Origin of the sequence: Bradyrhizobium sp. HKCCYLRH3097 (assembly GCF_051167875.1) — a bacterium.
Taxonomy (GTDB): Bacteria; Pseudomonadota; Alphaproteobacteria; order Rhizobiales; family Xanthobacteraceae; genus Bradyrhizobium.
The window spans coordinates 115,343-229,199 of the sequence record NZ_JBNPTX010000009.1 but is presented as its reverse complement, the minus strand read 5'-3'; the positions used below and the strand labels follow the sequence as shown (position 1 = coordinate 229,199).

Annotated in this window: 102 protein-coding genes, 1 tRNA gene and 1 pseudogene (2 of these 104 cut by a window edge); 51 read left to right on the top strand and 53 right to left on the bottom strand. The window is 65.7% G+C overall.

Going from position 1 to position 113,857, the window contains the following annotated elements; all coding sequences use genetic code 11:
* On the top strand, positions 1-934 hold the 3' portion of the coding sequence (locus ACQR0U_RS22225; RefSeq protein WP_315754802.1) for a cryptochrome/photolyase family protein. 512 nt of this gene lie to the left of the window's left edge; the window shows 934 of its 1,446 coding nt (coding positions 513-1,446); the start codon falls outside the window, past its left edge; its stop codon occupies positions 932-934.
* 72 nt (positions 935-1,006) lie between these two features.
* On the top strand, positions 1,007-1,300 hold the full coding sequence (locus ACQR0U_RS22220) for a histone (protein WP_315754804.1): 294 nt from the start codon (positions 1,007-1,009) through the stop codon (positions 1,298-1,300).
* A gap of 249 nt (positions 1,301-1,549) precedes the next feature.
* Here ACQR0U_RS22220 and ACQR0U_RS22215 read toward each other — a convergent pair whose 3' ends face one another.
* Positions 1,550-1,993 carry a hypothetical protein gene (locus ACQR0U_RS22215; RefSeq protein ID WP_316165043.1) on the bottom strand — a complete coding sequence of 148 codons (444 nt, stop codon included), beginning with the start codon at positions 1,991-1,993 and terminating at the stop codon, positions 1,550-1,552.
* Between the two features lie 221 nt (positions 1,994-2,214).
* Here ACQR0U_RS22215 and ACQR0U_RS22210 point away from each other — a divergent pair, with 221 nt between their 5' ends.
* Both ACQR0U_RS22210 and ACQR0U_RS22205 read left to right on the top strand, forming a co-directional pair.
* A complete protein-coding gene (locus tag ACQR0U_RS22210) occupies positions 2,215-2,475 on the top strand; it encodes a hypothetical protein (protein WP_315827860.1) in 261 nt (86 codons plus the stop codon).
* A gap of 115 nt (positions 2,476-2,590) precedes the next feature.
* Positions 2,591-2,667 (top strand) — tRNA-Arg (locus ACQR0U_RS22205).
* 119 nt (positions 2,668-2,786) lie between these two features.
* On the opposite strand, the gene ACQR0U_RS22200 is transcribed toward ACQR0U_RS22205, so the two are convergent.
* From ACQR0U_RS22200 to ACQR0U_RS22180, 5 genes are all read right to left on the bottom strand, one after another.
* Positions 2,787-13,328 (bottom strand): LysM peptidoglycan-binding domain-containing protein, encoded by a 10,542-nt coding sequence (locus ACQR0U_RS22200; protein ID WP_434843851.1) that lies wholly within the window; start codon positions 13,326-13,328, stop codon positions 2,787-2,789.
* 14 nt (positions 13,329-13,342) lie between these two features.
* A complete protein-coding gene (locus ACQR0U_RS22195) occupies positions 13,343-14,758 on the bottom strand; it encodes a hypothetical protein (protein WP_434843852.1) in 1,416 nt (471 codons plus the stop codon).
* Positions 14,755-18,378, bottom strand: coding sequence for a hypothetical protein (locus tag ACQR0U_RS22190; RefSeq protein WP_434843853.1), 3,624 nt, complete (start codon positions 18,376-18,378; stop codon positions 14,755-14,757). Before ACQR0U_RS22190 ends, ACQR0U_RS22195 begins: the two co-directional genes overlap by 4 nt.
* A gap of 7 nt (positions 18,379-18,385) precedes the next feature.
* Positions 18,386-19,138 carry a hypothetical protein gene (locus ACQR0U_RS22185; protein WP_434843854.1) on the bottom strand — a complete coding sequence of 251 codons (753 nt, stop codon included), beginning with the start codon at positions 19,136-19,138 and terminating at the stop codon, positions 18,386-18,388.
* Positions 19,139-19,360: 222 nt separating this feature from the next.
* A complete protein-coding gene (locus ACQR0U_RS22180) occupies positions 19,361-19,756 on the bottom strand; it encodes a hypothetical protein (RefSeq protein ID WP_315717679.1) in 396 nt (131 codons plus the stop codon).
* A 556-nt stretch (positions 19,757-20,312) separates the two neighbouring features.
* Here ACQR0U_RS22180 and ACQR0U_RS22175 point away from each other — a divergent pair.
* Positions 20,313-21,497: an acyltransferase family protein gene (locus tag ACQR0U_RS22175; RefSeq protein WP_434843855.1), complete on the top strand. Its 1,185-nt coding sequence runs from the start codon at positions 20,313-20,315 to the stop codon at positions 21,495-21,497.
* A gap of 130 nt (positions 21,498-21,627) precedes the next feature.
* A complete protein-coding gene (locus ACQR0U_RS22170) occupies positions 21,628-21,840 on the top strand; it encodes a hypothetical protein (protein WP_315717677.1) in 213 nt (70 codons plus the stop codon).
* A 75-nt stretch (positions 21,841-21,915) separates the two neighbouring features.
* Here ACQR0U_RS22170 and ACQR0U_RS22165 read toward each other — a convergent pair whose 3' ends face one another.
* Positions 21,916-22,155, bottom strand: a complete 240-nt coding sequence (locus tag ACQR0U_RS22165) for a hypothetical protein (protein WP_409999270.1) — start codon at positions 22,153-22,155, stop codon at positions 21,916-21,918.
* A gap of 457 nt (positions 22,156-22,612) precedes the next feature.
* Here ACQR0U_RS22165 and ACQR0U_RS22160 point away from each other — a divergent pair, with 457 nt between their 5' ends.
* Both ACQR0U_RS22160 and ACQR0U_RS22155 read left to right on the top strand, forming a co-directional pair.
* Positions 22,613-22,798, top strand: a complete 186-nt coding sequence (locus ACQR0U_RS22160) for a hypothetical protein (protein WP_315752594.1) — start codon at positions 22,613-22,615, stop codon at positions 22,796-22,798.
* Between the two features lie 158 nt (positions 22,799-22,956).
* Positions 22,957-23,151, top strand: a complete 195-nt coding sequence (locus tag ACQR0U_RS22155) for a hypothetical protein (protein ID WP_315827831.1) — start codon at positions 22,957-22,959, stop codon at positions 23,149-23,151.
* 66 nt (positions 23,152-23,217) lie between these two features.
* Here the strand turns inward: ACQR0U_RS22155 and ACQR0U_RS22150 are convergent, their stop codons facing one another.
* From ACQR0U_RS22150 to ACQR0U_RS22135, 4 genes are all read right to left on the bottom strand, one after another.
* Complete coding sequence (locus tag ACQR0U_RS22150) at positions 23,218-23,664, bottom strand: host attachment protein (protein ID WP_315827830.1); 447 nt, start codon at positions 23,662-23,664, stop codon at positions 23,218-23,220.
* Positions 23,665-23,733: 69 nt separating this feature from the next.
* Positions 23,734-24,147 (bottom strand): DUF3775 domain-containing protein, encoded by a 414-nt coding sequence (locus ACQR0U_RS22145; RefSeq protein WP_315752592.1) that lies wholly within the window; start codon positions 24,145-24,147, stop codon positions 23,734-23,736.
* Positions 24,148-24,349: 202 nt separating this feature from the next.
* Complete coding sequence (locus ACQR0U_RS22140; protein WP_315752591.1) at positions 24,350-24,814, bottom strand: hypothetical protein; 465 nt, start codon at positions 24,812-24,814, stop codon at positions 24,350-24,352.
* 114 nt (positions 24,815-24,928) lie between these two features.
* Entirely contained in the window at positions 24,929-25,639 is a 711-nt protein-coding gene (locus tag ACQR0U_RS22135) for a hypothetical protein (RefSeq protein WP_316175965.1), read from the bottom strand.
* A gap of 222 nt (positions 25,640-25,861) precedes the next feature.
* On the opposite strand from ACQR0U_RS22135, the gene ACQR0U_RS22130 reads away from it, so the two are divergent.
* Positions 25,862-26,245 (top strand): VOC family protein, encoded by a 384-nt coding sequence (locus tag ACQR0U_RS22130; RefSeq protein WP_316175966.1) that lies wholly within the window; start codon positions 25,862-25,864, stop codon positions 26,243-26,245.
* A 16-nt stretch (positions 26,246-26,261) separates the two neighbouring features.
* Here ACQR0U_RS22130 and ACQR0U_RS22125 read toward each other — a convergent pair whose 3' ends face one another.
* From ACQR0U_RS22125 to ACQR0U_RS22090, 8 genes are all read right to left on the bottom strand, one after another.
* Positions 26,262-26,723: a hypothetical protein gene (locus tag ACQR0U_RS22125; RefSeq protein WP_315752605.1), complete on the bottom strand. Its 462-nt coding sequence runs from the start codon at positions 26,721-26,723 to the stop codon at positions 26,262-26,264.
* 120 nt (positions 26,724-26,843) lie between these two features.
* Positions 26,844-29,525, bottom strand: coding sequence for a PAS domain S-box protein (locus tag ACQR0U_RS22120; RefSeq protein ID WP_315827826.1), 2,682 nt, complete (start codon positions 29,523-29,525; stop codon positions 26,844-26,846).
* Between the two features lie 113 nt (positions 29,526-29,638).
* Positions 29,639-30,442, bottom strand: a complete 804-nt coding sequence (locus ACQR0U_RS22115; protein WP_315717667.1) for an NUDIX hydrolase — start codon at positions 30,440-30,442, stop codon at positions 29,639-29,641.
* Positions 30,443-30,444: 2 nt separating this feature from the next.
* Positions 30,445-31,398, bottom strand: a complete 954-nt coding sequence (locus ACQR0U_RS22110) for a dihydrodipicolinate synthase family protein (RefSeq protein ID WP_315717666.1) — start codon at positions 31,396-31,398, stop codon at positions 30,445-30,447.
* A 75-nt stretch (positions 31,399-31,473) separates the two neighbouring features.
* Positions 31,474-32,352 carry an SDR family oxidoreductase gene (locus tag ACQR0U_RS22105; RefSeq protein WP_434843856.1) on the bottom strand — a complete coding sequence of 293 codons (879 nt, stop codon included), beginning with the start codon at positions 32,350-32,352 and terminating at the stop codon, positions 31,474-31,476.
* An 86-nt stretch (positions 32,353-32,438) separates the two neighbouring features.
* Positions 32,439-33,299: a MaoC/PaaZ C-terminal domain-containing protein gene (locus ACQR0U_RS22100; protein WP_434843857.1), complete on the bottom strand. Its 861-nt coding sequence runs from the start codon at positions 33,297-33,299 to the stop codon at positions 32,439-32,441.
* 249 nt (positions 33,300-33,548) lie between these two features.
* Positions 33,549-33,938 (bottom strand): Zn-ribbon domain-containing OB-fold protein, encoded by a 390-nt coding sequence (locus tag ACQR0U_RS22095; RefSeq protein WP_315752583.1) that lies wholly within the window; start codon positions 33,936-33,938, stop codon positions 33,549-33,551.
* Entirely contained in the window at positions 33,938-35,086 is a 1,149-nt protein-coding gene (locus tag ACQR0U_RS22090) for a thiolase domain-containing protein (protein WP_315717662.1), read from the bottom strand. Before ACQR0U_RS22090 ends, ACQR0U_RS22095 begins: the two co-directional genes overlap by 1 nt.
* Positions 35,087-36,150: 1,064 nt before the next feature.
* Between ACQR0U_RS22090 and ACQR0U_RS22085 the strand changes: the two genes are divergently transcribed.
* Positions 36,151-36,885: a metallophosphoesterase family protein gene (locus ACQR0U_RS22085; protein ID WP_315717661.1), complete on the top strand. Its 735-nt coding sequence runs from the start codon at positions 36,151-36,153 to the stop codon at positions 36,883-36,885.
* Between the two features lie 62 nt (positions 36,886-36,947).
* On the opposite strand, the gene ACQR0U_RS22080 is transcribed toward ACQR0U_RS22085, so the two are convergent.
* Together ACQR0U_RS22080 and ACQR0U_RS22075 are read right to left on the bottom strand one after the other, a co-directional pair.
* Positions 36,948-37,676, bottom strand: a complete 729-nt coding sequence (locus ACQR0U_RS22080) for a sulfite exporter TauE/SafE family protein (protein ID WP_315752581.1) — start codon at positions 37,674-37,676, stop codon at positions 36,948-36,950.
* Positions 37,677-37,714: 38 nt separating this feature from the next.
* Entirely contained in the window at positions 37,715-37,897 is a 183-nt protein-coding gene (locus ACQR0U_RS22075; RefSeq protein WP_315752580.1) for a hypothetical protein, read from the bottom strand.
* A gap of 119 nt (positions 37,898-38,016) precedes the next feature.
* Between ACQR0U_RS22075 and ACQR0U_RS22070 the strand changes: the two are divergent.
* The 5 genes and pseudogenes from ACQR0U_RS22070 to ACQR0U_RS22050 all read left to right on the top strand — a co-directional run.
* Positions 38,017-38,130 (top strand): annotated as a pseudogene (locus ACQR0U_RS22070) (LysR family transcriptional regulator); the annotation flags it as partial.
* Between the two features lie 134 nt (positions 38,131-38,264).
* The gene (locus tag ACQR0U_RS22065) at positions 38,265-38,588 is read left to right on the top strand and encodes an ArsR/SmtB family transcription factor (RefSeq protein ID WP_315717658.1); all 324 of its coding nucleotides are present in this window, start codon (positions 38,265-38,267) and stop codon (positions 38,586-38,588) included.
* Complete coding sequence (locus ACQR0U_RS22060) at positions 38,585-38,995, top strand: SRPBCC family protein (protein ID WP_315717657.1); 411 nt, start codon at positions 38,585-38,587, stop codon at positions 38,993-38,995. The genes ACQR0U_RS22065 and ACQR0U_RS22060 overlap by 4 nt, the downstream gene beginning before the upstream one ends.
* A 36-nt stretch (positions 38,996-39,031) precedes the next feature.
* On the top strand, positions 39,032-39,253 hold the full coding sequence (locus ACQR0U_RS22055; protein ID WP_315739639.1) for a hypothetical protein: 222 nt from the start codon (positions 39,032-39,034) through the stop codon (positions 39,251-39,253).
* 169 nt (positions 39,254-39,422) lie between these two features.
* Entirely contained in the window at positions 39,423-40,058 is a 636-nt protein-coding gene (locus tag ACQR0U_RS22050; RefSeq protein WP_315717655.1) for a LysE family translocator, read from the top strand.
* A 199-nt stretch (positions 40,059-40,257) separates the two neighbouring features.
* Here the strand turns inward: ACQR0U_RS22050 and ACQR0U_RS22045 are convergent, their stop codons facing one another.
* The 4 genes from ACQR0U_RS22045 to rpiA all read right to left on the bottom strand — a co-directional run bounded on the left by ACQR0U_RS22045 (position 40,258) and on the right by rpiA (position 43,843).
* Positions 40,258-41,016: a DUF4336 domain-containing protein gene (locus ACQR0U_RS22045; RefSeq protein ID WP_316175971.1), complete on the bottom strand. Its 759-nt coding sequence runs from the start codon at positions 41,014-41,016 to the stop codon at positions 40,258-40,260.
* A 145-nt stretch (positions 41,017-41,161) separates the two neighbouring features.
* Positions 41,162-42,547, bottom strand: coding sequence for a glutathione-disulfide reductase (gene gorA / locus ACQR0U_RS22040; protein ID WP_316184337.1), 1,386 nt, complete (start codon positions 42,545-42,547; stop codon positions 41,162-41,164).
* 33 nt (positions 42,548-42,580) lie between these two features.
* On the bottom strand, positions 42,581-43,102 hold the full coding sequence (locus tag ACQR0U_RS22035; RefSeq protein WP_315717652.1) for a DUF2059 domain-containing protein: 522 nt from the start codon (positions 43,100-43,102) through the stop codon (positions 42,581-42,583).
* Positions 43,103-43,150: 48 nt separating this feature from the next.
* On the bottom strand, positions 43,151-43,843 hold the full coding sequence (rpiA, locus tag ACQR0U_RS22030; protein WP_316184725.1) for a ribose-5-phosphate isomerase RpiA: 693 nt from the start codon (positions 43,841-43,843) through the stop codon (positions 43,151-43,153).
* Positions 43,844-44,016: 173 nt separating this feature from the next.
* Here rpiA and ACQR0U_RS22025 point away from each other — a divergent pair, with 173 nt between their 5' ends.
* The 13 genes from ACQR0U_RS22025 (at position 44,017) to ACQR0U_RS21965 (ending at position 56,504) form a co-directional block, all read left to right on the top strand.
* A complete protein-coding gene (locus ACQR0U_RS22025) occupies positions 44,017-44,703 on the top strand; it encodes an HAD family hydrolase (protein WP_315717650.1) in 687 nt (228 codons plus the stop codon).
* 266 nt (positions 44,704-44,969) lie between these two features.
* Positions 44,970-45,362: a hypothetical protein gene (locus ACQR0U_RS22020; RefSeq protein ID WP_315717649.1), complete on the top strand. Its 393-nt coding sequence runs from the start codon at positions 44,970-44,972 to the stop codon at positions 45,360-45,362.
* 185 nt (positions 45,363-45,547) lie between these two features.
* Entirely contained in the window at positions 45,548-46,579 is a 1,032-nt protein-coding gene (moaA, locus tag ACQR0U_RS22015) for a GTP 3',8-cyclase MoaA (protein WP_316184338.1), read from the top strand.
* A gap of 232 nt (positions 46,580-46,811) precedes the next feature.
* Entirely contained in the window at positions 46,812-47,444 is a 633-nt protein-coding gene (locus ACQR0U_RS22010; protein ID WP_316184340.1) for a DUF1326 domain-containing protein, read from the top strand.
* Between the two features lie 36 nt (positions 47,445-47,480).
* On the top strand, positions 47,481-48,302 hold the full coding sequence (locus tag ACQR0U_RS22005) for a DUF2182 domain-containing protein (RefSeq protein ID WP_316184341.1): 822 nt from the start codon (positions 47,481-47,483) through the stop codon (positions 48,300-48,302).
* A gap of 137 nt (positions 48,303-48,439) precedes the next feature.
* Positions 48,440-49,117, top strand: coding sequence for a spermidine synthase (locus tag ACQR0U_RS22000; RefSeq protein WP_316188463.1), 678 nt, complete (start codon positions 48,440-48,442; stop codon positions 49,115-49,117).
* A gap of 227 nt (positions 49,118-49,344) precedes the next feature.
* Positions 49,345-49,731 carry a nuclear transport factor 2 family protein gene (locus tag ACQR0U_RS21995; protein WP_315752573.1) on the top strand — a complete coding sequence of 129 codons (387 nt, stop codon included), beginning with the start codon at positions 49,345-49,347 and terminating at the stop codon, positions 49,729-49,731.
* Between the two features lie 219 nt (positions 49,732-49,950).
* Positions 49,951-52,212 carry a DUF2235 domain-containing protein gene (locus tag ACQR0U_RS21990; protein ID WP_316187170.1) on the top strand — a complete coding sequence of 754 codons (2,262 nt, stop codon included), beginning with the start codon at positions 49,951-49,953 and terminating at the stop codon, positions 52,210-52,212.
* 31 nt (positions 52,213-52,243) lie between these two features.
* Positions 52,244-52,387, top strand: a complete 144-nt coding sequence (locus ACQR0U_RS21985; RefSeq protein ID WP_316188462.1) for a hypothetical protein — start codon at positions 52,244-52,246, stop codon at positions 52,385-52,387.
* A gap of 117 nt (positions 52,388-52,504) precedes the next feature.
* Positions 52,505-52,777: a hypothetical protein gene (locus tag ACQR0U_RS21980; RefSeq protein ID WP_315717640.1), complete on the top strand. Its 273-nt coding sequence runs from the start codon at positions 52,505-52,507 to the stop codon at positions 52,775-52,777.
* Between the two features lie 237 nt (positions 52,778-53,014).
* On the top strand, positions 53,015-53,905 hold the full coding sequence (locus ACQR0U_RS21975; RefSeq protein WP_315752571.1) for a cation diffusion facilitator family transporter: 891 nt from the start codon (positions 53,015-53,017) through the stop codon (positions 53,903-53,905).
* Positions 53,906-54,222: 317 nt separating this feature from the next.
* On the top strand, positions 54,223-54,804 hold the full coding sequence (locus ACQR0U_RS21970) for a TRAP transporter small permease subunit (protein ID WP_315752570.1): 582 nt from the start codon (positions 54,223-54,225) through the stop codon (positions 54,802-54,804).
* Between the two features lie 23 nt (positions 54,805-54,827).
* Entirely contained in the window at positions 54,828-56,504 is a 1,677-nt protein-coding gene (locus ACQR0U_RS21965) for a TRAP transporter large permease (RefSeq protein ID WP_315752569.1), read from the top strand.
* Between the two features lie 98 nt (positions 56,505-56,602).
* Here the strand turns inward: ACQR0U_RS21965 and ACQR0U_RS21960 are convergent, their stop codons facing one another.
* From ACQR0U_RS21960 to ACQR0U_RS21945, 4 genes are all read right to left on the bottom strand, one after another.
* A complete protein-coding gene (locus tag ACQR0U_RS21960; RefSeq protein WP_315752568.1) occupies positions 56,603-57,691 on the bottom strand; it encodes a TRAP transporter substrate-binding protein in 1,089 nt (362 codons plus the stop codon).
* A 178-nt stretch (positions 57,692-57,869) separates the two neighbouring features.
* Entirely contained in the window at positions 57,870-58,964 is a 1,095-nt protein-coding gene (locus tag ACQR0U_RS21955) for a TRAP transporter substrate-binding protein (protein WP_316165001.1), read from the bottom strand.
* Between the two features lie 180 nt (positions 58,965-59,144).
* Positions 59,145-60,275, bottom strand: coding sequence for an Mrp/NBP35 family ATP-binding protein (locus ACQR0U_RS21950; protein WP_315752566.1), 1,131 nt, complete (start codon positions 60,273-60,275; stop codon positions 59,145-59,147).
* Positions 60,276-60,407: 132 nt separating this feature from the next.
* The gene (locus ACQR0U_RS21945) at positions 60,408-60,854 is read right to left on the bottom strand and encodes a VOC family protein (protein ID WP_315827817.1); all 447 of its coding nucleotides are present in this window, start codon (positions 60,852-60,854) and stop codon (positions 60,408-60,410) included.
* Positions 60,855-61,115: 261 nt separating this feature from the next.
* Here ACQR0U_RS21945 and ACQR0U_RS21940 point away from each other — a divergent pair, with 261 nt between their 5' ends.
* The 6 genes from ACQR0U_RS21940 (at position 61,116) to ACQR0U_RS21915 (ending at position 68,728) form a co-directional block, all read left to right on the top strand.
* Complete coding sequence (locus ACQR0U_RS21940; protein ID WP_315717630.1) at positions 61,116-61,985, top strand: NAD(P)-dependent oxidoreductase; 870 nt, start codon at positions 61,116-61,118, stop codon at positions 61,983-61,985.
* Between the two features lie 362 nt (positions 61,986-62,347).
* Complete coding sequence (locus tag ACQR0U_RS21935) at positions 62,348-64,747, top strand: TonB-dependent receptor domain-containing protein (protein WP_316202772.1); 2,400 nt, start codon at positions 62,348-62,350, stop codon at positions 64,745-64,747.
* A 7-nt stretch (positions 64,748-64,754) separates the two neighbouring features.
* On the top strand, positions 64,755-66,185 hold the full coding sequence (locus tag ACQR0U_RS21930) for a PepSY domain-containing protein (protein WP_434843862.1): 1,431 nt from the start codon (positions 64,755-64,757) through the stop codon (positions 66,183-66,185).
* Between the two features lie 137 nt (positions 66,186-66,322).
* The gene (locus tag ACQR0U_RS21925) at positions 66,323-67,918 is read left to right on the top strand and encodes a sensor histidine kinase (protein ID WP_315717627.1); all 1,596 of its coding nucleotides are present in this window, start codon (positions 66,323-66,325) and stop codon (positions 67,916-67,918) included.
* Between the two features lie 47 nt (positions 67,919-67,965).
* Positions 67,966-68,163, top strand: a complete 198-nt coding sequence (locus ACQR0U_RS21920) for a DUF1289 domain-containing protein (RefSeq protein ID WP_316184352.1) — start codon at positions 67,966-67,968, stop codon at positions 68,161-68,163.
* 28 nt (positions 68,164-68,191) lie between these two features.
* Entirely contained in the window at positions 68,192-68,728 is a 537-nt protein-coding gene (locus ACQR0U_RS21915; protein ID WP_315717625.1) for a TIGR02281 family clan AA aspartic protease, read from the top strand.
* Between the two features lie 78 nt (positions 68,729-68,806).
* Here the strand turns inward: ACQR0U_RS21915 and dusA are convergent, their stop codons facing one another.
* Complete coding sequence (gene dusA, locus ACQR0U_RS21910; protein ID WP_434843863.1) at positions 68,807-69,826, bottom strand: tRNA dihydrouridine(20/20a) synthase DusA; 1,020 nt, start codon at positions 69,824-69,826, stop codon at positions 68,807-68,809.
* 373 nt (positions 69,827-70,199) lie between these two features.
* Between dusA and ACQR0U_RS21905 the strand changes: the two genes are divergently transcribed.
* Positions 70,200-72,827: a spermidine synthase gene (locus ACQR0U_RS21905; protein ID WP_434843864.1), complete on the top strand. Its 2,628-nt coding sequence runs from the start codon at positions 70,200-70,202 to the stop codon at positions 72,825-72,827.
* 4 nt (positions 72,828-72,831) lie between these two features.
* Here ACQR0U_RS21905 and ACQR0U_RS21900 read toward each other — a convergent pair whose 3' ends face one another.
* From ACQR0U_RS21900 to ACQR0U_RS21890, 3 genes are all read right to left on the bottom strand, one after another.
* Complete coding sequence (locus tag ACQR0U_RS21900) at positions 72,832-73,455, bottom strand: 2OG-Fe(II) oxygenase family protein (protein WP_434843865.1); 624 nt, start codon at positions 73,453-73,455, stop codon at positions 72,832-72,834.
* A 93-nt stretch (positions 73,456-73,548) separates the two neighbouring features.
* A complete protein-coding gene (locus tag ACQR0U_RS21895; RefSeq protein WP_315717488.1) occupies positions 73,549-73,878 on the bottom strand; it encodes a hypothetical protein in 330 nt (109 codons plus the stop codon).
* Positions 73,879-73,998: 120 nt separating this feature from the next.
* The gene (locus tag ACQR0U_RS21890) at positions 73,999-76,023 is read right to left on the bottom strand and encodes a hypothetical protein (RefSeq protein WP_315827811.1); all 2,025 of its coding nucleotides are present in this window, start codon (positions 76,021-76,023) and stop codon (positions 73,999-74,001) included.
* 281 nt (positions 76,024-76,304) lie between these two features.
* Here ACQR0U_RS21890 and ACQR0U_RS21885 point away from each other — a divergent pair, with 281 nt between their 5' ends.
* From ACQR0U_RS21885 to ACQR0U_RS21865, 5 genes are read left to right on the top strand one after another with little or no spacing between them, the layout of a single operon-like run.
* Positions 76,305-77,189 (top strand): peptidylprolyl isomerase, encoded by an 885-nt coding sequence (locus tag ACQR0U_RS21885; protein WP_315827891.1) that lies wholly within the window; start codon positions 76,305-76,307, stop codon positions 77,187-77,189.
* Positions 77,186-78,166 (top strand): HupE/UreJ family protein, encoded by a 981-nt coding sequence (locus ACQR0U_RS21880; protein WP_315752558.1) that lies wholly within the window; start codon positions 77,186-77,188, stop codon positions 78,164-78,166. Before ACQR0U_RS21885 ends, ACQR0U_RS21880 begins: the two co-directional genes overlap by 4 nt.
* 17 nt (positions 78,167-78,183) lie before the next feature.
* On the top strand, positions 78,184-78,795 hold the full coding sequence (locus ACQR0U_RS21875; protein WP_315752557.1) for a HupE/UreJ family protein: 612 nt from the start codon (positions 78,184-78,186) through the stop codon (positions 78,793-78,795).
* On the top strand, positions 78,792-79,412 hold the full coding sequence (locus ACQR0U_RS21870) for a HupE/UreJ family protein (RefSeq protein WP_434843866.1): 621 nt from the start codon (positions 78,792-78,794) through the stop codon (positions 79,410-79,412). Before ACQR0U_RS21875 ends, ACQR0U_RS21870 begins: the two co-directional genes overlap by 4 nt.
* 46 nt (positions 79,413-79,458) lie before the next feature.
* The gene (locus tag ACQR0U_RS21865) at positions 79,459-79,950 is read left to right on the top strand and encodes a prepilin peptidase (RefSeq protein ID WP_315717476.1); all 492 of its coding nucleotides are present in this window, start codon (positions 79,459-79,461) and stop codon (positions 79,948-79,950) included.
* Positions 79,951-79,968: 18 nt separating this feature from the next.
* Here the strand turns inward: ACQR0U_RS21865 and ACQR0U_RS21860 are convergent, their stop codons facing one another.
* From ACQR0U_RS21860 to ACQR0U_RS21815, 10 genes are read right to left on the bottom strand one after another with little or no spacing between them, the layout of a single operon-like run.
* The gene (locus tag ACQR0U_RS21860; RefSeq protein WP_315717475.1) at positions 79,969-80,598 is read right to left on the bottom strand and encodes a hypothetical protein; all 630 of its coding nucleotides are present in this window, start codon (positions 80,596-80,598) and stop codon (positions 79,969-79,971) included.
* On the bottom strand, positions 80,598-81,161 hold the full coding sequence (gene gspM, locus ACQR0U_RS21855) for a type II secretion system protein GspM (RefSeq protein ID WP_315717474.1): 564 nt from the start codon (positions 81,159-81,161) through the stop codon (positions 80,598-80,600). The genes ACQR0U_RS21860 and gspM overlap by 1 nt, the downstream gene beginning before the upstream one ends.
* Complete coding sequence (locus ACQR0U_RS21850; protein WP_315752555.1) at positions 81,158-82,234, bottom strand: PilN domain-containing protein; 1,077 nt, start codon at positions 82,232-82,234, stop codon at positions 81,158-81,160. The genes gspM and ACQR0U_RS21850 overlap by 4 nt, the downstream gene beginning before the upstream one ends.
* Positions 82,231-83,175 carry a general secretion pathway protein GspK gene (locus ACQR0U_RS21845; protein ID WP_315752554.1) on the bottom strand — a complete coding sequence of 315 codons (945 nt, stop codon included), beginning with the start codon at positions 83,173-83,175 and terminating at the stop codon, positions 82,231-82,233. Before ACQR0U_RS21845 ends, ACQR0U_RS21850 begins: the two co-directional genes overlap by 4 nt.
* Entirely contained in the window at positions 83,175-83,894 is a 720-nt protein-coding gene (locus ACQR0U_RS21840; RefSeq protein WP_315717471.1) for a PulJ/GspJ family protein, read from the bottom strand. The genes ACQR0U_RS21845 and ACQR0U_RS21840 overlap by 1 nt, the downstream gene beginning before the upstream one ends.
* Positions 83,894-84,292, bottom strand: a complete 399-nt coding sequence (locus ACQR0U_RS21835; RefSeq protein ID WP_315717470.1) for a PulJ/GspJ family protein — start codon at positions 84,290-84,292, stop codon at positions 83,894-83,896. The genes ACQR0U_RS21840 and ACQR0U_RS21835 overlap by 1 nt, the downstream gene beginning before the upstream one ends.
* Positions 84,285-84,749 carry a prepilin-type N-terminal cleavage/methylation domain-containing protein gene (locus ACQR0U_RS21830; protein WP_315827806.1) on the bottom strand — a complete coding sequence of 155 codons (465 nt, stop codon included), beginning with the start codon at positions 84,747-84,749 and terminating at the stop codon, positions 84,285-84,287. The genes ACQR0U_RS21835 and ACQR0U_RS21830 overlap by 8 nt, the downstream gene beginning before the upstream one ends.
* On the bottom strand, positions 84,742-85,224 hold the full coding sequence (gspG, locus tag ACQR0U_RS21825) for a type II secretion system major pseudopilin GspG (RefSeq protein WP_315717468.1): 483 nt from the start codon (positions 85,222-85,224) through the stop codon (positions 84,742-84,744). Before gspG ends, ACQR0U_RS21830 begins: the two co-directional genes overlap by 8 nt.
* Before the next feature lie 20 nt (positions 85,225-85,244).
* Positions 85,245-86,456, bottom strand: coding sequence for a type II secretion system F family protein (locus ACQR0U_RS21820; RefSeq protein WP_315827804.1), 1,212 nt, complete (start codon positions 86,454-86,456; stop codon positions 85,245-85,247).
* Positions 86,457-86,464: 8 nt separating this feature from the next.
* Entirely contained in the window at positions 86,465-88,120 is a 1,656-nt protein-coding gene (locus ACQR0U_RS21815; RefSeq protein ID WP_315827803.1) for a GspE/PulE family protein, read from the bottom strand.
* Positions 88,121-88,376: 256 nt separating this feature from the next.
* Between ACQR0U_RS21815 and gspD the strand changes: the two genes are divergently transcribed.
* From gspD to ACQR0U_RS21795, 4 genes are all read left to right on the top strand, one after another.
* Positions 88,377-90,680: a type II secretion system secretin GspD gene (gene gspD / locus ACQR0U_RS21810; RefSeq protein ID WP_315827802.1), complete on the top strand. Its 2,304-nt coding sequence runs from the start codon at positions 88,377-88,379 to the stop codon at positions 90,678-90,680.
* Positions 90,652-91,200, top strand: coding sequence for a tetratricopeptide repeat protein (locus tag ACQR0U_RS21805; RefSeq protein ID WP_315827801.1), 549 nt, complete (start codon positions 90,652-90,654; stop codon positions 91,198-91,200). Before gspD ends, ACQR0U_RS21805 begins: the two co-directional genes overlap by 29 nt.
* 246 nt (positions 91,201-91,446) lie before the next feature.
* A complete protein-coding gene (locus tag ACQR0U_RS21800) occupies positions 91,447-93,324 on the top strand; it encodes an alkaline phosphatase family protein (protein WP_434843867.1) in 1,878 nt (625 codons plus the stop codon).
* Between the two features lie 230 nt (positions 93,325-93,554).
* Complete coding sequence (locus tag ACQR0U_RS21795; protein ID WP_315827799.1) at positions 93,555-94,673, top strand: hypothetical protein; 1,119 nt, start codon at positions 93,555-93,557, stop codon at positions 94,671-94,673.
* Positions 94,674-94,752: 79 nt separating this feature from the next.
* Here ACQR0U_RS21795 and ACQR0U_RS21790 read toward each other — a convergent pair whose 3' ends face one another.
* Positions 94,753-95,622, bottom strand: a complete 870-nt coding sequence (locus tag ACQR0U_RS21790; RefSeq protein ID WP_315717461.1) for a ferritin family protein — start codon at positions 95,620-95,622, stop codon at positions 94,753-94,755.
* A 209-nt stretch (positions 95,623-95,831) separates the two neighbouring features.
* Here ACQR0U_RS21790 and ACQR0U_RS21785 point away from each other — a divergent pair, with 209 nt between their 5' ends.
* From ACQR0U_RS21785 to ACQR0U_RS21755, 7 genes are read left to right on the top strand one after another with little or no spacing between them, the layout of a single operon-like run.
* Positions 95,832-98,132: a 4Fe-4S binding protein gene (locus tag ACQR0U_RS21785; RefSeq protein ID WP_434843868.1), complete on the top strand. Its 2,301-nt coding sequence runs from the start codon at positions 95,832-95,834 to the stop codon at positions 98,130-98,132.
* A gap of 10 nt (positions 98,133-98,142) precedes the next feature.
* Positions 98,143-100,068, top strand: coding sequence for a TAT-dependent nitrous-oxide reductase (gene nosZ, locus ACQR0U_RS21780; protein WP_315717460.1), 1,926 nt, complete (start codon positions 98,143-98,145; stop codon positions 100,066-100,068).
* Positions 100,069-100,071: 3 nt separating this feature from the next.
* Positions 100,072-101,460: a nitrous oxide reductase family maturation protein NosD gene (locus ACQR0U_RS21775; protein ID WP_315752544.1), complete on the top strand. Its 1,389-nt coding sequence runs from the start codon at positions 100,072-100,074 to the stop codon at positions 101,458-101,460.
* The gene (locus ACQR0U_RS21770; RefSeq protein ID WP_434843869.1) at positions 101,457-102,377 is read left to right on the top strand and encodes an ATP-binding cassette domain-containing protein; all 921 of its coding nucleotides are present in this window, start codon (positions 101,457-101,459) and stop codon (positions 102,375-102,377) included. The genes ACQR0U_RS21775 and ACQR0U_RS21770 overlap by 4 nt, the downstream gene beginning before the upstream one ends.
* Positions 102,374-103,204, top strand: a complete 831-nt coding sequence (locus tag ACQR0U_RS21765) for an ABC transporter permease (RefSeq protein ID WP_316170908.1) — start codon at positions 102,374-102,376, stop codon at positions 103,202-103,204. Before ACQR0U_RS21770 ends, ACQR0U_RS21765 begins: the two co-directional genes overlap by 4 nt.
* Positions 103,201-103,758 (top strand): nitrous oxide reductase accessory protein NosL, encoded by a 558-nt coding sequence (locus ACQR0U_RS21760; protein ID WP_315717454.1) that lies wholly within the window; start codon positions 103,201-103,203, stop codon positions 103,756-103,758. Before ACQR0U_RS21765 ends, ACQR0U_RS21760 begins: the two co-directional genes overlap by 4 nt.
* Complete coding sequence (locus tag ACQR0U_RS21755; protein WP_316170909.1) at positions 103,755-104,753, top strand: FAD:protein FMN transferase; 999 nt, start codon at positions 103,755-103,757, stop codon at positions 104,751-104,753. Before ACQR0U_RS21760 ends, ACQR0U_RS21755 begins: the two co-directional genes overlap by 4 nt.
* A 105-nt stretch (positions 104,754-104,858) precedes the next feature.
* Here ACQR0U_RS21755 and ACQR0U_RS21750 read toward each other — a convergent pair whose 3' ends face one another.
* The 9 genes in view from ACQR0U_RS21750 to ACQR0U_RS21710 are tightly spaced (at most 39 nt apart) and all read right to left on the bottom strand, a layout consistent with a single transcriptional unit that may run on beyond the window.
* On the bottom strand, positions 104,859-105,485 hold the full coding sequence (locus ACQR0U_RS21750; protein WP_316170910.1) for an FMN-dependent NADH-azoreductase: 627 nt from the start codon (positions 105,483-105,485) through the stop codon (positions 104,859-104,861).
* A gap of 3 nt (positions 105,486-105,488) precedes the next feature.
* Complete coding sequence (locus ACQR0U_RS21745; protein ID WP_434843870.1) at positions 105,489-107,084, bottom strand: isochorismatase family protein; 1,596 nt, start codon at positions 107,082-107,084, stop codon at positions 105,489-105,491.
* Positions 107,085-107,102: 18 nt separating this feature from the next.
* Positions 107,103-107,951, bottom strand: a complete 849-nt coding sequence (locus tag ACQR0U_RS21740; protein ID WP_315717450.1) for an MBL fold metallo-hydrolase — start codon at positions 107,949-107,951, stop codon at positions 107,103-107,105.
* 39 nt (positions 107,952-107,990) lie between these two features.
* On the bottom strand, positions 107,991-108,878 hold the full coding sequence (locus ACQR0U_RS21735) for an amidohydrolase family protein (RefSeq protein WP_434843871.1): 888 nt from the start codon (positions 108,876-108,878) through the stop codon (positions 107,991-107,993).
* Positions 108,875-109,993 (bottom strand): VWA domain-containing protein, encoded by a 1,119-nt coding sequence (locus ACQR0U_RS21730; RefSeq protein ID WP_315827793.1) that lies wholly within the window; start codon positions 109,991-109,993, stop codon positions 108,875-108,877. Before ACQR0U_RS21730 ends, ACQR0U_RS21735 begins: the two co-directional genes overlap by 4 nt.
* Positions 109,990-110,871, bottom strand: coding sequence for an AAA family ATPase (locus ACQR0U_RS21725; protein WP_315827792.1), 882 nt, complete (start codon positions 110,869-110,871; stop codon positions 109,990-109,992). Before ACQR0U_RS21725 ends, ACQR0U_RS21730 begins: the two co-directional genes overlap by 4 nt.
* 6 nt (positions 110,872-110,877) lie before the next feature.
* Entirely contained in the window at positions 110,878-111,900 is a 1,023-nt protein-coding gene (locus ACQR0U_RS21720) for a xanthine dehydrogenase family protein molybdopterin-binding subunit (RefSeq protein WP_315717446.1), read from the bottom strand.
* Position 111,901: 1 nt separating this feature from the next.
* Positions 111,902-113,476 (bottom strand): xanthine dehydrogenase family protein molybdopterin-binding subunit, encoded by a 1,575-nt coding sequence (locus ACQR0U_RS21715; RefSeq protein ID WP_315717445.1) that lies wholly within the window; start codon positions 113,474-113,476, stop codon positions 111,902-111,904.
* A 12-nt stretch (positions 113,477-113,488) separates the two neighbouring features.
* A protein-coding gene (locus ACQR0U_RS21710) for a (2Fe-2S)-binding protein (protein WP_315717444.1) crosses the window boundary here: on the bottom strand, positions 113,489-113,857 show its 3' portion. Its footprint extends 111 nt past the window's final position; only the last 369 of its 480 coding nucleotides appear in the window; the start codon falls outside the window, past its right edge; the stop codon is at positions 113,489-113,491.

Here is a 113,857-nt window from a genome sequence, read left to right as displayed (position 1 = left end):
CCGGCTGTCGCACGCCCCCGGCGGCGCAAGCTTGCCGATCGGTGAGCTCGCGCTCGAGCCGCGCAAGCCCGACTGGGCCGGCGGCCTGCGAGCGTCATGGCAAGTCGGCGAGCGCGCGGCACAGGCGCGCCTCGCCAGCTTTCTCGAAACGGCCGTGCAGACCTATGCCGCCGATCGCGACCGGCCCGACATCGAGGCGACCTCCCGGCTGTCGCCGCATCTGCGCTTCGGCGAGATCAGCCCGCGCCAAGTCTGGCATGCGGCGCGATTTGCCGCCGCCGAGCGTCCAGCTTCCGCCGCCGGCATCGACAAGTTCCTGAGTGAGCTCGGCTGGCGCGAGTTCAGCCGCCACCTGCTCTACAACAATCCCGACCTCGCGACCCGCAATCTGCAGCCGGCCTTCGATGCCTTTCCCTGGGCCCAGGATCATTCAGCGCTGCAGGCCTGGCAGCGCGGGCGAACCGGTTATCCGATCGTTGATGCCGGGATGCGCGAGCTCTGGCATACCGGGAGCATGCACAACCGCGTCCGTATGGTGGTCGCCTCGCTGCTCGTGAAGCACCTTCTGATCGACTGGCGGCTCGGCGAACAGTGGTTCTGGGACACGCTGGTCGACGCCGACCCGGGCAGCAATCCGGCAAGTTGGCAATGGGTTGCGGGATCGGGCGCCGACGCCGCGCCCTACTTCCGCGTCTTCAATCCCGTGCTGCAGGGCGAAAAATTCGATTCTCGCGGGACCTATGTCCGCCGCTGGGTGCCGGAGCTGGCGCGCCTGCCGGCCACGCTGATCCACCAGCCCTGGGCGGCGAAGCCGCTCGAGCTCGCCGAGGCCGGGGTTGAACTCGGCCGCACCTACCCGGCGCCGATCGTGGATCACAAGCCCGGGCGGGAGCGCGCGCTGGCAGCCTACGCGAGCTTGCGCACAAGTGATTAGTTGGGGTGCGCTTTGACAGCACAGAGAATCCAGCTATCGTCGCAGGGTTTCCAACAAATCGGGGGACCCGATATGGACGACACTCCACTCTCTGATCCGACCGTGACCGAGACCAGCATGCCCTCCGAGGCGCCGAAGGATCCGGTGATCACGACGGCGCCTAAGGCCCGACGAGCGGCCAAGAAGACCGCGAAGAAGACCTCCAAGAAGGCTGCACCCAAGCGGGCCGCCGCCAAGGCCAAGAAGGTCGCGACCAAGAAGTCCGCCAAGAAGACCGTGAAGAAGGCGGCCAAGAAAGCTGCGAAGAAGACGGCCAAGAAGGCCACCAAGAAAGCGGCCAAGAAGACGAAGAAGGCCAAGCGCTGATTCTGCCTGGCTCGGGACCGAAGGCGACTCGTCACCTTCGCTGATGGTCTTGGCGAAACAATCCAGTGCCCGGTAGTGGGGACGATCTGGCGCTGGATTGTTTCGTTTGTCGCCGTGCGGTTGGGAGCCGGGACCTGGCATCCGCGGCGCTACGCAGCGACCGGTGATGCCGCGCGGACGCCGGACTGGCTTGCGATCGGATTGCCGGCAGAGGTCTGCTGGGACAGAGATTCAGTGCGGGCGGTGCCGTCACCAGACGTCGGGACAGGGGTCGACGATCTTCCAGAGCTCGATGCCGTTCTTGATCCGCTTCATCTCGGTGGTGAGCCCGCCGTTGCGCCGGATCCAGTCCTTCACCGAATCGGGGTAATAGGACATCAGCTCGGACGTCCCCTCCACGCTGGTGACCTTGATGCCGAACGTGAACGCCTTGTCGTAATAGGCTTGGTGGAAGCCGAGGCTGGCCCTGGGCGTGACGCAGATCCTGTTGAGCGGCACGAAGCCGAAGACGAGCGTGCAGGCGGAATTGCAGATGCCGTCGATGATGACGCGCTGACGCGTTTCCCTGACGTGCCTGTACTTGGCCTTGTACTCTTCGATGTAGCCACCATGGTCACGCGTAATGTGCAAATCCGCACGCGCCGGGCTAGCGGCGACCAGCAGGAGCACGACGCTTGGGATCAGGCGATTCATGGATCGGACGGCAAACCCGGTCTTTTCTGGCGCTGTCGCGACAACGCCTCGGGCCCAATGCACGACGGCACTTGCCGGACCTTGTCATGATCTTCTTAAGCACGCGGAAAAGGCCAAAATTTTGACGGGTTATCGCCTTTTGCGCACCCTTTCCGCCACTTCCGCGTTAGGCTATCAGCCAGACGGCCGGCCTTGACGTCGTTCTCCGGAGAAGAAAAGTCGTGAGCAAGCTCGCATCCCTCGCCGCCGCCTTGATCGTGTCAATTGCCGCCCTGGTGCCGGCCACGTCCGAGGCGCGCAGCCATCATCGGCATCATCGCCACCACCACGGGCTGCCCTACGCCATCAGCTTTCTGCACAATTATGGCCCCGGCCCGCTGCCCGGCACCTTTGCGTTCTATGACGGTCCTTCCACCAACCACTGCTACCAGAGCTCGGCGGCCTATATCGGCCAGGACCGACGCCGGCATCCCTGCTTCTGACGCCATCCATGGACGCCCGGCAGCTTCGGCGAACGACCGTTCATGTCCGGCGGAGGCTGGCCTTGGCCATCCAAGTCTGGTATCCCGGTGACGCGGGAGATTTGGCCCGCATCGCGCGCTCGTAGCTCAGCTGGATAGAGCATCGGATTTCGATTCCGAGGGTCGGGAGTTCGAATCTCTCCGAGCGCGCCAGAGCCTTTGACCAGCCCAACTCCGGCGCCCTGAGCCGGTGCGATCCGACTCTGCGGGCTGGGCCTGTCCAGATGACCTCCCACGGCGGCCGCAGTTGCGATGCCGGGACCGACACGGCCTCAAGCGGTTGTGACCTCGTGAGTGAGCCGGCCGACCTGGATCAACGGCTGCGTCGCATCGCCGACGCCACCGAAGACCTTCAGCTCGATCTCGACGCGGGCACGGCCCGACGTCGTTGGCTTCGTCGTCGCCCGCCACGTATCGATCATCTGCGCGAACGGGGCCACGAAGGGCGGCTTCACGCCCGGATCGACCGCTGACGGGGTCGGCGTCAGCAGGTTGATCGGCAGCCGTACGCGCGGGATCGCCGGCTGGCCGGCCACGATCTCGTAGCTGTACATGCCCTGCATCGCGACCTCGTCGCTGGTGCCGCCATTGCCGCCGGCATAGAGCCCCGCGAAGAACGTCGTCAGGCGCGCGTCGAGGTCACCGGTCGCCCCCGACATCGCGTCGAGCGAGAACGCCGTGTAGTTCAGCTGCGGAACCACTGTGGACGCGAACCGCACCTCCGGCGTCTGGAACAGGAACGCCGGGTTGGTGCTGGTGGTCTTGAGATCTGCCAGCGGGAACAGCGCGAGATTGCGCTGCACGAACACCGACGCCCAGCCGCTCTGGTATAGCAGCACGTCGAGCGGAGCGATCGAAACGGTTCGGGCCGGCAACCCACGTGCCTCCTCTTCGCCGAGATAAACCGTCTTGCCGTCGACCTGACGCGCATAGACGTAGGCGATCTGCACGCCGACGGGCAGCTCTGCCGGAGGCACGGCCTGGGGCGTATAGAGCTCGGGTGCAATCGCGATCGCGGGCGCCGGAAGCGTGGTCGTGCCGTTCGAGATCGTGTTGGCCGCTGCATTCCAGCTCGCCGCCGTTCCATCGATGGTGATGTTGACGAGATTGGTGCGCGCGTGCCCGTCGCTGGTGCTGTCGAGCGTCGACAGAAACTTCACGATCACATGCGCCGGTACGACCGCCAGCCTTGCAGGCCCGACCGTCTCCCGCGCATAGGCATCCGCGATCTGCCTGGTCTCCAGCGCAAAGGCGGCGGTCGCCTTGCGCGCGGCAGCCAGCGTCGCCGGATCCGGCTCGGCGCCATCGATGCCGACCAGATACTGGTTGAGGTCGCGCAGGATCGCCGGATAGTTGGTGACGAATTGAGCGAGCGCGGTGAACAGGTCGGGCTCGCCGCTCAACCTGGCCGAGCCGCGCAGCGTCGGCTCGGTCGGCCGGTTGAACTCCATCGTGCAGGACACTGCGTCGGCTGCCGCCTGCTGATAGAGGTAGTCGAACGAATAACCCCAGGCATTCAGCTTCGATGGATCGGTCGTGCCCTCGCCGGTAAGCTGCCGCGCCTGCTGCGCGGAGACCGTCGGCGGCGTCGGCAGATCGCGGTTGACCACGGGAATGTTGGTGACCTGCGTCCCCAGCGGATAGCTGAATGGCCCGTTGACGAAGGCGAGCCATCGCGAATCGACATAGCCGTCGATTCCGGGGACGGTACGCCGCTCGAATTCGAGATGAGTGAGCGAGAGCGTGAGCTCGAGCGGCACATAGGCCTGGTCGACGACGTTCTTGGTGGCGAACACGAAGGCCAGCCGCGAATCGTACCAGGTCTTGCTGGCGGGATCGTAGACTTCGCCGAGCGGGACGCGCGTCGGCGTCAGCGTGAAATTCTGATTGTCCGCGGCGCCCTTGATGCTGCCGCCCGGCTGACCGTAGAGGTTCGGCGGACCGGCCGGGTTGCTATCGCCTCCGCCGGTCACCTCGGTCAATCCGAACACGACGGCCGCACCGGCCCGATAGGCTGCGCCAAGCTGATTGAGCAGCTGCTGGCGCAGCTTCTCGCTGGCGGCGAATCCGGTTGAAGGATCGCCCGCGCTGGTCGACAGCACCGGCAGCGTCTTCAGGCTGATCGTATCGGCCAGCGATTCCTTGGTCGACAGCACGCTTCCCAGCGAACCGTCCTTGAGCGGATCGGTCACCCCGTCGATCCGGTCGAGGATGAACGCGTGCGGCGCGTAGTCGGCCGACAGGAACTGATCGATGGCATCCAGCGCGCTCTGGAACCATTGGTTCAGATCGACACCGTCGAGATGCAGCGTGTCGGTGTCGCCGCTGTCATAGCGCGTGATCGTCGCATCGCCGCTGGCAAGCGCCTTGGCGATCGGCTTCGGCGCGAAATAGCTCGGTGACGTGCCCAGCTTGAAATGGATGCCCTGCCCGGCCGCCTTGCCGAAGCGGACGGCCCAGAGCTGCTGAGCGCCGTCGGCCGCATCCTCACCGTCGCGGGACAGGCCCTGCCCGACCTTGAGATACCAGTCGGCGGTGACGAAGACCGTTTCGACGATCTTGCTGAACTCCGTGTAGGATACATTGCCGTCGCCGTCGGCACGCGGCAGGATCGCCGCGGCCACGCCGGTGCCGCCCTGCAACGCCGCCACCGCCGGGTCGACCAGCAGCGGATTGCGGCTGAACGTGAGCGTGACATCGAGCTCGAGGATGTTGCCGGCGGCGATCGCATTGACGTCGACCGGAAGCGACAAGGTCACAGCCGGGGCTGCGGGCGCCTGGCCGCGCGTCACGAGCTTCAGATACAGCACGCACGCGCGCACATAGCCGCGAATGATGTCCGCCTGCGCATCGCCAAGATCCACATCGGGCTTTGCCATCAGCGAATTCGACAGCCGCATCGCCACCGCGTTACCGGAGACGCCCGGCACGGGAACGGCGACATCGGCGGAATAATCCTGATGCAGCTGATAGTAGATCCGGGTGTAGAGCGAGAGATCGTCGGCGGCCCGCGCCGCACCGTCCGGCCCGGCATAGGCGGCGGCGTTGAGGGACAATGCAAGCTTGAACGCGGCACCGCCCGCCGCGTCATAGCTGTAGCTGGCATTGGTATTGATCCAGGACCCCAGCCCGATCAGCTCATCGCGGTACAGCATCGACACCGCAGCCCCGTTGAGCGCGCCGCGGTACCCTTGCGGCGGCGCCTCGAACGGTGTCACCGTGGTGTTGCCGAAGATGTCGCGCCATTGCAGCGCGACCTGCGCCATGGTGCCGACGCCGAGATAGGGATTGGCCGCCTTCGGCGGCAGATCCGGATCAGACGGGTCCGGCGCGGCGTTGACCAGCGCGAACTGCGCACCAATGCCGATCGACTGGCGATAGTCGAGATCAGCGATCGCAACCTGCGCCAGGCGGTCGCCGCGCGTCCGCGCCGAGCGCGCATGGCTCTCGAACGCACTGGACTCATCGTCGTCATGGTCCTGGGGACCGAACGGCATGCCCAGCGGAGTAGCCTTGTAGAAGACGTTGCCCGCGAGCCCCGCGGCCAGCGAGGTGTAGAGCTGATACATCGTCTTCTTGGCAAAGTCCGGCGCCGCTGGATCGTCCGGCGGCAGGCCGAGATTGTCGCGCGTCAACGAGAACCCGATGTTCTGCGGTGGCAGCTGGTCGCGCAGGGAGAACAGCTGCGGATCGAGATCGAGCACGGCATTGACCGGGAACAGCCCGGGCGCTGCGCTGGCGCCACGGGCGATCAGGTCGACATCCAACCCGTAATAGGAGGCCATGCTGGCAAAGCTCATCCCGGGCGCGGCCGAGGAACTGACCTGATAGGCCAGCGGCGGGATGTAGAACACGGCGGCCAGCGCAACAGCGACTTGTGGATTGAATGCGGCGATGTCCTGGCCGGTGATCGGATGGACTGCACCGGCCGAGAACAGTCTGGCGAGCTTGTCGAGCGTGGCCTGCGCGTCGATGGCCCCCCCGGTGCCGCGAACCAGATCCGCGTCGGTCAGTTGGCGCACCGCGCCCACGATCGGCACCAGCGCGTCCGCGGCGAGCGGCTTGGTCGCGTTGACTTCGGCGATCCGCCCTGGCCCGGGGCCGTAGATCGCCGCGAGCGCATCGAGCGATGCTCCCGCCGCAACCGGTGCCGTCTGGGCGGTCGAGGCGAGCGACACCGTCTGTACCAGATCGCTCTGCGGATCGACAGCGTCGGTCGTCACGAAGGCGTTGACGAAGTCGGGAAGCGTGGTGCCGAAGGACTCGCTGCCCTGCGCCGCGAACGTCACGACCATTGTCACAATACCAGAGCCGGAGGAATCGAAGACGGCCGCCGGCAGGCCTTCCTCGCTTTCGACGTTCTCGTAGTAGAGATAGTAGCCGCCGCTGCGGACCGTGCTGAGCTCCCACATCAGGCGGATGAACTGCGCCGGCGAATTGGCAATGCCGCGCGGCGGAGCGTCCTCGGCGCTCAGCATCAGGCGCAGCGCCGCCGCAGGATTGGTCTCGGTCGACAGGTTGGTCTGGGTGATAAAGGCGAGGAAGTCGGCGTCCGCAGGCGTCACCAGCATCGGCGCGCCGGGTCCGGACTGGTTGTAGAGCAGGAAGACGGCGGAGGCGATGCCTTCGCCCAGCGCATCCATGGCGGTCAGGATGCGCTGCAGCCGCACCGCGTCCTCCGAGCTGGGTCCGACGAGCTCATAGACGAACGGCAGCGACGGCGCCGATGCCGGACCGCTCGGCAGATCGCCTGCGCCGGTGCCCTGAGCAGCCAGCGCCGCCGCGTCCGGCAGACGCTTGATCTCAATATCGAGCCGCGTGCACCAGGCCCAGCGCCCCAGGTCCGCATAGTCTGTGCGTCCGGTCGCGGGATTGCTGCGCCCGGTCTGCGGCTGGAACTTCGGCAGCAGCGCAAAGGTCGAGCGGAGATCCGGCATGACAGCGCGGATCGACTGCTCCCGCGTGGCGACCAGATTGGTCTGCGCCGGCGGCAGGCTCCATAGCGTCGGCTGCACCTGCGCGCCGGCATCGGCCGCCGCGGCCACGCCGCTGCGGTTCGTCAGAGCCAACAGGCTCGCGACGGATCCGCTCGACCAGCGCGCGTAGCCGCTGGCGGTAAACGGCCGCGGCTGACGCTCGGCGAGCGGCAGCGCCGCAAACGTCGGGCTCGGGACGAAATTGCCCGGCGCCCTGGCCCAGCTGACGACGACGTTCAGCCCGGCATAGGCCTGACTCAGATCGACGTCCATGCTGAGGTCGGTGGTGTCGTTCAGCAAGATGAAATCGAGCGGGACGCCGTGGCTCTGAGTCTCGCGTGCGAAGCCGACCTTGTAGCTCGTGGCAGAACTGGGCGTCGGGAATTGCTGGCCCGTGAGCTGATAGACGCCGTAGCCCGATTGCGTCCTCGGATAGAGGAACGCAGGCGACAGGGTCAGTCCGTCCCGGACCGGCAGCCGCAATCCATAGACCAGGAAGCGCGAGACCATGCCGGCGGTCTGCCCGACCTGGCCCGTGGCCGCGATGGCCGACCACAACGCGCCGACCGACAGGGCCTGAAGACTGCCGACCGTGAGCAGGCCGCGCTCCGCCTGCACCGAGAACAGGCCGGCGACGCCGCGATTGGCGTCCGCCACCGCAACCGCAGTGGTCTGGAACAGGTTCGCGACCGTCGACAAGGTATCGGATGACGGGCCGGAGGTCCCTGCGGTCCTGTAGGCGATCGGCCAGATCGCGAGCGGCAAGGTCGGCTGCAGCAGGCCGGCGACGCCGTAGAGCACGCTCTGTGCAGCGAGCGCGTCGATCGAGATCGCGCCGAGCTGCAGCGCGATGTCGTCGAAGCTGTCGCCCTGCCGCGTCACACAGATCTGCTCCTGGCCGTGGCTGTTGGTGAGCAGCAGGACGACGCCGCCCTGCAGCATGTGACGGGCCCGGTTGGCCACGATCAGGCGGTCCGGCGTCGTGATCCAGCGCGGCGGCAACGCCGCATCGGAATAGCGGCCGGCGATGCCTTGCAGGGTGTCCCCGCTCTGCACCACATATTCGAGGCCGTCGATATGCAGGGACAGCCCGGCCCCCAAGGCATGGTCGACATTGGGCTGTACGATATCCGCAATCGTCAAGGCGTTGCCGGCGATCCCGTTGAGCTCATCGAGAACAGCACCGATGCTGCTCGTCGGGGTCAGCGGATAGGCATAGCTCTGCAGCGCGTCGGCCGCGGCCTGGAGCAGTTGGCGCGCGATCAGCGTGAAGGTGTCGACGAACACCAGGGCCGCCATCGACTCCGCCGAGCTCGCATCGGTCTCCGCGGCAAGCCGGCGCGTTTCCTTGTTCTGGGCCTCGATGTTCGCGGCGACCTGCGCGAATATTTTGCTGACCGCGGTCGCGTAGCCGGGCGTGGCCGTGGTGTAGGTCTCGAACGCGATCGGCGAGGTCTGGCCACCGGACATGCCGGGGACCTGCAGCTTCAATCCGTCGAACACCGGAAACAGCACCGAACCGGCATCGAGCTTGGTCTTCAGCCCCGACGATTGCGCCGTCGCCGGATTGAAGATGTCGAGCGTGAAGCCGTCGGCCAGGAACTGCAGCAGGCCCTTGATCGACAGGAACGGATCGGCCGTGTCAGCGAGACGCGCGACATAGGCCTCGAGCTGGGTGAGCGTCACCGACATGGCCAGCGTCTCGGCGAGCTCGGCCGCATCCCCGCTCTCGTTTCCCAGTGCGTCGATGATCCAGGGGAAGTAGACCTCGGCCAGCACATCGAAGGACGTCTTGGTGGCGGACGGCGCGCTCGCCGCGGCATCCGGCGCGTCCATTGCGAGCAGGAGCACGAATGCCCCCTGGTTCGAGGCTGCGTCTGTGGCTGCCTCCGGAGCAAGCACGGTGTACTGCGCGCCCGCCATCAGCGACAGCTTCGGCTTGTTGCCATCTGCGGCGGCAAGGCCCATCCGGCGGGCGCTAGCGGGCCCGAGCCGCTTCGGTCGCGGCTTCAAGCTGCGCGCCAGCCGCATGGCCGCGTCCGGTCCGCGCGCGTGAGCCCGCTGCATCAGCAGCGCGTCGGCGCGTGCCCCCTGAACCTCCCATGGCGCCGTGCTGGTCTGTCCGATCACGAAGGTCGCAGAGACCTGGGCCGAGAACGACAGGCTGATGGAGATCGAGAACAGGCCGAGATTGATCTTGACCTTGAGGCTGATCGTCACGCTCGCGTTGGCGACCACCGGAATCTCGCGATAGCTCTCATAGGTGAGCTGGATCGACAGCACGATCTTGACATTGACCGAGGCTGAAATGATCGCGAAGTCGACGCTGCCATACAGCAGGCCGATGATGCCGACCGTTCCCGACAGCTTGAAATAATAGTCGCTCTGCAGCGCGCTGCTGCTGGCGCGCGATGCCAGCGTGCGCGCGGGGTCATAGGGATGCCACGGCGCCACGACGCCTTCGACGATGCCGAAGACGGTGAGCGCAAAGCCCGCCTTCAGAGGCCCCTTCTCGAAATTGTAGCCTAGACCGAGCTGCAGCCCGATGCCGAACTCGATGACGGGATCGAAAGTGCCGAGGTTGGTCTTCGGGATCTTGGTCGAGGTCGCGTTAGACAGTTTGCCGATGTAGAAGCCGCCCGCGCCCAGCACCGGCACGCCGTACACGATCACCGAGATCGAGAAGGAGCGGCGGAAATCGAGATTGTACGGGAAGCCGATGTCGATGAAGAAATCGCCGTTGGTGTAGACCTTGATCCCGAGCTGCGGCAGCGTGATCGACACCGCACCGAAATTGAGGTTGCGGATGATGTCCGGGAAGGTGAAGTCGATCTGGTAGACGCCGATGTCGTCGGTGATCTTCTTGTAGAGGATGTCGACGACGAGGTTGGCGAGCCCGCCCATCTTCTCGCCGGCGAGTGCCAGCCGCAGGCCGTAGAGATTCGGGTCGTTGAACACCAGCATGGCATCGATCGACCAGGCGCCGGCCACCTTCATCAGGCCGAGATGCCCGGCAATGAGCCAGTTGTTGGACTGGTCGTAATAGGGCAGTCCGGGCGTCCCGCCGTCGTCCGCATTGGGATCGACCGGATTCATCTTGCCCGTCGTGCTGGGGACAGACTGCAGTGCGCAGATCACCTCCTTGGTACTGTTGAAGCTGGAATGGCCGGTGATGCCGATGCGCTGCCCGAGCACCAGCAGGAACAGCTTGAACCATTCCTCGCCCCGGCCGGGCACCGACGGCAGGTTCTGCACGTCCTGCCCCTTGGCCGGATCGAGCAGATTCTTGAACGCCGGATCGTCGGCGACCAGTGGGCTCGAGCCCTCGATGGCGAGCGTCACCTTGCCGTCGGTGCCGCGACGGAAGGTCAGCGCGGTGATGCTGATGAAGCCGAGATTGATCGGGCTCGACAGCTCGTAGCTGGCCGACAGGCGCTGCGAGAAGCTCTCGCCGCTCTTGAGCGAGACGTTGACACGCAGCGCATCGAGCGAGATCTGGTTGAGCAGGTCCCATGGCGAATCCAGCGTGAAGTAAGGATTGCCGAGCGTACGCACCAGCGCCTGCACCAGCGAGCCGATGCTCCAGCCCTTGAGGCTGAACGTGACCAGCTCCTTGCCGCTCTCCCAATCCGCTCGAAAGCCCTCCCACTCGACGAACAGAATGTTGTTGGAGCCCGCCTCCGTCGTCTCGAACTCATAGCCCATCGTGAGTTTGAGGTTGATCGCCGAGTAGATCCAGGTGCCTTGCGCGAAGCCGGAGAACTGCTGCTGGGCCGGCTTCTGGCCGTCATAGCTGACGCCGAGCCGCGCCGGATCGATGCCGACGGTCTGATCGCCGAAGGCGAACGTCCAGCTGAAGCCGACGGTGATGTCGTAGCTCGTCTTCAGCTCGCCCTGCTCGGCCGGAATGGTCGCGGTGATCGCGAATTCGGAGATGATGAGGTCGCCGGGCAGGAAGCTCGGGAAACCGTAGGCGCTGCCGGGCGAAAAGAACTGGTTGATCAGGTCCGAGACCTCGAGCGGTTCCTCCAGCGAGGCGGCGAGGTCCCACCGCTTCGGCGTTTCGAACCCGTCATAGGTCACGCTGACCTTGGTGTGCAACGGGCCGACATCGAGGAAGCCTCCGACGCTCGACTTCCATTGCGTCTGCGAGGCGGTTTGCAGCGCGCCCCCTCGCGAGGTCCGCAGCATCGGCAGCGGCGCCGCCCGCAGCAGCGTCGTCGCATTGCCCCCGTCTGGCGTCTGCGTCGGAGTCTGCGCCGCGATCGAGACCGTCCCCTCTCGCACGGCAAGGATCGGCTGGTTGTTGATCTTGAGCAGATTGAGCGTGAGGCTGAAGCCGGCGTCGAACTGAAAGCTCTGCGCGCCGTAGTCGACCGCGACCGCGATGTCGCCAAGCTCGAAATCGCCGACATTCTCGACGTCGAGCACGACGGCACCGCCGGACAGTGCCGTCAGGAAGTCGCTCAGCTTCGCGGTCCCGGCGAAGGATGCGAAGAACTGCTTCGCGGAGGTGAACTGGACGGTGAACACGCCGTCGCCCTCGCCGTCGGGCCCCTTGAAGACGCTCGGCGCCAGTACGAACTCGGTCGTGAAGTCGTAGGTCTGTTGCCGCTTGGTGCCGTCGAACGGATAGGCCATCGACCATTGCAGCGCGAAGCTCGTGATCTTGAAGTCGAGCACCCCGGTCGGCGGCAGGATCTGCCAGCTCGTATCCTTCGAGCTGCCGATCTCGATCGAGACCGCCGTGATCGTCGGCGAGCGGCCGAGCGTGCCGGCGATCGAGAAGCCGTTGAGACCGACAAAGGCGAGGAACTGCTGCAGCACATCGGGAGTCGCGGCGAGATAGCCGCCATTGCCGCCCATCACCTCGATCACCGTGGCCGGCGTCAGCGGCGCGCCGCCTTCGACGACGGCAAGTGCCACCGAATAGTTGGCATCGGCGCCGGGTGTGATCTCGACGTCGAGCTGATAGGAGCCGGTGCTGCCGACGTCGAACTGCGAGGAGATCGCGAGCGTCGGCGCCTGATCTCCGGCATCCGGATCGGCGGGATCGGCCAGCACCAGCACGCCGTCGACCTCATCGGCGCCATCGGGCGCGGGAATGGTCAGAGCGAGGCTCGGATCCCTGACCGTGAACTGCGACGCGAGCTTGAACGTGCCGTCCTGGATCCCGGCCCGCAGCTGCCCCGGCGGGAACAGCACGGTCTCGCCGTTGAAGATGCCCATGTTGAGCGCGCCGCTCAGCAGCAGATCGCCGGTCGGCGCGGTGAGGCCTGGAAACAGCAGCAGGAACGGCTTGGCGACATCCGGCAGAGCGACCTTGGCAACGAAATTCTGCACCGCGCCGCCGCTCACGGCACGCCCTGCGGAGTCACCATACGGGTAGGTGCCGGTCGCCGTCGAGAACACGAAGCTGACGTTCTTCAGGGTGCCGAACTGATTGAACGGGAAGCCGCCCATGAAGGCGAAGCTGCTGGTCCAGGTCCAGTTCGATGGCGTCGCCTCGACCTGCACGATCAGTTGGTCGCCGTCCACGGTGAAGACAAGCGTGGCCTTCGCGGCCAGCGGAGCCGAGGCGCCGATGAACGGGATCGTCGCCGACTGCACCGTGAACGCCGTCCCTTCGACGGGCCCGACATCGGATTTTGCCACCGTCACCTTGAAGTCGGCCGCGGCCTTGAGGAAGAAGGCCTGGCTCAGCCAGGCGTCGTAGTCTGCGGGGACCTTCACGGCGGGATCAGCGAGGCCCGCCGTCAGGAAGGCGGCATCGAGCGCGAAGGCGGTGTCGCCGGCGGCGGCTTCGACAGCGGCACGGAGATTGTCGATAGCGCTCATCAGCCGGCGCTCCCTCAGATGTCGGCAGAGATGCCGAAGTGATCGCTGGTGTTGCGAACGCGCCCGTAATTGCTCCAGCCGGTCAGATTTCCGGCACCGCCGATTCCCGGATAGTTCGCCGCCGTCGGTGCGCCCGGCCACCCCATCGGCGGCGCGGTGAACTGGTTGGCCAAAGCGATCGCACCGGGGGGAGGATTGTCCGGCGGCGCCATGACCCCGTTCATCGGCGTGCCGGTCACCGTGTTCATGATCGTGGTCTGATAGTTGTGCATGCCGTTGTGCGGCCAGACCAGGACGTTGTCGATCGAGTAGAACGGCGCGGCGACGAAGTTCGAGCCGACATAGCCGTAGCCGGGATAAAAGCTCTGCCCCGGCCCGCCGCCGTTGGACCAGAGGAACTTGGACGCCGCCGTCTTGTCCTTGCCGCGGATATGGGTGGAGAAATAACCCTTGTACTGGTCGAGATTGACAGGAACGCCTACCGCCGTCGGACTGACGAGCAGCGTGTAGGCACCGGGACCGCCGGTGAGCGGATTATAGAGGCCCGAGGCGGTACCATTGACGGCGAACAGGTTGACGTTGAAATCGCCGCCGATCACCCGCGTCTCGTTCACGCCCAGAGCGCCGACGACGTCGTTGATCGTCGACAGCGTGGTGATGTAGTTCGCCGCCGCCGGATTGTTCGGCGGGGAATGGATGCCGAAGATGGTGAGGTCTCGCTGCACGACGCCGAGATTATCGGCCTCGGTGAACGTCGCCATGAACGGCTCGCGCAGTCCGGCAAAGGCAACAGGAGCGCCGAGCGTGGTCGTGAAGGCGATCCGCGCCGCGACGACGTCCTCGTTGAGGCCGCCATTGTGCTGGGCACCCGCAGGGATCTGGCGCACCCCGCCCAGGCCCGGAGGCACCAGCATTCCATTGACGTTGACGGCACCGAGGGGCACCACCATGCCATTGTACGGCGTGGCGACGCCGCCGCCCGGCGGCACCGACACGCCGCCATGCCCGCCGGTCCAGATGTTGGGCCCGGTGAAGTAGCGGTTGAGGGTGCCAGCGGTGTTGGTGCGGCGATAGAGAATGCCAACCGTCTCTGAGCGCCCACCGACCCCGGTGTAGAGCGGCGGCACGGCGTTCCATCCGCCCGCCACCATCGTGGCGGGGTTGTTGAGCCCGAACTGCACCATGGCGAGCGCATTGATGCCGCCGGTCTGGCTCGCCAGCGCGTTGGGCGCATTGTCGCCCGAGCTCACCTCGATGATGACGATGATGTCCGGCTGCACGGCCGCCAGCACGGCATTGATCACCGCGCGGCGCTGGATCGCGCTCTGCATGTCGTTGAGACCGCCATGCCCGCGTTGCCGCTTGATCGAGGCCGAAAAGATCTTGTTGACCGAGAAGTTTTCGATATTCCAGAACAGGATCCGCGTCATGATGACGGCTCCTGAAGCTCGGGCTTGCGTGCGGCGAATGCGAGCGACTGCTCGCAGCCCGGATTGTCGTCGGCGACATAGGCGGCGTACCAGCCGAGGCTGCCGGTGTTGTCGGGATCGCCGAACAGGAAGAACTGGATGTTGGCGGACGGCGGCAGCTTGGCGATGCCGAATATCTTGATGGCGATATCGTCGATCCGCAGGCAGTAGAACCACTTCGGACCATCCTCGGCCAGCATGCGCCCTTTTGCGGTCGGAACCGGCTGGCGCAGGATCGAGATCGCACCGACCGCAACCTTGATGACGCCCTGGATGCTGAACAGGCTGGCGCCGGGCGCCGCGCCCGGCAGGCTCATGCCGATGAAGACCGCGTGCTGCGCATCCGACCCGGTGGTGACCGGTGACCATGCCGCGAGCAGCTGCGACTGGAAGCCGACGCCAGAGGCGAGCACCCCCGGACCGCCCAGCGTGATGTCGTAGACCACCCCGAACCAGGGCCCCTCGAGTTCGGTGAGGTTGAGCTGCGACGTCACCGGCAGGAAGCCGAGATCGGACGGCTTCTGATCACCGGTCGCGTTGACGAAGCTCTTCAGTTGCAGCGCGAAGCCGCGGAACAGGCTGGTGTCGCGCATCGTCGAGCCGTTGAGATTCCAGGCCAGGTTGCCGGTCGCGACCCCAAACCTCTTGGCTCCGGGCGTCGCCTGCGGATAGGTCATGCCGATGACGAGGCCGGAGAAGGCGAGCCCGACACCGAGCGCCTCCTCGGGCGTATCCGGCGGACTGCCGAACGACAGCAGGTCGAGCGTCTCTCCGATGGTGCTCTGAAGCGCCGTGAAATCGAGCTGCCCCCAGACGAGGAAGTTGCTCGCCACCGTGGCGCCCTGGTCCTGGATGCCAATCGTGTTGAACTGCACCCGGTCGAAGGCCACGGCCGGCAGCACGTTCGACGGGCTGGTCAGCACGTTGGTCGTGTTCTGCTCGAAGACATAGGCGCCGCGGCCGCCCTGATCGACATAGCTGCCCTTGAGCACGATTCCCGTGAAGGGCTGCGGCTTGCCGCGCGAGTACAGCCGCGACACCGGCGCGCCGAACAGCGCCGCGACCGAGAGCTGGACGTGGCTGTCGAACCGCGTCAGCCTGGCGTTCTCGAACAACGACTGCAGCTGCAGCACGGTGAAATCGAACTCGCCGCTCATCTGCACCGCCACCGGCACGTCAGGCGCAACGCCGTTGGAGATGTTCATCGCATAGCGCGGATCTTCGTAGTCGATCAGCCCGAACAGGCTCGAATTGCCCTGGGGCATCGTGATCCGACCGCTCCGGCCGTCGACCGTGACGCGGCTGACGGTGAAGCCGAAATGATGGGCGTTGAAGCGGGTGAAGTCGATGCCGGCGGCAAGCCCCGCAATCTCCGGCGGCATGTCGCGCTGGCCGAGGTCGGCCGCGAGCACGATGACGCCGGTCCAGTTCGGGTCCTGGGCGATGCGCGCGAAATTCTCGTAGAATGGGCCGGACGCTCCCTTCGAGCGTGCGATGGCGTCCGCGATGTAGTCCTGTAGCCATTGCGACAGGCCGGTGTAGGACAGCGCAGCGGTCACCGGCGGTGTGCCGGGCAACAAAGAGAACTGCTCCGCGGACGTCCAGCGATTGGCATTCGTGACCCGCTCCAGCAACGAGCCAGAGCAGAACTTCATGATCATCACGTTGCGGTAGGCGGTGGCCGAGGCGCCGGCGCCGACCGCCGCGGTCATGGTCCAGCCCGCAATATTGACGGTGTTGGCGAACTGGGCGCCTGTGCCGAACGGCTCCGGATTGACGGCGACCAGAAAGAGCTGGTTGGTCTGCAAGGCGTCCTGCATCGCCTGGGAGGGAGCGGATAGCGCGAATGGCAGGGTGTTGCCGTCGCGGTCGATCGACTGCGCCATGCTGACCTTCAGATAGGCCCCCGTCGTCGGATCTCGCTCGATGATGAAGCCCTGCGGCGTCGTCCCATCGGTGCTCGGGCCGTCCGGCAGCGTGCCGCGCAACGCGTGAGCCCGCGCCGCCTGCACACGCGTCGACCACGTCTTGCTGCCATAGCTCGAGATCAGCGACTTGCGGGTCGCAGCCACGATCTGGCTTTCGAACTGGACGAGCGTCGCGCCATCGAGGCCGCTGCTCGCAGCAGCTCCATAAGGCGCCAACGGAAACGTCTTGTCGCTGCCCTGGGCGAGCGGCATGAATGGCGGTGCCGATTGCAGGATCTCCGCATTCGGAGCGCCGGCCGCGGCCGTACTATAGATCGCGCTGCCCTCGGGCTCGGCCAGATAGTCGACGGCCCCTCCCCCGGCGACGATGGTCACCCAGGAGGTCTGGTGGACGTCGGTCAGGCGCGGCGCAACGGCACCGCTCGCGGGACGGTTGAGATCCGCAGTCTCGAATGGGAACACCGGCGCGTAGCCGGGCTTCGAGGGAATGGCGTTGAGACGATCGTTCTGCGCTGCGGGCTGGCTGGCGTCGTACGCCTTGAAGCTGAGCGCCTCCGATCCGAATAGTCCACCCATCAGTTTCGCAAGCTGCCCCGCCGAACTGCCATCGGCGCCGAGCGCATAGTGGCCGGCCAGGCTGAGATAGGTCGTGCCAGTGTCGACCGCGGCCGTCTTCGCGGCGCTGGTCGCAAAGGCGAAGCCCCCTGCTCCGAGCGCCGGCGCCGTGTCCGTGCTGCTAGCCCCGACCGGCGTCAGTTGCACGACACGCCCGCCGGTCGTGCGGAATTCGCTCGTCAGCGCAGGCGCCCCCTTGATGGCGAACCCCGAACGCAGATACCCCTGCTCGAGCTGCTCTCGGCCGATCACGCGGTTGGCCGGATCGCCGAGGTCGAAGGCACCTGCGATCGAAAGCTGCGACGGCAACGCCGCCACCGTCATGGCTGCATATTGCGCAGCTTGCAGCGACGTCGTCGCGCTGTTGTTGATGACGTAGCGGATGCCCTGCTCCAAGCCCTGGCTGACGAACGCCTGCTTCGAATCGAGCAGCCCATCGAAGGTTACGCAACCGGTGTTGGCGCCGCCGAACGGCACATAGGCGTAGATGCGATTGTTGGAGGTCGGCGCAAGGCGAATGCCCAGCGGGTTGTCGCCCTTGCCCGAAAAGCCGATGAACGGAGGTGAGCTCAGCGCCGAGCCCGACAGGCGCAGCGCCCCACCCTCGATATCGATCCGGCTCTGATCGAGGATGTAGAATTTGGCGTTGCTGGCAAACCACAGGTTCAGGTTGCCCGAGACCTGGTAGACCGGCGGCAGATTGATGAAGGAGACGCCATAGCGCTCGAAGTCGCCGAACGCGACCGGGTTGGCAGACGCGAGCCAGACGACAGCACGATTGCGCGTCGCCTTGCTGATATAGGCCCGGACACGCTCGGCGAACCCGCCGGGATCCCGATCGAGATCGGCGGGCCGCTGTGTCGCAAACAGATAACTGCCACCGTACTTCTTCAGCGAGTCGTCGTAATTGATGAACGGTGGCAGAGACGAGCCCGTGCCGAGAAGGTAGCCGGCCCAGCCAACCGAGCCGGCAACCCTGGTCTCGTAAATCGCAGAGGAGTCGACCTGCTCGAACTGCGCTGACGCGGACGCGTCCATGCTCGTATCACCCGATCGGGAAGATGCCGAGCAAGGTGCCCGCCAGTGAATAGAGGGCACGATCGTCGATGATGTCGCCCTTGATGATGGTCACCGTATATTGCGCCGAGCCCAGCGCAGCATATTGCACCGTGATGCCCGCCTTCCACGTCGTCGCGCCGATCGTGATATCAGCGGCGAGGACCGCAGTGATCTGGGACTGCGAGACGATCGGCGTCCAGACCGGAATTCGTCCCTGGTACTGGAATGAGACGTAGGTCGTGTTGTTGGTGTCGCCGCTCGGCGTCGTCACCACGTTGCTGTTCGGGCTGGTCGGGGTGTTCACCGTCGGCAGCGCCGTGAAGGCCGCGCGCGGATATTCCTCGGTCCGCGCGGTCGCGGATGGCGTTGCCTTGACATCCAAACCGATCGGGAAGATGCCGAGCGTCACGCCCTGGAGCAAGTAGAGCCCACGATCGTCCACGATCTCGCCCGAGATGATGGTCACGGTGTACTGGGTCGATCCCAGCGCCGCATACTGGATCGTGATGCCCTTGCGCCAAGTCGTTGCGCCGATCGTGATGTCAGCCGCCAAAACGACTTGAGGTTGTGCCTGCGAGACCACCGGCGTCCAGACCGGAATGCGTCCCTGATACTCGAACACGAGCTGCGTCGTGTTGTTTTGATCGCCCGTCGGCGTCGCGACGACCTCGGTGTTGGGGCTTGTGGGAGTGGTAACGACGGCAGGAGCCGAAAAACGCACGCCTTCATGATGAGCCATGGCTATCTCCTTTTATAAAACACAGATCAAAACCCGCAGTACGCAACTGCCGGCGCGGCTGAAACGAATGGAAAATCGACTAAGCTACCAATGATTGAAATCTATCAGAGGTTGTGGCGTGTAACAGGGTTCGCGACGGTGGTCAATCGGGCCAGATCACAGTCTTCCCCCAACGCCCGGTCACATTCTGGTGTTTACATTTCGGGCGAAGCCGGGCGTCGCTCAGCGGCTGACTTGTTTCCGAAGCATCTGCATCGCTCGCTTCATCGCTGCGGACCGGATGAACGAGCCGAGCACGAATCCGGTAAAGCTGCTCTCCTTTCCGGAATCGACAATCTCCCCGCTCATCGTGACCGTGTAGTAGCGACCCATCGGGTGCATGGTCACCGTCAGCCCCTTGCGCAGGACAATGCCTGCAATTGCAATGTCCTCGGTCAGTTCGACCTCTACTTCGCCAATCGACACCAGCGCTCTCCAGCACGGGATCGTACCGTTGAAAAAGAAGGTCACCCAGGTGCTGTCATTCGTGTCGAACGTTGCAGCCACCTGCGCATTGCAATTCGTCGTCAGCTGGGTGTTGACGGTTTGATCGGTGAGCTGAGATGGCGCAGCGGGCAAGGCGGCTTCCGTCCTCGTTCAAGCGCTCAGCGTCATGCAAAATGACCAGCCGGAGGGTGACAAATAACTAGCCGCCGCCGGTTTGCGAGTCCATTTGCAATCCGGTCCCGGCCCCCGCCCGGACGGGGGCTCCGCACCCCACGCAGGTGCGACCATGGCCCTGGCCGTCACCTCCCGCGGATCGAGGAGTCCCGGCGGCTTTTCGCAACAGGCACGATCCGCTGCAGGAGCTGCTCTACCCGGATTTCTTCAAACTCTGTCGGCCTGTTGCCCGACCTTCCCGCCGATCGTCTGCCGCGCCGGGAAATCGCTCGACCGTTGGCCGCCGATGCCAAGGCTAATTTTTCTATATTTTTCAGTTCGTTGACAGCAACGTGCAACGCCGCCACGGCGGACGTCGGAGCGATCACGGTGCAGAGTCATCTCTGGCCTGAACGCCAGATCGTCGCTCGAGCGGGCGGCAATCCCCGTCTCCGGCCGGCGTCGGGTTGCCTCCAGGCCCTGCTGTTTCTACAACAGCCGGAGCGCCTCCCAAGCATCAGGACCATCCCTCAAAGTGAACGAGCAACGCTTCATCGGCTCGCTGACCGGCTTACGCTTCGTCGCGGCCGCAACGGTCGCCGTCGGCCATGGCGCCCCGTCGTTGGCGCAAGGCCTGCTGCCCGAGCTCATCGCACAAGTCAGCAGCATCGGAATGACAATGTTCTTCGTGCTGAGCGGATTCGTCCTGTGGCTCAACTATGCCGCACGCTTCCAGTCGCAACCGCTCGGAAGCGCTCTTCGCGAATTTGCCATCGCGCGCTTCGCCCGGCTCTACCCCATGTACGCCGTGATTACGCTCGCAGTCGTCGCATACGTCGTGATCGCGCGAGGTCTCTCGGCCCCGTCGCTCGGCTTCATCCTCACGATGACGCAAGCCTGGTTTCCCGTGCAGAACGGCACCATGCTGGTCGCAGTCGTGCCGTCGCTGCAGCACCTCTGGTCCATCAGCGTGGAGCTGTTCTTCTACCTGCTGTTTCCATTCGTCTGCCTGCTGTTTGCAGCCGTCGTCCGGCTGCCCACGATCATCTGGATCGCGCTGGCGAACATCGTGACGTTCGCGCTGACGATCGCGGCCGCCTTCACCTTCGGCGATGCGTTGCTACGGGCCGCCGCGCCGAGCCTTACGCAAAACGGGATGCAGTGGCTGACCTACTACTCTCCCTATCTTCACATCGCTCAGTTCCTGGCCGGCTGCCTTGCCGCCATGATCTACAGGAACCGCGCGGATGCCGGCGTCGGTGATCGGGAGCGACGCTGCGTGAGGCTCCTGTTCTGGCTTTCGCTGGCGAGCCTCATCTGTGCGCCTGTGCTGCTGTTTCTGCAGCCTCGTCTGCCCGGCTGGTCGTTCGCGATCGAACTTGCCGTACGTCTCATCGAGATCTCAGGATTTTCGATCGTCTTCGTCGCAGCCAGTCGGTACGGTCATGCCGCTTGGCTGTCGTCCAGAGCCCTGATCATTGGTGGCGAATGCAGCTATTCGATCTATCTGCTGCATCCCTTTCTCATTCGGCTTGCGATGATCGGAAAGTCAGATGCTCCTGGCGCTCTTGAGCTCGCACTGCGGCTCGGTCTGTTCGTTGCGATTGCGACGGCGATGGCCTGGGTCACCTACATGCTCATCGAGGCGCCCTCGCGAACATGGTTACGGAGAGCCTTCGGCACCAGCGCACCGCGCGACGTGATCCATAGCCCGGTCTGAGCGCGCCGGGTCATCGGTCGGCCCGTTGCTTCGCGGTACCCTTCTACCAGCGGTTTATTCGGACCATTTTGCACGAATTTAACATGATTGCCGCCAATCTCAGGCCTCCGGAACGGCAAGGGATGCAACGATGATTGTTGAGATCAAGGCGATGTGCGAAGCCAACGGGACCGTCCTTGCGACAACGAGCTACGACGATACCAACGAACGGGCGCGGGCGGTCGCGGTCATCGCCTTGCTCGAACAGGTGCTGGCGCATTCGGAGACCGCTGGGGATCAGCGCCTGTTCACTTTGGACGTCTCGCCCGTGTCGCCAACGGCAGCAGCTTCGTCTGCCTCCTGATACAAGGCCCGGCAAGGCTCGCGGCAGCCGGCAGTCCGATCCACGCTCCCGCGCCGATGATCAGCCATCGTATGTTCACCTGCTGACACAGGCCTTCGCCTGTTTGCTCCATTTGAACGCGGTTCCGCACGGCGGCCTTGGCCGAGCGCCCGCAGGGCATTCGTTCCACACCGGCGCTCCTACCTCCCAGCCATTCACGACGCAGCCGCCATTCGGCGCGACGTGGCACCCAGGGCCGCAGGACTCATTGGCGACCAACCGGCCCGCCCCTGCCGCAAGGCCGGTCAGCAGCACGACCCAAAACATCAGCCTCATCGCTTCGCTCCATTGGCTCTGAGGCGACGAGCCCCTGCGACCGCGCCCCAGCGGAAACCATGAAGGTGCCAAACCGTTCCTCCGTCTGTCCCCGCCTGCTCGGGCTGAGATTTCGTCGGAGATCGTCGCCGCCAGCCTGTGACGAAACACCGCGTCGCCACCACACTCCAGCCCTACTACGCGCACGACTGCGCCATATCCGTGCACGGGAATGGGAAACCATCGTAGCGAGAAGGTTTTCACCATGTTGGGCGATGATTGCGCAGCCTGGGCGAGCCGGAAGCGAAAAAGTCACCTCTCCACGCCAGTTGATCAAGGCGTTGGGGCGCGCGCGCTTAGAAACGTGACGAGCCAAACAACATCAGGAGCCGGCGGCACGAACTGCCGGCCAGCCTTGGATCGTCCGGATGCGTGCCGGACGGGCCGTGGCGAATGCAGGGAGCGATAGATCGACATCATGACACGAAAGCTTTCAGTCCGCGAAGTCATCGCCAGATCCTATCCCAGTTGGGACTATGCCATGGCGGACCGGTTGATCGCATGGCTCGATCATTGCGGTTACGAGATCGTGGAGAAGAAGCCGGAGCGCACCGCGGCTCTCGTGACCGATGACGCGCGGCCACACCTGATCGGCGCTCGATGAATGGAGCCCCTTCCGCCGGGGCGCTGTGAACGATCAGCGCTCCTCAAGTGGCAGCGCTCGGGCGGCGCAGGAACTGCGCATCCCGTTCTGGGGTTCAAGATGACAAGACCAACGCTCGACGTTTCATCGAGCAGCATGAGATCAGGGAAGGATTACCAATGTCTCGCAAGCTCACACCACGCCAGGTCATCGCACGCTCCTACCCGACCTGGGATTACGCCATGGCCGATCGCCTGATCGCCTGGCTGGATGATTGCGGTTACGAGATCGTCGAAAAAGGAGCTGCGCACCTGGGCGCAAGCTTGGTGCCTGCTGCGCCGGAATCGACACCGTCGCATGAAAGCACACATTGATCCCGTCGCGGTCACCGAGACCGCGAACAGGGTCTCCGGACAGTCATTGGCATGAGAAAGCCCGACTCAGGCGAGCAGTTGTTTTTCGATTTCGTAGACCGGAAGCTTGACCAGATCCTTGTGGACCTCGCCATGCAGCGCCTTTCGTACCGCGTCGGAATAGTCGGCGCGGATGATCCCGAGCGCGCGCGGCGACGCCACCATCGTGACGGCTTTGGTTTCGCCTGAAATGACAGCATGATGCAGGCGATCAGCAAGCTGCTTGAGAAAGGCGCGCTCAGCCTGATCATGCCAATCCGTCTGATCCACTGAACTCCGAGCATTGCCGAATGACTGCTGCACCGAGCCGGGAGCGTCGGTGCCCTGAGCGCTCGTGCGGTCGTTCTCCTGCTCACGGACCTCTTTGGTGTGCAGGTTCGGAAACATGCTGTCACCGACGTTCTCGAGGATCAGCGCCTTGCGCCCGTCGCATACGACGATCCAATCACCGGTTCCGACCTTCATCTTGTCCATGAGATTACTCCATCATCCGAATTGCAGCGAAGAATGTGCTGGCGAGCCCATCGGGAGAAACTGCTCCAGCTATATGCCTTCTTCGAAATCTTCCAAGGAAAGGCCGAACTCCGAGAGAGCCTCCTCCAGATAGTCGCCGAGCATCGGAGTTTCGATCAGGTACGTCGCGGTGCGATTGTTGTGTGCCTGAGCGGCCTGCGCACGAAGCTCATCCCAATTGTCCAGCGAGCCGTCGCCCCGGCCCAGCCACATCAGCGTGACCAGATCGATCTGTTCGTCGACATTGAGGCCCCTGATGAAGCTGACGAGCTCCGACCTGTCAGTGTTCAGGCCTCGCCCAGCGGTACCGGGCGCCGCGTCGTCATCTGCCAAATCTGCCAGCAATTCGGGTTCGGTCGCTTCCATTTCGTGCTTGTGGATCTTGGTCACGACGAAGGCGACCTTCTCCGGCGAGATTGAGAGGGTGGGCGTGGTAGTCGTCATTCAGCGTCTCCTGGGTCCCCGGGCAAACGCTCCCAGGTCCCATGCAGAGACGCTAGGCGTTCCGGAAGGAGCGCACTTTGCGCAAGATCAAGGCAGCGTGGCGGCGTGAAAAACGGCGCAACAGCCCGCGCGAGTTCAACCGCCCCGTGGCGCGATTGCAGCGGGACTGCTTGGATCGACCAGGGGCTGCGGGCGATCGATACTACCAGGTCCAATCGAAAGAGCCGACACGCGGCTGCTGCGCGACCAGGATCATCGGTCTGCCCGGATGAGCTCTTGCGGTCCTTCGCTTCTTCACCTCTGCAGCCGGCTTGCCTGTGTCGGCAATCCGCGTCGCGCGAGGCTTCTCGGCGGCCTTCACTGCCGCAACCTGCGGGTTGGCCTCGACGGCGCTCATCTGCGCGAAGGCGTCGCGGGGACTGCTCTTGGCGACTTCTGCTGCAGGCTGCTCCGCCTTCGCGAGCTTCACCGGAGCTGGCGTGGCGATCGAGGTGTCCATCACGATCCGCTCCGGCCACTTTCTCGTGGACTGAATGCGCACCGGGGGAAGATCCGACGCAGACGACAGGCTTGCAGGCAATGGCACGCTGGGAAGCACGGCATCCGCCAGGACGAGCAGCGCCAGCAGAGTTCCACCGACGAACATAAAGTAACGCAGAATGGGCATAATTTACCGCTCCGTCGGCACCTGCGCCGACATCCACCTAACGGAGGATCATGACAGTATGTTCCCGCGTCGAACGCTCGGGTTCAAAGACCGCGGGAGACTAGCGCGACATAATTAGATTTTCGTCGCTGCAACCAGCGCGCATTTGGCCGCGCTGACGTTAACGTTGACGAATCCGACATGGACCGCCACGAAGGTCTTCCGGCTGCGCGACCCGACTTGGCCGGGCACGATCCGTCGGCGGTCGGTGACGTGACCACCGTCCCGCCGGCTGAAGGCGCAGGTGATTTCGATGTCCTTGATTGCGAAACTGTTGGCATTCCGTAGCGTGAAGGTCACCAGCGCCTTCGATCCAAGACCGCCGCGCCGCCAGGACTGGGAACTGATCCGCAGGCCGGACAGAGCCGCCGGGTCGAGCGCAGGGGATGACGCAGGCGGCATCGTCGGCGACAGGCTGGCATTCGCGTCCATGACGTTCCGGCCGGAGCCGACCACGGGGGACGAATCGGGGTGCGGATTGGATGCATCCGCCAGACTGGGCACCACGGGCGAGAGCCGACGCGACGTCTCAGTCCCGTCTTCGTCTCCTTCGTAGCCGCTGCTCGGGGGGGCCGATCCGACCCGCGTGAGGCTGGGGTCGGCCACCTCCTCCTCTTCGACCGACATGATCAGCCACCCGACTGTGCTGAACATGACCAGCGCGAAGATCGCCAACCCCGACACGGCGGCCCCCAAAGGGATGGACGCTCCGTCGCTTCGGCGCATGGCCAGCGACGCCGCGGCATCGGGCTTGCGTCCCAATAAACGAGAGAGACCCGCGCTCATGTCTGCACCATCGGCTGCCCGGCGGGGGCATCTGGAAGCTTCAATCGGCAAGCATCGATAGGGTTGCATGCAAAGCCGACAATTGGAGGGCAGGCCCGGATACCGGTCGGTCGGCCGGGCTGGCGCGGCCGCTGACAGACCGGTAGACATCCGCACAGTTGCCGACACCTCAAGAAACGCCGCCCCGCCGCGGGCGGTTCACTCTTTCGAAAGATCTCGACGATGTTGAATGTCACGTGGGACCACATCCATCTCCGCAGCCCGGACCCGGAAGCCACCGCCAGCTGGCTTCGCGACATTCTCGGCGGCGAGATCATCCGCAATCCCGGCCGCATCGACGTCAGGCTCGGCGGTGCCAGCGTGTTCATCGCCAAGGTCGAGCCGGGCGACGGCGTCAACGCGCCGCCTGTGACGCCGCACCAGGGCCTCGATCATTTCGGCCTCACCGTGAAGGACATCGACGCCGCGGCCGCCGAGCTCAAGGCCAAAGGCGTCACCTTCACGACCGAGCCGACCACGATCCGCCCCGGTGTTCGCATCTGCTTCATCCGCGGGCCGCAGGGCATTTCCATCGAGCTCCTGGAGCGCGACAAGAAATACGTCTGACCGCCGCCCCGCACGGCTACGTCATGCTGCCCGGCATGAAGCAGCGAATCTGAAGGCCCTGATAGCCGCGCATCGGCCATACCATGGTGCGGCCGACACGGTTGGGCTCGGTGATGACTGCGTCGTCGGGAACATCGAGCCATTCCCCCTCGATACGGACGCGGTAGTGACCGCCCCTGCTCTCCCAGTCGACATCGCTGACGGCGCTGCCGTCGGCGTCAGAGCAGCATGGGCCCTTGCCGCTGCGCAGACCGTCGAACCATGCCTTGATCTCCGGCGACGAGTTCGCATACTGGCCGCGATCACGCGCCAGTGACGGTGGCGCGGCGAGTGCGATCAACAGCGCCGCACTGCTGACTTGGACAGGCGGCTTCCATCGCGCGACCGCCTGCCGCCTCGAACCCGTGTTGCTGATGTCGGCACGATCAGCGCGATGCGGCCCATGGCCGCGGGACACGATCCATTTGCTCATTTCCATCTGGTCCATCTGGCTCCTGCACCACCCCAGGGTGCGCGGGATGGAAATGCATCAACCGGGCCAGATTTCGATTCGATCTCGGCTTCGTGAGAGTCAATCCGGGGGGTTACGCAGATCTCCCTACTCGGCCGCCTGCTCGAGAGGTGCGACCCGCGGCAGAATGATCTGGATGCGCGTGCCCGCGCCAGGCTCGGAGTCCAGATCGAGCCGGCCGCCGAGCCGGCTGGTCACGATGCTGTAGACGATGTGAAGGCCCAGGCCGGTGCCGCCCTGGTCGCGGCGCGTCGTGAAGAAAGGATCGAAGGCGCGGCGGCGGACGTCGAGCGACATGCCGCAGCCATTGTCGGAAAAGACGATCTCGACATTGTCGCGGCCGGACTCCCGCGCCCTGATTTCGATCACACCGCTCCTGCCGTCCGGAAACGCGTGCGCGACCGCATTGAGGAACAGATTGGTCAGGACCTGCCCGTAAGGCCCGGGGTAGCTGTTCATCACCAGATCGGGCTGGCAATCCACGTTCACCGTCAGGTTCTGTCTGCGCACACCCGGGCGCAGGCTCATCACCACCTGCTCGGTGAGATCGGCGAGATCGAAGGTGCGCTGATCGGAGTAGTTGCGGTCCGCTGCAACCTGCTTGAACGACTGGATCAGTTCGGCCGCGCGATTGAGGTTGGCGACGAGCTGCCCCGCGGCGCTGCGGCTCATCTCGATGAACTCGTTGAGGCTCGACCGCCGCAGCTCACCCCGGGTGACCGCCTCGCCGAAGCGCTCGGTCTTGCGCTCGAGCGCGGAGGCGACCGTCAGGCTGATGCCGACGGGGTTGTTGACCTCGTGGGCAACGCCGGCGACCATACGCCCGAGCGCCGCGAGCTTCTCGGCTTCGATCAGCGAGGCCTGGGTGTCGCGCAGGTTCCGGAGCGCCGTCTCGGCGGCCTCCTTGGCCTTGCGCATCTCCAGTTCGCTCTTCTTGCGCTCGCCGATGTCGAGCGCCACCGTGACGATCTTGTCGACCTCGCCGTCGGCGTCGAGAAGCGGCAGCTTGTTGACCAGCCATTGCCGCATGACGTTGCATGAATCGAGGTATTCCTCCTCGTAGAACCCGAGGCCGGCCTTCGTCGCCAGCACGCGCTTGTCGTTCGAGTCCGTCTTGTTCGCGCCGTAGCGCGACATCAGCTCGCCCGTGGTGCGGCCGAGCGCATCCTCGGGCTCGACGTTGAAGATGCCGGCCATGTAGCGGTTCATCAGGACATAGCGCAGCTCGCGATCCTTGACGTTGATCACCGCCGGCACCGTGTCGATGACCTGCTGCAGCAATCGCCGGCCTTCAGCGATCGCGTCCTCGGCGCGCTTCTGATCCGTGATGTCGCGGACCACGCCTTCGTAGCGAACCACCTCGCCGTTCTCATCCCGCACCACCGTGCCGCTGTCGGAAAGCCAGCGGATCTCGCCGGTGCGCCGCCGCACCTGGTATTCGAACTCGCGCACCATGCCGTCGCGCCGCATCAGCCGCTGATAGCGTTCGCGCGCCAGGGGATGGACATAGATCGTATCCGCGATGTCGTTGACGCTCTGGATCAGCTCGCTCGCGGATTCGTAGCCCATGATGCGCGCGAGCGCCGGATTGGCATTGAGCACGAGACCACTCGGTGTGGTCACATAGATGCCGTCGATCGAAGCTTCGAACAGCTTGCGATAGCTCTCCTCGGCCAGCCGCTGCTCGGCCAGCGCGCGGACCGCCGCCTCACGCGCCGCGTCGGCATCCTGCAAAGTCTGCCGGAAGACTTCCGCCGCCCGCGCGATGTCGCCGATCTCGTTCTGAACGTCGGTCTGCGGGATCGACGCCGCCTTTTCGCCCGCCGCCAGCGCCCTGATCGAGCGCGCGATCGAGGCCAGCGGCCGCACGGTGCGCCGGACCACGAAGGACGCAGCGAAGATGCCGATCAGAACGCCCGCCGTGCCGAAGATGATGCTTTGCCATTTCGTCTCCGCCAAGGTGCGGGCGAAGTCGCGCGACAGCACCTTGCCCTGGCTTGCGCTCAGGGCGCGCAGCAACTCGGTGACCCGGCCGATCAGTCGCCCCTCGATGCCCAGCACCTCCTTGTCGAGGCGCGCGATCTCGTCCTCGGTGCCGGCAATGGCGATGATCGCCTCGGCATACCGGTCGGCGGCCGCACGAAGCGCGCTGTCCTCGATCGGCATTGCGCGCATGCTGCGGGCGGCCTGCTCGGCGCCAGCCGGGTCGCGCGCCAGCAGCGCCGCGCCGACCTGATTCTGCACCTGGAACAAGGCCCGCGCCGTGGCGCGATCAGTCAGGCCGGCGATGGCGTCCTCGAAGCTCTCGCGCGCCGCCGGCAAACCCGACAGCAGCTCGGCACGCCGCGCGATCAGCGCGCTGATGCGGTCGATGCCTTCGCGGTAATTGGCGAGCCGCTGGGCAACGCCGTCGATGGTCGCCTGCTGCTCCGGTGCGAGCTGCAGGCGCGTCTTCTTCAGGAGCGCGCTGAGCTCCGTCGCCGCCTCCATGGCACGGTCGGAGCGCGAGCCGGGATCGGTGACGAAATCGCGCGCCGCGAGCCGCAGCTCGTTCATGCGCTGGTCGATCTCCTCGGCGAGATCGCCGACGCCCTGCAGCCGCTGCAACTCGGCAAAGGTCGAATCGATATGCCGAATGGCGATCACGCTCGCCATGCTGGTCGCGGTGATAACGGCAAGCAGCAGCAAAAAGCTGCCAAAGATCATCCGCCCGATCGTCATCGATCGGAGGCTGCTGCAGGCCGTGTCGAGGTCCGGTAATCTACTCATGGGATCCGATGGTCGGAACCGCACTATATACGAGCCGCTGGGCGGCCAAATGAACATATAGAGAACAATTTTCGTCCGCGCATCATCCGCCGGACGAAAAATAGCCTGTGCGGTTAACCGGCCGCACCGAACTCGAACACCTCCCCATCATAGCCCGCCTCGCGCGGAATGCGCAGCTGGCGACCGCCCTCGGCGGTCTTGGTCATGACCGGCATCACGGTGACGATGTCCATGTCCCGCGCCGCCGCCAGGGCGTCGGCCACCGCGGGCTGCTTGCCGAGCCGGATCAGGTTGCGCGTGGTCGGGAACGGCAGCTTGAACCGGCCGTCCTCGCCGCCAGCCAGCGCCTCGCGCGGCGAGACCCAGACGGAGTCGGTCGATTCCCGGCCGTCATGGGCGCCGAGTTGGTCCGGCGGCGCCGCCGCCAGAAAGAACCAGGTGTCGAAGCGTTTCGGCATGCCCTCGGGCGTGATCCAATGGGCGTAGGGAACGAGCGCATCGAGCGCCAGCACCAGACCGTGAGCTTCCAGAACCTGGAGAAAGCTGATCTTGCCCTCGCACAGTGCCAGACGATGCGCCGCCTCGATGTCGCGAGCGGCAGCGGCATCGATCAGCGCGTCCGATCGGCGCAGCCGCGCCAGCAGGATGCCGCTCTCCTCGAAGGTCTCGCGCACCCCGGCGATGCGGAAGCCGAGCGCCTCGGCTTCAAGACCCTCGTCGCCGGCATAGAGCTCCGGCCTGCCGGCGATCTCCTGATCGCCTCTGTCGACGCTACCGCCGGGAAACACCAGGGCGCCCGAGTTGAACTCGATCTGATGGTGACGCACCATCATGAACACCTCGATCTCGCGCGCGACTGCGCTGTCGCGCAGCAGCAGCACGGTCGAGGCGGGACGGACGGCGGCAGCGTCAGCCATGGTCACTCCGCGGCGGTGGCACGAGGTTGCAGATTGGCACGCGCGTCGTAACGCGCCACGCGCGACAAGAGATAGTCGACCTCGGCCCTGGCCGCGGCCGTGATCGCGGAGGCCGGCTTGCGCTGCGCGCTGGAGGCGATCGCGCCGCGCTTCTGCAGCACGTATTTGCGCACGGCGAGCCCTGCCCCCGGCTGCTGCTCGTAGCGCACCAGCGGCAGATGCGCGTCGAACAGGTCATGCGCGGCGTCGCGCTTGCCCGCCTGCGACAGCTTGACCACGTCGACCAGCATTTCAGGGAAGGCATAGCCGGTCATGGCACCGTCGGCGCCGCGCTCCATCTCGAAGTCGAGGAACAGGCCGCCATTGCCGCACAGGATCGACAGCGGCCGCAGCGAGCCGTCCTTCTGGAACGCGCGCAGCGTCGAGATCTTCTCCAGGCCCGGCCAGTCCTCATGCTTGAGCATCACGCAGGAGGGGCTGTCCATGACGATCTTGCGGATGACGGCCGGCGTGAACTGGACGCTCAGCGTCAGCGGGTAGTCCTGCAGCACCCACGGAATGTCCTCGCCGATGGCCTCCTGGGCCTGCTTGAAATAGCCCGTGATCTGATCATCGGTGCGCAGGCTCGGCGGCGGCGCGATCATCACGCCGGCAGCGCCCGCATCCATCGAGGCGCGCGCCAGCGCGCGCATGGTGGCAAAACCCGGCGCGGAGACACCGACGATGATCTGCAGGTTCTTGGCCCGCTTGGCAAAGCGCACTGCAACCTGCTCGGATTCAGCGGCGTCCAGCTTCGGCGCCTCGCCCATGATGCCCAGCACGGTGATGCCGTCGCAGCCGGCCTCGGCATAGAAATCGACCAGCCGGTCGATCGAGGCCTCGTCGATGCGACCGTCATCATGGAACGGCGTCGGCGCGATCGCGAAGGTGCCTTTGGCGGCGGCGGTGAGCTTCATCTCGTCTGGTCTCCAATCTCTCTGGCGTCATTCCGGACGCGCCAGGCGCAGGCCCGGAATGACGACCTGAATACATCAAAACCGCCGTGCGGACTTGGCTATATCGGCCTCCGAAAAGAATATCTCCTCTGCATGGGCGGCGATGTCCTCCGCTTTCCACGCCGACGACGGCGGTTTCCAGCCGTCCATTTCCATCATACGCAACTCGCGCACGCCGCGCGGACCGGACACGCCGAGCACCTTGCCGGTCTGATCCCCCGAGAGTCTGCTGACCATGTAGAGCACGGCTGGCGCGATGCCCTCGGGCGTCAGCGCCGCGCCCGGGTTTTCCTTGTAGCGCGGCAGGTCCGCGGTCATGCGGGTCAGTGCGCCCGGCGCCAAGGTCCACACCCGGATGTTGTACTTGCGTCCCTCGATCGCCAGCACGTTCGACAGGCCCCAGATACCGCCCTTCGCGGCGCCGTAATTGGACTGGCCGAAATTGCCGATCAGGCCCGAGGTCGAGGAGGTGTTGACGATGACGCCGCCGCCATTGTCGCGCATCCAGCGGAACACGGGAAGCGTGCAGCAGAACGTGCCCTTGAGGTGCACCTGGACCACCTTGTCCCAGTCGGCCTCGCTCGACTTGGCGAAGGTCTGGTCGCGCAGGATGCCGGCATTGTTGACCAGGATGTCGGCCCGACCGAAATGGCGGATGGCATCGTCGAACACCGACTGGCCGCCGGCCATGGTCGAGACGTCGGCGCCGTTGGCGACGGCGCGGCCGCCTTCAGCGGTGATGGCCGCCACCACCTGCTCGGCCATCGACAGGTCCGAGCCGGAGCCGTCGCGCGGGCCACCGAGGTCGTTCACGACCACCGCCGCGCCTTCGCGTGCGAATAGTTTTGCATAGGCCTCACCGAGACCGCCACCTGCGCCGGTGATCAGCGCCACCTTGCCGTCGAGCAGTCCCATGGGTGTCTCCTCCTGCGCCGTGTCTTTTGTTGCCCGTCATGGCCGGGCTTGACGGCAACTAACAGACGTGCCTCACATGGCAATAATCAACCCAGCACGGTCTTGCCGTTCTTGATCACGGTGACGTTCCGCTCCTTCACCCGCGCCTCGAACGAGATCACGTCGCCGTCCTTCCACAGATCGACCGTCACGGTCTCGCCGGGAAACACCGGCGAGGAGAACCGCGCCGCGTGCTGCCGGAACGCTGACGCGTCGTAGTCGGCATAGGTCTGCAGCACGGCCCGGCAGGTCAGGCCATAGGTGCACATGCCGTGCAGGATCGGCCGCGGGAAGCCGGCGCGGCGCGCGAACTCGGGGTCGGAGTGCAGCGGGTTGCGGTCGCCGCACAGGCGGTAGATCAGCGCCTGGTCGGGCCGCGTCGAAATCTCGACGCTGCGGTCGGGTGCACGCGACGGCACCGGATGCGGCTCCGGGATGCCGCCCGAGGGACCGCCGAAACCGCCATCGCCGCGGGCGAAGCGCGAGGCCACCAGCGTCGCCAACGGAGCGCCGCTCTCGTCGCGCAGGATCGTCTGATGACGGATCACGGCGCCCTTGTCCTTGCCCTTGTCGGACACCGCGAGCACGGAGGAATCGGCGGTGATCTTCGCGGCGGTCGCCAGCGGCTTGTGAAAGGTGATGTCGCGCTCGCCGTCGACGACCAGCACGCGGTTCAGCTTCATGTCGCCGGGGCTTGCGCCCCAGGCGGCGACGGAGGCAAAGGTCGGCACCACCTTCAGTGGACGCGGCTCGGCCGTGGCCTCGTTGACGAAGGCAAGCTCCTTCTCGTCCATCGGATCGGCCCCCATGCCGATGCCGTAGGCGTAGAGCATCACCTCGCGATCGGTGTAGGCGTAGTTCTGCCCGATCGCCTTCATCGCCATCAGCTCATCGTAGTTGATCGGCATGTTGCCTCCCCAAACCTCGTTCTTTGTAGGGTGGGAAAAGCGAAGCGTGCCCACCGCCTTTCTTAGTAGAACGGTGGGCACGGCGCTCTGCACCTTTGCCCACCCTACGCACTCGTCGTGGAGCACACCGCTCGTTCCGCATCCGTCATTGCGAGCGGAGCGAAGCAATCCAGGGCTGCGCAAGGACTCTGGATTGCTTCGTCGCTTCGCTCCTCGCAATGACGCGTGGATGCATCTTTGCTCCCTCTCCTAAACCGGCGTGAAGAACGGCAGCGGGGCGCCGTCGGTCGGCTTGAACACCACCTTCACCTTCTGGCCGATCTTCAACGCGTCGAAATCGCAATCGACGAAATTGGTCTGCAGCGACGGGCCCTCCTTCAAGGTGACGTAGCCGATCGCGTAAGGGCCGGTCGGCGACTTCCGCATGATCGAGAACGTGTAGATTTCCCCCTCGCCCGCGCTCTGCTCCCACACCGTCTGGTCCGAGAAGCAGAACGGACAGATCGAGCGCGGAAAATAATGCGCCTCGCCACAGGCCGTGCAGCGCTTGATCATGAACTTGCCCTCGGCCGCGGCATCCCAGAACGCCTTGGTCTCGGGATTGGTGATGGGGGCCGGCAGTTTCTTCGCCTCGGACATCAGACGCGCTCCAGAATGCAGGTCGAGGCGGCGTGGCGCACGCCGAGCAGGCCGCCGGTGCCATGGGCGATGGCGAGATCGCAGTTTTGCACCTGCACCTTGGGATGGGCTTCGCCGCGCAGCTGGCGCACGGCCTCGATCACCTTGGTCATGCCGCCGCGGTTGACGGGATGGTTGCTGCAGAGGCCGCCGCCATCGGTGTTGAACGGCAGCTTGCCGACACCGGAGATGAGATTGCCGTCGGCGACGAACTTGCCGCCCTCACCCTTCTTGCAGAAGCCGAGATCCTCGAGCTGCATCAGCACGGTGATGGTGAAGCTGTCATAGATCGAGGCGTATTTGATGTCCTTGGGGGTCACGCCCGCTTCCGCGAAGGCGCGCGGGCCGGACCACACACCGGCGGAATAAGTGAGATCGAGGTCCTTGCCGCCGCGCGGCCCCTTCATCGCCTCGCCATGGCCGATGAGACGCACCAGCGGCTTCTTCAGACTCCTGGCGATCTCCGGCGTGGTCACGATCAGCGCGCCGCCGCCGTCGGTGACGACGCAGCAATCCATGCGGTGCAGCGGATCGGAGATCATCGGCGAGTTGATCACGTCCTCGACCGTGACGACCTCCTTCAGCATCGCATGCGGATTGTACTGCGCATGATGCGAGGCCGCGACCTTGATCCAGGCGAGCTGCTCCGACGTGGTGCCGTAATCGTGCATGTGGCGCATCGCGCACATGCCATAGGCGTTGTGGGTGGTGGCGCCATAGGCCATCTCGAAATCGGCCTCGGCGCCAGCGGCACGCGGCGGCATCGGCCCGGTGCGCGGCTTGCCGGCCAAGGTGATCAGCGCGATCGAGCATTTGCCGGCGGCGATGGCCTCGGCGGCATGGCCAACATGGATGAGATAGGAGCAGCCGCCGGTCTCGGTGGAGTCGATGTGCCGGACCTTCAGCCCGAGATAGTCGACCATCGGCCACGCGCCGCCCGGCGCATCGCCGGCGCAGAAATAGCCGTCGACATCCTTCGCGCTGAGACCCGCATCCTCGAGCGCGCCCTTGGCGACCTCGGCATGCAGCTGCGCGGTGGATTTGTCGGGTGCATGCCGGGTCGGATGCTCATAGATCCCGGCAATGTAGGCCTTGCCCTTGATGGTCAACTCCGTCTCCGCTTCCTGTCGTTTCGTCCCGGGTGGTTGGAGATTTTTTGGACCGTTGGATAGAGCTTGGCAAGCGTGGAAAATATTCCGCAGGGTGGAGATGGTCGCACCCCAGCGACATATTTCGATGTTGCACGCGACAGCGCCCACGCGGTCATCGTCCGGCTGACCGGACGTCCAGTCGTCCAGGGATCGCAACGATTGAATCGAGACGCCGCGGCGTACTCGATCGCCCGTTCAAGCCGGGCGATGACATCTGAGTGCGTGGTCGGCCTCTTGCAAAAGCCGCGCTTTCTCGTTCCCGCGACAGATCCTGCCCGAGTCATGCTCATCTCGTTTGCCCTCATCAAGTCGGAGGGCGCAGGGAAGGCCAGGCGTCGGCTGACGCCTGCGGCCCGCCTGCGAAAAAAATGCAGGCGGCAGGTACCACAGGTGCAGCCGAGAACGCCCGGCCTTCCCTGCGCGATGGTCTTAACGCTTATACGCAGTCTGCCTGGTGCGCCGGGCTTGTTGGCCACCATTGCCCGCGCGGCGCGCAAGCGCCGTCGCGAACGTAGCACCAGCGTCGGGGTGCCAGCACGCTGCGACTTCGCGTCCGCGGCCTCGCCGTTCGTCCGCGCATCCAGGGACACGCTGCGGCAAAACCACGGCCATCGCTCCCCGCCCCGCGTGTCGTGACGATCGCGCGCTACGCCCCTCCGTACCGAGGCGGGATACGCACAATAGAGCATGATTTCTGATATTCGTAAAGAGAAATCTTTGGGCTGGAATGGTGCTTGCAGAACCGCTCCAACGAAGCAGCCGAGATATTCCAAACCGCTCTGCGGTCGCTACCGCACGACAACAAGGGCGGCGCCGGAGAATAGCGTTTCAGAGATCAGCGGCAACACGGCTCGAGCTGCACGCCTGCTGCCTACAGGTTGTTCGCCCCCGACGGCCCATGCTATCAACACCGTCAAGCGCCGATTTGACCATCAGCTTGCGGGCGCGTCTCAAAATGCAGCTAAAGCGAACGGGTCCCGCATGGAAAATCCCTGCCGGCCGTTCTCTGAACGGAGGCTCCCATGCGGTTTGCGGCCATTGCCGACATTCACGGAAATTCCGACGCGCTGGCCGCGGTCCTGAAGGACATTGCGGCGCTCGGCATCGATGAGGTCGTCAATCTCGGTGATCATCTCAGCGGCCCGCTCGAACCGGTTCGAACGGCGGAGATGCTGATGGCGCGGGACTTTCCGTCGATCCGGGGCGATCAGGACCGGCACATGATCGATCTCTATCGTGCGGGAGACACGGGGCGCAGCGACGTCCGCGCCCTCGATCAGGTGCATGTCGGCTGGTTGGCGGCGCAGCCGGCGACGCTGATCTATCACGACGACGTCTTCCTGTGCCATGCCGCGCCGGACGACGACGCCGTGTTCTGGCTCGATGAGGTCACCGCCTATGGCACGCTGCGTCAGAGCCCCCTTGCGCGTATCGAAGCACGGGCCGCCGGCATCGATGCCTCGCTGATCCTGTGCGGACACAGCCACATTCCGCGCATTGTCCGGCTCAGCGATGGCCGGCTCGTCGTCAATCCCGGCAGCGTCGGGCTACCCGGCTATCGCGGCCGCCCTCCGCACGGCTACCACGTCGAGACCGGGACGCCCGATGCCTGCTATGCGATCGCGGAGCAACGGCTTGGACGGTGGTCGCTGACAATCCGCTATGTGCCGTACGATCCCGCGCCGATGGCGGCACTCGCACGACGCAAGGGCATGCACGACTGGGCGAATGCCATCGCGACCGGCTGGGTCGGGTGACGGCCGTCGCCGGCCCTCATCGCAGGGCGTGTCGGCGCCGGCGCGATTGAGCCGGCCGGGGGTCAGACAACAAGCAGCACACCGGACAGCAGCAGAATGCTCAGGATGAGCCTCCTGAACAAGGTGTCGTTGACCCTGCGGAAGGCGAAGATGCCGAGCGCCGTGCCGGCGAGCAGAGCCGGAATGCTCAGCGCGAGATCGACGATCACCCTCGACGACAGGTCCTGCCGGGCCAGCATCATCCCCAGCGAGGCGATCTGCATCACGGCAATGAAGGGCTGCACTAGGCCGCGCTGGTCGGTTTTCGGCAGGCCGTGCATCTCGCACCAGATGGTCGGCAGTGCTCCGGGCATCGCGGTCAGGCCACCGATCAGACCGCCGCCGAATCCGACGATCGCCGTGCGATGTCTGCTCATGCGTCGAACGCTGCCGAGGCCGGGCTTGAACAGCATGGTGGCGGCGTAGATCGCAATCGTCGCTCCGAACACCTGCTGAAACAGCCGGGCGTCCGCGTTGTGCAGCAGCCAGAGCGCCAAGGGCACGCCGAGCAGCCCGCCCAGGATCAGGACCAGGCTGTCCTTCCACCGGATGCTGTTGCGCAACGCCCACAGATTCGTCGCCTGCACGCCGACGCTGCACGCCATCATCAGCGGCACCGCCTCCAGCGGTTGCAGACCATGCAGCAGGATCGCGCCGGCCACGGCCGAGAAGGCAAATCCGGCCAATCCGGAAACGAAGGCGCCAGAGAACACGGCGGCGCTGAGCAACAAGAAAGAGGCAAGCCCGGGCATGAATATCTCCGGCTGATGAGGGTTGAAATGAGCGAGCTTCAATCGTGGGATGGGAGCGTCGAAACCGGCTTCGCCTGCGTGCCGTCCCGCATGGCAGCACCTCGCAGGATCGCACCGGCGACAACGTGCAGGAGCAGAAAGATGGCGAGGACGCTCGCCGCCAGCGCCGCCTGCGGCGTGATCGACAGCTTGCGCCGCGGCGGGGTCTCGTTGGCCTGCATCTCCGTCACCTCCAGCTACTGCTGTCAGGCTGGTAGCACCGCGACGTCCCCTGGCCGTCCCTTGTGCCGTGATCCCGGAGCTCGTCACGAAGGCGTGTTCGGCGGCGGAGTCTTGTTTGCTCGCCGTGCGGCTGCTGTCGCGCACGACGCGATCGGTCGCTCCCACCGAGGCCGGCGAGCGTCTGCTGCACCGGATCGGGCCGCGGTCCGAGAAGATCGAAAGCGAGCTCGTCGGGCAGACCACACCCGCCTTCGCGGTTCTGTGCGAGGCGCTACGCCATCGCGCCTGACCGGCGAAGGATTCCGCTTGACTAATCCATAACCAACCGGTTATGCGTCAATCCATAACCAATGAGTTATGGATCGAATGCCGCGCTCTCCCGACATGCTGTTCCGAACGCTTGCCGACCCGACGCGGCGCGCCATCTTCGAAGGCCTGTGCCGGCATGGCGAGCAGACCGTCGGGGCGCTGACGGCCAAGGCCGGCGTATCGCAGCCGGCGGTGTCGAAGCATCTCGGCCTGCTCAAGCAGGCGGGCCTGGTGCGGGAGCGTCACGAAGGCCGCCAGACGCATTACCGCGCGCAACCCAAGGCGCTGGCGCCGCTGCTCGACTGGACGAGCCGGATGGCTGCGTTCTGGGAGAGCCGGTTCGACCAGCTCGACACTCTGCTCAACAGGATGGATCAATGAGCTCACCCGCGCCAGAAACCCGCACCGTCGTCGTCGAGCGCGAATTCGCGCATCCGCCCGAAAAACTCTGGCGCGCGCTGACGCAGCCGCATCTGATCGCGGAGTGGCTGATGACCAACGACTTTGCGCCGTCGGTCGATCATCGCTTCAAGCTGAAGGCCGACTGGGGCGTCGTCGACTGCCAGGTCGTGACCATCGAGCCGCACAAGACGTTGTCCTACACCTGGGCGGCGGCCGGCCTCGACAGCGTCGTGACCTGGACGCTGACGCCGACCGCCTTGGGCACGCACCTGCGCATGGAGCAGACCGGCTTCGCAGCCGACCAGACCCGCGCCTATCAGGGCGCACGCTACGGCTGGCCGAAATTCTTCGATGCGCTCGAACAGAGCGTCGCGCGCCTCGGCTGAGGCGTGCGCATCACGACGTCATCAGGGGAGAAGCACTTGAACTGGAACAACACCGTCCGGCAGGTCCATCGCTGGGTATCAATCGCCTTCACGGTCGCCGTCATCGTCAACATCGCCGCGATGACGCAGACGCAAGCCCCGCTGTGGGTCGGCCTGCTGGCGCTGATTCCGCTCATCGTGCTGCTCGGCACGGGGCTGTATCTGTTCGCGCTGCCCTACGTCGCGACGAAGTTGACCGCCTCGCGGGTGGAGCGCTGAACGGGCAATCGCGCCCGGCGTTTTCCGGAGGGAGTCAAGCCTCTTGGCGATCCGGCAGGTCGAGCGTGCGTCAGCGAAGACGATCGCTGGCCGCCTCCAAGGAACGTCTTGCGTTCGCGGCCGAACCGCGCCCTATTGCCGCGTCTTCCGCCAACGAGGCTATTCTGACGTGAACGCTCTTACGCTCTTCAGCTTCGCCATCGTCGCCTTCATCGGGATCGCGACCCCCGGTCCGACGGTGCTGCTGGCCCTCACCAACGGCTCGCGTGTCGGTGTACGCCGCGCCTGGGCCGGCATCGCCGGCGCGGTGGCTTCGGACTTCATCCTCATCGGCGCCGTCGCGGTCGGCCTGGGCGCGCTGCTGGCCGCTTCCGAATTCTGGTTCTCGGTCGTGAAGTGGACCGGCGTGGCCTACCTCGCCTATCTCGGGCTGATGCTGCTGCGGTCCAGCGGGTCGATCGACCTTGCGGCGTCCGCAGACGGCAAGGACGGGTCACGACAGCCGCACGCGCTGTTTCTGAAAAGCTTCCTCGTCGCGATCACCAATCCAAAGGGCTATCTGTTCTTCTCGGCATTCCTGCCGCAGTTCGTGGTGCCGTCCGCGCCGCAGCTGCCGCAATATCTCACGCTGGCCCTCACCTTCGCGATGCTCGATGTCCTGATCATGCTCGCCTACGCGAGCGCGGGCTCGCAAGCGATGCGTTTCCTCAAGCGCTCCGGTGCCCTCTGGCTCGATCGCATCTGCGGCGGCGCGCTGCTGAGCCTTGCCGGCGCCCTTGCGCTTTACCGGCGAGCCGGCCCCTGACCCGGCCGCGCGTCGCGGTCGTCCACCTACTCCGCCGACCGCCGCATGTGGCGCTCGGTCACCGTGCGCATCGTCACCAGCTCCTCCGCGGCCGAGGGATGCCTGGCGCCAACCTCAATCGCACGAGCTTATACGTCCGTCGCGGGAAGAGAAAAGCACGGCATCACGAAGGCCGGTCTCGTGAAGCCCAGCCGGCGGTTCAAGGCCGCAGCAACCAGCAGAATGCCTCGCGCAGGATCTCGGTGCCGTTCGTCCGGTGCCAGGCGCCATGGGCGATCACGATCCGCTCGGGATGCCACGCCAGCATGGTCTCGACCGCGGCCCGCAACTCGGGTCGGTGCCGCCAGGTAAATGTCAGCCGGAGATCGCGCGGCAGGCCGCCATGCGGCGGACCGACGCCCCCGATCCAACTCAGGTAGCGCGCCAAGCCGGCACCGATCTTGGCCGGCTCGAAATTCTCCATCAGATCGGTCAGGATCAGCGTGCGCGAAGGGCGATGGAAGAACACGACCTCCGTCATATAGCTGCCGAGGACGGGCAAGGTCGCGATCTCATCATCCCAGGGATAGCCACCGCTGCGATCCAGTGGCCTGCCCTGGAATTCGATGCGGCCCTTCGCCTGCGCGCGAATGCCCGGCGCAAGATAGATCGCCGCGTCGGGAAAGGCCGCCTGCCAGTCGGGGATCCACCAATAGTGGATGCGATTCGGACCGATGATGTCGCGCACCCGGCCTTCCCGGTCGATCTCGGCCCGCAGCGCCGGCGTCAACGGCGTGGGCGAGTGGATGAACAGATCGCCGGAGGCGCATCGCACCACGGTCATGCGGGTGGGAAACGGAAATTTCAGCCCGGGAATGCCGAAGCGGATCACGGGCCCGTCGACGATCCAGATGTTCTCGGCAACGGGCTTCAGGGTGTTCAGCGGCGGATAGGTCGCAAGGCAATCATCCTGGGACATGCTGGTCGCTCTCCAACCGCTGAACGGTTCCAACGGCAGCAAGTCCGATCGGCCACGGTGTGGACCGTCGTCAGACCGTGAGCACTGGCCCACCGCAGTCGCTACGGACGCCGGCCGGGCACGAGCCCCAAAAGCGGTTGACGCCCTACTCCGCCGCCGGCCGCACGTGGCGCTCGGTCACCGTGCGCATCGTCACCAGCTCCTCGGCGGCGGAGGGATGCAGCGCGATGGTGGCGTCGAAATCGGCCTTGGTCGCCTTCATCTTGATGGCGATGGCCACCGCTTGCGTGATCTCGGCGGCCATGTCGCCGACGATGTGGCAGCCGAGCACGCGGTCGGTCGCGCCATCGACGACGAGCTTCATCAGAACGCGGGTGTCGCGGCCGGACATCGTCGCCTTGATCGGGCGGAAGTTCGTCTTGTAGATGTCGACGCGGTCGTACAGCTCGCGCGCCTGCGTCTCGGTGAGACCGACGGTGCCCACTTCAGGCTGGCAGAACACGGCCGTCGGAATGTCAGCGTGGTCGACGCGCACGGTCTTGCCGCCGAACACGGTGTCGGCAAAAGCGTGGCCCTCGCGGATCGCGACCGGCGTCAGGTTGAAGCGATGGGTGACGTCGCCGATCGCGTAGATGCTCGGCACCGAGCTCTGCGAGAACGCGTCCACCGCGATGCCGCCGTTCCTTGGATTGATGGCGACCCCGGCCTTCTCCAGGCCGAGATTGGCCACCGCCGGATGGCGGCCGATCGCGAACATCACCTTGTCGGAGGCGATGCTGGAGCCGTTCGACAGATGCGTGGTGTAGTCCTGGCCGTGCCTGTCGACGCTGGTGACCGTGCAGCCGGTCAGGATGGTGATGCCTTCCTTCTCCATCTCGGAGCGGACATGTTTGCGGACGTCCTCGTCGAAACCGCGCAGGATGTTGTCGCCGCGATAGACGACGGTCACGTCGGAGCCGAAATTGGCGAAGATGCAGGCGAATTCGAGCGCGATGTAGCCGCCACCCTGGATCACGATGCGGCGCGGCAGCTCGTCGAGATGAAACGCCTCGTTGGAGGAGATGACGTGCTCGATGCCGGGAATCGGCGTGCCGTGGTTGGGCGCGCCGCCGGTCGCGATGAGAATGTATTTGGCGCGGACGGTCTCGCCGGTCATCAGCCGCACGGTGTGGGCGTCCTCGAGCACCGCGCGGGTCTTGACGATCCTGGCGCCAGACTTCTCGACGTTGCTGGTGTAGGCCGCCTCGAGCCGGGCGATCTCCTTGTCCTTGTTCCTGATCAGCGTCGGCCAGTCGAAGGTCGCGGTCGGGATGGTCCAGCCGAAGCCGGCGGCATCGGCGATCTCCTGACGGACATGCGAGCCGATCACGAACAGCTTCTTAGGGACACAGCCGCGGATCACGCAGGTGCCGCCCATGCGATATTCCTCGGCGACCATCACGCGGGCGCCATAGCCGCTCGCGATGCGGGCGGCGCGCACGCCGCCCGAGCCGCCACCGATCACGAACAGGTCGACGTCGAATTCAGCCATCTCTCCCCCGACCTGGCCTTTCGGCCGCAAGCCTCAGATCGGCTTGTTGCGTTTGCGCATCTCGGCGCGGAACTGCGCGGTGACAGTGTCGGAAAATTCCGCCGCCCACAGGTTCATCGCCTGCATGCTCATCTGGATCGCCTTCGGCTCCGCCGCAAGCAGCTTCTGGCCGATGGCAGACTTGTAGAAGGCGACGAGGTTGGCGATCTCCTGGTCGGAGAACTCGTTGCAGTAGATCTGCGCCATCTTCTCGCCGATCTCCTTCTCCTTGCCGGCGTAGGTCTGCGCGACCACCACGGCGACCTCGTCGAGGTCCTTCTGGTAGTTGAGATTGGACTGCAGCAGCGCCTGCTTGGTCTGCTGCACGATGCCGGGGACGGCATTGGCGTACATCGCAGCCGCGTTCTTCATCCCCAGAATCTCGCGCGCGCCGGCCATGCAGGCGGGCGAGGCCGGCTTCAGCGCAGGTGCCTGGCCCTGCGCCGCAACCGGGCTTGCCGAGGCCAAGGCCAGCACGATTCCGGCGGCCGGCAAGATTCTGAACACGCTCTTCATTCCAAGTCTCCTGTGAGTTGCCGCCATGAGCGCAGCCTCGTGCCGCGCTCAGGGCCGCTGGATAACGCGAATTCCCTGTGCGCCTGCCAGGATCGCCGTGCTGCCGAGGCCGATGAACAGCCCATGCTCGACCACGCCCGGAATTGCGCTCAAAAGACCCGCCAGGCGCGGGGGATCCATGATCTCCCCAAGGCGGACGTCGATAATCCAGTGGCCGCTATCGGTGACGAAAACGTGGCCGTCTGCGGACTTGCGCAGGCTCATCGGCCCGGACACGCCGGCCGTGGCGAAGGCGTCACTCATCTCGCGCTGAGTCGCGGCGAGGCCGAACGGAACCACCTCGACCGGCAGCGGGTAGCGGCCGAGTTGCGCCACCCATTTACTGTCGTCGGCGATCACGATCATGCGATCCGAAGCGCTGGCGACGATCTTCTCGCGCAGCAGCGCGCCGCCGCCGCCCTTGATCAGGTCGAGCGCCGGATTGATCTCGTCTGCGCCGTCGATGGTGATGTCGAGCCGGTCGATCTCATCGAGCGTGGTCAGCGGCACGCCGCACGCTTGCGCCTGCGCCCTTGTCGCCTCCGAGGTCGGCACGCCCACGATCTTGAGGCCGGCGCGCACCTTTTCTCCGAGCAGATCGACGAAATGCTTGGCAGTCGATCCGGTGCCGAGACCGAGCTTCATGCCGCTCTCGACCTCCTCCAGCGCACGCGCCGCTGCCTGCCGCTTCAATGCATCCATGTCGACCAAGGAACCCGCCCTTCGCACCCAGGGCCCCCACGGGCGGGGGCCGAAAGCCGGCGCATATCTAGCGATGTTTTGACGCGGGGCCTAGCTCTCGCCGGCCACGAAATCGGACAAAATGCCATTGCGGGCCTCTTGCAAGGACATGAGCCGGCCGCTAGCGGATACCGATGCCCATCTCCAGCACCATCGTCTTCGATCTCGACGGCACCCTGGTCGACACGGCGCCGGATCTCATCAGCGCGCTCAATCACGTCCTGCAGCGCGAGGGTCTGCGGCCGGTGCCGCTGGCCTCGGCCCGCAAGATGATCGGCCACGGCGCCCGCAAGCTGATCGAGCGCGGTCTGGAGGCGGAGGGTCGCTTCGCCAGCACCGATGACATCGGCCGCCTCACCACCGATTTCATCGATTTCTACGCTGAGAACATCGCCATCGAATCGCGCCCCTTCGAGGGGCTGGAGGCGGCGCTCGACGAGCTTGCCGGCCGCGGCTGCCAGTTCGCGGTGTGCACCAACAAGCTGGAATGGCTGTCGAAGCGGCTGCTCGACCAGCTCGGCCTGTCCTCCCGCTTCGCCGCGATCTGCGGTGCCGACACGTTCGGGGTCGCCAAGCCGGATCCGGCGATCCTGCGCCAGACCATCGCGCAGGCCGGCGGCGAGGTCGGGGCCGCGATCATGGTCGGCGATGCCGGCACCGACGTCGGCGCCGCCCGCCGCGCCGGCGTGCCGGTGATCGGCTGCACCTTCGGCTATACCGACGTACCGATCGCGGAGCTCAATCCGGACCACCTGATCGACCACATGCGCGAGCTGCCAGCCGCCGTTGCCGCCCTCAGCCCATCGCTCAGGATCGCCTGAGCCAACTTGCGATTCCACTGCCGCATCGCACCCTAACCCACTGCCCTGTCGACCTGAATCCGCACCTTGCGGTGCGTTAACGTTCTGTTGAGAATAGGGTTGACCGCAGTTGCGCCGCTGTTCTGACGCTCCTATGGTCGCCCTGGGATTGCGGCCGATGGCCGCAGGGTTGTGGGGCGGACATCATGATGCGGCGTGTCATCGCAATTGCGGTTGCGGGAGCCGGCTTGGCCGGTTGCTCGTCCTTCTCCATGGACAGCTTCAAGATGGCAGCGCCCGAGGTTCCGGTGCAGCTCGACTCCGTGCCGCCGGGCGCCGACGCCAAGACCTCGCTCGGACCGGGCTGCAAGACGCCGTGCACCGTCTCGGTGCCGGCGCCCGATGCGGGCTTCAGCGTCACCTTCACGATGGACAAGTACCAGCCCGCGACCATCCCGGTGCAGGTGATCCGCAACTCCGGCGATTTCAACACCTCGCCGCCGGTGGTGATGGACCCGAGCCCGGTCGTCGCCGAGCTGCAGCCGATGCCCGGCGCGCCGCCGAAGGCCGTCAAGCGCATGCGGCCGAAGAAGCCGAAGCCGCAGAAGTCCGCCGCTGCGCCGGACGCACCGGCGGCCACCGGGTCCGCCTTCCCCGCCCCCGCGCCGGGACGCCAATAGCGGACCGTCGTCCCGCGCGTCCCCTTGCCAAGGCGAAGCTGCATTGCAGCATCGACGGATCCACGTCGATGATTGTGGGGCGCGGCGATCATGATTAGATTGTCGTGAGACCGACATCCGGCCGCGCTTGCGCGGCCGCCGCGTGGCATCGCCGCCACCTGGGCCGCCACCAGCCAAGGCTTTCCATGACCGCAGAGACGTTGAGTGACACCGCCCTGACGCGCCCGATGACCGACCCGTTCGGTCGCCGCATCAGCTATCTGCGCGTCTCGGTGACCGACCGCTGCGACTTGCGCTGCTTCTATTGCATGTCCGAGGACATGACCTTCCTGCCGAAGGCCGACCTGCTGACGCTCGAAGAGCTCGACCGGCTGTGCTCGGCGTTCATCCACAAGGGCGTCAAAAAGCTCAGGCTCACCGGCGGGGAGCCGCTGGTCCGGCGCAACGTGATCGGCCTGGTCCGCTCGCTGTCGCGACATCTGAAGAGCGGCGCGCTCAACGAGCTGACGATGACGACCAACGCGACGCAGCTCGCCAAATATGCCGCCGAGCTCGCCGATTGCGGCGTCCGTCGCATCAACGTCTCGCTCGACACGCTCGACCCGGACAAGTTCCGCGCCATCACCCGCTGGGGCGATCTCGAGCGCGTGCTGGCCGGCATCGAGGCGGCGCGCGCCGCAGGTCTCGCCGTGAAGATCAACGCCGTCGCGCTGAAGAACATGAACGAGGACGAGATCCCCTCGCTGATCGACTGGGCGCACGGCAAGGGCATGGCGTTGACCTTGATCGAGGTGATGCCGATGGGCGAGATCGGCGAGGGCCGCCTCGACCAGTATCTGCCGTTGTCGCTGCTGCGCGCGCGTCTGGCGCAGACCTACACCATGACCGACCTCGACGAGACCACCGGCGGCCCGGCCCGCTACGTCCGCGTCGCCGAGACCGGCGGCACGATCGGCTTCATCACGCCGATGACGCATAATTTCTGCGAGAGCTGCAATCGCGTCCGCGTCACCTGCACCGGCACCCTGCACACCTGCCTCGGCCACGAGGACGCCTCCGACCTGCGCAAGCCGCTGCGTGCCTCGGCCAGCGACGAGGAGCTCAGCGCCGCGATCGACCGCGCCATCGGCCTCAAGCCGAAGGGCCACGACTTCATCATCGACCGCCGCCACAACCGTCCGAGCGTCAGCCGGCACATGAGCGTGACGGGCGGGTAGTCGGAGTCCATAACCATCGGGCCCTGCGATCAATCGCAATCGGAGCCGGCCTGTTGGCCGGCCATTCAGCCGACGATCACGCATACCGTATGAGCGGAGCGGCCCGAGGCGCAGTCACGACGCGGAGACTGATCATTTGTCGGCTTGCGGCACGTCCCCACGCGGCGTAGCTTTCAGCTGCAGATCGCGCATTCGAAAGCAATTTGTCGGTTCGGCCTAGCGGGAGACAGCGATGGCAGACCCAGTCGCATGGCACCTGTCCGGTGACTATTTCGAGAATTGCAGCTGCAGCCTGCTGTGTCCGTGCCTCATGTCGGCCGCCCCTCCCCTGACCGCGCAACCGACCGAGGGGTTCTGCAACGTACCATTGCTGTTCCACATCGAAACCGGCCGCTATGGCGATGTCGCGCTCGATGGCCTCAACGCGGCGGTGATGCTGCATGCGCCCGGCGTGATGGCGGATGGAGACTGGTCGATCGCCGCCTATGTCGATCAGCGCGCCGACGATCCGCAGACGGAGGCGATGGCCGCGATCTTCACCGGAGCTGCCGGCGGCCCGATGGCTGCGTTCACGCCGCTGATCAGCACCAATCTCGGCGTGCGCAAAGTCGCCATCACCTTCCGGATCGACGGCAAGACGCGGTCCGCCGACATCGCCGACATTCTGCACATGTCCGTCGATCCGCTGCCGACCATGCACCCGAGCGGAGAGATGTGGGTGAACATCGGCCATCCCGTCAGCCCGGACAGGATGGCGCTCGCCGTCGGCGCGGCGGGCAACACCTACAACGATCACGGCATGCGTTGGGACAATTCCGGCAAGAACGGCCTGTACGCGTCGATCAGTTGGTCCAACCAGGCCTAATTCGACGTGGCGCAAGGCCGGCAACCCGCCTTGCAGATGACCGGCAGCGCCCTGGAAGCCGTGCTGCGGCGCGATCGCTGGATCGTCGGCGGCGCGATCACGATCATGGTCGCCCTGTCGTGGGCCTATGTTCTCTGGCTTGCCAACGACATGGACATGGGCGGCATGGACATGACCGGCTTCCGCATGATCCCGGCCGGCATCGGAATCATGTTGCCGGCCAGCGAGCCGTGGCGCGCGATCGAGTTCGCCTATGTGTTCCTGATGTGGGCGGCGATGATGGTCGGGATGATGGCGCCTTCGGCGGCGCCCATGATCCTGATGTACGCCCGTGTGGGTCGACACGGCCGCGCGCAGGGCCAGCCGTTCGCGGCGACCGGCTGGTTTGCGGCCGGCTATCTGCTCGCCTGGAGCGGCTTTTCGCTCGTGGCGACCGGCCTGCAATGGGTTGTGGAGCGGACTGCGCTGCTGGATTCGCGGATGGCGATCGACAACCATCTGCTCGGCGCCATCGTGCTGATCGCGGCAGGCATCTATCAGTGGACGCCGCTGAAGAGCGCCTGCCTTGCCCAATGCCAGTCGCCGCTTCTGTTCCTGATGCGTCACGACGGCTTTCGCGGCGACCTGCAGGGCTGCGTGCTGCTGGGGCTTCGACACGGCGGCTATTGCGTGGGCTGCTGCTGGGCTCTGATGGCGCTGCTGTTCGTCGGCGGGGTGATGAGCGTGATGTGGATTGCCATTCTGACCCTGCTCGTGCTGTTTGAGAAACTGACTCCGGTCGGACGATGGATCGCGCGCGCGGCCGGCATTGCTTGCAGTGCCGCGGGCGCCTGGATGCTGGTGTCCCCACCGCAATGACGCGCAACGACGCGATGCAGGTCGTCGCGAGAGTGGCGACTGCCCCTTGGCATGGGATGCGGGCAACATGGTAAGCAGGCTCCAGCGTGGCGACTCTGTCGCCTGGAATGCCGCAACCGAACTGACGCGAGACGCCCGTGATTCCCTGGAAGCTGATCGACACCGCAGACGTGCCCGGCGGCGGCGAGCCGCTGCGGCTGATGCAGCGCGGCAAGGAGTTCTCGATCAAGCTCGGTTCGAACGAGCTGATGAACAGCCGGCTGCACGGATCCGAGGAGGCCCTGGCAACCCTGAGCTGCGCCCGCATCAAGGCCGAGCCGGCTCCACGGCTGCTGATCGGCGGCCTCGGCATGGGCTTCACCTTGCGGGCGGCACTGAAGGTGCTTGGTCCGCAGGCCCGTATCACCGTCGCCGAGCTGGTGCCGGCGGTGATCGCCTGGGCGCGCGGGCCGATGGCCGAATTGTCCGGCGCAAGCCTTTCCGATCCGCGCGTCGACATCCACGAGGGCGACGTCGTGAAGCTGATCGCCGCAGGGCGCGGCACCTATGATGCGATCCTGCTCGACGTCGACAACGGCCCGCAGGGGCTGACGCGGCAATCCAACGACGCGCTGTATGACCCCTCGGGTTTGCGCACCGCCTTCACCGCCCTGCGCCCCGGCGGCGTGCTGGCGGTATGGTCGTCCCACCCCGACGATCGCTTTGCCCCGCGCCTGCGCAAGGCAGGCTTCGCCGCCGAGGAGATCAACATCCGCGCCACCGGCCGCGGCGGCGGCGCCCGTCACGTGATCTGGATCGCGACGCGGCCGGCGTGATTGCGCCTCGTCGCGCGCGGAGCTCTCTGTCCTGAGAACTTTCTCCACCGGCTGTACTACCAGCGCTGATATTCTCCACGCCCGTTTGGATCAGCGTAGTGACGCGTCGGACATCGTCCTATGATGCGTCGGCGGCGACGAGGGATGCTCCATTCTCCGGCTTGTAGACCGTAGTGGCCAGGGGCACGCTATGCAATGAGGACGCGCCCCTGAATGGGAGAATTGCCATGGATGACAGAGCGAAGCGCGCTGCCTTGCAGCACCATTGGGATGCATCGGACGTGAATGATTTCGAAGCCGAGCACGACATCTATCGCGACGATGCCGTGCTGGATTATCCGCAATCGGGCGAACGCATCCACGGCCGGCGCAACATTCAGGAGAGCCGCTTCGTGCAGCCCAGCAGGAAGCGCTTCGCAGTGCGCCGAATCATCGGGAGCGGCGATCTGTGGGTGACCGAACTGGTCCTGACCTATGATGGCGTGCCGTCTTACGTGGTGAGCGTCATGGAATTCCGGGACGGCGGAGTAGCGCACGAGACCCAATATTTCGGCGATCGCTTCGACCCGGCGCCCTCGCGCGCGCATCTCGTCGAGCGCATCAACTCGGCCTGAAGGGCGACGAACGGCCACGGCAACCGCATTTCGGTGACGGCGGCATTTCGGTAGCAGGGCAGTGCATTTCTCGTCCTCGGGTCGCCGCGTCGCTGCAGCGGCGCCCTCCGCATCATCCGGCCACGCCGCCGAAAGCCTCACACCATCTCAGGTTGATTTCTCTCTCCTTCAGTTTACCCTTCCGCTCCTCGGCTCTCAATGTCGAGCGGGGTCCTTTGCATGGCGAGTCCCAAGATCATCATCCTGTCCGACGGGACCGGCAACGCCGCCTCGAGCGTGTGGCGAACCAACGTCTGGCGCATGTTCCAGGCGCTCGACCTGCAGGGCAACGCCCAGGCGGCCAAGTATGACGACGGCGTCGGCACATCGTCGTTCGTTCCGCTCGCCCTGCTCGGCGGCGCGTTCGGCTTCGGCCTCAAGCGCAACATCCTGGATGCCTATAAGTTCGTCTGCCGCAACTACGACCACGCGAACGGCTCGAAGATCTATCTGTTCGGCTTCAGCCGCGGCGCGTTCACCGTGCGGGTGCTCGCCGCGCTGATGCTCGATCAGGGGCTGATCGTTGCCGACACCGAGGCTGAGCTGCACGACGGCGCCGTGAAGGCCTATCGCGCCTATCGCGCCAAGGGGTACCATTCGATCTGGCGGATCGAAGTGCCGCTCCGCTGGATTCGCGATCATGTGCTGGTGCCGGTGATCGACCGCATCATGGGCCGTAAATCTCTCGACCTCATCGAGCGAAAAAGCCTCCCGGCGATCGAGTTCATCGGGCTGTGGGACACCGTCGCAGCCTATGGGCTACCGATCGACGAGATGACGCGGGGCATCTCCAACTGGGTGTGGCCGCTCGAGCTTCCCAATCGCGTGCTCAGTCCGCGGGTGACATGCGCGCGCCACGCGCTCGCGCTCGACGACGAGAGGACGACCTTCCACCCGGTGCTCTGGACCGAGGCGGGCGAGACCAAGCCGCAGGATGCCAGGACGATCGATGACGAGAGGCTGGTGCAGGTCTGGTTCGTCGGCATGCACGCCAATGTCGGCGGCGGCTATCCGGACGATTCCGTCTCCTACGTCCCCCTGACCTGGCTCGTCGGCGAGGCCGTCAAACGGGGCTTGATCTTCAAGACCGCGCCCGAGGCCGATCCGGATGCGATCAAGTCGATCGTCACGTCGCAGGACAAGGACGGACGCCTCTACAACTCGCGCTCCGGGCTCGGGTCCTATTATCGATACGGCCCGCGCAAGGTGTCGGAGCTCTGCAACGACCCGGCGGCGGGCGTCCAGGTGTCGATGCCGAAGATTCACGAAAGCGTCTTCGACCGCATCGACAGCGGCTGCAATGCCTATGCGCCCATCGGGCTGCCCGACAACTACATGATCGTCCGCTACGACGGCACGCTGACGCCGCTCGGGCCGACCACGTTCGAAACGCCGGCCGGCGCGGCCGCCCGGTTCGCGGCTCAGGAGAAGCTGTGGAATCTGGTGTGGTTCAGGCGCCTCGCCTATTTCGCAACCCTGGCGGCCTCGCTGCACCTCGCGGCCTTCTGGCTGTTCCACGACCTCGATCGCACGCACGAATACGACTCGCGCATCAGGATGGTCTCCGAAGCAGTCAGGCTGATCGAATCGTTCCTGCCGACATCGCTGCACTGGTGGACGGACTGGTACGCCGCCAACCCCGAATGGTTCGCCGGCGGGATCATCATCCTTGTCATGCTGACCGCGCTCGGGACATTCCTCAGCGACCGCATCGGCGACCGGATGCGCGTGATCTGGCGCGAACGGGCATCGCCCCCGATGCCGTCCGGCCCGCTGCATCGGGCCATCTACGCGCTCCGGACCAATCGCGCCTATCAGTTTGCCATCAGGAACGGCAAGCGGCATGTCGGCCCGTTCTTGCTCGCTATCGGCACCGTCTGGCTCGCAGCCACGCTGATCAGCCATTTCCTGTTCAACGCCGCGGATTCGATGGGCGCCTTTTGCCATGGCACCCCTGCCCGCGAGCTCGTCGCGGTCGACAAGGGCATTCCGCAGGATGCCAGGGATTTCTCGACCGATGCGGTTTGCGCTCCCACCGGGTTGAGCGTCCGTCCCGGCTTCTCCTACGAGATCGTCGTCACCATGACCGACCCGTGGGAGGATGCCGGGCGTCCGGTCACCCCCGCCGGCTATCGCACCTCGACGGTCCGGGGCTACGCCCGCTGGACGTTCCGCGCAGGCATCCTGCTGCGCCGCGTTCTCTTCCGTCCCTGGTATCGGCTGATCGCCAGGGTCGGCGAGACCGGCGTCGACGAATATTTCCTCGACCCCGTTCCCGCCCCCAACACGACACCTCAAGCCTACAAAGCGCGCTTCAAGGCCGAGCGCGGCGGTGAGCTGTTCCTCTACGTCAATGACGCGGTGATCGGGCTGCCCTGGGTGTACGATGCATTCTATCCGAACAACACCGGCAAGGCGAAGGTGACCGTCAGGCTGCTCTGAACCGCCGACGCCACCAGGCGGAGACGAGGTCATGATCGACGGTTCGCCTGCCAACCGCGGCGCGACCGCTTGGGGCAGTGGCAAGCGCGCCACCGCGCGCGTGTCGCTGCGCCCTGACGAGATCTCGCGTCCATCGCCGCCGACACTGCACCGCGTCAATACAGGCTCCGCTTGAACCGCCGGAACTGCGACCAGCCGGCCGAGTTGCAAACACGGAGCATCGAACGACGAGGCAGAAAACTCCTCATCAATCCCGCTCCCCTTTTGGCTGTTCTTGAAAAGAGAGGCGACGATGAAAGCACCCCTTCTTCTTGCCGGCGCAGTGATCATCGGATCGGTCGCGCCAGTGCTCGCTGACGAATACTACATCGTGCAGGGACCGAGCCATCGCTGCACCATCACCACCACGCGCCCCGCCGACCGCGAGGTCGTCACGCAAATCGGACCGATGGCGTTCACCAGCCGCGTGGAAGCCGAGGACCGCATCCGCCAGACCAAGGTCTGTGAGGACGAAGGCACGGTCGGCAGCTCGACCAGCACCACCACGGTCATCAAAGAGAAGTAGTCGGCGGCGTCATTGCGATCGGCGTTTGCCGCGACACGGTCGCGCCCATGTCCGTGGGCGCGACTTTCTGTTGTCCACAGATCAGTTTTCGATCGGGGCCACGCCGCCGATAGACGCAGTCGCGGCGGCCACAGAAAACCGGGGTTATCAGTCCCTTCCCGACACCGAACCGCGTCCACCCTGGTTGCGTTCCGCCGCAGCGTTGGGTACCCCAGCGCGGGATCGGATCAGGACATCATGGCCTCGCAATCGCTCAAGCTCGCCATCGGCAGCCTCGTGGTCGGAACGATCGTGCTCGGCCTGAAGTATCTCGCCTATTGGATCACCGGCTCGGTCGCGCTCTACTCCGATGCCGTCGAGAGCATCGTCAACGTCGTCACCGCCGTGGTCGCGCTCGTCGCGGTGCGCATCGCCGCCAAGCCCGCGGATGCCAACCATCCGTTCGGCCACCACAAGGTCGAGTATTTCAGCGCGGTGATCGAGGGCGTCATGATCGTCGTGGCGGCGCTGCTCATCATCCACGAGGCCTACGGGAATTTCTTCGATCCGCGGGCGTTTTCCGCACCCGTCGAGGGGCTCGCGGTGAATGCGCTGGCGAGCGCGATCAATGCGGTCTGGTGCTGGCTGTTGATCACGCGGGGCAAGCGGTTGCGGTCGCCGGCGCTGGTGGCAGACGGCCGGCACCTGCTGACGGACGTCGTGTCCTCGGGCGGCGTCGTGGTCGGCCTCGGCCTCGCGGTGATGTTGCAGCTGCCGATCCTAGATCCGGCACTGGCCGTGCTGGTCGCCGTGAACATCCTGTGGTCGGGATGGCAGGTGCTGAAGGAATCCACCAGCGGGCTGATGGATGAAGCGGTCCCGGACGCCACGCTGGCGCGCATTCGCCTGATCATCAGTCAGCATGCCGGCGGCGCGCTGGAGGCGCATGATGTCCGGACCCGCCATGCCGGCAAGCTGACCTTCATCGAGTTCCACCTCGTGGTGCCTGGCGAGATGTCGGTCAACCAGGCGCACGAAATCTGCGACCGGATCGAGGCAGCCTTGCGCGAGGACGACGAGCACAGCTGGATCACCATCCACGTCGAACCCGAAAACAAGGCCAAGCATTCCGGCGTGGTGGTGCTGTAAGACCGCTGCGCGCCGGACGTGGTCCGTCGGCCGCACCCAAGAGTCCCCCGCCCTCACGCTCGGCCCGTTGACCTTCATTCGCCGGCCGGCGATCGCCAGGCCCCGGCGACCCGCGACAGCTGTGGCGCGGCGTCGCCACTCCTGCAACATGTTGCGGCAACGCTCATTTTTGCCCATTTTTCCGATTGACGGCAACACGAGGCGCTGAAATGGTGCCCCCGTTTTTGAGCCTGCCGGGCCGGATAGGCCGTTGCGCCATGTGCTGCGCAGCCAGAACGGGCCATGGGACGTCGCAAGACATTTGGGGGAGGATTGCGTTGCAAGCGTTGCTGAAATTGAGCCGTGGGATCGATGCGTTCACGACCTGGACCGGCAAGCGGCTGGCGTGGCTGATCCTGCTCGCTGTCATCATCTCGACGATCAACGCCATCGTCCGCAAGACGCTCGACACCTCGTCGAATTCCTGGCTTGAGCTGCAATGGGTGCTGTTCTCAGCCGTCTTCCTGCTGTGCTCCCCCTGGACCCTGCTCGACAACGAGCACATCCGCATCGACATCGTCAACGCCATGATGCCCAAATGGCTGCGTGACACCATCGACGTCGTCGGTCACGTGCTCTTCCTCATCCCGCTCTGCATCGTGATGATCATCACCAGCGTGCCCTTCTTTCTGCGCTCCATCGAGATCAACGAGCAATCGAGCAACGCTGGCGGCCTGCCGCAATGGCCGGCGAAGTCCCTCATCATGCTCGGCTTCGCCTTCCTGCTGGCGCAGGGCGTGTCCGAGCTGATCAAGCGCATCGCGGTCATGCGCGGGCTGATCCCGGATCCCCACGCTTCGAAGCCCCACGGCATCGAGGCCGAGGTCGAGCACCTCGTCGAAGCGATCGAGAAGAAGTAAGCGGCGGGCTGGGGGATCATCCAATGGAAGCGTTTCTGATCGCCAATATGGCGCCGATCATGTTCGGGTCGCTGGTCGTGATGCTGCTGCTCGGCTATCCGGCAGCGTTCTCGCTCGGCGCCGTCGGCCTGTTCTACGCCCTCGTCGGCATCGGGCTCGGCGAATTCCGGCCGGACTTCCTGCAGGCGCTACCGGAACGTGTCTACGGCGTGATGAACAACGACACGCTGCTGGCGATTCCGTTCTTCACCTTCATGGGCCTGGTGCTGGAACGATCCGGCATGGCCGAGGATCTGCTCGACACCATCGGACAGCTGTTCGGCACCATCCGCGGCGGCCTCGCTTATGCGGTCGTGTTCGTCGGCGCGCTGCTCGCGGCCACCACCGGCGTGGTCGCCGCCTCGGTGATCTCGATGGGCCTGATCTCTCTGCCGATCATGCTGCGCTACGGCTACGACCGCCGGCTTGCCTCGGGCATCATCGCCGCCTCCGGCACGCTTGCGCAGATCATCCCGCCGTCGCTGGTCCTGATCGTCATGGCCGACCAGCTCGGCAAGTCCGTCGGCGACATGTACGAAGGCGCCTTCATCCCTGGCCTCGTGCTGTCGGCGATCTATGCAGCCTATGCCTTCCTCACCAGCATGATCTTCCCGAAATCGGCCCCCGGCCTGCCGGCCGATGCGATCGGCTTTCGGGAGGACTCAGGCGACCGCGGCCTGAAATCGCTGGGCGTGCTGTTTCTGGCGAGCTGTGTGTTCGGCTGGTTCATGATGCGCGGCTCGGAATATCACGGCGCCGACTTCGTCGTGCTGAGCATGTTCTACGGCATCGTGTTCGCCTTCGCCGTCGCCGTCGTGAACTGGGTGCTGGAGCGCACCACCGGATACCGCTTCCTGTCCCGCATGGCGCAGCAGACCACCTTCGTGATGGTGCCGCCGCTGTTCCTGATCTTCCTGGTGCTCGGTACGATCTTCATCGGGCTCGCGACGCCGACGGAAGGCGGCGCGATGGGCGCCGCCGGCGCGATCATCCTTGGTGCGATCAAGCGGCGGCTCAGCTTCGACCTGGTCCGCCAGGCGGTGGAATCCACTGCCAAGCTGTCGGCCTTCGTGGTCTTCATCCTGGTCGGCGCGCGCGTGTTCTCGCTGACCTTCTACGGCGTCAACGGCCATGTCTGGGTCGAGCACCTGCTGACTTCGCTGCCCGGCGGTCAGGTCGGCTTCCTGATCTTCGTCAACGCCTTCGTGTTCGTGCTGGCGTTCTTCCTCGACTTCTTCGAGCTCGCCTTCATCATCATCCCGCTGCTCGGACCCGCGGCCGAAAAGCTCGGCATCGACCTGATCTGGTTCGGCGTCATCCTCGGCGTCAACATGCAGACCTCGTTCATGCATCCGCCGTTCGGCTTTGCCTTGTTCTATTTGCGATCAGTGGCACCGAAGGAGTCCTATCTCGACCGTGTCACCGGCAAGAGGATGGAGCCGGTGACCACGGGACAGATCTACTGGGGCGCGGTGCCGTTCGTGGTGATCCAGTTGATCATGGTGATGCTGGTGATCCTGTTCCCCTCGATGGTCATGCACTACAAGGGCTCGCTCTCCACCGTTGATCCGAACTCGATCAAGATCGAGATCCCGCAGATCGACGCGCCGCCGCTCGATTTCGGCCCGCCTCAGATCGATGTCGGACCGCCGAAGCAGTGATGGCCGCGACGCGCAATCGCTCCGCCCACGAAAAACCCCGGCGCAACGCGCCGGGGTTTTGTTTTGTCGCTGGCTCCTGACGCGATACGGCGCCGGTCTCAGCTCAGCGGATTGCGCGCCATGAAGGCGTCGTAGCCGATCTCGGCGACCTGGAACCAGGAGTAGCCATTGCCGGCGAAGGCCGACAGCGACTCATAGGTCTTCTTGAAGTCGGGGTTGGTGGCCGCGACCTCGTTGTGCAGCTCGCGGGCAGCCTTCAGGCAGGCCTGCATGATCTCCGGCGAGAACGCATGCAGCTTGGCACCGGCGGCGAGCAGCCGGCGCAGCGCCGCCGGATTGCTCTGGTCGTACTTCGCCATCATCCAGTTGTTGGCATAATGGCCGGCATGCTCGAGGATCTTCTGATAGTTCTTGGGCAGCGCATTCCAACGATCCTGGTTGACGAAGGAAAGCAGTATCGGTCCGCCCTCCCACCAACCCGGATAGTAGTAGTGGGGCGCGACCTTGACGAAGCCGAGCTTCTCGTCGTCGTACGGTCCGACCCACTCGGCCGCATCGATCGTGCCCTTCTCCAGCGCCGGATAGATGTCGCCGCCGGCGATCTGCTGCGGCACCGCGCCGAGCTTCTGCAGCACGCGGCCGGCAAAGCCACCGACGCGGAATTTCAGCCCCTTGAGATCGTTGACGCCGGTGAGCTCCTTGCGGAACCAGCCGCCCATCTGGCAACCGGTGTTGCCGGCAAGCAGCGAGACGACATTGTACTTCGCGTAGAACTCGTTGAGGATCTCACGTCCTCCGCCGAGCATGTACCAGGCCTGGTTGATGCGCATGTTCGGCCCGAACGGGACCGACGAGCCGAAGGTGAACGTCGGGTCCTTGCCGAAATAGTAGTACGACGCAGTGTGGCCGATTTCGACGGTGCCGTTCTGCACGGCGTCGAGGACCTGCAGGCCGGGCACGATTTCGCCGGCGGCGAAGGGCTGGATCTGGAATTTGTTGTCGGTGGCCTCACCGACCACCTTGGCCATGATCTCGGCGCCGCCATACAAGGTGTCGAGCGATTTCGGCCAGCTCGTCGGCATGCGCCATTTCAGCTCCGGCATCGATTGTGCGATGGCCGGCGCTGCGATCGCGGCCGCGCCAGCGGCGCCAAGCCCGGTCACCTTGATGAAGTCTCTCCGCTTCATAGTTCTTCCCTCCCTGGGGGTCATTGTGTTCGTTTCCTGAGCAGCCTTCTTTGTGAGGCTTCAGTTCCAGTGTGGATCAAAGTGCGTCGGAGTGCCATTGCGAAACGTTGTCGCAACGCAAAAGCCCGGCCTCTCGCGAGGCCGGGCTGACGTCGATCCGCCGATCTGAAGTTTGCGATCAGCCGCGGGTACGCGAGCGGATCATGAAGCTGTCGTAGGTATACTCGGCAACCTGCCACCACAGATATTCATCCGAGCGGTAGGCCTGCATCGCGTCGATGACCTTCTTGAAGTCGGCGTTCTTGGCCGAGATCTCGCCCCACAGCTCGTTGGTCGCCTTGAGGCAGGCCTCGAGCACCTCGTTGGTGAACGGCCGCAGCTGCGTGCCGCCGGCGACCAGGCGCTTCAGCGCCGCCGGGTTCACCTGGTCGTAGCGCGCGGCCATCCAGGTGTTGGCATTGACCGTCGCGTTGGCGAGGATCGACTGATAGTGCTTCGGCAGCTCGTTCCACTTGTCGAGATTGGCGAAGGCGTGGACGGTCGGACCGCCCTCCCAGAAGCCCGGGTAGTAGTAGTACTTCGCCACCTTCTGGAAGCCGAGCTTCTCGTCGTCATACGGACCGACCCACTCGGCGGCGTCGATGGTGCCCTTCTCGAGCGACGGGTAGATGTCGCCGCCCGCGAGCTGCTGCGGCACGACGCCGAGCTTCTGCAGCACCTGGCCGGCGATGCCACCGATGCGGAACTTCAAGCCCGAAAGGTCGGCGACGGTCTTGATCTCCTTGCGGAACCAGCCGCCCATCTGGGTGCCGGTGTTGCCGCAGGGGAAGCCAATGACGTTGGCGGCCTTCTTGAAGAACTCGTTGGCGAGCTCGTTGCCGCCGCCCTGATACAGCCAGGAGTTCTGCTGCCGGGCGTTCAGGCCGAACGGCACCGAGGCGAAGATCGCGAAGGTCGGGTCCTTGCCGACGTAATAATACGACACCGTATGGCACATCTCGACGGTGTTCTTGGAGGTCGCGTCGAGCGCCTGCAGGCCCGGCACCAGCTCACCAGCCTGGAAGACCTGGATCTGGAACTTGTTGTCCGTCATCTCGGCAACCTGCTTCGCCATATATTCGGCGCCGCCATAGATCGTGTCGAGCGACTTCGGGAAGCTGGAGGTCAACCGCCATTTGATCTCGGGCATCGACTGCGCGATCGCAGGCGAGGCCACCGCTGCCGACGCGGCGGCACCGGCGGCCGAGACCTTCAGAAAATCACGACGCTTCATATTAAGGCATCTCCTTGTTGGGGGCGTTTTCCCGTTGAAAAAGCATTTATCCGCCGATGCGATTGGCCGCACACGGTCGAAGGCGATCCGGGCCGGGCTTTAGCACGGAACCGGTTAAGCGAAAACGCGACGTTGGAATGACAAACGGTCCAATAGTCGCACACGCTTCGCTGCAGTGCATCAAGCAGCGGCGATCGCGTCCTTGAGCTGATCCCGCACCGACGCGGCGATGGCCCGGTAGATCGCGGCATGCGGACCCTTCGGCTCGCTCTCGACCACCGGGTTGCCGGCGTCCGACGTCGAGCGGATGTCCATGTGCAGCGGGATTTCACCAAGGAACGGCACGCCGAGCCGCTCGGCCTCGTGGCGCGCGCCGCCATGGCCGAAGATGTCGGAGCGGGTGCCGCATTGCGGGCACTGGAAGTAGCTCATGTTCTCGATGATGCCGAGCACGGGCACGTTGACCTTGCGGAACATCGCAAGCCCGCGGCGGGCGTCGATCAGCGACAGGTCCTGCGGCGTCGACACGATCACGGCGCCCTTCAGCGGCACGTTCTGCGCCAGGGTCAGCTGGGCGTCGCCGGTGCCCGGCGGCATGTCGACGACGAGCACGTCGAGCGTGCCCCACGCGACGTCGCGCAGCATCTGGTTGATCGCCGACATCACCATCGGGCCGCGCCAGATCATCGGGCTGTCCTCGTCGACGAGAAAGCCGATGGACATGATCGACAGGCCGAACCGCGACAGCGGAATCATCTTCTTGTCGTCGGTGAGCTTGGGCTTTTCCTGCAGCCCGGTCAGCCGCGGCACCGACGGGCCGTAGATGTCGGCGTCGAGCAGCCCGACCTTGAGGCCGAGATCGCGCAAGCCCAGCGCGAGATTGATCGCGGTGGTCGACTTGCCGACACCGCCCTTGCCCGAGGCCACCGCGATGACGGCCGCGATACCCGGGATCGCGGCCTGCCGGGACATCGGCGAGTCCGCCGGATGCTGGTGCTGATGCGGACGATGCGCCGCGACCGGCTGCACGCCGCCCTGTCGCGGCGGCGGGGCGGCAGCGCCCGCCTTGCGCTCCGCGGTCAGCGCGATCATCGCCATGGTCACGCCGGGTATGGCGCGCACGGCGGCTTCGGCTTTCGCGCGGGTGTCTTCCCAGGCGCGGGCCTCGCTGGCCTCGACATTGATCGAGAAGAACACCTTGCCGTCATTGGCCGTGATCGGCGACAGCACGCCGGCGTCCGGCAGCGCCACGCCACGTGGCGAGCGGACCCGCTTGAGTGCCTCGATAACCTGCTGCTGCGTCACGCTCACGGCGCGTCTCCTGAAGAAGTTCAGAACGCGCCACATCGTCGCGCCCTATCCCGTTGGCCGGACATGATCTTCCGTCGTCTGCGACGGTACCGCTCCGGCCCTGCGTTGCGCTGCTTCATAAGGCCGACCGGCTCAAAACGCCACCATGGTTCCGATGTCGGAGGCGGTCTCGACCGGCGCATCCTCGGCCCGCTCCTTCGCTGCCTCGTAATTGAGCTCGATCATCACGCCGTTGGGGTCGCGCACGAAGATCTGCCACAGCTCCCCGCCCGGCACCTGCCGCGCCTCGAACGGCATGCCCTTGGCGGCGAGCCGCGCCTTCATGCCGGCGAAGCCGCGGCTGACGAAGGCGACGTGGTGGACGACGCCGGAGTCCGGCTTCTGTGCCTCTGAGGTCGGCGAGATGTCGACGAGGTGCACCACCGGGCGGCCCTCGCTGTACATCCAGGCGCCAGGAAAGGCGAAGTTCGGCCGGGCGCCGTTCTCCAGCCCGAGCACGTCTTCATAGAAGCGGACCGTCTCGGCGAGGTTGCGGGTCCGGATGTTGAAATGATCGAGCACGCCGACGCTGACGCCCATGCGAGACACTCCCCTGGCTGGTTCGTTGGTTGACTGGATTTCGTTGCGCGATGACGGCTTTGCAAGCCGTCATGATGATGCCTCTTTAGCACGCGGCGCCGCTTTCGTATCCGTCACGAAGCCGTTGCCCCCGCCTCTCAAGCCGTTATGGTGCGGCGTCCAGCACCGCCGCGACCCGCGCCGGATGCTGATGTGTTCCTTTCAAGAACAGCCCGGCCCTCTCAAGGCTGTCGGCAGAACCCCAAGGTCAAGGTAGCTCATATGGCTAAAGTCGCTTTCATCGGTCTCGGCGTCATGGGTTTCCCCATGGCAGGACATCTCGTGAAGAAGGGCGGTCACGAGGTCACGGTCTACAACCGTACCGCGGCCAAGGCGAAGGAATGGGCCGACAAGTTCGGCGGCAAGGCAGCCCCCACGCCGAAGCAGGCCGCGGAAGGCCAGGACTTCGTGATGTGCTGCGTCGGCAACGACAACGACCTGCGCGCGGTCACGATCGGCCCGGACGGCGCATTTGCCGGCATGGCGAAGGGCGCGACCTTCGTCGACCACACCACCGCCTCGGCTGAAGTGGCACGTGAGCTCGACGCCGCAGCCACCAAGGCCGGCTTCAAATTCATCGACGCGCCAGTGTCCGGCGGCCAGGCCGGCGCCGAGAACGGCGTGCTGACGGTGATGTGCGGCGGCACCGCCGACGCCTATGCCGGCGCCGAGCCGGTGATCGCGGCCTATGCCCGGATGTGCAAGCTGCTGGGACCGGCCGGCAGCGGCCAGCTGACCAAGATGGTCAACCAGATCTGCATCGCCGGCCTCGTGCAGGGCCTGTCCGAGGGTATCCATTTCGCGAAGAAGTCCGGCCTCGACGTTCCCGCTGTCATCGAGACCATCTCCAAGGGCGCCGCCCAGTCCTGGCAGATGGAGAACCGCTACAAGACCATGAACGACGGCAAATACGACTTTGGTTTTGCGGTGGAATGGATGCGCAAGGACCTGTCGATCTGCCTCAGCGAAGCGCGCCGCAACGGCGCCCATCTGCCGGTGACCGCGCTGGTCGACCAGTTCTATTCCGAGGTCGAGAAGCTCGGCGGCAAGCGCTGGGACACGTCGAGCCTGCTGGCCCGCCTGGAGAAGTGATCCCGCCGCTCTCCGACTGATCGATCTGCCGCTGCGCGTGTGCTGCGGCGGCAGATTTCCGATCCGGGACCTTGGCAGGCCCCGGCTCATCTGCCTTCCCCCATGTATTGCCGCAGACACGCGGCGGGATACGTCCGCCGCGGACGGGCGCCATTGCGCCATCTGCGACTCGCTGATACCCCTTGCAATCGCTAATCGTTCGCATGTGTTGCCCGATCGAGACACCCACTCAGAGAAAGATGGATATGTAATGTTATAACATTACATATCCATTGGGCTGGGCTAACTCTCGTCGTGGTGATCATGAACGTTGGCTGGGGGCGCAGATGGCCGGGAAGCCGGCTGCTGCGATGGGGAGCGGAATGAGCGCGCGCGACGTCTGGGGTCCGATATCGCTTGCGGGGCTGCTGGTGGCAGGCTGGTCGGCGGTGCCGGCGGCTTATGCCCAACAGACCTCCCCTCCGGACGGGAGGCAGGCCGCCGCAGACACCCTGCTGCCGGACGTGACGGTCGATGCGCCGCGGCAGCGCCCGGCGGCCGGCCGCGCGCCCTCCTCGACCCAAGCCGCCCGTCGGACCACACCTCCGGCGTCCCGGCGCATGGCCGCGCCCACGCCCGCAGCAGCGCCGACGCGGCCTTCGTCCAACACGGCGGCCACCACGCCGCTCAACGGCAATGCGACGCCCGCGAGCGGGAGCCGGCTCGGCCTCACCGTACGCGAGCTGCCGGCCTCGATCGAGGTGGTCGGCGCCGAGACGCTGCGTGAGCAGGGCTACCACACGACCGTCGACGCGGTGAAAGGCGCCGCCGGCGTCAGCGCGGGTGATGCCCCGAACGATGTCGGCTTCGCGATGCGCGGCTTCCAGGGCAATCAGGTCAACGTGCTCTACAACGGCATCAACATCGGCCCGACCGGCTTCACCGCGCTGACGATGGAGACGTTCAACCTCGACCGCGTCGAGTTTCTCAAGGGCCCCTCCTCGCTGATCTCGGGCCAGGGCGCGGTCGGCGGCACCGTCAATTTCGTGACCAAGACCCCGCACACCGGCCCGATCGAGAGCGAAGCCTTCGTCGGCTTCGACCAGCGCGGCACGTTCCGCAGCGGCTTCGGCTCGGGCGGCAGCACGACCGTCAAGGGCCTGGACTATCGCTTCGACATCAGCCGGACCAGGGAGGTCGGCTTCATCGACGACACCGAGTTCAAGAATATCCATGTCTCAGGCCAGCTCGACTACCGGCTGTCCGACAGCTTCAAGACCTTCTTTGCCGCCGAGTTCAAGGACTACAAGGCCAAGCCCTATGAGGGCACGCCGCTGGTGCCGGTCACCTTCAGCGGCGCCAACGCGACCAGCGGCATCGTCTCAGGCACCAAGGTGTCGGCCTACAACGGCACCGATCTCGGCGCCGTCACGATCGACGGCCGCACGCTGTCGACCAACTACAACGTGGTCGACGGCCACAAGACGATCAAGGAATCGTGGGTCCGCAGCGGGTTCGAATGGGACCTGAGCAACGACGTCAGGCTGCGGAGCCAAGTCTACAACTACAACGCCAGCCGCGACTGGTACAACAACGAGGTCTCGGCGTTCAACGCGACCACCAACACCGTCGATCGCGAGCGGTTCTTCGTCCACCACAACCACAACATGGTCGGCAACACCACCGACCTCACCTGGAACGCCAACCTGTTCGGTCTGGCCAACCGGCTCGTGACAGCGGTGGAAAGCTCGCATACCGACTTCACGCGGCCTGGCGCGGCGATCTTCCCGGGTGACAGCGTTCCGCTGACCGGCTTCGACCGAGGCGTCTACGGCCCGCTCGGAACGCAGTTGCAGACCGCCACCATCGACAGCGTGGCACTCAATCTCGAAGACCGGCTGAAGCTCACCAACAATTTCGCGCTGGTCGGCGGCCTGCGCTACAACCCGTTCTCGCTCGACCGCAACTCGATCGACAAGAACGGCGTCGTGAAGAGCGGCTTCCCCTATTCCAAGAGCTGGCAGCCGGTCACCGGCCGCATCGGCTACACCTGGGAAGCGCTGCCGGGCACCACCTTCTACAGCCAATATGCGACCGCCACCGACATCTCCGCCGACAGCATCTTCCTGCTAAGTCCGACCCAGAACCTTACGCTCTCGGACTCCCGCAGCTATGAGACCGGCGTCAAGCAGCTCGCGTGGAACGGCCGTGCGGAGTGGACCTTCTCCGCCTTCGATATCGAACGCAACAACGTCTACAGCGCCCAGGCCGGCCAGCAGCTCAACCTGGCCGGCAAGATGAAATCTCAGGGCATCGAGGTCGCAGCCGCCGTGCGGCCGACACCCGAGAGCAGGCTCTGGGGCAACGTCGCCTATGTCCGCGCCCGCTATGCCGATTATGATCTCGCCGGCGGCGGCTCGTTCTCGGGCAACACGCCGCCCAACATTCCCGCCGTCATCGTCAATGGCGGCGGCTCCTACCGCTTCCTCAATCCCGGCTGGTGGCCGGTCGAGCTTGGTTTCTCCGTGCGCCACGTGGGCGATCGCTGGAGCACCGATGCCAACACGGTGAAACTGCTCGCCTACACCACCGCCGATCTGTTCGCGTTCGTCGACCTGCCGAGGGTGCCGCTGTTCGCCACCGCGACCAGCACGCGGCTCGCCTTCCGCGTCCGCAACGTTGCCGACAAACGTTATGCGGCTTGGAGCGATCCGTTCTATCCCGACCAGATCTTCCTCGGCGCGCCCCGCACCTACGAGGTCGAAGCCTCGTTCAAGTTCTGATGGCCGCATGATCCGGGCGCTGATCCTCACGCACCGCTGGCTGAGCATCCCGCTGGGTCCGCTGTTCGTGCTGTGGTTCGCGACCGGGATCGTGATGCACTACGTGCCGTTCCCGGCGCAGACCGAGAGCGAGCGCTTCGCCGCGCTGCCCGTGCTCGACACCGCCCTGTCGCTGCACGGTCCCGCGGAGGCCCTCGTCGCAGGTGGCATCGATCATCCCGACCGCATCCGGCTGATGCAGCGCGTGGATGGTCCGGTCTATGTCATCTCGGCCGCCGGCCGCAGCGCGGCCATTCGTGCAGACACGCTGGCCGCGGCCGATGTGAGCGCCCCCGACCTCGTGCTGTCGATCGCGCGCACGGCAGCCCGGCGGCGCGGGCTCGAGGCCGATGGCGCCACCATCGCCTCACTGGAGCACTACGACCAATGGACGGTGCCGAACCGTTTCGACGTGCATCGTCCGCTGCACCGGATCGCGCTCAACGATCCCAATGGCACCGAACTCTACGTGTCCTCGATCACCGGCGAGGTCGTGCTCGACACGACACGGTCCGAACGCGCCTGGAACTACGTCGGCAGCGTCGTCCATTGGATCTATCCGACCGTCCTGCGCAAGGACTGGGCGGCCTGGAACGCCGTCGTGTGGTGGCTGTCGCTCGCGGCGGTCATCGCCGCCGTGAGCGGCGCGCTGCTCGGCCCGATGCGGCTGAGATATCGGAAGGCGCGGCTGTGCTCGCGCTACCACGGCTGGCACCTCTGGCATCATTGGGCCGGCCTGATCTGCATGCAGTTCGTGCTGACCTGGATGGTCAGCGGCTGGCTGTCGATGGACCATGGCAGGTTATTTACGACCGGCCATCTGACGCCGTCCGAGCAAGCCATTCTCGTCGGCGCACCGGATTGGACCGGCCTGGCGACGGCGGCGCTCGCGGCGGTGCATGGCGAGGTCCGCGAGATCGAGTGGTTCGCCTTCGGCGGCCGCCTCTATCAGCGCATCCGGCGCGCGCCGAGCCAGCAGCAGATTTCGGTGCTGGACGGCGCATCAGCACGCATCGTCGGCCGTTTCCTGCAGCCGGCCGACGTCAATGCCGCGGTGTCGCGCCTGCGCGGCGATTGCGGGCGCTCGACCGAAGTCGAGCCGGGCGACGACTATCCGTTCGTCTCCGATGTGCCGGGCGCGCCGGTCCATCGCGTGATCTGCGGCGACACCTGGTATCATGTCGACGCCGCGTCCGGCGCGGTGCTCGAGAAGCTCGATCCGTCCCGACGCGCCTATCGGTGGCTCTATCAGGCGCTGCACACGCTCGACTTTCCGGCCCTGCTCGCCCATGCGGCGCTGCGCACGGTTCTCATCGTCGGCCTCTGCGCGATCGGCCTCGTCTTCAGCATCACGGGCGTGGTGATCGGCTGGCGCCGCCTGCGAATGCAGCTCCGCTGAGCCTCGCCACAATCGTTAATTTAACGCGCGGTTAACGCAAATTTTTCGTTGTCTATAATCCGTCTTAAGGATTTGGGCCCAGTTATAGACAATGCAGAAAGCAGCCCGTACCTCGCGGGCAGGATTTGTGTTGTTTGATGAGTAAACCCGCTGAAAAGCCTGAGGTCGTCGAGCTTCCGGCAGATCCGCCGGCGCTTGCACCAGCAAGCCAGCGCCGGGCCGCGCAGCAGCGGGTGCGCGAGGCGCGCGACCGGTTAACGTCGACGTCGGGAACACGTCCGGCCTTCGATCGCGAGCTGCTGCGCCAATACGCACAGACCCGCATCTCCGCCTCCTACATCGTCGTGCTGCTGGTGGTCGCAACCGGCCTGATGCTCAGCGTCTGGCTGCATACGATCGCGGCTGGCGCATGGACGCTCGGCGTGCTCTGCATTCATGCCGCGATCGTGCGCAACTGCTCGAACTTCCTCGCCGACCAGCCGTCGCTGGCGGCGACGCGGCGCTGGCGCACGCGCTTCGTGCTGCTCGACTTGCTCTACGGCGTTTGCTGGATGGCGATCCTGATCCATCCGGCGCTCGCGGCGGTGTCGGGCACGCTGATGATGTTCCTGATGCTGCTGGTGATCGCGGTCTCGAGCATGCTCGCCGCCAACCTGCCCGTCGCCGCCGTCGCCGTCACCGCACCGATGACGGTCGCCATCACCCTCAGCCTCGCGCTGTCGGGCACGTTCGACAACTACCTGCTCGCCGGGTTCGCCGTCGCCGCCGAAGGCTACTTCGTGCTGCTCGCCCATCAGCTGCATGCGACGACGCTGGCCACGCTCGAAGCGCGCGCCGAGAAGGACGCCTTGATCGGCGAACTCGAGCAGGCCAAGGCGATCTCCGACGAGGCACGCTACCGCGCGGAGGCCGCCAACGTCGCCAAGTCGCGCTTCCTTGCGCAGATGAGCCATGAGCTGCGGACGCCGCTGAACGCCATCCTCGGCTTTTCCGAGGTGATGAAGAGCGAGATCTTCGGCGTCCATGCGGTGCCGGTCTACAAGGAATATTCGGCCGACATCCACAATTCGGGCGTCCACCTGCTCAACCTCATCAACGAGATCCTCGATCTCTCGCGCATCGAGGCCGGCCGCTACGAGCTGAACGAGGAAGCCGTGGCGCTGGTGCACGTGATCGCCGACTGCCACCATTTGCTGAAGCTGCGCGCAACGAGCCGCGGCATCACCATTCACGAGGTGTTCGAGCAGAAGATGCCGCGGCTGTGGGCCGACGAGCGCGCGATCCGCCAGGTCGTGCTCAACCTGCTCTCCAACGCCATCAAGTTCACGCCGCAGGGTGGCGACATCTGGCTGAAGGCTGGCTGGACGGCCTCGGGCGGACAATATCTCAGCGTCAAGGACACCGGCTCGGGCATCCCCGAGAACGAGATTCCGATCGTGCTCGCGTCGTTCGGCCAGGGCTCCAACTCGATCAAGTCGGCCGAACAGGGCGCGGGACTAGGCTTGCCCATCGCCAAGAATCTGATCGAGATGCATGGTGGCACGTTCACGCTGAAATCGAAGGTCCGCATCGGCACCGAGGTGATCGTCACCTTCCCGCCGGAGCGGGTGATGTCGGCGCTCGCTCCGCTGTCGGACGAGGCACCGCCATTGCAGCCGGAGCATGCGATCGCCCCCGCTCAGGAGAAGCGCCGGGTGCGCAAGCCGATCATGAATGCCGGAACGGGACTGTGAGATGATTGCACTTGCACGACAGTGGCAGAACCTTTCAAACTCGCGCCATGAGCCAGGATACGCCCTGCATCGCCGTCTGCATGATCGACCCCAAGACGAAACTCTGCTTCGGCTGCGGACGCACGCTGCCGGAGATCGCCCGCTGGGGCCGCATGTCGACCGACGAGCGGCTGGCGCTGATGGACGGGCTGCCGTCCCGCATGCACGACGCCGGCCTGCCCGCGCTGGCGCGTCGGCGCGGCTGAGCGCCTCCGTGCCGACGGGAGGCGCGGCATGAACAAGGTCGTGCTCGTTTTCGTCACCATGGTGCTCACCGCGGGCGCCGTGATCGTCTACAAGGATCCCGAGCAGGCGGCGCTCGCGAGCGACACAGTGTCGGAGGTTCTGCGCAGCCGCGCGCTCAGGGCCAAGGCGAGTCCTCCGACCAACGCGGTCGAGATCGAGCGCACCAGAGGCGGCGAGTTCGCGTTGCGCGCCAAGATCAACGGCGTCACCGCGCCGATGGTGGTCGACACCGGCGCCACATCGGTGGTTCTGACCTACGAGACCGCCAAGGCCGCAGGCCTGCCGCTCGAACTGCTCGCCTACGACGTCGACGTCGAGACCGCTGGCGGCCACACCAAGGCGGCGCGATTGACCTTGGACCGGCTCGCGATCGGCAAACTGGTGGAACGCTCGGTTCCGGCGCTGGTGGTGCCGCACGGCCAGATGAAGACCAACTTGCTCGGCATGAGCTTCCTCGACCGGCTGGAGCGCTGGGAAGTGCGCTCCGACCGGCTGATGCTGCACGGCTTTCCCGATCGCAGCTGAGGGGCTGAGCCTCGTGGCAGCCTGCAATCCGGTCGCGCGACAGGCCGTGGTCGAACTGCCGCCGCTGGCCTGAGCCCCTCAGGCCAGCGCAGCAACCGCAGGGCGCTCCTCGACCATCGCGACCGCCTCGCGCAGCACCTCGATGCCGGCGCCCGGCTTGACGCCGCGCTCGGCGAGATGGCGGCGGAACGCGCGTGCGCCGGGCACCGCGTGATAGGCGCCGACGAGATGCCGCGTGATCGCGTGCAGCCGCGTGCCCTGCCCGAGCTGGCGCGCGATGTACGGCTCGAACGCCGCCAATGCGTCCTTCATGGTTCGATGCGGCGCGACGTCGCCGAACAGGACGGGATCGACATCGAGCAGCCGCCATGGCTCCTGATAGGCCGCTCGCCCGAGCATCACGCCATCGACATGCGCGAGATGACCTTGCGCAGCTTCGATGCTGCCGATGCCACCATTGATGATGACGGGCACGTGCGGCAGCCTCGCCTTCAGCCGGTACACCCTGTCGTAGTCGAGCGGCGGGACGTCACGGTTCTCCTTCGGCGACAAGCCGTCCAGCCACGCCTTGCGCGCGTGCACGATCAGCGCGTCTGCGCCGCTGTCGACGACCGCGTCCGCCAGCATATCGAGTGCGATTTCCGGATCCTGATCGTCGATGCCGATGCGGCACTTCACCGTGACGGGAATGCGAACGGCGTGCTTCATCGCGGCGACGCAGGCGCCGACGAGCGCAGGCTCGGCCATCAAACAGGCCCCGAAGCGGCCGTCCTTCACCCGGTCCGACGGGCAGCCGACATTGAGATTGATCTCATCGTAGCCGAACTCCTCGCCGATCTTGGCTGACGTCGCGAGATCGCCGGGATCGGAGCCGCCGAGCTGCAGCGCCACCGGATGCTCGCTTCGATCGAAGCCGAGCAGCCGCTGGCGGTCGCCATGTATCACGGCACCGGTCGTGACCATCTCGGTATAGAGCAGCGCCCGGCGCGACAGCAGCCGATGGAACACCCGGCAATGCCGGTCGGTCCAATCCATCATCGGGGCGACGGAGAAGCGCCAAGACGTTGATTCCACTGTTTTATTCGAGACATCAGCCATTAGAAGTGTACCAGAGCCACCCGATCACCGCGCATTTACACCGGTTTCCACCGATTTCGACCCGTTTTTCGTGCGCAGCACAACAATGTCGGATCGGAGAGGATCGATGGTTTACCGAATTCAACCACAACGTTCCGCAGATCGCGGCTGCGTCTGGTCATCGCTCCCTGACGGGTCTCATGCGATACAACCATCTGCGCCGAGCCGCGTGCTCCCACAGCTTCTGTCAAACCACCGTCACGAAACACGAACACAAGGAAACGATCTCGACCTTGGCGGCCCATGCAGCCGAGCTTGATCCCGCGCCCGGAGCAGTATCCCGCACGGCGCGCTGCATCCGAAGACCGATCACGGGAATTGCAGGTACCAGATCTTGACCGAGGCACGCCACGCAGACCCGCGCGATAATGATCTGGTCGCGGAGAAGCAAGGCGTCCGGTCTTCCGGCGTCGATCTCGTCGCCCGCCAGAGCATGGCTCGGCTGAGAACGCTGAAGCTGCTGATTGCAGCATCCGGCCTCGCCGGGCTGGGCTATGAGATCGTCTGGACGCGCCAGCTCGCCCTCGCCCTGGGCACGGAGATGATGGCCGTGCTCGGCGCCATCGCAGGATTTTTTGCCGGGCTGGCGGTGGGCGCCTTCATCCTCGATGGCCGGATCCGCCGCGCCGCCAATCCGTACCGGGTGTATGCCGTCCTCGAAACGGTCATCGGCCTGTGGGGGCTATGTGCGGTCTGGCTGCTTCCCGCGTGCGCGCGCGCCCTCGCGCCGCTTCTCGGCACGGCGCCTTCCCCCATCTTGTTGTGGAGCGCGAGCTTCCTGCTGCCGACGCTGGTGCTGTTGCCGGCGACGGTGGTGATGGGCGGGACGCTGACCGCGCTGGAACGCATGACGTCCGCGGCGCATGGCACGCGGCCCGTCAGCGCCGGCGTCTACGCCGCGAACACCGCCGGCGCCGTCGCCGGCACGCTGCTGTCCACCTTCGTGCTGATCCCCGCGCTCGGATTGTCGGCGACGCTGCTTTGCCTGGCAGCCGTCAACGCGGCCTGCGCGCTCGCAGCGCTTCGCCTCGGCCGAGCCCCGCAGGTCGACGCTCGCGCGCGCGACGATCGCGGGCGTGCTGTCGCCGGCCTCCGCCTGACAGGAACCCTGTTCGTCACCGGCCTGCTCGGCATCGCGTTCGAAGTCCTGGTCGTGCGCCTGGCCGCGCAGATGATGCAGGACACGGTCTATAGCTTCGCCTGTCTGCTGGCCGCCTACCTGCTGGGCACCGCGATGGGCAGCATGATCTGGCAGCGCGTGGGGCCCACGGTTGCGCGCGGCAGAACCGCGTTGATCAGCGGCACCGCGCTCGTCTGCCTTGGCACGGCGCTCATGACGCCCTTGCTGGGCGGCCTCGCCGACAGCGCTGCGAGCCTCGGCGTCGTCGGCGAGCTCGGCATTGCGCTGGCGCTGTTCCTGTTGCCTGCGATGGCGATGGGCGCCTTGTTCGGCCAGCTCATGCAGGATGTCCGCGACGTCAGAGGATCGGTCGGCTGGGCCGTCGGCATCAACAGCCTCGGCGCAGCCATTGCGCCGCTGGTCGCGGCACAGCTGCTGATTCCCGCTTTCGGCACTTGGAGAGCATTGGTCCTCGTTGCCGTCGGATATCTTCTGCTGCTGCAGCCCCGACGCGCTGCGCTGCGCTGGGCGGCGGCGCCCGCTCTGCTTGCACTCGCGCTGTTGTGGCTTCCCGCCCCGCTGCTCATCAGGGTCCCGCCGGGCGGCAAGCTTCTGGCCGTGCGCGAGGGACCGATGGCGACCGCGAGCGTCGTCGACGACGCCTCAGGAGCACGCTATCTCGAGGTCAACGGCCACTTTCGCATGGGCGGCACCAGTTCGGTCCGATCCGATTTCCGCCAGGCCATGCTGCCGTTGCTCTTGCATCCAGCGCCGCGCAAGGCCCTCTTCCTCGGTGTCGGCACCGGCGCGACCGTGCTCGGCGCCGCGCAGATGCCGGATCTCGACGTGCGCGCGGTCGAACTCTCTTCCGAAGTCGTCGCGCTGCTGCCCTGGTTCGACAACCCCGCGGCCGAGAAGGAAAGGCCGCCGATCTCCGTTGCCGATGCCCGGCGCTTCATCATCGCCGATGACGGACGCTACGACGTGATCGTGGCCGACCTGTTCCACCCGGCGCTCGATGGCAGCGGCGCGCTGTACACGGTCGAACATTTCGCGGCCGTCAAGCGGCGACTGGCGGCCGAGGGCGTGTTCTGCCAGTGGCTGCCGCTCTATCAGCTCGATGCGCCGTCGCTGCGCGCGATCATCAGGAGCTTTCTCGCAGTCTTTCCACAAGGGTCCGCCTGGCTGAACCATTACAGCGTGCGCACGCCGATGCTGGCTCTGATCGGATCAGGCGCCCCGAGCCCGATCGCCCCCGAACTCGTCGCCGCACGGTTCTCCGACCGGAAGCTTCACCCGATCATTCAACCTCTCGGCTTCGATCAGCCGATCGACCTTCTGGGCCAGTATGTCGCCGGCGCGAAAGCACTCGCGAGCTTCGCCGGTCCGGGACCGCGCAACACCGACGATTTCCCATTCGTCACGTTCGACGCGCGCAGCAACGTCCACGCTCTCTCGGCGGCCCCATGGCAATTGCTGCTGACGGTCCTGAGCCAGACAAAGACCGACGCGGCCGATTTGCTGGAAGACTCGAAACGCGGAATGTGGGAGCAACGACTCGGCGCCTATTGGCGGGCCCGCAACCAATTCATCCAGGTCGGCGCGGCGCTGACCGGCGAACCGCGCGGGCCGGCGCTCATCGCAGCCGCCGCACCCGGTCTCCTCGATTCCATTCGCGCCAGCGCCGAGTTCGAGCCGGCCTATGCGCCGCTGATGAGCATGGCAAAAGCGCTGCTTGCATCGGATCGCGCGGCTGCTGAACGCCTGCTTCGGGCAATCGACTCCGCCGCGCCGTCGCGACGCGAAGCGCGCGACCTGCTGTCGCGCGAGTTCGAACGATAGAGCGTCAGGACGCGAAGCTGACGCGGTAGCCCCAGCAATCCAGATGATCAGGAATCGCGTTGAAAGCGATCGTGATACGTTGGTCGCCCTGATTGCGCGGCACCTCGTGGTAGAGATAGCTTGGGAACAGCACGAGATCGCCGGGCTCCGCCTCCGGCAGCACGTATTTGCCGGCATTGAACGGGCCGACCGCGGCGCTGCGCGTGTGATGGCGGAACGAGAAGTCGCTGCCGCCGGGCGGCCGCACGAACACGGTGCGGCTGCCGGGGTGAGACGGCGTCAGATAGAAGACGCCGGAGATGAAGCTGTTGGCGTGGGCGTGCAGGGTCTGGTTGCCGCCGGTCTCCAGCATGTTCGTCCACATCTCCTTGACCGTCCAGCGCAGCTTCTCGCCGAACAGCAGCTCGCCGAAATCGATCAGCTTGGGCACGGCGAGCTCGGCGATGGTCTGAAACAGATTATTGGCGCGGGGATCGGCGACCTCGGTGTGGAACAGTTGTCCGGATCGCAGGTTGTTCTCGATCTTCGAATGGCGGATGGCTGCCACCGCCGCGTCCTTGAGCTCGGCGCTCAAGAGCCCGGGCGAACGCAACAACGGTATCGGAAAAAGAGCTTCGATCTGGTCCATGTCTCAAGGCCTTGCACGCGCCGCAACGGGACCGACAATTTGCCGACTTGCATGACAGCCGGATGACGAGAGTGGAGAAGCGGTGCGCGCCCGTCAGCGCGTCGGCATTTCGTCGGCACTGAGAATGTTGAGCCGCTCGCCGGGCCTCAGGCTGTGGGGCCGGTCGCGCACTTCCAGCACGGCCCTCTCGGCCTTCTCGACACAATCATCGAACTCGCCATTGCCGGCCTCGACCAGCGCCTGCTGAATGTCCCGCTCGGCGAAATAGCGCGACACGTCGTCCGCCGGCAGGGTCGCCGCCTGTGCGCGGGCCTCCGCCACTGCGGCGTCGCAGACCTCCTGCGTCGGCTCCTCGTCATGCGCCGATGCGACTGCGATCGTGAGGACTAGAACGGCGAGACTCACGGCGGACAAACGCGACATCACCTCGACGAACCCCAGGGAAAAGCAGGTTTCAAAGACGAAGCGCCGGTTCGCAAACTGGCGCTCGGAGTGAGCAGGATCCGACGGGACGATATGTCCCGCCGGATTGGTGCCGATCAATCAGTCGCGGTTGAACGCCCAGCGACCCCAGTGGCCCCAGTGACCCCAGTGGTCCCAATCGTGCCAGTGGTGATGCTCGTGAGCCAGCTTGCGGGCCAGCTCCTGATTCTTTTCGACCAGCAGCTTGGGCGTGCTGTAGGTTCGGACGAAGATCGGGTTCGCGTAGAACCAGACGTTCGACCAGGCCTGCACGTCGTTGGTCACCTTCTTGACGCCGCCGACCGTGCCGAGGTGCGAGGGACATGCCGGATCTGTGCAACTGACGGTGGCGTTGTTGGCATCGAGCAGCGGATTGCCGGCGCTGTCGGACACGTTCGGAGTCGCCGGCGGGATGTTGGTGCCGCGGGCGCGGATGTAGAACGGTGTCTGGCCGGCGATGAAGGTGGTCGTGAAGCTGAGGCGGGTCGAACCGTCGCGCAGCTTGTGGCTCCGCATCTTGGTCGCCGGGATCTGCTTCGCGATCTTGGCCGACGTGTTGTAGACGATGGCCGCACCATCGACACCCTTGGCATTGGCCACCGCATAGCCAGGGGCGCCCGGCGCGATCGGACCGGTGATGTCGCCGGTAATCAGATCGACGTGGTCGAGATAGGGCTTGTTCAACGGCTGCTTGATGCCGACCGGCAGCAGCAGCGGGTTGTTGAAGCCGTACGGGCTGTTGTTGGAGGCCGGAACGGTCATCTCCATCTCGAGCGTGACCTTCTCGCCCGGGCGCACGACGAGCGTCTCGCCCATCGTCTTCCAGTCGTCGTCCCACTCACCCTTCGCACGGAACTCCATGTCGGAGCCGATGATGTCGGCGTTGACCGAGTAGGAATTACCCGAGCGCATGCCGTCGATGATCGACTGCTGGGAGAAGCGCCGCTCGTTCGGCACGTACAGCCTGGTGTACTCGCCGGGGATGAAGTCCGCCGTCGTGCCGGGATCGCGCGCGCCATAGACGCCGCGGCTGTGCCAGTCCGAACTCTGGAACAGGAAGAAGTTGCGGCCTTCGCCGAGCAGACCGTCCCACAGCCCGCCAACCTTGGCGGTGTAGACGCCCTGCATGCCGTAGGTGCCGCCGCCGACTGCGCCCGAGCCATAGGAGCCCGAGCCGCCGTTCACGCCGCCCTCGGCCATGTGACCCGGGGCTTCGATGCCGAACGCGACCGTCGGGCCGGCGTTGTTGAAGTCACGGAAGTGCTCGATGTTGTAGCCGGCCGAGCCGTTCGGATTGAACGGTCCCTGCCGCTCGGTATGGGTCGGCACAGCATAGGATTGCAGCGGGTGGTTCGCCTGCAGCCAGGCGATGCCGGCGACGGCCTTCTGGTGACCGGCCGTGCCGGAATTGTTGACATTGTCCTTGCCGGCCCAGACCGGGTTGTTGCTGGCATCGACCGGACCGATGGCGTCGGTGTCGGCGCGGTCGAAGCGATATTCGAACTCGGCCATCTTGTCGGCATTGCCGTAACCGCGCGGGTTCTGGCCGGCGATCACGGCGACGTCGCCATGCTCGTGACCGGGCAGGATCCACTCCAGGCCCTCGACCAGCACCTTGTTGTAGGTCGCGGTGCGATTGACGATGGTTGGGTACTCGATCTCTTTGATCGACTGCCAGCGCCACATCTTGGCGCCGGTATCGGTGCCGTTCGGCGTGCCCTTCAGGCTGGTGATCGTAATGCCGTCGATGGTCTTCCCGAGCGTCTGGCTCCAATACGTCGTCGTATTGTCGCCCGGGATGTTGGCGCTCGCATCGCTGAAGCGGCAATCGCGGTTGCCCGAACCGCCGTGGTTGCCGAGCGTGAACCAGTCGAGATCGAAATTGTTGCCGCCAGCCGCCGCGGTGCCCTTGCCGACCGAGCGGTCGATCGCATAGCCGGCAGCAACCGAACCGTCGGTGCAGGTGTTGTGGTTGTGCATGTCGCCCGCGACATACGGATTGTTCTTGGTCGTTTCCCCCCAACGCTCCCCAGCGTCGGCGCTCTGTGACAGGGCCAGCGAGACCGAGGCCGCTGTCAGCAGGATTGTCTTGGTAGATGGAACCATTATCGTCGCCCCTAAAGAATTCGATCGATCTCCAAACCGAGATGACAACGCGACCGATGCGCCGTCGTCATTCGCGGCGCGACCAAACCAAAACTCGGAGACAGTTTGTTGAAGGATTTATTTTTGCTGGCGTCTTCCCCACGAACATCGCGGTCGGCCGTCGTTGCGAAATTTTTGTGACACTGACGTTTGCCCGGTGACAACGGCAAGTGTGCCGTTGCATATACGCGCCGCGCAACGAGCGCGGTCCGAGTTGTAAAGAACGTATGTCAGCCCCTGCCATGTCGAATGCGGCGCAGACCTTCGAGAGCGCCTCTGCACGCTCCAATCAGCAAGATGGCAACAGCTCTTCCCCTGCGCGATCATCATCCGTGACCGCCCTGCGCCGGCTCAGCAGGGAGCCACTCCTGCACTTCCTCGTTCTCGGTGGCCTGATCTTCGCGGCCGATGCCATCATCCACCCGCCGGCGAAGGACGAGAAGGTCATCACCGTGACCAAGGCCCTGCGCCAGTCCTTCATCGACACGTTCGACGAGGACAAGCAGCGGACCCCGAGCGAGGCCGAGCTGCAGAAGATGGTCGAGGCCTGGGTCGCCAGCGAAATCCTCTATCGGGAAGGCAAGACGCTCGGCGTCGACCGCGGCGACGAGATGATCCGCGACCGTGTCGCGTTCAAGCTGCAATATCTGATCTTCGATCAGGTGCGCGTGCCACAGCCGAGCGAGGAGCAGTTGCGCGCCTGGTTCGCCGACAATCATGCCCGGTTCGACGAGCCCGAGCGTGTCAGCTTCTTCATGACGCCACCCAGCGACGAGGCGACGGCGCGGCGCTATCTGGACGACATTCGCGAGCAGCGCGAATCCGAGGAGCTGCGCGATCAGACGCGCGCGATTCTCGACCGACCGGTGCCGAGCCTGGCCGCCGGCTTCGGCGACGGCTTCAGCGACGGCCTGCTCAAGGCGCCCCTCCAGGAATGGACCCTGCTGCAGTCGAAGGACGGGTGGCACGTGGTTCGTCTCGACGCCCGGAAGCCGGGCGCTCCGGCGAAGCTCGAGGACATCCGCGCCGAGGCGGCCAAGATCTGGCACACCGAAGAGACACGGAAACGGGCCTGGGAGGCGGTGAGCCGGCTCAAGGCCAACTACACGATCAGGTACGAGCCGTGACCGGCGCGCGCGCCCTGATCGCCATCGTGCTCGCGCTCGCAGCGCTGCTGCCCGGGCGGCCGGCGGCTGCGCATCAGGCGACGATCGCCGTGCTCGAGTTTCGCGAGATGCGCCCCGGCGCGTATATCGGGCGATGGACGACCTTGCCGAAGGATGGCGTCAACCGCATCGATCTCAAGATGCCTCCGCATTGCTACCTGCGCCTGCCGGAGCTCAATTGCGGCGACAAGGGCCTCGTCGGGCAGATGACGATCGCCAATCTCGGCGAGGACATGTCGGCCGCCATCATCCGCGTGACGTCGCTCGCTGGAGAGACGCGCAGCTACACGATCTCTGCGGCCAATCCGGTCGTGACCGTGCTGGGCACCGATGCGCCGACGCTCGACACCTGGCTCGAGCTCGCCAAGACATACGTCAATCTCGGCATTGACCACATCCTGCTCGGCGCCGATCATCTGCTGTTCGTGCTCGGGCTGATCTGGATCGTCCAGGGCGGCTGGCGCCTGCTCAAGACGATCACGGCTTTCACGATCGGCCATAGCGCCTCGCTGGCCGCAACGGCGTTCGGATGGATCGGCGTCGCCGAAGGGCCGCTCAACGCCTGCATCGCGCTCAGCATCGTGTTTGTCGGCGTCGAGATCGTCAAACAGCAGCGCGGCGAGACCGGGCTGACCGCCCGCTACCCATGGGCTGTCGCTTTCAGCTTCGGTCTGGTGCACGGCATCGGCTTCGCCAGTGCGCTCGCAGGCCTCGGGCTCGAACGACGGATCCTGCCTGCGGCATTGCTCTTCTTCAATGTCGGCGTCGAGATCGGACAGGTCCTGTTCGTGCTGCTGGTGCTGGCGCTGATCTGGGCACATCGCCGCCTCGGCGCGGCGCTGCCGCGCTGGGGCGCCGAGCTGCCGGCCTATGCAATCGGCTCGGTATCGATGTTCTGGTTCCTGGGCCGCCTGGTGCGGGTTCTGGCGGCCGCATGATGACGAATGGGACGAACATGATCGCGCGCAAACTCCTGCACGCCGTGTTGGGTGCGGCGCTGCTCTCGCTGCTGACAGCGAATCCGAGCCTTGCCCACGAGCAGACGGGCGTCGGCGGCGGGCTGGCCAGCGGCCTGCTGCATCCCTTGACGGGGCTGGATCATCTGGTCGCGATGGTTGCAGTCGGCATCTGGGGCGCGCAGCTCGGCGGCGCGGCGATCTGGATCCTGCCGGTCGTCTTCCCGCTGGTGATGGCGTTCGGGGCCATCCTGGGAATCCTCAAGGTCGGATTGCCCGTCCCGGAGCTCATCATCGCGCTGTCGGCGCTGGTGCTCGGGCTCGCGGTCGCGATCCGCATCCGTGTCCCGTTTGCAGTTGCGGCCATCATCGTTGCGATCTTCGCCATCTTTCACGGCCACGCGCACGGCGTCGAGCTTCCGACGGCGGCAAATCCCCTGGCCTATGGCTGCGGCTTCGTGGTCGCGACCGGTCTTCTCCACGCCTGCGGCATCACCATCGGCGCGCTCGCGCGCTGGCCCGGCGGCGAGCGCATCATCCAAGGCGTCGGAGCAGCCATCGCCGCGCTCGGCGGCTACTTCCTGGTCGCGAGCCTCGGAGTCGCGGCATGAGCACGTACCGCCGGACCGCCCTGCTCGCATCGGCGCTGCTGCTGACGCAAGCGCAGCTCGCTGATGCCCATATCGTGTCGGCCCGGCTCGGCGACTTCTACGCCGGCGCCCTGCACCCGCTGCTCGCGCTGCAGGACGTCGTGGTCTGGGTCGCCCTCGGGTTGCTGGCCGGCTCGCTCGGTACGGCGAGCGGACGCTGGCTCGTCGTGGTGTTCCCGCTCGGCTTGTGCACGGGGCTTGCACTCGCCGCCGGCTCTGGCGCAACGGCGGTGTCTCCACTCGGCGATGCCGCGACCATTCTGATTCTCGGGCTGCTGCTGGCGGTGGCCTTGCGCATTCCCGTGGTCCTGCTGAGCGTGATTGCATTCGTGCTCGGCGTGATGCGCGGCGCCGCCAATGCCGGCGAGCTCGTGCCGCAGACCGACCGCCTCCTCTACGCCGCCGGTCTCGCCAGTGCGGGCTACGTCACCATCACCCTCGTGATGGCGCTGGCGGTCACCTTCAGGCGTCCCGAGACCGAGCCGGCATCGAGCTGGCGCGGGATCGCGGTGCGCGCAGTCGGTGGCTGGGTCGCCGCAATCGGCCTGATGATGGCGGGACTATCGCTCGCAGCCTGAGCTGGCCTATGCTCGGGCGATCCGACCCCGCGAATTCCAGGGCTGCGTGACCGACGCCATCAACATCGTTACGATCGTCGTGCTGCTCCTGACCTGCGCCGGACTGATCTGGACAGATCTGCGCAGCGGGCTGCTGCCGGACTGGATGAATGCACTGGTCGCCGCCAGCGGCTTCGCAAGACTGGCGACGCTTGTCGATCTCCCCGAGGCACTGTGGAATTGCGCCGCAGCCCTCGCCCTCGGCTCGGCGCTGCTGCTGCTGCGGCTGCTCTACGCAATGGCCCGCGGCCGCCAAGGATTGGGCCTCGGCGACGTCAAGTTTCTGATGGCTGCGACGCTTTGGGCCGGCCTGCCAAATATGCCGATCCTGCTGCTCATCGCCGCGACGACGGCACTCGCCGCAGCGCTCGTCCTCTTCATCATGGGCCGCCGGCTGACAGGCCAAACGGCGCTGCCGTTCGGCCCGTTCCTCGTCCTCGGCCTGCTTGCCGTACTCGCTCTGCAGGCCACCGGGAGCGAATTGCTCGTGACCTTCTGAATGCGGTAAGCCGTGACCTCAACGCGCCCGCCGCGCCATCCGCTCGCGTCCGCCCGGCGGCGCAGGCGGGGTCATCGGTCCCGCCTGCACGTCGCCGCTGCCGGCTGTGCCGAGCTGCGGCATTTGCAGCGTGACGGTCTCCGGCGCCTTCAGCAGCGAGGCCTCACGCGGTCGCAGCGACTGCAGCACCCATCCCTCATGCGAGGCGCCGACCCGCAAGCGCAGCGACGCCTGCGACGAGGCATCGACGAAGATGCCGAAGCTCTCCTCGTCGCCGATCACCGTGCCGACGAGCTGCAGGTTTGGTCGTTCCGGCTCTTGCTGCGGCGGAGGCGGCGGCGCTCGCATGACCATGACGGGTGCGGCAACCGGTGGCGGCCGGCGCGAGGCCGAGAAGATCGGACGGTCGCGCGTCGCCGAGAGAGCACTGATCGGAACATCCCACAGCGGGTTGGCACTCCTGCGCCCCGGGACTTGCGCGCTGGGCGCCTCGGAAACGGCCGGTGGGTCGGAGGCGCCGGGCGCGGCCTGCGCGGGCGCAGCGGGCTCGAGACCATCCGCCGTCTCACCCCAGGCACGGCCGAGCGAAGCTGCAAGCACGCATACGGTCGCAACGGTGACGAGACCTGAACCGACGAACGATCGCATCACATTTTTCCCTGCCATTGGCCCGACACGGTGACCAGCACCGTCAGCCGCCCCACACCGCCGGCCGCGGCCGCCAGCGGTTGCTGCACGTGCAGCTGATCGACGAAGAGAAACGGCAATCCCGCTTCGAGATCATAGAGCAACTGCTGCAGCGCCGGCTGTTCGAGCTCGCAGCTGGCGACGACGCTGATCAGGTTCTCGTTGCCGCGCGCCGCCGGTAGCTCGACCTGGGTCGACAGCACGCTGCCGCCGGCCTTGCTGATCGCCTCCGTGAGGCGCTGCACCAGCGCCGCGCCCGCGATGGTGACCGTTCGTCCCTCGACGAACACCGATCCGCCCGGAGCCGTCGCGCTGTCCGAGGAGGAACTGCTGGCCGGCCGTTTGCGTCCCGAAAACTGCGCCAGTTGCGCGTTGGTGTCATTGAGCTGGTCGCGCTTGGCGACGAGATCGGCGACCGCTGCAGCACCAAGCCAGAGCAGCGCGACGATGGTCGTCGCATAGAGGATCGCAGAAGCGGCCGGCGAGTTCACGAAGATCCGGCGCAGCGATGTCGACCAGTTCATGCCCGGTCCCCGAAATAGGCGTTGATGCGCGCCTCGATATGGAAACGCTCGCCCGCTTCCCCGGCGGTGCGCGTCGTCGGCGCATAGAAGGTGGCGCGGCTGAACTGCGGCGACTGCTCGATCAGCCGGATCAGCGCGGGGGCGTCCTGGGTCAGGCCGGAGATCTGCAGCCGATCGTTCTCGACATGCATCTCGACGACATACGTCCCGTCGGGCAGAATCTTCGACAGCGTGTCGAGCACGATGACGCTGGCGGGACTGGTCTGCTTGCGCTTGGCGAGCAGCCCGTCGGCGGCGGTGGCGCCCATCGCGGGCCGCAGCGCCGCGCGCAGCCGCGTGACCTGCGCCTGCGCATCTTCGAGCTCGCCATCGAGATATCCGCCGATCAATGTCGTCGCGATCAGCAGCACGGCCGTGGTCGCAGCAACCGACAGCCAGCCGAGCTTGAGCACGCGCCCGAGATCGCGCCCGCCGGCAAGCGACGAGCGCAGCGACGTCTTGAAGATCTGGATCTGGCCGCCATCGGCTGAGCCGACATCGGCGGTGATGACGAGCCTGGCGGCGCCGACCTCATCGGCCAAGTCACGCAAGGGCTGGACCAGAGCACGCGGCGTCGCCGCGAGCGTCAGCGCGATCCGATCCCCGGCTGCGCGCGGGGCGCTGCAACCGTAGAGGACCTGATCGAGATTCCACGGCGTCAACCTGCCGATCTGAGTCCGGATCATGCCATCGAGAAACGGCTCGGCCTGCCTCGGAAAGTCGAGCGGGCGGACCAGGACGCTCTCGGCGGCCAGATGGATTTCCAGCGCGGCGCCGCGCAACGTTCGCAGCCACTCCGGCGAGAGCCCGGCCTGCGCAGCGCCGGCCGCCGGATTCACCCTTGCCGGCGCCGGCATCGGCTTCACCTTCGCCTTCGGTTGCGCCTGAATCGTCAAGACGACGCTTTCTGTTCGGTCATGGCGGACCAGGACCTGCGGACGTCTGAGCAGCCGATCGGCCACGGCTTCGATCGCCGTCGCGACGCTCGCCGTCCACACCGTCAGTCCGCGCTCGATCGCTTCGGTCAGCTTCATGGCATTCTCCGCGCCTGAAGCGCTCCCCTCGGTTGCGGCCCCTCGTCCTGGCGCGCCAGCAGCCGATAAGGCTCCTCGCCTTCGCCGGGAACGATCACCGCCGTCGCCGCATGACGAAGCCCGCCCGCCGGACTGACGACGATGCGCAGCCGATAGGCCTTGCTCTTGCCCTTGGCGGCCTCCTTCGCAACAGGACCGAGCGTCTGGGCCAGCGTATCGGCATCCTGTGACAGCGACGCCCTTGCGTTGAGGAAATCCTTCAAGATCAGCGGCGTCATTCCCGGCAACGCTGCAACGACCTCCGGCGCAGCGATCGTCGGATCGATTCCGGGAGAGCCGTTGAAGACGGTCACCAGCGGAAGGACCCGATCGACGAGCGATGCGGGAATGCCGAGGACGAGCGACAGCTCGCCGACATGCGCGAACGGCGCCAGGCGCGGGACACGCTTGAGACCGGCCGCCGCATAGCGCGCCTCCTCCGCCTGGGCCCTGGCTGCATCGGACGGCTTGGAGCGCCACGCGACCACCCGCTCAGCATGATCCTTGGCAGCATCCCGGTCGACGCCCAGCGTGACGAAGAGGTTTTCGAGCATGTCCTTCGAGGCCGTGTTGAGATCGATCCGCGCCGCTTCGTTGACGAACGAGACTGCGATGTCGTTGCCTGCAAGGGCCAGGCGGAAACCGCCCTGCCGCGGCCGCTCCTCATCCTTGGACAGCAGCAGACGATAGGCCGACAGTTCGATGGCCGCCGAGATCAGCGCATCGGCCTCGACCGCCTCGTCTTCGAGCCGCAGCAACCGCGCCGAGCTGCCCAGCTGCTGCGAGACGACCACGACGAGGGCCGCCAGCGCCGCGAGCATCCACAGCGCAGCGATCAGGATGAAGCCATCCTGCGCGCCGCGCCTGTCGGCAGAGCCATAGCTGAAGAAGCGAACGGGCATCAGTCGACCGGCTCGCTCTTGTTCGGTTGGGCCGGCTCGGCCACGGCTGGCTGGTTCGCGGTGCCGCCCGCTCCCGTATCGGCAAAACCGCCCCCCGGCGCATCGACCTGAATACGGACTGCGCTGACGAGTACGGCCGCGCCGCCACGGCTGTCGTCGTAGATCGTCATGCGGACGGCGGACGGCAGCTTGGTCGCATCGCGCCATTCCGTCGTCCAGGCCATCGTCCTGTCGGCATACGCGAACGACATCCGGAACGGCGCCGACAGCAGCACCACGGGATCGACGAATTTGAAATGCTCGGTCACGGGCTGGCCGACCGACACGGGCTCGAACGCGGCACGCGATCGCCGCAGAGCGCGCTCGCCCCTGCCCCCTTCCTCGCCGATGCGCACGATATCTAGGCCATGTCCCGCATTCGGACCAAACTCGGCGCGCACGAACATCGCCGAGACCTCGTCGCCCACGAACAGCGGTCCCTTCTGCTCGCGATTGGCCGAAACAAACTGCACGGCAGCGAAATCATCGCCGACCCGCCGCAGCGCGGCGGCCACCATCTCGGCGCGCTGCACGCGATCCAATCCGCGCTTCCATGCCGGCAGCCATTGCGACGTCACCGCAGCCAGCGCCGACAACACGATTCCGGCAATCGCGAGCGCGCCCAGCGCCTCGATCAGCGCAAAGCCCTGCTGTTTCGGTCGATCGGGTGGGACGCGCATCAGCGCGCTCCTCGCGCGAGGCGAACCGTCTGCACATCGGCGACGGCGCCCGAGCCGGTCTTCACACGCAAGGTCACTGCCTCCGGAATCCACCCGGTCTGCCCGGCCGGCTCATTCCAATCACCACCGAGCGGCCTGACTTGCAGCACCACCGCCCCAGAGCCGGAGCGCTGATCGATCCTGCCCGGCTGCAGCCGGCTGCGATCAGCCAGCACCGTTGCCAATGCCAGCCTCATGTCGGTGACCAGGGTGACATGCTGTTCGAGCTTGCGAACACTGGCCGCGTTGCGCGACACCACGGCGCCGATGGCGATGATCGACACGCTGACGATGGCAAGCGCGACGAGCACCTCGATCAGCGTGAAGCCTGCGTCACTCCGGTCGCCTATATCAACCATTGGCAAGCGCGCGCGAGACAATGTCGATCCTCCCCGTCAGCCAGTTCACCCTGATCTCCAGGCTCAGATCGGCGCGCGACAAGGTAATCGCGCCGCCGCAGGACAGGCCATCAGGAAAGAAGCTGATCGTCGCCAGCACCGGCCGATGCTGGCAGCTGCGCGGCAACGTCGCCAGGAACGCGACGTCGTCGGGCAGCTTCAACGCAGCCGCGCCGCTACCGGAGCGGATCAAGCGGCGCGACGTGTCGATCTCAGTGTCGACGCGCGTACCTGTCCGCATCGACGAGGCACGATCGGACTTCAGGAGTACCGCAGCTTGCAGCGCATAGGCCTGCAGCCGAGGCCGCGACGTCTGTCGCGGCAGATAAGGCAGCGCGACGGACGCCAGCAGCGCGACGATCGCGAGCACGCAGACCATCTCGAGCAGCGTGAAGCCGCGCTGGCCGTCGTCACTCACTGCGCGCGCTCGTCTGCGTCGGCGTTCCCAGGACGATGTCCGCCGCCGTTCCGCTGCCGCCCTCCTGGCCATCGGCACCGTAGGACAGGATGTCATACGGGCCGTGGTCGCCCGGCGCGCGGTAGACATAGGCCGTATTCCACGGATCCTTCGGCACGGCACCGCCCTTGAGATAGGGGCCGTTCCAGGCGCTCAGTCCGGCCGGCCGTTGCGCCAGCGCACCGAGACCTTCCGAGGTCGAGGGGTAGCGGCCGGCATCGAGATAGAACAGATCGAGCGCCGCCGAGAAGCTCTGCAGTTGGATCCGCGCCGCCTTGGTCTTGGATTCACTGAGATAGTTCAGAACGCGCGGACCGATCAGCCCCATGATCAGTCCGATGATCGTGATCACGACCAGCATCTCGACCAGCGTGAAGCCGCGCTCCTGCTCGCGCCCGGCCCTCGTGGCCGGCTCGATCTGCGTATCTGATCTCATATCGTTCTCCTTGATGTCGGTCAGCCGACCAGTTGCGTCACCGAAAGCAGGGCCGTCATGATCGAGACGATCAGGCCCCCGACGACCACGCTGATCAGCAGAATGGCGGCGGGACCGACGATGCCGACGACACGGTCGAGTCCCCGCTGCAGCTTGGCTTCGTAGAATTCGGCGATCCGAGTCGACAGCGTCGGCAACTGGCCGGTCTCCTCGCCGAGCCGCAGCATGCGCAGCGCCATCGGCGGCAGCATGTTGTCGGCCGACAGCGCCTGGGACAGCTTGCCGCCGTGACGGACGCGATCCGCCGCCGCCGACCATGGCGCGCGCGACGACGTCACCGCCATCACGTCAACGAGGATGCGCAGGGCGGCGCTCAGATTGACGCCGCAGCCGAGCAGCAGGCCGAGATTGCGGCAGAACAGGCTGGTCCGATAGAACAGCAGGAGGCTGCCGATGCCGGGCGTCACCGCCAGCACACTGGTCAGGCCGGCGCGAACCGCGGGCTGACGCAACAGCCACCAGCCTGCCGCAAGCAGCGCCGCACAGCCGAGCGTGATCGCAACTGCATTGGCGCGCAGCAGATCCGACATCGTCATGAAGAAGCCGAGCGCGGTATCGGCACGGCCGCCGAAGTCGCGCAGCACGGCAGAGAAGTTCGGCAGCACGGCCACGAGAAAGAACAGCATCACGCCGATCGCCGCGAGGAAGACGAAGGCGGGATATTGCATCGCGTCGGTCAGTTTGCGTCGCGTCGCCTCGGAACGCTCGCGTTCGCCGGCCAGCGCAGTCAGCACGTGATCGAGCGTTCCCGACGCTTCGCCGACGCGCATCAGCGCGACATACATCGGCGAGAACAGCTGCGGCTGGGCGGCCGCCGCGTCGGCGAAGCTTTCGCCGGCCATGATCGCCGCGCGCAGCCGCGCCACCACGGGACGGAGGCGGCCGATGTCGGAGTCGCCGGACAGCAGGTCGAGCGCGTCGTCGAGCCGCGCGCCGGCCTTGAGCAGCAGGGCCAGGTCGCGCGTGAAAGTGGTCACTTCAGCCGCGGACGGAGCGCCGAACGAGAACCCGGACGCAGCCCCCGTCCGCTCCTTCTTTTCCTCCACGGTTTCGATCGGCAGCAGTTGCAGATACGAGATGCGCCGTTCGACCTCGCTGCGCGACGGCGCGACGAGAGATCCGACGACGATTTCACCAGACTGCGTCAGAGCGCGATAGCGGTAGCTCGGCACGATCCACCTCACCGCGCAACGAGGACACGAAGCAGCTCGGAGGCCGAGGTGACGCCGGCGCGGCACTTGGCAACGCCGTCGTCCAGCATCGTCGTCATGCCTTCCCGGATCGCCAGCCGATCGATCGCGAGGCCGTCGGCACGATCCGCGATCAGCTCGCGCAGACCGCTGCTCAGCTCGAGCAGTTCGAACACACCAACCCGGCCTCGATAGCCGCTCTGGCCGCATCGCTCGCATCCCCTCGGGTGCCAGGTGATGTCGCCGGGGACGAGGCCAAGATGACCGAGGCGTGGGTCCTGGCGACACGTGTCCTCATCGAGCGGCTTCGGCGTCTTGCAGTGATCGCAGAGCTGGCGCACCAACCGCTGCGCGATCACCGCGCGCAGGGTCGACCGCAACAAGAAGCCTTCGACGCCGAGGTCGAGCAGGCGCGGCACCGCCGCCGCGGCGGTTTCCGTGTGCAGCGTCGTCAGCACCAGATGGCCGGTCAGCGCAGCATGGACAGCGACATGCGCCGTCTCGCTGTCTCGGACTTCGCCGACCATGATGACGTCGGGATCCTGACGCACGAAGGAGCGCAGCGCGCTCGCAAATGTCAGCCCGATCGCCGGCTTGATCTGAGACTGATTGATGCCGGGGATCTCATATTCCACCGGATCCTCGACAGTGAGTATCTTGCGCTCCGGCGTGTTGAGCATGGACAGGATCGTCGCCAGGGTCGTGGTCTTGCCGCTGCCGGTGGGCCCCGTGATCACGATCATGCCGTGCGGCAGCGTGATCAGGCGCCGGAGTGCAGCGTCGTCGCGGGTCGCGAGGCCGAGGCGGCTCGCAACCAGCTGCGAGCGATCCTTCGGCAGGATGCGCAGCACCGCCGATTCCCCGTGCTGGGTCGGCATGACCGCGACGCGGACGTCGATTTCGGCCCGGCCAGCGCGAATGCGCGCCGCGCCGTCCTGCGGCAGGCGCCGCTCGGCGATGTTCAGACCGGCGACGATCTTGATGCGCGAGATCACTGCCTGCGGCAGCACGCCTGAGGGCGCTGCGATCGGACGCAACAGGCCGTCGACACGCAGCCTGACCACGAGGCCGGTCGAGAACGGCTCGATGTGGATGTCGCTGGCGCGCATCTCCACCGCCTTCTCGATCAGATCGTTCACCGCGCGGACGACCGGCGCGCCGCTGGCGAGATCGCGCAGACTTTCGATGTCGTCGTCACGGATCTCCTGTGCCGGCGAGATCTCGGCGTCGTCGGAATCGCCAAGCCGCTGGTCGAGGACGACGGCGATATCCTCATGCGAGGCGACCTTGAAGAGAGTCTGCGGGCCGAGCACCAGTTCGGCGGCCCGGCGCACGGCCTGATCGGTCGGATCGGCCATCGCGAACACGGCGGCGCCGTCAGAATCTTTGTATGGATAGCCGAGCACCTCGCGGAGGAAGCGGTCGGAGAACTCGCTCACCGCGGGGAGTGCCGCCATCAGTTCGCGCAGCGCGACGCGCTGCAGTCCGGTGAAGCCGGCGACCTCCTCCGCGAAAACGTCGGCGGTCAGGCCGAACCTGTCCCAGAGCGCGATCTGCGTTTCGCCCGCAGCTCCGCCTTCGCCCGCCGCCTGGGGATGGCGCTCGCGAAGATAGGCATGAAATTGGGTCGACAGTGTACCGCTCATGGCGTGATCCGGGTGGCGCCCGTGCCGGCCCCAACGTCTCGGCACGCCGCTACTGGTGACCCACGTTATTGATCGCGAACATGACGGCTGTACGAATGCCGGAGGCGCCGACATTTCCGACACACATGCGGCGCAAAGGTCGGGCGGCAGCCGCCAATTATACATAAGTGTCATATTGGACCGCTATGCAGGCTGCGCGGTCTAAACGAGGCGCTGCTGCGTTTCGGCCGGTCAACACGAGTAGATCGGTAAGTCCATGTTTCGTATCGGCAATCGAAGCCAGTCCGCTGCGGTTGTCAGACCTGCCTCGCTGCTGGCGATTGCGGTGCTGCTCGCCTCCTGCAACATGGCAACGCTCAATTCCCAGGCCAGCGCGCCGGCCGATGTCGACGTCATCGACAAGGTGCGCTCGCTCGATATCCTGCCGCGCGACAGTGGACCGGTCGCATCGATCCAGGGACGCCCCGAGGTCGAGCGCGCGAGCGCGCGGACATATCAGGGGACCACGGTTCAGGAGGTCGCCGAGGTCAGGCCGCTTCCGGCGGCCGATGGCAAGGGCTATGACCTCAATTTCGAGAACACGCCGATCGCAGTGGTTGCGAAGGTCGTGATCGGCGACATCCTCGGCGCGGGCTACGCGATCGATCCCCGCGTGCAGGGCAGCGTCAGCCTGGTGTCGGCGCGGCCGGTGCCGAAATCCGACATCCTGTTCGTGCTGGAGAGCGCGCTGCGCCTGTCCGGCGTCGTGCTGGTCCGCGAAGGCGGCGGCTACAAGCTGACCCCGCTCGGCGACGCCATCGGCGCCGGACGCGTCGACGGCGAGGCCGGCCGCGCCGAGCCCGGCTACGGCGTCTCCGTCGTGCCGCTGCAATATGTCGGTGCGCAGACGATCCTCAAGCTGATGGACAGCTTCGCGACTCGCGCCGGCAGCGTGCGCGCCGACACTACCCGGAACTTGCTTCTGATCCAGGGCACAGGAGCCGAGCGACGCTCCGCGATCGAAACGGTGATGAGCTTCGACGTCGACTGGATGCGCGGCCAGTCCGTCGGCATCTTCCCGGTCAGCAATTCGGCGCCAGAGCCTTTGATGGCGGAGCTGGAGAAGATCATGGACTCCGGTGAGAACGGATTGAGCCAGAATCTCGTCAAGCTGCAGGTCGTCAATCGCCTGAACGCGATCATGGTCGTGACGCGCAAGCCAGCGCTGCTGCAGAGCGCGGCAACCTGGATCCGCCGGCTCGATCAGGCCGACTCCGGGCGCACCAGCGTCCACGTCTACCGGGTCCGCTACGGCGACGCGCGCCAGCTCGCCAAGGTGCTCACCGACATGTTCGGCGGCGCCGGCTCGTCCTCCACCGACGGCGCCGACGGCCAGACCGCGCCGGGGTCCGACGGCACGACGACATCGGTCGCCGATCGGCTCTCCTTCAACACAAATGCAGCGGGATCATCGGGTTCGAGCGCCAATCCGACGAGCCGGTCCCAAGCCGGTGGTCTCTCGAGCATGTCATCTTCGAGCACATCGTCCTCCAGCAGTACGCCGTCCTCGACCGGGCTGGAGCCACGCAGCAGTGGTGCTGGCGGAGGCCAGGCCATCATGCCGAATGTCCGGATCACCCCGGACACCGTGAACAACTCGCTGCTCATCTATGCCGACCGCGAGAACTACCGCATCATCTCCAACACGCTGCAGCAGCTCGACCAGCCGGTGCTGCAGGTCGGGATCGACGCCACGATTGCCGAAGTGACGCTCACCAACGAGCTGTCCTACGGCGTGCAGGCCTATCTTTCGAGCAAGGTGCTCGGCCTCGGGACCGACAAAGGATCGATCACCAATACGCAAGCCACGTCGGTCGCCACAGCGACGACATCCGCGGCGACGACGGCCTTGATCAACCGCGCTCTGCCCGGCTTCAACTTCCTGATCGGACACGACGCCTCGCCCAACATGATCCTCGACGCACTCCATACCGTCACCAGCGTCAAGGTGCTCTCCAATCCCTCGCTGGTCGTGATCAACAACCAGACCGCCACCCTGCAGGTCGGCGACGTCGTGCCGGTATCGACCGGCAGCGCGACCGTACTGTCGTCGAGCAATACTGTCGTCAACACCATCGACTATCGCAACACCGGCATCATCCTGCGCGTCGTGCCGCGCATCGCCGCCAACGGCAATGTGCGGCTCGAGGTCGAGCAGGAGATCAGCAACGTCGCGGCCCAGACCGCCGCGAGTCTCACGCCGACGGTGTCGCAGCGCAAGGTCAAGAGCGCCATCTCGGTCGCCAACGGCCAGACCGTGCTGCTGGCGGGCCTGATCAGCGAGCAGCAGACCGGCAATCGCAACGGCATTCCGGCCTTCGACGAGATTCCGGTTCTTGGCGACGCGTTCTCGCATCAGGGCAAGAAGGGTACGCGCACCGAGCTCATCATCTTCATCCGGCCGCAGATCATCCGCGACGGCAGCGATGCGCATCAGGTGGCAGAAGAACTCCGTTCCAAGCTCCGCGGATCAGTCGGAGCGAGCATCACGGATGATTTGCGTGTCCGCACCACCCGTTGACCCCAGCCAAGTGATCCGGCCGACGATGGGGCGCCTCACCATCGCCTGCACCGCAGCCATCCTGCTGCTCGGAGCACTCGCCTCGCCCGTTCGCGCCGATTCGGTCAGCACCGCACGCATCGCCTATGCGCGCGGCGACTTCGTCCGCGCCGTGCGCATGCTGACCCCGCCTGCCCTGCGCGGCGATCCACGCGCTCAGGCGATGCTCGGCTTCATGTATGAAAACGGCTTTGGAACCCCGCAGGCCTACGAGGTCGCGAGCGATCTCTATTGTCAGGCCGCCGCAGCCGGCAATCCGTTCGGCCAAGCGATGCTCGGCCTGATGTACGACAAGGGTCATGGCGTTCCACAGGACGTCGTGCTCGCCTACAAATGGCTGAACCTTGCTGCCGGACATGCCAAGTCGACCCAGCGCAGCTACTTCCTGCGGCTTCGCAACGCCGTCGCATCCAAAATGTCGGCCAGCCAGATCGCGCAAGGCCAAGCCCTCGCGCTGAGCTGGGTGCCCGGCCAGCTCTGACCAGTATCACCGGTCCATAGCCCGGCGAGCGCTGGCTCCCGACAGCAATGGAGTCAAGCTCCTGGCGGCACACGCGCTGCCAAGCTGGTGCTGTGACGTGCGTGTCCAGTATCCGCGCTGCTCGGCGCATTTCACAAAACCGAAGCAAGACCGACACCACGTTGCAATTTGTTGCCGCGATAGATCGTCGCAGGCAAGCGGCCATCAGCATGCGCGCGCCACCACCCTCCTCCGTCCGGAGATCTCATGACCAGAACAGTCACACGGTCCAAGGCGCTCGCCCTTGCGACCACCGCCGTCTTCACCGCGACCAGCGTCGCGCCGGCCTTCGCCGAACCGGCGACGAGTACGCCGATCGAGCACGTCATCATCATCGTCGGCGAGAACCACACCTTCGACAATCTGTTCGGCACCTACAAGCCGAAGGCGGGTCAGACGATCGACAATCTGCTCAGCAAGGGCATCGTCAACGAAGACGGCACGCCGGGCCGGCATTTCAAGAAGGCGGAGCAGCGGATCGGCCGCGACGAGGTTCGCTACACTGCCGAGACCGCGTCCACCGGCGCCTATGCGACACTGCCGCAGCCCTACACCACCTACGGGATCGGCCTGCCGCAGAACGTCCTCGACACCCGCTTCCCGGCCAATCTTCCCAACGGCCCGTACCAGATTTCGAAATACGTCTCCTATGCGGCCTACACCGGAGATCCAGTGCACCGCTTCTTCCAGATGTGGCAGGACATCGACGGCGGCAAGCACGACAAATTCGTGTGGGTCGAGCAGACCATCGGCACCGGCTCGAACGGTCAGCCCTATCCGGCCGGCGGGTTCAACCCGATGGAAGGCGCCATCTCGATGGGCTTCTACAATATGAACCCGTTCACCGACGCCGCCGGCAAGGCCCAGCCCGGTGACGCAGCGTTCTTCAAGCAGCTCGCCGACGAGTATGCGATCAGCGACAACTATCATCAGGCGATCATGGGCGGCACCGGAGCCAACTTCCAGGCGCTCGTGACCGGCCACGCCGCGTTCTTCACCAATCCCGAGACGCTGAACGGCGCCCCCGCCGTGCCCTACGCCAACCAGATCGAGAATCCGGATCCGGTTCCCGGCACCAACAACTACTACAAGCAGGACGGTTACAGCGGCGGCTCCTACGTCAATTGCTCGGACCCCAGCGCGCCCGGCGTCGCCGCCGTCAACGAGCAGCTTTTCAAGAACGGCGTCTATAGCAACAACTGCGCGCCGAACCACTATTATCTCGTCAACAACTACAGCATGTTCTGGAACCAGACCAGCGCCAAGCCGAATGCCCTCGGCTCGGACAAATTCGTGCTGCCGCCGCAGAGCGCGCCGACCATCGCCGACGTGATGACCGCAAAAGGCGTGTCCTGGAAATACTACAGCGCCGACCGCGGTGACGATGCCACCACCTTCGCCAAGAGCGTCGACGGTGTGCCGCTGCTGTTCCACTCCTATTGCGGCATCTGCGACCCGCTCACCGGCTTCAACAACATCATGAAGAACCCCGCCGAGGAAGCCAAGCTGCAGAACTACGGCGCCTTCGTGAAGGACGTGCAGAACAACACGCTGCCCGCAGTGTCATTCGTGCGTCCGTTCGAGGCGCTCGCCGGGCATCCCGCCGATTCGACCACCGACCTCTACGAAAAATTCCTCGAGGCCCTGATCAATCGCGTCAAGGCCAACCCGCAGCTCTGGGCCAAGACCGCGATCTTCATCACGACGGACGAGGGCGGTGGCTACTATGACTCCGGCTATGTCCAGCCGGTGGACTTCCTCGGCGACGGCACCCGCATTCCCTTCGTCCTGGTCTCGCCGCTGGCCAAGAAGGGTCATGTCGACCACACCTATTACGATCACGTCTCGCTGCTGAAATTCATCGAGCGCAACTGGCGGCTGCCCACGATCTCCGCCGTCAGCCGCGACCGACTCCCCAATCCGATCCATGACCGGGACGACAACCGCTATGTGCCGAAGAACCGTCCTGCGATCGGCGACCTGATGAATCTGTTCGCCTTCGGCGATAACGATGGCGATCACGATCACGACGGCGGCTGGCATCATCACGACCACGGTGAGCACGGATACGGCGACGACCGCTGATCGACCGGGAGTCTGCCGCTGTCAAGAACAGCCCGCCGCACACGTTGCGGCGGGCCATCTGCGCATTGTGCGCGGCGACGACATTGATGGTGCACCGAATTGCAACATCGTGACGCCGTCAGCGGATTGTCAGCCGATCGTCACGCCCCCGTTATCGAGCCTCCGCATCGTCCCGCCGCCGCTTGAACGAAGCGGCGCGGTGCAACCGAGGTCTTGGGGGATCTTGCAGAATGTCACTTCGATCATCTTTCAAATCTGCCTTTCATGAATTGCTCGCATTGTCCGTCACGGTGTCTTTGCTGGCGTTTTCCGCTGCCGCGCCGAGCCTTGCGCACGACCATGGCTTCGACGACGATGACGACAGCTACGCCATCGGCCTGTGGGGCGACCTGCCCTACTCCACGCTGCAGGCCACCGTCGGCGTCCCCAACCTGATCGCCGACATGAACGCCCATCGACTGAAATTTACGGCGCACGATGGCGACCTGAAGCAGGGCTCCAATTCCGCCTGCGACGCCGGCCTCTACGCCCAGGCGCTCGCTTTCTTCAACAGCCTCGAGGCGCCCGCGATGTTCACCCCGGGCGACAATGACTGGGTCGATTGCGATCGCCCCTCGAATGGCGGCTTCAACTCGCGCGACCGGCTCGATTACGAGCGCAAGGTGTTCTTCTCGACGCCGTTTTCGCTCGGCCAGCGCAAGCTGCGCCAGGAGGTGCAGACCGATCCGCTGTGTCTGAGCGCCAACGGCACCAAGGTCGGCTGCGTCGAGAATCGCCGCTGGACCGTTGGCCGGGTCACCTACGCGACCCTCAACATCCAGGGATCCTGCAACAATCTCTGCGACACAAATCCCGATCCGGACGAATACAACGCGCGCAACGCGGCCGTGATTCTGTGGATGCAACAGACCTTCGCGGAAGCCAAGAGGCGCAACTCCGCCGCGGTGATGTTCATCACCCAGGGCAACCCGGGCTGGGACCAGGCCGATCCGACGCGCGCGCCGCTGCGCGATCCCAGGACGCTCGCCGAAACCGACGGGCAGCCCGATGGCTTCGTCAGCTTTCTGACCGCCTTGCGCACCGAAGTCGAGGCGTTCCGCAAGCCGGTCGCCTACGTCCACGGCGATTCCCATTACTTCCGGATCGACCAGCCCTTCCTCAACAGTGCCGGCCAGCGGCTTGAGAACTTCGTTCGCGTCGAAACGTTCGGCGACAATCAGGGCAACGGCAACAACGACGTGCGCTGGCTCAAGGTGACCGTCGATCCGCGCAGTCGCGACGTGTTCTCCTTCCAGCCCGTCACGGTGCCAGCGAACCGCACCGCCGTGCCGGCGCCGACCCGCAACTGAGCCTCATGATGATCGGGTCGTCCAGCTTGGCTGGGCGACCCTTGTCTTTCGCCTCTTTCGCGGAGTTCTGGAGTCGGACTCAACCGAGCGACCGCAGCCAGGCCAGCCGGGCGATCGCCTGCGACGCCAGCCGCTGCATCAGATCGAGCCGGTCCGGTTCGGTCGCTCGCTCCGCATGCTCCAGATACGCGTCCGCGAGCGCCTCCGCCAGCACGGCTGCATCGGCTTGCGCGAGCCCAGCCGGCAGGCGCAACAGGTCCGCAACCTCCGATGCCATTGCCGCGGCTTCCTGCGCAAGCTCGCGCACGCGATCCGCCGGGCGGCCAGCGGCGCGCACAGCCATCGCGTCGAGCAACTCGGCGAGTCGACGCTCCAGCCGGCCGGCGTCGATCGTGCCGGCGTCCGACGCCACCGACGCCGCGCGCCTGGCGTCGGTCTCAAGATGATAGGCACGGCGCCGCTCCTTGCGCAGCGTCGCGACATGACCGAGTTCCTCTCGCGCCATCGCCTCGGACGCCCTCTTGACCTCGGGATCATCGGCAAATGCCGCAAGATAGGACCAGAACGCAAAGGCCCGCTCCTCGTTGCGCACCGCCATCGACAGCGCGCGGTACGGCGTCATCAGCCGCGAGTCCTGGATTTCGCGTGCCACGCCGGGCTCAAAGGTCTCCGGTGGTTGCCAGCGCACCAGCGACGCATCGGGGGCACGCCCCGTTCGCGCTTGCGACCATTGCGCGACACTGTCGACATGCTCGCGCTCGGCCGCGGCCAGCCTCGCGAAGACAGCGGCCAGATCGAGCCGGCCTTGACGCTGCATCTCTCCGGACAGCTCGTCGTAGCGATCGGCCGCCTCCTGCTCCATCGCATTGGCGAGCGCGAACAGCTCGTCGATCGAATGCAGGTTCCCGGCCGGTTCCGACTTGAGCGAGAGCGTGCGTGTCAACAACATATGATGGTCCGCCTGATTGTCCTGGCTTGTTTGATCCAGCGCAACGTCCGTCGGATTGCGACCCACTAGACAACCGGCACGATAAGGAGTCAATTTAGCCTGGCTCTATTTGCTCAGGGATTGTCAATGGCGACGATCCTTCCTTCCCCGAAACAGTCCTGACTGGAATACGGCCCCTTCGCGGGCCGTCCGTTCCGCTTGAGGTGATCATGGTTGCGAGTGATGTCGCCACCAATCGGTGGCGCATGCCTGCTATCCTGGTAGCAATCCTCATCGGGCTCTGCGCGATCGCGGCCCCGCGCGCAGCACATGCGGCCGGCGATCTCGCAACCTACCTCTCGAAGATCACGCCGGGTGAGCTGTTCCCGGATGCGGATCGTTTCGGCGAGCCGCAAGGCGAGCCGCCGATCATGCCGGTGTATCGCGGCGATCAGCTCAAGGGTTACGTCTATCTCAACTCCGATTTCGCCAATTCCGTCGGCTATTCGGGCAAGCCGATCCACATCCTCGTCGGCATCGATCCCAAGGGCGTCATCTCCGGGCTGAAGCTGGTCGATCACAAAGAGCCGATCGTGCTGATCGGCATTCCCCAGCCACGCATCGTTGCCGCACTCAACGGCCTGCTCGGCAAGGACATGATGCCGATTGCGCAAGGCGCGGAACATGCGCCGCAGGCCGACATCGTCTCAGGTGCCACGGTCACCGTGCTGGTGATGCACGACAGCATCGTGCGCGCCGCCACGCGCCTGATCCGCAGCGGCCGCATCGGCGCCGGCTCAGCGGCGACCGCCGCCGCAGCGCAGCCCGGCGTGACCAAGACGGTCGATCCCGACAAGAGCGAGATCCGCGACTGGAGCAGTCTGCTCGGCGACGGCTCGGTGCGGCGCCTGCATCTCAGCATCGGCGACGTCAACGACGCGTTCGCCAAGTCGGGCAATGCGGCGGCCGCGCAGAATCCGGAGCCCGGCGATGCCGGCGACACCTTCATCGATCTCTATGTGGCCATGGCCAGCGTGCCCACGATCGGCCGCAGCCTGCTCGGCGACGAGGGCTATCAGCGACTCAAGCAGCGATTGCAGCCCGGACAGCAGGCGATCGTCGTCGCCGGCGACGGCGTCTACTCGTTCAAGGGCTCCGCTTATGTCCGAGGCGGCATCTTCGACCGTATCGAGGTGCTGCAGGAGGGCGGAAGCACACGGTTCCGCGACAAGAACCACATGCGACTCGGTGCGCTGACCGCCGCCGGCGCCCCTGCCCTGCGCGAGATCGGACTGTTCATCACGCCGCCCGAATTCACGCTCGACCCGACCGAGCCATGGCAGCTCCAGCTCCTGGTGCAACGAAGCACAGGCAGCCACGACAAGGCGTTCCTGACATTCGATGTCGACTACACGGTGCCCGACGCCTACTTGAAGCAGCAGACGCGCCCCGCTGTGTCGGCAGCGAAGGCGACGTCCGCGCGTCCCGCCCCGACCACGGCGCAACCGGTCGCCGACGACACCGAGGAGCCGTTATGGATGCGCATCTGGCGCTCGCAGACGGTCTCCATCGGCATCACCGCGCTGGCGCTGGCCGCGCTCACAGGGATCTTCTTCTTCCAGAACGTTCTGGTGCGCCGTCCCCGGCTCTACACCTGGGTGCGCCGCGCCTATCTGCTGTTCGTGCTGGTCTGGCTCGGCTGGTACGCCAACGCCCAGCTCTCGGTCGTCAACGTCGTCACCTTCGTCAACGCGCTGCTGACCGGCTTCCATTGGGAGTTCTTCCTCGCGGCGCCCTTGATCTTCATCCTGTGGGCGGCAACGGCGGCTGGACTGCTGTTCTGGGGCCGCGGGCCGTTCTGCGGCTGGCTCTGTCCGTTCGGCGCGCTGCAGGAGCTGACCAACACTGTGGCAAAATGGCTCAAGGTGCCGCAGATCACGGTGCCCTGGGGGCTGCATGAGCGACTGTGGCCGATCAAATACATCATCTTCCTCGGCCTGTTCGGCCTGTCGCTGTATTCGGTCGCGCTCGCCGAGCAGGTCGCGGAGGTCGAGCCGTTCAAGACCGCGGTCATCCTGAAATTCTCGCGCAGCTGGCCGTTCGTGCTGTATGCCGCGGCGCTGCTCGGCATCGGCCTGTTCATCGAACGCTTCTTCTGCCGCTATCTCTGCCCGCTGGGCGCCGCGCTGGCGATTCCCGGACGCATCCGCACCTTCGAATGGCTGCGTCGCTGGAAGGAGTGCGGCTCGCCCTGCCAGCGCTGCGCCAAGGAATGTCCGGTGCAGTCGATCCATCCCGAGGGACACATCAATGTCAATGAATGCATCTACTGCATGCATTGCCAGGAGCTCTACTACGACGATCAGCGCTGTCCGCACATGATCCAGGTCCGGCTCAAGCGCGAGAAGTTCGAGGCGATGTCATCGCCGTCGATGCGCGCCGCCAAATCCGGTCCGAAGACCGTGATCACCCATGCCGGTCGGCCGACGACGGCGCCGGCTCAATCCAACGATCTCACTCATCCATCATAAGGAGACGACGATGGCGCACGACGACGACCAGACGAAACTCAGCCGCCGACAAATCGTCGGCACCGCCGCGCTCGGCGCGGCCGGCGTGGCCGGCAGCATCGGCCTCGGCAAGAGCGTCGAGACCACGCCGGCCGCCGCACAGTCGCGACCGGCGCAAGGCGCCGGCAAGGCGGAGGTCGCGCCCGGCCAGCTCGACGAGTACTATGTCTTCTTCTCCAGCGGCCAGACCGGCGAGTTGCGGATCGTGGGCATGCCCTCGATGCGCGAGCTCATGCGCATTCCGGTCTTCAACCGGTGCAGCGCCACCGGCTGGGGCCAAACCAACGAGAGCCGCAAGATCATGACCGAGGGGCTGCTGCCCGAGACGCGCGAACGGCTCAAGGACCGGCTCGGCATCTGGATGAACGGCGACTGCCACCATCCGCACATGTCGTTCACCAACGGCACATATGACGGCCGCTACATCTTCATCAACGACAAGGCCAACACCCGCCTCGCCCGCATTCGCACCGACGTGATGAAATGCGACAAGATCATCGAGCTGCCGAACCAGTACACCATCCACGGCATGCGTCCGCAGAAGTTCCCGCGCACCGGTTACGTTTTCTGCAACGGCGAATATGAGGTGCCGCTGCCGAACGACGGCAAGGTGCTCGACGACAAGTCGAAATACTGGTCGATGTTCTCGGCCGTCGACGGCGACACCATGAAGGTCGCCTGGCAGGTGATCGTCGACGGCAATCTCGACAACACCGACTGCGACTACCAGGGCAAATATGCGTTCTCGACCTGCTACAACTCGGAGAAGGGCGTCACCTTGGCCGAGATGACGGCAAGCGAACAGGACTGGGTCACGATCTTCAACATCAAGCGCATCGAGGAGGCCGTCAAGAAGGGCGACTTCAAGGAGATGAACGGCGTTCCCGTGATCGACGGCCGCAAAGGATCGCCTTACACGCGCTACGTGCCGGTCTCCAACAGTCCGCATGGCCTCAACACGGCCCCCGATGGCATCCACGTCGTCGCCAATGGCAAGCTGGCGCCGACGGTCACGGTGATCGACGTCCGCCTGATCGACAACCTGTTCGACGACAAGATCAAGCCGCGCGACGTCGTCGTGGCCGAGCCGGAGCTCGGCCTCGGGCCGCTGCACACCGCCTTCGACGGCCGGGGCAACGCCTACACCACGCTGTTCCTTGACAGCCAGGTCTGCAAATGGAGCCTCGATCTCGCCAAGCGCGCCTTCAAGGGCGAGAAGGTCAACCCCATCATCCAGAAGCTCGACGTCCACTATCAGCCGGGCCACAACCACGCCTCGATGGGCGAGACCAAGGAAGCCGACGGCAAATGGCTGCTGTCGCTGAACAAGTTCTCCAAGGATCGCTTCCTGAATGTCGGCCCGCTCAAGCCGGAGAACGACCAGCTGATCGACATCTCCGGCGACAAGATGGAGCTGGTGCATGACGGCCCGAGCTTCGCTGAGCCGCATGACGCCGTGATCGTGCACCGCTCCAAGCTCGAGGGCCGCGTGACCTCGATCTGGAAGCGCGACGACCCGTTCTTTGCCGACGCCCGCAAGCAGGCCGCAGCCGACGGCGTCACGCTGGAGAGCGACGCCAAGGTGATCCGCGACGGCAACAAGGTGCGCGTCTATATGTGGTCCAGCGCGCCCGCCTACGCGCTCGAGAAGTTCGAGGTCAAGCAGGGCGACGAGGTGACGGTCTATGTCACCAACATCGACGACGTCGAGGATCTGGTGCACGGCTTCTGCATCGTCAACTACGGCGTCAACATGGAGATCGATCCGCAGCAGACCTCGTCGGTGACGTTCATCGCCGACAAGCCCGGCGTGTACTGGTATTTCTGCACATGGTTCTGCCACGCCATGCACATGGAAATGCGCGGACGCATGCTGGTCTCGCCGCGGAACGCGTGAGGGATGCGGCGCATGCGCCATATCAAGACTCTGGGGCTGGCGGCGCTCGTCGTCGCCGGCCTGCCCTTCCGCGCCCAGGCGGCGACTCTGCAGGTCGGAACTGACACCACCGACCTGCAGGCCCTGCTCGACCGCGCCGCCGACGGCGACGAGATCGCGCTCGCCACCGGCACCTATCGCGGACCGCTACGGATCAGCCACCGCTTGACGCTGGCTGGGGCTCCGGGCGCCGTGATCAGCGGTGGTGGCGAGGGCAGCGTCATCACCGTGGCGGCGCCGGGCACCGTCATTCGCGGCCTCGCCATCGACGGATCCGGCCGCGCGCTGGAGAAGATGGATTCCGGCATCTTCGTCGAGCAGGCCGCGCACGACGCAGTGATCGAGAACAACCGCATTGAAGGCAATCTGTTCGGCGTCTATCTGCACGGATCAGCCAACGCCATGGTCCGTCACAACAGCATCATCGGCCTGCGCGCGACGCGCGGCGGCGTCACCGGCAACGGCGTCTCCGTCTGGAACGCGCCGGGCGCCAAGGTGATCGACAACCAATTCCGGTACGGCCGCGATGGCGTGTTCGCCATCACCAGCCGCAACAACGTCTTCAGCGGCAATCGCTTCAGCGACCTGCGCTTCGCGGTCCACTTCATGTACACCAACGACAGCGAAATCTCCGGCAACGTCTCGACCCGCAACATCATCGGCTATGCGATGATGTTCTCCAAGGCGCTCGTCGTGAGGGATAACGTCTCGGATCACGACCGCGACCGCGGCTTGCTGTTCAACGCGGCCAACGGCTCGCAGATCGCCGGCAACAGCGTGATCGGTGGGCTGCAGCCGGCAGAGCGCTGGGCCACCGCGGAGAACCGCGGCACCGACGAAGGCGTGCCGCAGGCCGATGCGAGCACGGCCACGCCGACCGCCGGCGCCCGTCCCGGTCCCGAGAAATGCGTGTTCATCTACAACACCAACAACAACCATATCACCGACAACTGGTTCGAAGGGTGCGAGATCGGCGTTCACTTTACCGCCGGCTCCGAGGGCAACGACATCAGGGGCAATGCCTTCGTCAACAATGCCAGCCAGATCAAGTATGTCGGCACCCGCCATCTCGACTGGTCGAAAGACGGCCGCGGCAATTATTGGAGCGACAACCCGGGCTTCGACCTCAACGGCGACGGCATTGCCGACACCGCCTATCGGCCGAATGATCTGATCGACCGCGTATTGTGGACCGCGCCGGCCGCCAAGGTCCTGATCAACAGCCCGGCGGTGCAGGTGATCCGCTGGGCGCAGGCGCAGTTTCCCGCGATCCTGCCCGGCGGAGTCGTCGACCGCCATCCCCTGATATCGCCGCCGGCGCGCCGCGCCGCTGCAGAAAGCGGGCCCCGATGACCGCGACGATCCATGTCGCCGACGTGATCAAGCACTACGGCAAGGTCGAAGCCGTGAGGGGCGTCTCGTTCGATCTCGCCGCCGGCGAGATGGTCGCGCTGATCGGCCACAACGGCGCCGGCAAGACGACGCTGATGAAGATGATGCTCGGGCTGATCCGCCCCACCCGCGGCACCATTGCCGTACTCGGTGAAAATCCAGCCGCCGGCGAGTTCTCCTCGCGGCGCCGCCTCGGCTACCTGCCGGAGAACGTCGCCTTCGATGCCGCGCTCACCGGCCGCGAGACGCAGAGCTTCTACGCCCGCCTCAAGCGCGAGCCTGTGAAGGGCGCGCTGGCGCTGCTCGATGTCGTCGGGCTGGGCGACGCTGCCGGACGCCGCGTCAATACCTACTCGAAGGGCATGCGCCAGCGCCTCGGCTTGGCACAGGCGCTGATCGGCCGGCCACGCGTGCTGCTGCTGGACGAGCCGACCACCGGTCTCGATCCCGAGCTGCGCCAGACGTTCTACGAGGTGATCCAGAAGCTCGCCGCCGAGGGCACGACGGTGCTGCTGTCATCGCATGCGCTGACCGAGCTGGAGGAGCGGGCCGGCCGTGTCATCATCATGAACAAGGGACTCAAGGTCGCCGACGGCACGCTCGACGAGTTGCGCCGCCTCGCGCGACTGCCGACCCGGATCCGGGTAAAGGTCGCTGAGCTGCCGCCATCCGGCCGGCCCTCGTGGCTGCCGGAGGCGACCTCCTATCGTCGGGTCAATGGCCACATCGTCGAGATCGACGCAGCGCCGGACGAGAAGATCGCTCTGCTGCGCCGTGCGACGGCCGACGGCACCGCCGTGCAGGATCTCGAGCTCATCCCGCCCAATCTCGACGAGCTCTACGCGCATTTCCTGCGCCACGCGGAGCGTTCGCAATGAATGCCGTGATCACCATCGCCGCGAAGGAAATCCAGCAGGCGATCCGCAACCGCTGGGTGCTGGCGTCGACCCTGCTGCTGGCAGGGCTCGCGCTGTCGCTGACCTTTCTCGGCAGCGCACCGACCGGCACCGTGGGCGCGCGCGCGCTCGACGTCGTCATCGTCAGCCTGTCGAGCCTGACCATCTTCCTGATCCCGCTGATCGCGCTTCTGATCTCGCACGACGCCATCGTCGGCGACATGGAGCGCGGCACCATGCTGCTGCTGCTCAGCTATCCCGTGGCGCGCTGGCAGGTGCTGCTCGGCAAGTTCCTCGGTCATCTCGCGGTGCTCGCCTTCGCGACCTGCCTCGGCTATGGCGCCGCTGCCGTAGCGCTGCTGATCGCCGGCAGTCACTTCGACAGTGACGGGCTCGCGGCCTTCGCCGCGATGATCGGCTCCTCCGTTCTGCTTGGCGCGGTGTTCGTCGCGATCGGCTATCTCGTCAGCGCAGTGGTGCGCGACCGCGGCACCGCAGCGGGGGTCAGCATCGGTCTGTGGCTCGTGCTCGTCCTGATCTACGACATGGCGCTGCTCGGCCTTCTCGTGATCGATCAGGGCCGCAACGTTTCCAGCGGCGTGCTCAGCGCGCTGCTGCTGCTCAACCCGACCGACGCCTACCGGCTGTTCAACCTGACCGGCTTCGCCAATGTCAGCCTGTTCTCCGGCATGGCCGGGCTCGCCGGCAGCAGCACGCTGTCGGTGCAGGTGTTGCTCACAGCGCTGGTGCTTTGGACGTTGGTGCCGCTCGCCGGCGCCGCGCTGGCCTTCTCCCGGAGGGAGCTATGAAACGCCTCGCTTTCGCCGGCTTGCTCATCGCCGCCTTTGCGCTTGCCGCCTGCAACGACAGGCAGGCGGCCGCGCCGCCGCCGCCGATCAAGCTGACGGCGGAGGCGATCGGGCATTATTGCGGCATGAATCTGCTCGAGCATTCTGGCCCCAAGGGACAGATCTTCGCCGCCAGCCTGATCGAACCGGTGTGGTTCTCCTCCGCGCGTGACGCCATCGCCTTCACGATGCTGCCCGACGAGCCCAAGGACATCCAGGCGATCTACGTCTCCGACATGGGCAAAGCCGCGAGCTGGGACAATCCGGGCGCCGACAATTGGGTCGAGGCGCGCAAGGCGGTGTTCGTGATCGGCAGCCGGGTCAGGAGCGGCATGGGCAGCGACGAGGCGGTGCCGTTCTCGGATCGGACCGCGGCCGAGCGGTTCGCTGCCGAGCACGGCGGCCGCATCGTCGGCTTCACCGAGGTGCCCCGCGACTACGTGCTGAGCTCGGCCGACGACAACGCCGGTCTGGCCGAGCCGGGTTCGAAGCAAACCACGGGAGTCCAGCGATGACACTTCACCTCTCGCGCCGGCGCTTCATCCGCATCAGCGCCGCATTAGCGGGCCTCGCGGTTGCTCCTTCCTGGGCGCAGGCGGCCGACAGCACAAGCGGGTCGGTCGAATGGCGCGGCACGCTGCTCGGCGCCGTCGCCACGATCAAGCTTCATCACCGCGACCGGCAGGAAGCCGAACGGCTGATCACGGTGTCGATCGGCGAAGCCCGGCGGCTCGAGCGCCTGTTCAGCCTGTATCTGGAGCAATCGGCGCTGGTGACGCTGAACCGCACCGGCGTGCTGGTGGACCCCGCGCCCGAGCTGGTCGACATCCTCACACGCTCGCAGCGCTACGCCGCGATGACCGACGGCCGCTTCGACCCGACGGTGCAACCGCTGTGGACGCTCTATGCCGATCATTTTTCGCGCCCGCATGCCAATCCCGACGGGCCGCCGCAAGCGGCCGTGCAAGAGGCGCTGGCGCGGGTCGGCCATCAGCGGCTGAGCGTCAGCCGCGATCGCATCGTCATGCCGCGCGGCATGGCGCTCACCCTCAATGGCATCGCGCAGGGCTATGTCACGGACCGGATCGTCGAGCTCCTGCGCAGCGAGGGCGTGCAGCACAGCCTGGTCGACATGGGCGAAGCCCGCGCCATCGGCGCACGGCCGGATGCACGGCCCTGGGAGATCGCAATCGCCGATCCGGACATTCCCGACCGGACCGCTGCACTGCTTCCGATCATCGATCGCGCCGTATCGACATCGGGCGCCTATGGCTTCCGCTTCGATCCGCGAGGCCGCTTCAATCATCTGTTCGATCCGCACGACGGCGGCTGTGCGCAGCGCTATCGCAGCGTGACCACGGTCGCCGGCAATGCAACGGCGGCAGACGCGCTCTCGACCGCCTTCAGCCTGATGTCGGAGCCTGAGATTCGCGCCCTGCTGCCCCGCACCGAGATCGAACGTGTCCACCTGATCGACGCGACCGGAGCGACAGTCGAGCTTGTCGCTTGAATTCGCGGCCGAATCAGTCGAGAGCGCGGCTAGAGGATAACGGTCGCCGGTCGAAGGCCGCACCGCTTGCTGCTAGGACCTGATGCGCGCCGCGCGGCTGCCTCGTCAAAATCGCGCGGCCATCTCGACGAGCCGCCTGTGCGCCCGCTCACGCGCCACGCCGGTGTGCGCCGCCGGCCCGCTGGTCGGCCCGATCGCCACGAAGTGCAGGTCGCGAAGGCCCATGAAGCGCAGCGCCTCGCGCAGATAGGGCGTCGCGAGGTCGGTACGCCCCCGGCTGATGCCGGTGGTGAAGTCGCCGCCGCTGGCGAGGATCACCAGCGTCGGACGATCCTTCAGAAGCGGCAGGTAGCCACGCGACGGATCGAAGCGAAAGGTGAGGCCCGGCTGATTGATGATGTCGAGCCAGTGCTTGAGTTTGTAGGGAATGCCGAAATTCCACATCGGCGTCGAGATCACGACGCGCTCGGCCAGATCGAGCCGCACCGCCATGCGTTCGGCGGCCGCGAACGCGGCGCGCTGGCCGTCGGTGAAGGCGCGCCCGCCCATGCGGGCATATTTCGCCTGCAGGATCTCGCCGTCGAACTCCGGCAGAGACTCGCGCCACAGATTCATCTCGTCGATGTCCCAGCCCGGCCGCGCCTGCCGGAAGCGATCGAGAAAGGCGCGCGCTCCCGCGCTGGACGCGGAGTCCGCGCGCGGCGAGGCGACGAGATGAAACAGCTTGGGCATCCCCTACCCCAGCGCCTTGATGACAGCATCGGCCCTGGTGACGACGGAGACGTTCTGCAGGGCGAAGTTGATCGACGCATTGTGCCAGTCCGCATTCATGGTCGAGCAGCAATCCTCCGGCACCACCATGAAGTAGCCCTTGTCCGCGCCGGTGCGCGCGGTGTGCTCGACCGACATGTTGGTCCAGGCGCCGGTGTTGATGATGACGTCGCGCCCGGTGGCCTTGAGAATCGTCTCGAGCCGCGTGCCTTCCCACGCGCTCATGCGCATCTTCTCGACCACGAAGTCGCCGCTGCGCGGCTCCAGGCCGGCGACAGGTGCCGCGCCCCAGCTGCCGCGCACCATCGCCTTGCTGTCGACCAGCCCCTCGAACAGCGGTGCGTTCAAGGTCACGCCGGGCGCGCCCGGCTCGACCACGAACCAGACATGAATGATGACGACGCCGCGCGCACGCGCGACCTCGGCGAGCCGCCCGACATTGTCGACCACGCGCTGCTGCTTGGCATGACCGGGCGCGCCGGAATCCGCGAAGGCGCCACCGTCCATGATGACGTCATTCTGCAGATCCTGGATGATCATCGCGCAGCGGCGCGGATCGAGCTGCATGTCGCCAGATGCCAGCTGCGGCGCCGATGGCGCGGACGTCGCGCTGGACATCGCCAGACCTGCCGTTGACGCCCCTCGACTTCGCGCGCTCATATACGGCTCGTGGCGCGGACCGACCTTGGTCGCGATCGCATAGACCGAATGGGTCGCGGTGAGATAGAGCGTGCGAAACTCGGGACCGCCCCAGGCGAGATTGGCGACGAGCTCCGGCACGCGCACCTTGCCGAGCAGTTCGCCCGTAGGCGCATAGACCCAGACGCCACCGGGTGCGGTGACCCAGACATTGCCGCGCTGGTCGCATTTCATGCCGTCGGGCACGCCTGGCTCGAGCTCGGAGCGGATGCCGCTGGCAAAGACGCGCCCGTTCGCCAGCGCACCATCGCCGCCGACGTCGAACACGCGGATCACCGCCTGCACCGTATCGTTGACGTAAAGCAGCTTCTCGTCCGGGGAAAAGCACAGCCCGTTGGGCTGGTCGAACAGATGGCGGTCAACCAGCAGCCGCGGCGGACCGCCGCCCGGCGGCACCCGGTACACGCCCTGGAAGCCGAGCTGGCGCGGCCGCTCCACGCCGTAGACCGGCATGCGGCCATACCACGGGTCGGAGAAGTAGATCGTCCCGCTGGAATGGACGCACACGTCGTTGGGGCTGTTCAGCTCCTGGTTCTCGAAATGCGATGCCAGGATCTCGCGGCGGCCGTCGGGACGCTCGCGCACCAGCGACGACGTCGCGTGTTCGCAGACGATCAGATTGAGCTCGGCATCATAGGTCATGCCGTTGCACTTGTTCGACGGCCGCCGCATCTCCACCACGCCACGCTTGGCGTCCCAGCGGCGGCGGACATCAGCCGGCATGTCGGAGAACAGCAGGAACTGCTCGACGGGATGCCAGATCGGCCCCTCGGTGAACTCGAAGCCGGTCGCGACCTGCGCCACCGGCGCATACGGATCGATCAGAGTTTCGAACTCACTGCGCAACGTCACGTGGGTCATGGGGGCACCTTGTGCTGCTCACGCCGGAAACCAGTGCCGCTGCGGCAGCGACTGCACCAGCGGCCCCGGCACCTGGTCGTGCAGCCGTCCCACCACCACACCGCCTTCGATCTTGGCGGGACGATCGTGCACCGGCAGCAGATAGCGCGAACTCGACAGGAGCTTCTTGATCGCTGCCTTCTCGGCGCGTTTTGTCGTGCCGTGATTGCCGGTGGTGCGCGGCTCGCCATCCTGGATCTCGTTGAACGGCGTCACGATCTGGTCGTTGAAGTCGTAGATGACGTCACCGCAGATGGTAGCGATGCCATCGGCAGTGTGGACGTGGATGTTCATCGAGCCTTCGGTATGGGCATTCGCAGCGTCGCAATAGACGCCCGGCATCAGCTCGACCGGGCCGGTGAGCTCGAGGTCGAGGAAACGCAGCGCACTCTTGGTGTGCAGCCGGTCGATCAGATGCTTGATGTCGGGCGCCGGATATTGCGGATGCATCAGGCCGGACACCGAGTATTCCAGCTCGCGGCGGTTGAGCACGACCGTCGTGTTCATCGGGAACAGATCGTCCTTCCCGGCATGATCGATGTGCAGATGGGTGTGGCAGACGTAGCGGACATCGCCCATGCGCACGCCGTGCCGCGCCAATTGGTTCTCGATCATGTTCTCATGGTACTGCAGCCCGCGCATGCCCAGCGTCTCCATGATCTGGTTGGAGCGATAGCCGGTATCGACCACGACCGGATACGGCCCGCCCAGGATCAGGAAGCCGAGCGTCAGCACCCGGCGGGTGCGGCCGCAATCACGGCCGAGCACAAGGAAGCTCGATTCCAATTCGATATCACCATAGTCGAGAACCTTGATTTCCAGCGCCATGAGCGTTCCCTGTTGCTTTTGTTGTCGTTGCAGGCGGTATCATCCCAGCCGATAGACGCGCTGCGCCGTCCCTCCCATGACCTGCGCGCGCGGATGCTCGTCGAGGTCCCGGATGGCAGCCTCATAGGCCCCCACCAGTACGCGGTAGTCGGTCCAGAGCTTCTCGATCGGAAAGTTCGAGCCGAACAGGCAGCGCTCGGGGCCGAACATTCCGACCGTCTCCCGCACCACGTCGGCGACATGCGCCGGATCGTTGCGGCGAATGAAGGTGCCGAGGCCCGAGAGCTTGCTGACGACATTGCTGCAGCTCGCCAGCCGCTGCATGCCGGCTCGCCATTGATCGCGACCGCGCGTGGACAGATCCTCCAGCATGCCGGCATGCTGGAGGATGAAGGTCACGGACGGACAGCTCTCGGCGAGCGCTGCGGCGCCCGCCATCTGCGGCCCGAAGACCTGCAGGTCGAAGGACCAGCCGTAGTCGGCGAGCCGCGCGATATTGGCGCGGATATGGGTATCTCTGCAAAGGTCTGGGGACGAAGCGAAACGATAGAGCGGGTTCTCATGCCAGTGCAGCTGCATCCGGACCCCGCGCAGCAGGGGATAGCGCGCCAGCCGGTTGAACTGCGGCCGCGCATCTTCGACGCTCAGATCGGCATAGGCGACGATCGCGTGCGGAAAGCCGTGCTGCTCAGAAGTTCGCTGCACCCAGGCGGCTTCGTCCTCGAAGCCGTCCTTGGCCCAGTTGGTCTGGACGTAGACCGATTGCGTGACGCCGCTGCCGGCGATGTCGTCGAGATACTCCTCGATCGTGTAGTCGCGCCTGATCGGCTCATAGGGGCCGAAAATCCGCGGCTGCATCGGCCCGACCAGCCAGGGCAGATCGGCCTGACGCCAGATGTGGTGATGCGCATCGACATAACCGGTCATGCCGCCCTCCTCTGTGCCAGCGACAGAACATGCGCGACGATGGTCTCGTCCGACCCGCCGGCTGCGATGTCGTCGACGAATGGCGCGATCGCCTGCAACGCCTCGGTCTGCGGCTTGAAGCCGGGCCCCGTCGCCAGCGGCGTCAGCCAGCTCAGGCGCCAGGCGCGCAGCGACAGCCTCCACACGGCGTCACGGAGCACGTGATGGTCACCACGCTCGAGCCCATCCGAGATGACCAGCACGACGGCGCCCCGCGCGTAGGTCGAGAACCGCGGCACCGCGAGGAAGGCCTGCAGCGCCTCGCCGATACGCGTGCCACCGTCCCAGTCGCTGACGAGATGGGAGGCAGCGAGCAGCGCCTGTTCGCGCCGCTTCAGCCGCAAGGGCCGCGTCACGCGTGTCAGCCGTGTGCCAAGCGTGAACACCTCGGCCTGGGGTACGGCCTGCACCAGCACGTGGGCGAGCCGCATGTTGTCCTCGGTCCGCGCCTGCATCGAGCCGGAGACATCGATCAGCAGCAGCAATCGTCGCAATCGAGGTCGCCGCTTCAACCGCCGCAGCGACAGCACCTCACCGTCGCGCCTTATGCTCTCGCGCAGGGTCCGGCGCAGGTCCACGAAGCTGCCGCGCCGCGCGCGCATGCGCCGGTGGCCACGCCGTTTCGGCAGTTTTGCACGCGCCTGACGCGCGAGGCGCTGCAGGGCATGGCCGCCCGTCGTCGCAGCCAAGCGGCGGGCGACCAGCGCTTCAACGCGCGTCGCAGCCAGACCTGACTCGTTCTGCTCCTCGGCGAGATCGGGATCGACAGCGCCGTCCCCTTCCTCCTGGAGACGCACGACATCGTCCTGCCTGTCGCTCTCGCTGAAGGCCGTTGCCTCGGCGACACCAAAATGGACGTCGAACAGCAGATTGTAGGTCGCGAGCCGCTCGGGAGGCGGCGCGAGGGTCGCCGTCCCGGCACGACGGATATCCTCGATGCTGACAGGCCCCAGCAGTTCGATCGCAGCGAGGAAGGCGGTGGTCTGCTCCGGCGCAATTGCGAAGCCGTTTCGCCGCAACAGCGCAGCGAATGTCACGAAGATCTCGGTCGCCTGCGGCAGGCGGGGCTCGCTCATGTCATCGCCTCCGCGAGCAGCGCGTCGAGCCGCGGCGCGATGAAGGACAGATCCTCCTCATCCTTCAGCGCGACGCCAATCGCGCGCTTGAACGCATCGGGCCAGCGCGCGCCGGTCCGGTTGAGCAGCGTCGCCGCCTCCGCCCAATCGACCGCCTCGGCAATCCCGGGCGCCTTGCTCAGCGGCTCGCGCCGCAGCTTCGCCACTGCAGCCACCACGGCCCGCGCGGTCGCTTCGGCAACACTGGAGGCCCGCATCATCACGATGCGCGCCTCGCGCTCCGCATCGGGATAGTCGATCCAATGATAGACACAGCGGCGGCGCAGCGCTTCGTGAAGGTCACGGGTCCGATTCGAGGTCAGCACCACGATCGGCCGCTCCGCGGCGCGCACCGTGCCGCGCTCGGGGATCGATATCTGGAAATCAGAGAGAAATTCGAGCAGGAACGCCTCGAACTCCTGGTCGGCCCGATCGATCTCGTCGATCAGCAGCACGGTCGCATCGGGCGCGCGCAGGCAGGCCAGCATCGGCCGCTCGATCAGAAAGCTCTCGCCATAGATGTCGATGCTCTCCTCGCCGGCTTGGCGGATCGCGAGCATCTGGCGCGGATAGTTCCACTCGTAGAGCGCCGCAGCAGCGTCGATACCCTCGTAGCATTGCAGGCGGATCAGCTTGCGGCCGAGCACCGCGGCGATTGCCTTCGCCGCCTCGGTCTTGCCGACGCCGGGCGCGCCTTCCAAGAGCAATGGCTTGCCCAGCGCGAGCGCGAGATAGGCCGCGGTGGAGAGCCCGTCATCGGCGAGGTAGTACGCCGCGCGCAGTGCCTTTTCCAGCGCCTGCGGCGAGTCGATGCCGACGATGTTGCTGCGGACCACCATGCTGCGTCACCGCCGCGTCTGCGGCCGGGCGCCGCCCTGGGCCTTGATCGCGCGCAGCACTTTCTCTGGCGTGATCGGCAGTTCGTCGAGGCGCACGCCGACGGCGTTGAAGATCGCATTCGCGATGGCAGGAAGCACGGGATTGGCGCACATCTCGCCAGGGCCCTTGCCGCCGAACGGTCCGTCGGGCGCCGGCCGCTCCAGCACGGCGATGTCGTGCGGACAGATGTCGCCAGGTCCCGGCATCAGGTATTCCACGAAGTCGCGCGGTCCTTGCTTCGGGTCCGGGTAGTACGGCTCCGTCGTCTCGTAGAGCGCGTGGCTCATGCCCATCCAGGCGCCGCCGACCAGCTGCTGCTCGACGAGGCGGGGATTGAGCGCGCGTCCCAGCTCATAGGCGCTGTCCATCCTGACCACGCCGACCTCGCCGGTCTCGTCATCGACCTCGACCTCGGCGACGAGACAGGCATGCGCGTAGCAGGTCGCCGGGGACATTTCGCCAGTCTCGGGATCCACCTCCGACAGCGGCACCAGGAAGATGCCACGGCCGGAGATGGTCTTGCCCTGGCGGAACTGCGCGGCGATGGCGACGTCCTTCACCGAGATCGAGCGATGCGGCGCGCCCTTGACGTGGATGTTGCCGCGACCATCCGTTTCGAGATCGCTGGCGTTGACCTCGAGCTCCTCGGCCGCGGCCTCCATCATGACGCCACGCGCCTCCTTGGCCGCCGCCATCACGGCATTGCCGACGCGATGGGTGCCGCGCGAAGCGAACGAGCCCATGCAATGCGGGCCGGTGTCGGAATCGGCGGTGTCGACATAGACGTCCTCGACCGGCACGCCGAGCGTCTCGGCACAGATCTGCCGCGTCACCGACTTCATGCCCTGCCCGAGATCGATCGACGACAGCGCCACCGTGAACTTGCCGCTGGGGTTGGAATGCACCAGCGCCTGGCTCGGATCGCCGCCGAGATTCATGCCGATGGGATAGTTGATCGCCGCCATGCCGCGGCCGCGGTGCCTCGTCATGTCAGCGCCTCCTCGTGCCGAACACCGACGAGAACCGCGTCGCGCCGTGCCCCGGCGAAGGCGCCGGGCTCGTTGGCGGAGGTGGTGGCGGCTCGGGCTGTGGCGGCGCCGAGAGACCACGATCGTAGCTGGTGCGTTGCTGCGCCGGCGCAGGCCGCGCGCTCACCGGCTCTCGTGGCGTGGAGGGAACAGCCGCCCGCGCCCCGCCGCCATCCTTGCGCGAGGACATGCGCCGGAACTCCTCGCGGATCGGCCATTTGGCCTTCTCGGCCGCGACCTGGACGCATTCGATCAGCGCGGTGTTCTTGGCCTCGCGGCGATGCGCCTTCATGTCGCCGTCGCGATAGGCGTTGAGGATACGAAACTCCATCGGGTCCATGCCGATCAGATGCGCGAGCTTGTCCATCTGGCATTCGAGCGCGAAGTCCATGCCGGTGATGCCGAAGCCGCGCATCGCGGTGGCCGGCGTGCGGTTGGTGAAGATGCAGTAGATGTCGCCATGGACGTTCGGGATCGTGTAGGGCCCCGGCAGGTGCGCGGCGCATTTGACCACCGCGTAGCTCGACAGCCGCGTATAAGCACCAGAGTCGAAATAGCCGCGGATCTGGCGCGCCACGATGCGGCCGTCACGCATGACTCCGTCCTTGATGTAGATGCGCTCGGCACCGCGGGGCGGCCCGAACTGCATCTCCTCCTCTCGTCCGAGCACGTAGCGCACCGGGCGCCCCGTCAACATCGCAGCGAGAATGGCGAGCGGCTCGGTCAGCGTGTCGACCTTGCCGCCGAAGCCGCCGCCGACCGTGCCGCCGATGAAGTGGAATGTGTTCGACGGCAGATCGAGGATCTTGGCGCAGGTGTCGAGCGAGAAGAACAGCGCCTGGGTCGAGGTATAGACCACGTAGCGGCCGTTGGTGTCGGGCGCGGCGATCGAGCCGTTGGTTTCGACCGGCGCGTGCTCGATCGGCGACATCTGGTAGCGCTGTTCCAAGACATGATCGGCGCCGGCAAAGCCGCGCTCGACGTCGCCAAAGCGCAACTTCTGGTGGTCGTAGCGGTCGTGATAGGTGAACGTATTCTTCGGATAGGTCTCGTTGACGGTGGGCGCGCCCGGCTTCAGCGCCTCCTCGACGTCGAACACCGCCGGCAAGATCTCATAGTCGACGCGTACCCTGGCCGCCGCCTCGGCCGCCGCGCGCGGCGTCTCGGCGACGACGGCGACGATCGGCTCGCCGCGGTAGCGTACCTTGTCGACGGCAAGCGTCGGCTCATCGTCCTTGCCAAAATTGATCAGGCTGAGCAGCGTGTTGAGATTGCGCGGCACGTCGCTGCCGCGGATGATCCGCCGCACGCCCTCGCTCCGTTCGGCCTCGCTGGTCTCGATGCGGCGCAGCCGGGCATGCGGCTGCGTCGACCTCACGACCTTCAGATGCAGCATGCCCTGCAGCTTGTGATCGTTGAAATAGGTCGAGGTCCCCGTGACATGGCCGAGCATGTCCTGGCGTTGGGTGCCCTTGCCGACCTCGTTGAGATTGTCGTCGCGCTCGTCGGCGAAGATGTCCTTGCGCAGTTCCAGCATGGCGATCTCTCCTCACGCACTCGCGCGCAGCGACGCGGCCGCCGCCAGCACCGCATTGATGATCGGCTCGTAGCCGGTACACCGGCAGATGTTGCCCGAAATCGCCTCTACCACCTGCTCGCGGCTTGGCTGCGGGATCTTGTCGAGCAGCGCCTTCGCCGCCATCAGCATGCCCGGCGTGCAATAGCCGCATTGCGCGGCAAAACCCTCGGCGAAGGCGCGCTGCAGCGGATGCAAATTCGGACCGCTCTTGATGCCGTCGAGCGTCTCGACCGCGCGGCCCTCGACGGCTTCGGCGAGCGTCAGACAAGACAGGTGCGCGTCGCCATCGATGAGGACCGTGCACGCGCCGCAGCCGCCCTGGCCGCAACCGAATTTCGG

What these genes read in the sequence shown, in the direction of transcription:
- ACQR0U_RS22160 (WP_315752594.1), top strand. Translation starts at nt 22,613, where the DNA reads ATGACACGAAAGCTTTCAGTCCGCGAAGTCATCGCCAGATCCTATCCC.
- ACQR0U_RS22045 (WP_316175971.1), bottom strand. Translation starts at nt 41,016, where the DNA reads ATGTCCCAGGATGATTGCCTTGCGACCTATCCGCCGCTGAACACCCTG.
- ACQR0U_RS21720 (WP_315717446.1), bottom strand. Translation starts at nt 111,900, where the DNA reads ATGACGAGGCACCGCGGCCGCGGCATGGCGGCGATCAACTATCCCATC.
- ACQR0U_RS22020 (WP_315717649.1), top strand. Translation starts at nt 44,970, where the DNA reads ATGGCAGCGCCCGAGGTTCCGGTGCAGCTCGACTCCGTGCCGCCGGGC.
- ACQR0U_RS22170 (WP_315717677.1), top strand. Translation starts at nt 21,628, where the DNA reads ATGATTGTTGAGATCAAGGCGATGTGCGAAGCCAACGGGACCGTCCTT.
- ACQR0U_RS22140 (WP_315752591.1), bottom strand. Translation starts at nt 24,814, where the DNA reads ATGCCCATTCTGCGTTACTTTATGTTCGTCGGTGGAACTCTGCTGGCG.
- ACQR0U_RS21840 (WP_315717471.1), bottom strand. Translation starts at nt 83,894, where the DNA reads ATGCGCGTCCCACCCGATCGACCGAAACAGCAGGGCTTTGCGCTGATC.
- ACQR0U_RS21985 (WP_316188462.1), top strand. Translation starts at nt 52,244, where the DNA reads ATGATCGACGGTTCGCCTGCCAACCGCGGCGCGACCGCTTGGGGCAGT.
- ACQR0U_RS21845 (WP_315752554.1), bottom strand. Translation starts at nt 83,175, where the DNA reads ATGCCCGTTCGCTTCTTCAGCTATGGCTCTGCCGACAGGCGCGGCGCG.
- ACQR0U_RS22080 (WP_315752581.1), bottom strand. Translation starts at nt 37,676, where the DNA reads ATGCCCGGGCTTGCCTCTTTCTTGTTGCTCAGCGCCGCCGTGTTCTCT.
- ACQR0U_RS22195 (WP_434843852.1), bottom strand. Translation starts at nt 14,758, where the DNA reads ATGACGCGGATCCTGTTCTGGAATATCGAAAACTTCTCGGTCAACAAG.
- ACQR0U_RS21805 (WP_315827801.1), top strand. Translation starts at nt 90,652, where the DNA reads ATGATTTGCGTGTCCGCACCACCCGTTGACCCCAGCCAAGTGATCCGG.
- ACQR0U_RS22220 (WP_315754804.1), top strand. Translation starts at nt 1,007, where the DNA reads ATGGACGACACTCCACTCTCTGATCCGACCGTGACCGAGACCAGCATG.
- ACQR0U_RS21900 (WP_434843865.1), bottom strand. Translation starts at nt 73,455, where the DNA reads ATGGACCAGATCGAAGCTCTTTTTCCGATACCGTTGTTGCGTTCGCCC.
- nosZ (WP_315717460.1), top strand. Translation starts at nt 98,143, where the DNA reads ATGGCGCACGACGACGACCAGACGAAACTCAGCCGCCGACAAATCGTC.
- ACQR0U_RS21860 (WP_315717475.1), bottom strand. Translation starts at nt 80,598, where the DNA reads ATGCGATCGTTCGTCGGTTCAGGTCTCGTCACCGTTGCGACCGTATGC.
- ACQR0U_RS21775 (WP_315752544.1), top strand. Translation starts at nt 100,072, where the DNA reads ATGCGGCGCATGCGCCATATCAAGACTCTGGGGCTGGCGGCGCTCGTC.
- ACQR0U_RS22075 (WP_315752580.1), bottom strand. Translation starts at nt 37,897, where the DNA reads ATGCAGGCCAACGAGACCCCGCCGCGGCGCAAGCTGTCGATCACGCCG.
- ACQR0U_RS21800 (WP_434843867.1), top strand. Translation starts at nt 91,447, where the DNA reads ATGACCAGAACAGTCACACGGTCCAAGGCGCTCGCCCTTGCGACCACC.
- ACQR0U_RS21790 (WP_315717461.1), bottom strand. Translation starts at nt 95,622, where the DNA reads ATGTTGTTGACACGCACGCTCTCGCTCAAGTCGGAACCGGCCGGGAAC.
- ACQR0U_RS22065 (WP_315717658.1), top strand. Translation starts at nt 38,265, where the DNA reads ATGCCGCGCTCTCCCGACATGCTGTTCCGAACGCTTGCCGACCCGACG.
- ACQR0U_RS21785 (WP_434843868.1), top strand. Translation starts at nt 95,832, where the DNA reads ATGGTTGCGAGTGATGTCGCCACCAATCGGTGGCGCATGCCTGCTATC.
- ACQR0U_RS21750 (WP_316170910.1), bottom strand. Translation starts at nt 105,485, where the DNA reads ATGCCCAAGCTGTTTCATCTCGTCGCCTCGCCGCGCGCGGACTCCGCG.
- ACQR0U_RS21925 (WP_315717627.1), top strand. Translation starts at nt 66,323, where the DNA reads ATGAGTAAACCCGCTGAAAAGCCTGAGGTCGTCGAGCTTCCGGCAGAT.
- ACQR0U_RS22010 (WP_316184340.1), top strand. Translation starts at nt 46,812, where the DNA reads ATGGCAGACCCAGTCGCATGGCACCTGTCCGGTGACTATTTCGAGAAT.
- ACQR0U_RS21995 (WP_315752573.1), top strand. Translation starts at nt 49,345, where the DNA reads ATGGATGACAGAGCGAAGCGCGCTGCCTTGCAGCACCATTGGGATGCA.
- ACQR0U_RS22215 (WP_316165043.1), bottom strand. Translation starts at nt 1,993, where the DNA reads ATGAATCGCCTGATCCCAAGCGTCGTGCTCCTGCTGGTCGCCGCTAGC.
- gorA (WP_316184337.1), bottom strand. Translation starts at nt 42,547, where the DNA reads ATGGCTGAATTCGACGTCGACCTGTTCGTGATCGGTGGCGGCTCGGGC.
- ACQR0U_RS22165 (WP_409999270.1), bottom strand. Translation starts at nt 22,155, where the DNA reads ATGAGGCTGATGTTTTGGGTCGTGCTGCTGACCGGCCTTGCGGCAGGG.
- ACQR0U_RS21765 (WP_316170908.1), top strand. Translation starts at nt 102,374, where the DNA reads ATGAATGCCGTGATCACCATCGCCGCGAAGGAAATCCAGCAGGCGATC.
- ACQR0U_RS22185 (WP_434843854.1), bottom strand. Translation starts at nt 19,138, where the DNA reads ATGGCTCATCATGAAGGCGTGCGTTTTTCGGCTCCTGCCGTCGTTACC.
- ACQR0U_RS21975 (WP_315752571.1), top strand. Translation starts at nt 53,015, where the DNA reads ATGGCCTCGCAATCGCTCAAGCTCGCCATCGGCAGCCTCGTGGTCGGA.
- ACQR0U_RS21745 (WP_434843870.1), bottom strand. Translation starts at nt 107,084, where the DNA reads ATGACCCACGTGACGTTGCGCAGTGAGTTCGAAACTCTGATCGATCCG.
- ACQR0U_RS22135 (WP_316175965.1), bottom strand. Translation starts at nt 25,639, where the DNA reads ATGAGCGCGGGTCTCTCTCGTTTATTGGGACGCAAGCCCGATGCCGCG.
- ACQR0U_RS21935 (WP_316202772.1), top strand. Translation starts at nt 62,348, where the DNA reads ATGAGCGCGCGCGACGTCTGGGGTCCGATATCGCTTGCGGGGCTGCTG.
- ACQR0U_RS22115 (WP_315717667.1), bottom strand. Translation starts at nt 30,442, where the DNA reads ATGGCTGACGCTGCCGCCGTCCGTCCCGCCTCGACCGTGCTGCTGCTG.
- ACQR0U_RS22085 (WP_315717661.1), top strand. Translation starts at nt 36,151, where the DNA reads ATGCGGTTTGCGGCCATTGCCGACATTCACGGAAATTCCGACGCGCTG.
- ACQR0U_RS21960 (WP_315752568.1), bottom strand. Translation starts at nt 57,691, where the DNA reads ATGAAGCGGAGAGACTTCATCAAGGTGACCGGGCTTGGCGCCGCTGGC.
- gspG (WP_315717468.1), bottom strand. Translation starts at nt 85,224, where the DNA reads ATGAGATCAGATACGCAGATCGAGCCGGCCACGAGGGCCGGGCGCGAG.
- ACQR0U_RS22025 (WP_315717650.1), top strand. Translation starts at nt 44,017, where the DNA reads ATGCCCATCTCCAGCACCATCGTCTTCGATCTCGACGGCACCCTGGTC.
- ACQR0U_RS21915 (WP_315717625.1), top strand. Translation starts at nt 68,192, where the DNA reads ATGAACAAGGTCGTGCTCGTTTTCGTCACCATGGTGCTCACCGCGGGC.
- ACQR0U_RS22190 (WP_434843853.1), bottom strand. Translation starts at nt 18,378, where the DNA reads ATGGACGCGTCCGCGTCAGCGCAGTTCGAGCAGGTCGACTCCTCTGCG.
- ACQR0U_RS22095 (WP_315752583.1), bottom strand. Translation starts at nt 33,938, where the DNA reads ATGTCCGAGGCGAAGAAACTGCCGGCCCCCATCACCAATCCCGAGACC.
- ACQR0U_RS21735 (WP_434843871.1), bottom strand. Translation starts at nt 108,878, where the DNA reads ATGACCGGTTATGTCGATGCGCATCACCACATCTGGCGTCAGGCCGAT.
- ACQR0U_RS22110 (WP_315717666.1), bottom strand. Translation starts at nt 31,398, where the DNA reads ATGAAGCTCACCGCCGCCGCCAAAGGCACCTTCGCGATCGCGCCGACG.
- ACQR0U_RS22155 (WP_315827831.1), top strand. Translation starts at nt 22,957, where the DNA reads ATGTCTCGCAAGCTCACACCACGCCAGGTCATCGCACGCTCCTACCCG.
- ACQR0U_RS22005 (WP_316184341.1), top strand. Translation starts at nt 47,481, where the DNA reads ATGACCGGCAGCGCCCTGGAAGCCGTGCTGCGGCGCGATCGCTGGATC.
- ACQR0U_RS21890 (WP_315827811.1), bottom strand. Translation starts at nt 76,023, where the DNA reads ATGGTTCCATCTACCAAGACAATCCTGCTGACAGCGGCCTCGGTCTCG.
- ACQR0U_RS21815 (WP_315827803.1), bottom strand. Translation starts at nt 88,120, where the DNA reads ATGAGCGGTACACTGTCGACCCAATTTCATGCCTATCTTCGCGAGCGC.
- ACQR0U_RS22200 (WP_434843851.1), bottom strand. Translation starts at nt 13,328, where the DNA reads ATGAGCGCTATCGACAATCTCCGTGCCGCTGTCGAAGCCGCCGCCGGC.
- ACQR0U_RS22120 (WP_315827826.1), bottom strand. Translation starts at nt 29,525, where the DNA reads ATGAGTAGATTACCGGACCTCGACACGGCCTGCAGCAGCCTCCGATCG.
- ACQR0U_RS21875 (WP_315752557.1), top strand. Translation starts at nt 78,184, where the DNA reads ATGATCGCGCGCAAACTCCTGCACGCCGTGTTGGGTGCGGCGCTGCTC.
- ACQR0U_RS21930 (WP_434843862.1), top strand. Translation starts at nt 64,755, where the DNA reads ATGATCCGGGCGCTGATCCTCACGCACCGCTGGCTGAGCATCCCGCTG.
- ACQR0U_RS21965 (WP_315752569.1), top strand. Translation starts at nt 54,828, where the DNA reads ATGGAAGCGTTTCTGATCGCCAATATGGCGCCGATCATGTTCGGGTCG.
- ACQR0U_RS21715 (WP_315717445.1), bottom strand. Translation starts at nt 113,476, where the DNA reads ATGCTGGAACTGCGCAAGGACATCTTCGCCGACGAGCGCGACGACAAT.
- rpiA (WP_316184725.1), bottom strand. Translation starts at nt 43,843, where the DNA reads ATGGATGCATTGAAGCGGCAGGCAGCGGCGCGTGCGCTGGAGGAGGTC.
- moaA (WP_316184338.1), top strand. Translation starts at nt 45,548, where the DNA reads ATGACCGCAGAGACGTTGAGTGACACCGCCCTGACGCGCCCGATGACC.
- ACQR0U_RS21895 (WP_315717488.1), bottom strand. Translation starts at nt 73,878, where the DNA reads ATGTCGCGTTTGTCCGCCGTGAGTCTCGCCGTTCTAGTCCTCACGATC.
- ACQR0U_RS21835 (WP_315717470.1), bottom strand. Translation starts at nt 84,292, where the DNA reads ATGGTTGATATAGGCGACCGGAGTGACGCAGGCTTCACGCTGATCGAG.
- ACQR0U_RS21920 (WP_316184352.1), top strand. Translation starts at nt 67,966, where the DNA reads ATGAGCCAGGATACGCCCTGCATCGCCGTCTGCATGATCGACCCCAAG.
- ACQR0U_RS21940 (WP_315717630.1), top strand. Translation starts at nt 61,116, where the DNA reads ATGGCTAAAGTCGCTTTCATCGGTCTCGGCGTCATGGGTTTCCCCATG.
- ACQR0U_RS22105 (WP_434843856.1), bottom strand. Translation starts at nt 32,352, where the DNA reads ATGGGACTGCTCGACGGCAAGGTGGCGCTGATCACCGGCGCAGGTGGC.
- ACQR0U_RS22100 (WP_434843857.1), bottom strand. Translation starts at nt 33,299, where the DNA reads ATGCCGATCAACTACGATGAGCTGATGGCGATGAAGGCGATCGGGCAG.
- ACQR0U_RS21770 (WP_434843869.1), top strand. Translation starts at nt 101,457, where the DNA reads ATGACCGCGACGATCCATGTCGCCGACGTGATCAAGCACTACGGCAAG.
- ACQR0U_RS21760 (WP_315717454.1), top strand. Translation starts at nt 103,201, where the DNA reads ATGAAACGCCTCGCTTTCGCCGGCTTGCTCATCGCCGCCTTTGCGCTT.
- ACQR0U_RS21755 (WP_316170909.1), top strand. Translation starts at nt 103,755, where the DNA reads ATGACACTTCACCTCTCGCGCCGGCGCTTCATCCGCATCAGCGCCGCA.
- ACQR0U_RS21795 (WP_315827799.1), top strand. Translation starts at nt 93,555, where the DNA reads ATGTCACTTCGATCATCTTTCAAATCTGCCTTTCATGAATTGCTCGCA.
- ACQR0U_RS21980 (WP_315717640.1), top strand. Translation starts at nt 52,505, where the DNA reads ATGAAAGCACCCCTTCTTCTTGCCGGCGCAGTGATCATCGGATCGGTC.
- ACQR0U_RS22130 (WP_316175966.1), top strand. Translation starts at nt 25,862, where the DNA reads ATGTTGAATGTCACGTGGGACCACATCCATCTCCGCAGCCCGGACCCG.
- ACQR0U_RS21725 (WP_315827792.1), bottom strand. Translation starts at nt 110,871, where the DNA reads ATGGTGGTCCGCAGCAACATCGTCGGCATCGACTCGCCGCAGGCGCTG.
- ACQR0U_RS22035 (WP_315717652.1), bottom strand. Translation starts at nt 43,102, where the DNA reads ATGAAGAGCGTGTTCAGAATCTTGCCGGCCGCCGGAATCGTGCTGGCC.
- ACQR0U_RS21740 (WP_315717450.1), bottom strand. Translation starts at nt 107,951, where the DNA reads ATGGCGCTGGAAATCAAGGTTCTCGACTATGGTGATATCGAATTGGAA.
- ACQR0U_RS22150 (WP_315827830.1), bottom strand. Translation starts at nt 23,664, where the DNA reads ATGGACAAGATGAAGGTCGGAACCGGTGATTGGATCGTCGTATGCGAC.
- ACQR0U_RS21885 (WP_315827891.1), top strand. Translation starts at nt 76,305, where the DNA reads ATGTCGAATGCGGCGCAGACCTTCGAGAGCGCCTCTGCACGCTCCAAT.
- ACQR0U_RS21955 (WP_316165001.1), bottom strand. Translation starts at nt 58,964, where the DNA reads ATGAAGCGTCGTGATTTTCTGAAGGTCTCGGCCGCCGGTGCCGCCGCG.
- gspD (WP_315827802.1), top strand. Translation starts at nt 88,377, where the DNA reads ATGTTTCGTATCGGCAATCGAAGCCAGTCCGCTGCGGTTGTCAGACCT.
- ACQR0U_RS21730 (WP_315827793.1), bottom strand. Translation starts at nt 109,993, where the DNA reads ATGAGCGAGCCCCGCCTGCCGCAGGCGACCGAGATCTTCGTGACATTC.
- ACQR0U_RS22125 (WP_315752605.1), bottom strand. Translation starts at nt 26,723, where the DNA reads ATGGAAATGAGCAAATGGATCGTGTCCCGCGGCCATGGGCCGCATCGC.
- gspM (WP_315717474.1), bottom strand. Translation starts at nt 81,161, where the DNA reads ATGAACTGGTCGACATCGCTGCGCCGGATCTTCGTGAACTCGCCGGCC.
- ACQR0U_RS22145 (WP_315752592.1), bottom strand. Translation starts at nt 24,147, where the DNA reads ATGACGACTACCACGCCCACCCTCTCAATCTCGCCGGAGAAGGTCGCC.
- ACQR0U_RS21945 (WP_315827817.1), bottom strand. Translation starts at nt 60,854, where the DNA reads ATGGGCGTCAGCGTCGGCGTGCTCGATCATTTCAACATCCGGACCCGC.
- ACQR0U_RS22060 (WP_315717657.1), top strand. Translation starts at nt 38,585, where the DNA reads ATGAGCTCACCCGCGCCAGAAACCCGCACCGTCGTCGTCGAGCGCGAA.
- ACQR0U_RS21990 (WP_316187170.1), top strand. Translation starts at nt 49,951, where the DNA reads ATGGCGAGTCCCAAGATCATCATCCTGTCCGACGGGACCGGCAACGCC.
- ACQR0U_RS21870 (WP_434843866.1), top strand. Translation starts at nt 78,792, where the DNA reads ATGAGCACGTACCGCCGGACCGCCCTGCTCGCATCGGCGCTGCTGCTG.
- ACQR0U_RS21850 (WP_315752555.1), bottom strand. Translation starts at nt 82,234, where the DNA reads ATGAAGCTGACCGAAGCGATCGAGCGCGGACTGACGGTGTGGACGGCG.
- dusA (WP_434843863.1), bottom strand. Translation starts at nt 69,826, where the DNA reads ATGGCTGATGTCTCGAATAAAACAGTGGAATCAACGTCTTGGCGCTTC.